Raw genomic sequence first — 115343 nt, 5'->3', positions numbered from 1 at the left:
TCATTTTGAAAATTACCCATACCGGTACGTAAAAAAACCATGTCTATATAACTAAACTCAAATCCTAAAGCTGGGTTTACACTTGCAAATGATGACGAGATGATATCATTGTTTTCTTCAAAACGGACATTTAAATTTAGTGCAGTTAGTAGTGAATAATCGACGTTAAAATCAATGAGTTTAGAAACCCCAATTTGTAACTTAGGAATAGTAATTTCCGAAGTTTCTGGTAATTCTTGATTTTGACCTGCTACAGCATTTTGAATTTTTGCAAATTCATCTTTGTCAATAGCCCATGCGTTGAACGTTGTCGTAATGTCACGAGCCATAAAACCAAATTTCCAGTTGTTATTAGTTTCGAACTGCATTCCAAAATCTAAACCAAACCCCCAAGAAGAAGCAAAATCACCAATAACTCGTCTAATTACTTTAGCATTTACACCATACTGTAGCCCTTGTACAGGCAGGTGTCTTGCATACGAAAATGTTAACCCATAGTCTGCTGCAGAAAATAAACTAATTCTATCGTAGTTTATATTGCCTTGTTCGTCTATAAGTTGCGTGGTGTTTAAAATATCATCAACAGCAAAACGAATTAATGAGATACCAATAACACTTTGTTTATCTATAGGCATTGCGAAAGCTGCATAATCGTAATTGGCAATATTAGCAAAGTAGCTGGAATGCATTAAAGCCAGCTGATTGTCTTCTATTTTTAGCAATCCAGCAGGATTCCAATAACCAGCATTAACATCGGCAGTATGAGATGTAACAGCACTACTCATACCCAGAGCAGCAGCATCTACACCAATATTCATAAACTCGTTGGAATACTTTCTAACGGTTTGGCTGAATACTGTCACAGATAATGTACAGAACAATGCGGTTATGTAATTTTTCAATTGCAATTTTTTTACAAATATGCACATAATACCAATTTAATCATAAAATATCAGATTTAAACTTACATAGTTTTCATTAAGCGCTTTATAAATAGTTGCTCAAATTAAGCCAATCATGATTAAACAATACAATTTACTAACCTATAAACTTGAAATTAGAATAGATATTGTTTAATACTTGTTTTACACAGTAATTGTTTGTTATTTTTACAAAACCAAATAGATGTATATGAAGCAACATATTCCTAACGCACTGACACTTTTAAATTTGTTATGTGGAAGTATAGCGGTTATTTTTGCTATCCAAGATAATTTTATTACAGCTTCATTTTTTGTTTTCTTAGGTATCTTTTTTGACTTTTTTGACGGTTTTGCAGCCAGAAAACTTAATGTTCAAAGTGAACTGGGTTTACAGTTGGATTCGCTTGCAGATATGGTAACAAGTGGTTTGGTGCCCGGGATTGTTATGTATAAACTGCTAGCATTAACAGTAAATACTTCAAATACGGTAGATGGCGATTGGTCATCAAATACTGGTTGGTTAGATTTTGATCTACCAATATTGCCTCTTTTAGGATTGTTAATAACGCTAGCTTCTGCTTACCGTTTGGCGAATTTTAATTTAGATACCGAACAACAAAACTTTTTTAAAGGTTTACCAACTCCGGCAAACACATTATTAATTGTATCGTTGCCGTTAATAATGGAATTTCAAGACAGTGATTTTATTAATGGTATAATTCTTAACAAATGGTTTTTAATTGGTTTAACCTTTTTAAGTTGCTACCTGTTAAATGCAAACATAAAATTATTCGCTTTAAAGTTTAAAGATTGGAGTTTTAAAACAAACGCAACACGGTATATTTTTATACTGCTTTGTATCGTGCTATTGATTACGCTACAATTTGCTGCGATACCCACCATTATTTTGCTTTATATAATCATGTCGGTTTTAGACAATTTAACTACCAAATAATCAAGAATGGCATCAGGTTTTTTTGCACTATTAGATGATATAGCTGCTTTAATGGACGACGTTGTAGTGATGAGTAAGATTACTACCAAAAAAACAGCAGGTATTTTAGGAGATGATTTAGCCGTAAATGCCGAAAAGGCTACAGGTTTTGTTTCTTCAAGGGAATTACCAGTTTTATGGGCAATTACCAAAGGATCTGCACTTAACAAATTAATTATTTTACCCATTGCTTTTTTATTGAGTGCTTTTGCCCCATGGGCAGTTACTTTATCATTGGTGTTGGGAGGTGTCTATCTAGCTTTTGAGGGTGTCGAAAAAATATATGAGTTTTTTGTGCCTCATAAACACGCGGTAGAGACCATTGCTAATTCAGATTTATCTGAAGAAGAACAGTCAATTCTTGAGAAAAAGAAAATAAAATCAGCCATTTTTACCGACTTTATTTTATCAGTAGAGATTGTCATTATTGCTATAGGGACAGTTTTAGATAAACCTATTTTATTTCAAATATTAGTTGTAACCATTGTGGCTTTAATAGCTACTGTTGGTGTTTATGGCATAGTAGCTCTAATTGTTAGAATGGACGATTTGGGATACAGACTTGTTCGTTTTAGTAAAAAAGAAAAGAGTATTTCAAAGTTTATAGGAAACTTTTTAATAAAAGCATTGCCGGTAGTTATTAAAAGTTTATCGGTAATAGGTACCATTGCCCTTATTTTAGTAGCAGGAGGCATCTTTGTTCATAATATTGAATTTTTCCATCACTTTTTGGAAGTATTGCCGTCTTTTGTAAAGGATTTTATTGTTGGCTTATTGGTTGGTTTTGCAGCTCTTGTATTGGTTATGTTGTTTAAGGCTATTAAGAAGAAATTATTTTAATGCAGACTAATTTAGAATGGGTTTTAAACGAAATAATAATAGACCTTTTTTAAATAACGTAATGATTTAATATTTCTAACATTCGTTTGGATTCCTGCCTTACTGAAACAAGTTCAGCACAGGTTGCAGGAATGACAAGTGTGACTTTAATTGAAAATAGTCAAATAAAAGATTTAACTTTTTGTTCCGAATTTTACGTGGCTTAATATAGTGTTCTAATTTTGTCATTCCTGCGAAGGCAGGAATCCACTAGCATAACTAAAAGTTTCATGTATAAAACAATCCATCAATACTACCTTTACATTTTAACCAATAAAACGTGCGGAACATTATATATCGGTGTAACTAACGATTTAGAACGACGTATGTTTGAACACAAAAATAAATTAATAGAGGGCTTTACAAAGAAATACGGTTTATATAAATTACTGTATTTTGAAACGTATCAATATGTTGAGGATGCCATTAAAAGAGAAAAGAACATGAAGAAGTGGAAACGACAATGGAAAATTGACTTAATAGAAAAGGAGAATCCTAATTGGAAAGACTTGTCTAAGGATTGGACTTACTTAATTGAATGAGAACATAGAAAAGGGTTTATGTTTCTAGTATTCGAGTGGATTCCTGCCTTCGCAGGAATGACAAATTCAGCTTTTAATAGAGTATTGCTTAATGAAAGACTTAGTTAGCTATTTTGTTCCTAATATTCCATATACTTAGTATGACGTTCTAATGTTTTGTCATTCCTGCGAAGGCAGGAATCCACTAGTTTAACTAAAAGCTTTATAAATAAAACCATCCAAGGAAGGGGCAGAAGTTAAAAGTAATCTGAGTTAAAGAGCTTAACTATTTTCTTCCGAATTTTTATTTTTAGGATTACGTTTAGCTTTTTTCAAGCTTTCGTTAAGCATCCATTCAATTTGACCATTAGTGCTGCGGAATTCATCCGCAGCCCATTTTTCTATAGCTTTGAGCATATCTTCATTTATTCGTAATGCGAAAGCTTTCTTTTTAGACATTTGAGTTATTAATTATTTCGAAAATTTAAAATACAAATGTATTACTTATTGATTTAAAGTGCCTGTATTTAAAACTGGAGAAGCGTCTTTATCACCACAAAGTATAACCATAAGATTACTAACCATAGCAGCTTTACGTTCTTCATCTAAATCTACTATATCTTTCTTTCCCAACTCGTCAAGAGCCATTTCTACCATACTTACAGCGCCTTCTACAATTTTATGCCTTGCCGCTACTATGGCGGTTGCTTGCTGACGTTTTAGCATGGCACTTGCGATTTCCTGAGCATAAGCTAAATAACCAATTCTAGCTTCTAATACTTCAATACCTGCAATAGATAGGCGCTCATGTATTTCTTTCTCTAGTGCTTCGCTAACTTCGTTAACGCTAGAACGTAATGTAATATCTTCAGTAAGTCCTTCATCTGCAAAATTATCATAAGGATACATACTTGCTAGTTTACGAACAGCAGCATCTGTTTGTACACGAACAAAGTTTTCATAATTGTCTACATCAAAAGCAGCTTTGTATGTGTCTAGAACCCGCCAAACTAAAATCGTACTAATCATAACTGGATTACCGATTTTGTCATTCACCTTTAAGCGTTCACTATCAAAGTTTCTCGCACGCAGTGATATTTTCTTTTTAGTATAAAGAGGATTTACCCAATAGTAACCATTTTTATTAATGGAGCCCACGTATTTTCCGAAAAGCAATAGCACTCTTGAGTTATTTGGTTGTACCATCACAAAACCAGGAGCAATAAGGATTGCAATAACTAAAAATATAATGAAGGTGAAATTTCCGGTTATAATTGAAGTAGCTATACCTCCAATAGACATGATTAAAAAAACGAATAGCATGAGGTATCCGCTAGCTGGTGTAATGATTTTTTCTTCTTTCATGATTTATGTTGTGATTTAAAATGATATTATTTTGATATCATAAAGATATAATTAATTTTTTGATTTATCCAAAATTTTATTAGTGAAACTCTATTTTGAAAATTTGCGAAGCAAAGCATTCAAAATAGTAAGAAGAACTAATCCCGCTTCCTGTGCTGAACTTGTTTCAGCATCTGGCGGGATCTTAGGTCTAATACCTCGAAGCTTGCTTCGGAATTTATAAAGGATATTTTCAATTGAATGCCTCGTGCGCTTGCCTCGAGAATCATTTATAGCAATTAATTTTTGCATAATAATATGTTTAGTTATGGGAAGATGTTTAAGAATGACAGAAATTAATATGGAGTAGGGGTAGAAAATGGAATATAAAAGATATCCTTATTAGGGTGTATCCGAATATAAATAAAGATATGCTCTGTTAAGAGTATAGAATTACTAAGGTATATGAATGACAAACATTCACTGGAAAAAAAACAAAAAGGAAGTAATCAAATAAGGTTAAGAGCCTTTAATCTCGAATCTTCTTCTTACGAAGCTCAAAATTCTGTCCTAAGTAAACCTTACGAACCATGTCGTCGTTTGCTAAGTCTTCTGGAACTCCGGCTTTAAGAATACTACCTTCAAACATTAAATAGGTTCTGTCTGTAATAGCAAGGGTTTCCTGTACGTTATGGTCTGTAATTAAAATACCAATATTCTTTTTGGTAAGCTGCGCCACAATACGTTGTATATCTTCAACAGCCACAGGGTCTACACCTGCAAAAGGTTCATCTAGTAAAATAAAACTAGGATCGGTTGCCAAGGCACGAGCAATCTCTGTACGACGACGCTCACCACCAGATAATAAATCACCACGATTTTTACGAATATGTCCTAAGCCGAACTCTTCAATAAGCGACTCCATTTTATAGTTTTGCTCTTTTTTACTAAGCTTGGTAAGCTGTAAAACACTTAAAATATTATCCTCAATACTAAGTTTTCTAAATACAGAAGCTTCTTGAGCCAAATAACCAATACCATTTTGTGCACGTTTGTACATAGGGTATTTGGTGATTTCGGTATTATCTAAAAAAATGTGTCCGCCATTAGGTTTTATTAAGCCAACAATCATGTAAAAAGATGTGGTTTTCCCTGCACCATTAGGCCCTAAAAGACCAACGATCTCACCTTGATTCACTTCTAGTGAAACATCCTTAACCACTTTTCGTCCGCTATAGGACTTCATTAAATTTTCGGCTTTTAAAATCATAAGTTATATACTGAACGCTAAAAATAGTAAAATCATATACACTATTATAGCATGGGTTCGAATTTTATCTTGTTTGCTTTCTTTGTTCTAGATATTTAGCAGTGTGGCGATCTGGAATCTATTTACTCCTGTGCTTCTAACGCATCCCAAAACTCATAAGCACGACGTAAATGAGGAATAACAATAGTACCTCCAACTAGGGTCGCTATACTTAGAGCTTCAACAACTTCTTCCTTCTTTAAACCAATTTTATGACTGGTTTCCATATGGTATTTAATACAATCGTCGCAACGTAAAACGGCAGAAGCTACCAAACCTAAAAGCTCTTTGGTTTTAACATCTAATGCACCTTCCGCGTAAGCGTTAGTATCTAAGTTAAATATGCGCTTAATTACTTTATTATTATCGGCTAAAATTTTATCGTTCATTCTAGAACGATACTCGTTGAATTCGTTAACAATATCAGACATGTTTTCTTTCTTTTCTTTTTTGATTTCTAATAACAATTTTAGAAATATAGATACTCACTTGATATAATACTATAATTGGAATAGCCACAATGACTTGACTGGCAATATCTGGTGGAGTTATTATAGCGGAGAGTATTAATACAATTACTAAGGCATACTTTCTATACTTTTTTAAGAATTCTGGAGTTACCAGTCCTACTTTAGTTAGAAAGTATATAATGATAGGGAGCTCAAAAATTAATCCCGAAGCCAAAGCAGACGATCTTACTAAGGCAATATAAGAGCTAATATCTATTTGATTGTCTACTAGGGTAGAAATACTATAGTTTGCCAAAAAATTAATAGATAAAGGTGTTACAATATAGTATCCAAACAGTACACCTATAAAAAACAGAAATGACGATATAACAATAAATCCTCTGGAATGCTTGCGTTCATTTTCATGTAGTCCAGGGCTAATAAATTTCCATAGCTGATAAATAACATACGGAAAAGAAATAATGAAACCTCCCAAAATAGCAGTCCATATGTCGGCAGAAAACTGACCCGCCATGGTTCTGTTTTGTAAGATTAAAGGAATTTTATCATTACAGAAAGACGTTTCTAAGTTTAGAAACGTTGCCGCTTTACATAAAAAATCATAAGTTGGAAAACTCATTTCCAATGGCGCGAAAATAATGGCGTCAAAAATAAAACGACTAAAAATAAAAGCTAAAGTCGCAACTATTACGATGGCTAAGCAAATTCTAATTAAGTGCCACCTTAAATCTTCAAGATGATCTAAAAAAGACATCTCATTTATATTCTTCTTTGCCATTATATAATGCCTTCTTTTATTAAATCATGTAAATGGATTACCCCAGCATAATTACCGTTTTCTTCTACAAGTAATTGAGAAATACCATTTTCTTCCATAACTTCTAAGCCTTTAATGGCCATAGCATCAGCATTAATGCGCTTAGGGTTGGCACTCATAATATCTTTAGCAGTTAATGAAGAGAAATCATCAACTTTACTTAACATTCTACGTAAATCACCATCAGTTATAATACCAATAATTTTGTTATCCTCTACAACAGCAGTAACCCCAAGCATTTTTTCTGAAATTTCAATAATAACATCTTTAATGCTTGTAGAAGGTAACACTTTTGGTTTTTGATTAACAGACGATATATCCTGTACGCGCAAATACAATTTTTTGCCTAAGGCACCTCCAGGATGATATTTTGCAAAGTCATTACTGGAAAAACCGCGTAACTCCAATAAGCAAACAGCTAACGCATCTCCAATAACGAGCTGTGCTGTAGTACTTGTGGTTGGAGCCAGATTATTTGGACAGGCTTCTTTTTCAACGTAAGCATTTAAAACATAGTCTACTTGTTGTCCTAAAAACGAATCTTTATTACCCGTTATGGCAATCATTTTATTGTTGGCGCTTTTTATTAGAGGAACTAAAACCTTAATTTCTGGTGTGTTTCCACTTTTTGAAATGCAAATAACCACATCATCCTTTAGAATAAGTCCCAGATCTCCATGAATGGCATCGGCCGCATGCATAAATACCGATGGCGTTCCAGTAGAATTTAAAGTAGCTACAATTTTATTGGCAATAATGGCACTTTTTCCTATTCCTGTAATAATTACCCGACCTTTGGAGTTATATATAAGTTGTACAGCATCTGCAAAATCATCAGTTATTAGGTTAGATAAGTTTGAAATAGCTTGACTTTCAGTGTCAATGGTTAGTTTTGCAGTTTGTTTAATAGAATGTTTACTATTCAAAATTTCTATCATTTTAGTTGATGCTTTTAAAGATTTTATTATCTTTAATGGTAGTCAAATTAAATTTTGTTGTAATTTGGATTTTCGTTACAAAACTAACGAAAAAAAATATGAGGGGGTCTCTAAATACACTATTAAATTAATCGATGAATTTTTAATATTTTAGTGTGTTATTATAAGTAAATTAATTTTAATCAGTTCATGTTAGTAGCAAAAAGTGACTTGCACTCTGCGCTTAAAAGAAACTTTGGTTTCAATAAGTTTAAGGGTTTGCAAGAAGATGTCGTAGAAAGTATTTTATCAGGAAATCATACGTTTGTAATAATGCCAACTGGAGGAGGGAAATCATTATGTTACCAGTTGCCAGCATTAATGCAAGATGGAACAGCTATTGTGGTATCGCCATTAATAGCTCTAATGAAAAACCAAGTTGACGCGATAAGAGGTGTGTCTAACGAAGAGGGCATAGCACACGTTTTAAATTCTTCTTTAAATAAAACCGAGGTTAAACGTGTTAAGGAAGATATTATAAACGGTGTAACTAAACTATTATATGTTGCTCCGGAATCTTTAACTAAAGAGGAAAACGTTGAGTTTTTGCGATCTGTAAAGGTGTCTTTTATGGCCATCGACGAGGCTCACTGTATTAGTGAATGGGGGCACGATTTTAGACCGGAGTATAGAAATTTGCGTCATATTATTAGTAGAATAGGCGATAATATTCCAATTATAGGTCTAACTGCCACCGCAACACCAAAGGTTCAGGAAGATATTATAAAGAATTTAGGTATAAATAATGCCAAGACTTTCAAAGCATCTTTTAATAGACCTAATTTATATTATGAGGTTAGACCAAAGACAAAAAATGTAGATGCAGATATTATTCGTTTTATAAAACAAAACGAAGGCAAGTCGGGTATTGTGTATTGCTTAAGTAGAAAACGAGTTGAAGAGCTCGCTCAGGTATTACAAGTAAATGGTATAAAGGCAGTACCATACCATGCAGGACTAGATGCAAAATCGAGATCCAGCTACCAAGATAAATTCTTAATGGAAGATGTAGATGTAGTGGTAGCCACAATTGCTTTTGGTATGGGGATAGACAAGCCCGATGTGCGTTTTGTAATCCATCATGATATTCCAAAAAGTATAGAAAGTTATTATCAGGAAACTGGTAGAGCAGGACGTGATGGAGGCGAAGGCCATTGTTTGGCGTACTATGCTTATAAGGACATTGAGAAATTAGAAAAATTCATGTCTGGTAAACCTGTAGCAGAACAAGAAATTGGACATGCATTATTACAGGAAGTGATTGCTTTTGCAGAAACATCTATTTCCAGAAGAAAATTTATTTTACATTATTTTGGAGAAGAGTTTGATAATGCAACCGGCGAAGGTGGCGACATGGACGATAATGTTAGATTCCCAAAAAAGAAGCGTGAAGCTAAAGAAGATGCCGCAATATTATTGGAAACCATAGGACTAACTAACGAAAAGTATAAGTCTAAAGATTTAGTAAATGTTATAGTTGGTAAAGAAAATGCTTTAATCAACTCCCATAAAACCAATGAACAGCCATTTTTTGGAAAAGGTAAAGGCAAGGACAATAAATACTGGATGGCTTTGTTAAGACAGTTATTGGTTGCTGGTTATCTTAGAAAAGATATTGAAACGTATGGTGTTATTAAACTAAGTGATGCTGGTAAATCTTATATAAAAAATCCTGTGTCGTTTATGATGACGGAAGACCATATATATGAAGGAGAGCAAGAAGATGGTACAGTTATTACAGCAACAAAAGGAGGTGGAGCAGTAGCAGACGAAGTGTTAATGGGGATGCTTAAGGATTTGCGTAAAAAGAATGCAAAGAAATTAGGAGTACCTCCATTTGTTATATTTCAAGACCCTTCGCTAGAAGATATGGCCTTAAAATATCCAATTAACTTGGCTGAGTTAGCAAATGTTCATGGTGTAGGAGAAGGTAAAGCTAAAAAATATGGAAAAGATTTCGTAGCATTAATTTCTACTTATGTTGAAGAAAATGATATTGTTCGTCCAGACGATTTAGTTGTAAAATCAACTGGAACCAATTCGGCCAATAAATTGTATATCATTCAAAATATAGACAGAAAATTGCCTTTAGACGATATAGCATCCTCAAAAGGAATGTCTATGGAAGATTTCATTAAAGAAATGGAAGCTATTGTCTATTCTGGTACTAAATTGAATATTAGTTATTGGATTGATGATATTCTGGATGAAGATCAGCAAGAAGAAATTCATGATTATTTTATGGAATCTGAATCTGATAAAATTGATGATGCGATTGAAGAGTTTGATGGCGATTATGATCATGAAGAACTGCGTTTGTATCGTATTAAGTTTATTAGCGAAGTGGCTAATTAGTGCTCAGTTGTTAGTGTTCAGTATTCAGTAAGCAGTCCAACAGTTTAATTTTGGTTTCTTAGCGTCTCAGTGACTTCGCGAGAAAAAACAGTTTGGGTTTGTATTTTCAGTGTTCAGTTGGCAGTGTTCAGTAAACAGTAGTTTATTTGTGTCTAAGGGAGAAGAAGGGGTTAGTAAACAAGGGGCAGTTGAACAGTCGTAGTTTTCAGTAAGTTTCCATTACTTCCTTTGTGCCTTCACGCCTTCGCGAGAAAAATTCACCGATAAATTTACGGTTTGCAGTATTTAATATTCAAGCATTCGCGCTAATTAGTGAAATTCGTGTCAAAAAAAGAGCAATGTTTTTTCTTAAAAAGGTATATATAGCCCAATATTAGAGAAACAGCTTTACGTATCTCGACGTCACTTTGAGAACCTCTTTGTGATAAAATTCATAATTCATAATTCTTAATTAGTAAAACCTCGTTATCTTTGCACTTTCTTAAAAATTAGAACAATGCAAGACGGTATATACGCAAAATTTAATACAACAAAAGGAGAAATTCTTGTTGCTTTAGAGTATCAAAAAACACCGGGAACGGTAGGAAACTTCGTAGCTTTAGCCGAAGGGAATCTAGAAAATCAAGTGAAACCTCAAGGAACACCTTATTACGATGGTTTAAAGTTCCATAGAGTTATTCCAGATTTTATGATTCAGGGAGGTTGCCCTCAAGGTTCAGGTTCTGGAAACCCAGGATACCAATTTGATGATGAGTTTCATCCAGAATTAAAACATGATGGTCCTGGAGTTTTATCTATGGCAAACGCTGGACCAGGAACCAACGGTAGTCAGTTTTTCATTACCCATGTTGAAACGCCTTGGTTAGATAATAACCACACAGTTTTTGGTAAAGTAACCGAAGGTCAGGACGTCGTTGATGCTATCGCCCAAGGAGATTCTATAGATAGTTTAGAAATAATCCGTGTAGGTAACGAAGCAGAAGCATATAATGCTGTTGAGGCTTTTAGAACTTTTGAAGGATCTAGAGAAAAAAGATTGGAAGAAGAGAAAAAAGCTATTGAAGCTGAATTAGACAAAATTGCTACAGGTTTTAATAAAACAGAAAGTGGCTTACGTTACCAAATAATCCAAGAAGGAAGTGGTACAAAAGCAGAGAAAGGAAAAACAGTATCGGTTCATTATAAAGGTCAATTAGCCGATGGAACTGTTTTTGATTCTTCATACAAGCGTAATCAGCCAATCGATTTTCCTTTAGGAGTTGGTCAAGTTATACCAGGTTGGGACGAAGGTGTTAGTTTACTAAAAGTAGGCGATAAGGCACGTTTTGTAATACCAAGTAACTTAGGCTATGGAAGTAGAGGAGCAGGAGGTGTAATACCACCAAATGCCACCCTTATTTTTGATGTAGAGTTGATGGAGGTAAAATAACGGTATATACATACAAATTTATAAAAGCACCTATTCGTAGGTGTTTTTTTTATGCTTTAATTTGTTTTGTATTTCTCTGTTTGTCTGGTTTTTACGACATGGCGCTTATTTATTTTATTCATCGATTTTTTTCATTTTTAAGATTTTATATGAATATTTTTAAATTAATGATTAGTGTAAGAGATACAAATTTCTATAAGGATATTATCAAGGAGTTTAATTACTCTTTCGGTACCATATTTGTATTTAAGGATTTTATGATTTCCGAATTTAATGAAGGGGAAGTTATTGGCTGGGAAGAGCATGCCAGATTTTTTACTAAAGAGATTGCGGATTTTTTGGGAACTAATGGGGAGGACCTTATTTTTATTTCTAACAGAATTAATTCTTATTCGACCATGGCTTCAGATTGGTTAAAGTTTTTTAAACACAACTATAAATTAAAAGGTTATCTTATTGTTTCTAGTGAGAAAATATCAAAATTGGCTGTTATGACCGAGAACCTGTTTTTTAATAATAGGATTAAAAGATTCAATTCGTTGTATGCAGCCGTTAATTATGTGAAAAATGGGTTAATAGAAATCACATAAGAATTCTTACTTTTGTTAGTATGGAAGAACATACATTAGTAAAGCTTAAGTATCCAATAGGGACGTTTGATTGCCCCGGTAATATTACAGAACAGCATATAGAAAGTTGGATTTCTATATTGGAACATTTTCCTAACCGTTTAGAAAATCTTGTTAAAAACTTAACAGATGAACAATTAGATACTGTGTACAGGCCAGAAGGTTGGACGATAAGACAGGTAATTCATCACTTATCTGATAGTCATCACCATAGTTATACCCGCTTTAAATGGACATTAACAGAAGATAAACCTCTTATAAAAGCGTATTTTGAAGAGCGATGGGCAGAGCTAATAGATTCCAGAAAAGCTCCTATAGATATGTCGATTAATCACTTAAAGGCCATACATTTTAAACTTGTTTATTTGTTAAAAAAACTTACTCTGGAAGATTTAAACAAGTGTTTTGTTCACCCTGAAACAAATTCTGAAGTGTTATTAAGTTATAATGTTGGAAATTATGCATGGCATAGTAATCATCATTATGCGCATATAGAGAATTTATTGAAACGCAATAATTGGATTTAAAATTTATATGATTTTGGGAAAAACTCAAAGATTATAAAATAGTATTAGTAGTAAAATGATAAGACCCCTAAATATAAAAGATACCCAACAATTATTGGATATCTATAACTATTACGTATTGAATTCTATAGTGACTTTTGATGACGAAGCCTTGTCTTTAGAAACGTTTAAGGAAAAAATTACACGTATAAATGACGATTATCCATTCATTGTTTTCGAAGAGCATGATGAAATTCTGGGATATGCCTATGGAAGCAAGTGGCGTCCGAAACCTGCTTATAAACATACCGTAGAATCTACAGTTTATGTAAAACATGATGCATTAGGAAAACAAATAGGCTCTAAACTATATACCGAATTATTGAGCCAACTAAAAGCACAAAATTATCATATTGTTCTGGGAGGTTTAACCCTGCCAAACGATCCTAGTGTTAAGCTTCACGAAAAGTTTGGGTTCGAAAAAGTAGCCCATTTTAAAGAAGTAGGGCTAAAATTTAATAAATGGCTCGATGTTGGTTTTTGGCAGTTAAAATTTTAATTATTGTTTCCACTTAATATTACAACCAATACTGGGTTTTTGAGGCGAAGTGTTTTCGGTATTCTCAATTAAACAATCTAAAGCATGTTTTAAGTCTTTACCAGTAACAGGCATGCCATTTCCAGGGCGTGAGTCATCCAATTGCCCTCTATATGTGAGCTTTAAATTAGCATCGAAAACATAAAAATCGGGTGTACATGCCGCATCATAGGCTTTTGCTACGTCTTGTGTTTCATCGTATAAATAAGGAAACGGATAGCCTTCAGTTTTTGCATGAATAGTCATTTTATCTGGACCATCCTGCGGATAGTTAACAACATCGTTACTAGAAATGGCAACAAAGCTAACACCCTTTTTTGAGTACGAATTTGCAATTGAAACTATTTCTGGATTTACATGAATAACAAACGGACAATGGTTACAGATAAACATAATAACCGTAGCCTGATCTCCTTTCAATTGATCAAGTGATAAGTTATTACCGGATACTGTATTAAATAAATTAAATGATGGAGCTTTTGTACCCAAAGGAATCATGTTTGAGGGTGTATTTGCCATGAGAATTTAGTTTTTATCAAATTTCGTTATTTAATACCAAATAAACTTTAAAATAAATCTTAAAATTAGTTTCTGTTTCATCTAAATTGTATTTTTAATATATGAATGATACCATAACTTTTGAAGACTTTACTAAAATAGATTTACGCGTAGGGACCATTATTGAAGTAGACGATTTTCCCGAGGCAAGGAACCCAGCATATAAACTTACTATTGATTTTGGAGATTTAGGGATTAAAAAGTCATCGGCACAAATAACGACGCTTTACAAAAAAGAAGATTTATTACAAAGACAAATTGTTGCTATTGTAAACTTCCCTAAAAAACAAATTGCTAGGTTTATGAGCGAGTGTTTGGTTTTAGGAGCTGTAAATGGTAAAGATGTTATATTGCTAAATCCAGAAAATCGAGTAAAAAATGGCACACCAGTAGCTTAGTTTTCTTAAGGCTTAATGATCAAAATTAAACATAAAAAAACCGCTACAATATTGCAACGGCTTTTAAAAGAAAACTGGTAATTATATTTTATTTATATATCATCAAAATCTACATCAGTAAAGCTTTCTGTAGGTTTGTTTGTAATGTCGTCGTTAGTTGATGAAACTTTAGCGGTACTAACTTCATAGTTCTTTTTAAAGTCTTTTTGATGGCGTTCGCTTATAACTTCATCTCCTTTTTTCTCTATGATATAATCGGTCATTTCAGCTAATATATCCTTAAATTCAGAAAAATCTTCTTTGTAAATATATATTTTGTGCTTTTTGTAATGAAACGACCCATCATCGTTTGTAAACTTTTTACTTTCCGTGATAGTTAAGTAATAATCATCTGCTTTGGTGGCTCTAACATCAAAGAAGTAGGTACGTCTTCCAGCTCTTAATACTTTCGAAAAAATCTCTTCTCTCTCCATCATATCATTATTATTCATAGTGTATAGAAATTTATTAAATAATCGTTAATAAGTATCAAAAATCTAAAAAAAACCGTTATTAACCAACAAATTATCAAGTTTCTTTTTTAATTGTTATTTTTTATTGTATTGAAAGAAAAAAACTATATGCTATATGATTGGGAGTTAGAAGGTTCGAAATTTACCCAATCTATTTTTCTTACAGCAGTTATAATCAGGATTCGTCGGAATTTGTTTCACTCAATTGTTTTAAGAATAAGTGCTTGTAGTACCCCTCTGTATCTACAAGGGTTTCATGGGTGCCTTCCTGAACAATTTTTCCATCATCGAGTACTATAATTTTATCGGCATTTTTAGCAGAAGAAACCCTATGGCTTACAATGATTGTTGTCTTGCCTTTTGAAACTTTATTAAGGTTTTTCAGTATTTTTTCTTCGGTTTCGGTGTCGACAGCAGAAAGACAATCGTCGAAGAGTAATATTTTAGGCGATTTTATAATAGCCCTAGCAATAGATACACGTTGTTTTTGTCCGCCAGAAAGAGTAATGCCTCGTTCTCCTAATACCGTATCGTAGCCATTATTGAATTTAACAATGTTTTTATGTACATGCGCATTTTTTGCTGCTTCTATAACCTCATTATCAGTAGCGTTTTCTTTTCCAAACTTAATATTGTTCTTTATGGAATCTGAGAATAAAAAGGCGTCTTGCGGTACATAACCAATATTATCTCTTAAATCGATAAGGTTAAGGTCTTCGATTTTTGTTTCATTAATAACAATTGATCCTTCGTTTATATCATACAGTCTACCAATTAAATCTAAAATAGTAGATTTTCCAGATCCTGTTTTCCCTATAATAGCAAGCGTTTCACCCGCTTTTACATTAAAACTAACACCTTTTAAGGCTTGAATATTTGTATCATCGTAAGTAAAGGAAACATTATTAAAAGTGATATCTCCTGTAATTTCTGTATGAGTAGCTACCGCATTTTTAATTTCGGGTTCGATTTTTAAAAACTCGTTAATTCGCTTTTGTGAGGCTTCGGCCTGTTGTACAATGGAAGTTACCCAGCCAACTGTTGCCACCGGCCATGTAAGCATATTTACATAAATAATAAACTCGGCTATGGTACCTAAACTTTCAATTTCACCATTTATGTATTGCATACCTCCAATATAAATTACCAGTAAATTACTAGTACCTATAAGTAATATCATCATTGGGAAAAACCAAGCTTGAACCTTAGCCAAACTTATTTGTTTTTCTTTGCTTCCTAAAGCCAACGATTTAAAATTTGTTGCTGTTTGCGGCTCGATTCCATATGCCTTAATTACCGAGATACCACTAAAAGATTCCTGAGTAAACGTAGAAAGTTTAGATAAATACTCTTGAACTATAGTACTTCGTTTGTGTATTTCTTTACTTAATTTATAAATAATTACAGAAAGAATTGGTAATGGTAAAACGGTGTATAATGTTAGCTTAGGAGAAGCGTTAATCATGTAAATAATTACAATAACAAATAATGTAAATGTGTTAATACTATACATAATCGCAGGACCGGCATACATACGTACTCTTCCCACGTCCTCGGTAATACGGTTCATTAAATCACCAGTTCTGTTATTTTTGTAAAAGTTTAACGAAAGCTTTTGATACTGCTCATAAACTTCATTTTTCAAATCAAATTCAATATAACGAGATACATTAATAATGGTTTGTCGCATAAAAAAGGTGAGTATAGCACCTATTATTGCTGCTCCAACAATGTAAAGAATCGCTTCTAATAGTTCTGCCTTAAAAACCTCTTGTGTAATTTTACCGCTCTTGGCCTCGCCAACTACTACAAAAATTTGTTTTACATAACGCGGTGTATAGAGCAGAAAAATTCTGGCAGCAATAGTAATTACCACACCTATTAACAGATGGGTTTTATATTTTAAAAAGTATTTATTTAGATGTTGTAATTCTTTCATTTACTATTGTAACAAGAGAGCAAAGATAATGTATTAATGAGAATAAAAAGGGGATATAAGAAATAGGTAATTGTTAAATATAGTTTAAAATATTAATTCAATAATAAAATAAAAATATGAAGCTACTTTTCAAAATAGTATTATTTTTGCTGCGGAAAAACAATGAGAAACCTTCATATTTTTTAATCTTAAGTTCTTTGTAATTATGCTAAATAGAAGACATATTCGTGTAAAAGTAATGCAAACTATATATGCCTTTAAAGGAGGAGAAAGTGATGATTTTTCTAAAGATCAAAGGTTTCTATTATTTAGTATAGATAACATGTACAACTTGTACTTGTTGTTAATCTCGTTATTAATTGAAGTACAAAAAAGAGCGGAAGACGATTTACAAAAAAAGCAAAAGAAACATTTAGCAACCCAGGAAGACAAAGATCCTAACAAGAAGTTTGTTAATAATCAATTGCTTAGGCTTTTAAGAGATAACCTGCGATTAAAAGACCTATTTGATAAACACAAAATAACCAATTGGGAATTAGACAGCGAGTATGTAGATGTTATTTTTAAAGCCATTACTAAAAGTGATTTGTATAAGGATTATATGCAAACAAGGGTATCTGATTTTAAAGAGGACAAAGACTTTATTATAGATGTATTTAAAGATATTGTTGCGCCAAACGAAAAGCTTTATGAGTATTTAGAGGATAAAAACCTAACTTGGTTAGATGACCTTCCAACGGTAAATACCACGATTTTAAAGTTATTGAGAAAAGTTAAAACCGTTTCTGAAGATAACCATTTTACGCCTAAGCTGTATAAAGATATCGAAGATCAGCAATTTGCAGTTAACTTATTTAAGAAAACACTTTTAAACAGATCGTCTCTTAATAAGGAGATTGAAATAAAAACCAAAAACTGGGATTCTGAACGTATTGCCATGGTAGATTATGTATTATTGCAAATGGCTATTAATGAATTGAAAAACTTTCCTTCTATTCCTGTAAAAGTTACTATTAATGAATATTTGGAAATAGCCAAGGAATACTCCACACCAAAAAGTAGTGTATTTATAAATGGTATTTTAGATAAATTAGTTAAGGAATACACTGCAGATGGGAAACTAAATAAGGTGGGTAGAGGATTAATGTAATCTTCTCTGTTAAGAAGGTATTAAAAATTTTTAATAGATTAAATAATTACTATTTTTACAACACAAATGACAAAAAGCTTTAAAATGAAAAAACTAGTATTAGGATTAAGTGCCTTGTGTTTAATTGCATTTACTTCTTGTAAAGAAAATGCTGCCAAAAAAATTGATGAAAACAATATAGCTGCTGCAGCTGAGAGAGATGCAAGTTCATCTAAATTTCCGGTAATTGAGTTTGACAAAAAGGAACATGATTTTGGTGAAATTGAAGCTAAAACACCAGTTTCGACGGTTTTTAAATATAAAAACTCTGGAGATGCTCCTTTAGTTATTACAGATATTAAAAGTTCTTGTGGATGTACAGTACCTCAAGATTGGAGCAGAGAACCTTTAGAACCAGGAGCTTCAGGACAATTTTCTGTTAAATTTAATGGAAGCGGAACAAACAAAGTTTCTAAAACAATTACTGTTACAGCTAACACGGAAAAAGGAACAGAAACTGTAAAAATTACAGCTTTTGTAAAACCAGATCCAAATGCACAAGCAAAAAACAACCCAACTGCGCCAACAATTCAAGCGCAAAAATAAAAAGAAAATAAGATGGAAGGACTAGGGCAATTTATGCCATTTATACTAATGTTTGTAGTTGTGTATTTCTTTATGATTGCACCGCAAATGAAACGTGCAAAAAAAGAAAAGAAATTTGCAGCAGAGTTAAAGAAAGGCGATAAGGTTATTACTAAAAGCGGATTGCATGGTAAAATTTTAGAGCTTAACGATAAAGACGGAAGTTGCGTTATAGAAACTATGTCTGGTAAAGTTAAGTATGAGCGTTCTGCCATCTCTATGGAAATGAGTTTGAAATTGAAAGCTCCTGCTCCAGCAAAAAAGTAAAGCATTTTTTATAATTAATGTATACAAAAGAGCTTCCATTTTGGAGGCTCTTTTTATGTACTCAATTTTTAATGAGAGTTTGATAAAAATTTCAAAAGATAGGCAGCAATTATAGACCTGTCAGGTTTTAAAACCTGACAGGTCTGATTCGGTAACTATTAGTTTTAGTATATATCTAGCTGATATTGTTTTAAGATCATTTGCTTACTTAGGAAGCGGACTAATAATCTTTACATTTTGAAAAGCAATTGCTCCTCTAATAACACCAGATATAACATCCCGTAATGCTTCAATAATTTGCATCTTTAATTCACTCTTATGATAGATAATACTCACTTCTCTGGCTGGAGAGGGCTCATTAAAATAGTGGAGGTTTTCCTTTTCTTTATCGTCTGCATCTAAAGTATGTAAATAAGGTAAGAGCGTCATACCCAAACCTTCGTTTGAAAGTTTTATAAGAGTTTCTATACTGCCGCTTTCCAGTTGAAACTGATCGTTTTCATGGTTTTTAAACGCTTTACAAAGATTAATAACACCATCTCTAAAGCAATGTCCGTCCTCAAGTAATAGCATATCATCAATATCCAGATCAGATACATCTATTTTTTTCTGATCATTCAGTCTATGGTTTTTAGGAATGTAACCAACAAACGGTTCGAAATAAAGCACGCGTTCCTTTATGTTTTCATCTTCCAAAGGAGTTGCAGCTATAGCAGCGTCTAAATGGCCATCATTAATTCTCGAAATGATTTCTTCTGTTGTTAACTCTTCTATTTTAAGCTTAACCTTAGGATGCTTCTTTATAAAGTTCTTTAAAAACATAGGCAGTAGGGTTGGCATTATAGTTGGTATAATACCAAGCTTAAATTCACCACCAATAAAGCCTTTTTGTTGGTCTACAATATCTTGAATTCTATAGGATTCGTTTACAATATTTCTGGCTTGCGTAACAATTTTTTTACCAACATCGGTTAATTCGATGGGCTTTTTAGTACGGTCGAAAATTTGTACATCTAATTGATCTTCAAGTTTTTGTATCTGCATGCTTAGAGTAGGTTGAGTAACAAAACATTTCTCTGCAGCTTTAGTGAAATTCTGGTTTTCGGCAACGGCCAAAACATAATATAATTGGGTAATCGTCATAAGAATCAGTTTAGACTATAAAAATATAAAAACTATCAATAAAATTTATAGAAACAACTGTTAATTATAAATTAAATTTGTTGTAATCATAAAACAAAGTTCTCATATGGTCACTGAGTAGAGTCGAAGTTGATCACTGAGCGGAGTCGAAGTGTCCATATTATTAATAACAAAAAAATAATTAAAAAATGACATTAAATAGTTTAGGGTTAGATACCCAAAAGACCAAAGATTTAGCGGGAGATTTGAACCGCTTATTAGCTAATTTTCAAACATACTATCAGAATTTAAGAGGTATTCATTGGAATATAAAAGGGAGACAGTTTTTCGATTTACATGTGAAATTTGAGGAGCTATACGATGATGCTAATGCAAAAGTTGATTTAATAGCAGAACGTATTTTAACACTAGGAGAAACACCGCTTCATACATTCGAAGACTATGTAAAACAAGCTAAGGTACCGATTGGTAAAAATATCTCTCAGGATGATAAAGCGGTACGTTTAATTGTTGATTCGTTAACCGAACTCTTAAAAATTGAACGATTAATTTTGGATAAGTCGGACGATGCTAACGATGAAGGTACCAATTCTATGATGAGCGATTTTATTACCGAGCAGGAAAAAACGATTTGGATGATGAAAGCTTGGTTGAATGAAACGGTTTAGGTTTCCTGAATACTTGTTGTATGTACTTTAATTTGACACGAATTTCACGAATTTACACGAATTATATAATCTGTCTATTGACTGATTAACTAACGTCTGTTCGGTGTATTAAAAACTGACAATCAGGAATTTGTATGTTTGAATAAAAAACCAATGTCATTCCGAACGAGGTACGAGGAGCCTGCCTGTCGGCAGACAGGGAATCTCATCTTTATGAGATATCTCGAAAATTTATCCTGAGCGGAATCGATGGGCTGACATTGACAAAACATTATTCATCAATAATATAAATATTATTTACCTGTTTCAATTTACATCGAAGTTCACGTTAATTCGTGTAAATTAGTGAAATTCGTGTCTTTTTTTAAACATAAAGAAACTGCAACTAAAGCAAGCCACGTGCTTTTATTTCCAAGTACTTATTAATAGTATCTATGGTAAGATTTTCTGGTGTAGTTAATATGGAATAGATACCATACTTTTTCAATTCGTTAACAATCAAACGCTTTTCAAATGCAAATTTTTCGGCAATAACTTTATCATAAACTTGTTGCACCGTTTCTGCCTTTTCGTTAATTAAATTATCAAGCTCGGTATTTTTAAAGAAAATAACAACAAGCATATGACTTTTAGAAATGGCTTTTAAATAGGGTAATTGCCTGTTTAAGCCATCCAACGTCTCAAAATTGGTGTACATTAAAATAAGGCTTCTGTGCGTAATATGACGCTTTATACTGCCATATAATCTGCTAAAATCACTTTCAAAAAAGTCTGTCTTAACATTGTAAAGTGATTCTAAAATTAGCTGCATTTGCGAGCTTCTTTTTTCGGCTACAACAACATTGTCTATGTGTTTAGAAAATGAAAACATGCCTGCCTTATCATGTTTCTTTAAAACAACATTACTAATTACAAGGGCGGCATTAATGGCATAATCTAAAAGGCTTAAGCCGTTAAAAGGCATTTTCATTATACGACCTTTATCTATAATAGAATAAACAGGTTGCGATTTTTCATCTTGAAACTGATTAACCATCAGTTGGTTTTTCTTTGCTGTTGCTTTCCAATTTATGGTACGTAAATCGTCCCCTAAAACATACTCCTTAATTTGCTCAAATTCCATGGAATGACCAAGTCGCCTTACTTTTTTAAGTCCGTATTCCAACGAATTCTTATTAATGTTTAAGAGTTCGAACTTCTTTAATTGCTTAAAACTAGGGTAAGTTGGTACCATGTCTCCATGGTTGAATGTAAAGCGTTTTGCCACCAAGTTTATAATAGAAGATACATAGATGTTTAAATTTCCGAAGTGATATTCGCCCCGTTCGGTTGGCTTTAAATGGTAAAGAACCGATTTGGATTTATTAGGAGCGATATGCTCTTTAATTTTAAAGTCCCTAACTTGAAACTGTTCTGGTATCTCATCAATAATTTCCAAATAAACCGAAATAGGGTAGTTATTCCTAATATCGAGTGTTATTTGATTTTTATCTCCATTAGAAAACTTATCTGGCAGTACTCTGGTAGCTTCAAGTTTTTTTCTTCCTATAAACACAATTAGAAGATCTAAAAAGAAGAGAAGAATGAGGACTAATATAGACAGTTGCGCAACATTAAATAGTAGCGGAATGAAATAACTTAAAGCAAACAATACTACGATACCGATACCGGCGTAGAAAAAACGTGGTTGTATGTAGAATGGTTTAAATAATTTCAAGGTTTGTTAAAAGTTAAAAGTTAAAAGTTAAAAGTTAAAAGTGAGATTCTTCGCTTTGCTCTGAATGACATTGGTTTTTTATTTTGATTACTGATTACTGATTACTGATTACTGATTACTGGTTGTTGGTTACTGGTTGTTGGTTGCTGGTTGTTGGTTTTTGGTTGCTGAGACTGCCAACTGAAACTTATCACTGCCAACTAATTAACGAGGTATCTCAACAGTTTCAATAATTTGTTTTATAATTTGTTTACTAGAAACGCCTTCCATTTCGCGTTCTGGTGTTACGATAACCCTATGATGCAACACAGGAATAGCAGCACGTTTTATATCCTCTGGTGTCACAAAATCGCGACCAGACATAGCAGCAAATGCCTTACTAGATTTTAATATGGCAATAGATGCTCTTGGTGAAGCTCCTAAATATAAAAACTGATTGCTACGGGTAGCTACAATAAGTTCCGCAATGTATTTTAGTAAATGCTTTTCTACTATAACCTGACTTACTAAATTTTGATACTTTACAACCTGTTCGCCCGTTAAAAAAGATGTAAGTGAGTCCGTTTTTGACTTATCTTTTAACTCGTGTTCTCTGGAAAGTATTTCTATTTCTTCATCTAAATTAGGGTAGTTAACGTCAATTTTAAACAAAAACCGGTCTAATTGTGCTTCTGGCAGTCTGTATGTTCCTTCTTGTTCTACTGGGTTTTGGGTGGCTAAAACCATAAAGGGAGGATCAAGTTCAAATTTATTACCATCAATTGTAATTTGTTGCTCTTCCATGACTTCAAACAAAGCTGCTTGTGTTTTGGCAGGCGCTCTATTAATTTCATCAATAAGCACCATATTCGAAAAAATAGGACCTTTTTTAAATTCGAATTCCGATTTCTTTAAGTTGAAAACAGAAGTTCCTAAAATATCACTAGGCATTAAATCTGGTGTGAATTGAATACGGCTAAAATCTACACTTAAAGATTTTGCCAAAAGCTTAGCAGTAACAGTCTTTGCAACACCTGGAACACCTTCTATAAGCGAATGTCCTTTAGCCAGAAGTGATGCAATAAGCATATCTACCATGTCTTTTTGACCAACGATTATTTTACCAACCTCTTGTTTTATCTGGTTAACACTTTGCTGAAGTTCAGATAGATCCAAACGGTTTTGAAATTGTAAATTATTGGTGTCTTCCAATGCACTGCTATCAATAGATGATAAGGTGTCAGATTTCGGTAAAAAATCTTGATGGTCTTGAGATTCTATATTTTCGTCCATAATTATGTAGTATAAAAAGCTTCAATATGCCTATTTAGCTTTATTAGATTTTCTTCAAAAAATTCGTTTTTCGATCTTAGCCAATTAATATAATTGATTAATTTTTTAACATCGTCTTTTTTCTTTCCGGTTTTGGCTGCCAGTCTAACTATAAATTCATCGTTTAATATAGCTGTATCTATATTATAATCGGTTCTTATTTTTTCTAAAAAATACGTTATTTTTTTATCAATTAAGTTTTTATGGTCTTGAGTATCGAAATACAGATTAGATACACTCTTTACAAAAGCGACGGTAGTATTTTGCAACGGTTTTATAATTTTAATAATACGTTGTCTGCGTTTGGCATTAAATATCATAAATAAAATGCCAAAAATTATAGCAGTGTACCACGCCCATCTAAACGACAATTGTTCGAGAAACCAGCTTAAATTCGATTCCTTTTCAACATCGCCATAGTAATCTGTTTGTATTTTAGTATACGAATCGAAATACACGTTGTTTTCTGGTAAATAAGAAATTAGTCCTTCGGTATATTTATATCGATCCTCTTTTAGAATATTATAATTTGTAAACGCTTTTGGTTCTAAATGTAAGTATATATCGCCTTTACCAAAAGGAACATGAATAAAATTAACATGTTTATAATCGATTTTAGAATGCCCTAGAACATTGTAGTTTATGGTATCGAAGCGAGAAAAATAATAGTCCCCGGCATTTTTATCTATAACAGTACTTTTAATATCTACATGCTTAAGTGATTCGTATGAAATACTGTCCTTTTTTTCATTTAAAATATAATCAACATCAATATCTAAAGTGTCATGAATTTTTTGGGAAAAATAATAATCGGATATAAATAACGCATTTCCAGCATCGGCAAAGTTTAATAATTCATCTATCGAATCATTATCCAAATAATCGGAATTTCCAATAATAATAAAACTTCCTTCGGCAACATGTTCCCCATAGCCATCCTCGGAATTCGCACTTAAATAGCTTCCGGGTTGATGAAACACGGTTCTAACTTTATAATCTTTAAAAAGCTTAGGCAATTCCTTATAAAATATACTAACCCCGTAAGGTTTGTTACTTTTTTCGTTAAAGGATTCTTCCCAATCTACCGTTCTGGTTTGCTTTACGCCAATAAGTACAGCTCCTGTAATTATCAAGACAACAAGTATTATGGCGATAGGTAAAACTTTCTTCATTATTTTACCTGATTTAAAAGGGTTAGAAAATTGTTTTTGGCCTTGTTGTATTGTTTAACATTTAATGCGAATTTCCCATACCAGATATAATTGTATAGGTAAGACGCATATTCAAATGCCTTGCTAAATGGTTTTTCGCTTATTTCGTTTAAATATTCACTATTGGTTTTATCGTCTTCAAATTTTATATGTTTTTTTATGCTGAGTGTTTTTAAAACTAACAAGTAGTAGTATCTAATGGCTAGTCGGTAATTGTTTTCATTTTCAGCATTCTTTATTAATGCATGTATATCTGCATGTTCGATATTTTCGGCAGTTATTTCCTCAAAGTCGTTAAGGGTTTGGTTTTTTCTTGAAGAAAACAATCCTGAACCACCTTCATTTAATAAAATATAAACCAGATAAACTACAGCAAGGGCTATGGCGATATAAAATAGCCAACCTATAGGACCAATGTTTATGGTTATGACGTTTTCATCGTTTGTTTCCTTTTGTGATGGCTTTTTGTTTTTATAATCTTCGTATTTGCCAGAACCATTGGGCGTTTCGGTTACAATTTTTTTTCCTTCGTAATTGAATTTATTACCCGAATAGCGGTCTTTAAAATCGTCGTCAAACTGTCTTATAAATTCAGGCTGTTGTACTGTATTAGTGCTTAAGGAGATTTGGCAGTAACAAACCGCAAAAAGTAAAAAAAAGATTATATGTAATCTACAGCTTTTCAAGTGGTATATGCAGGTTTAGAATTTGGGGTTGGGTGATTTTTTTCTGAACTTTAAAAGGATACACTAAATAATAGTAGCTAATAATACTTAATGTGGTTAGTATAATGCCAATGGATAGCCAATTCGGCATAACATTAGAATAACGAGTAACAAAACCTTCCAGAAATCCGGCAGAAAACATAAAAGGGTATGAGCTTATTAAAATTTTAATACCCGTTTTCGCACCTTTTTTAAACGATGTATATCTGGAATGCGTGCCGGGAAATAGAATACTGGCTCCAAGAATAAGACCGGCGGAGGCTTGAATAACTATGGCAAATATTTCCATAGCGCCATGAATCCAAATGCCTCGAACACTTTCCCAAAACACATCTTTTTCATAAAAGAAATATTGAAAAGAGCCTAGCATGATAAAGTTTTCGAACATAACCCAAATGGTAAGTATACCAAGAGTTACGCCAAATATGAATGCCATAGCTCCAACTTTCATATTATGTATCGAAATCTCTATAAAACTTCCCCAATTACTTCCGCTACCATAAATAGCCATGGGGTTTCCTGCTTCTATATTTTCTATGGTTTGATCTACATAACCATCACCTAATATCGATCGTAAAAACTCAGCATTATTGGCTGCAGAGATTACACCAATAGCGGTGAAAATAAAAAACAGGATAAAAGCAACGTAAATAAATTTTCGGTATTGATAGCAAATCAAGGGAATTTCGGTTTTCCAGAACGCAAAAATTCTATTTGTATCTTCTCGTTTTGTTTTATAAATTTTTTGAAAAGCCTTCGCAGCTAATTGATTAAGGTATATAATAACCTTACTTTTAGGATAATAGGTTTGCGCGTACGCTAAATCGTTTATTAAATGAATGTATTGCGATGCAAGTTCGTCCGGATCTTCAAAGTCATTATTAAAGACAGCTCTTTCAAAACTTAACCATTTTTCCTTATTTTGCTTGATGAATGAAACCTCCCTCATAGATTTGATAAAATAAAATATAAAATGTCAGAGTTACAAATTAACACGACCCAAAATGTAAAAATAACGTTCAACGCTGCAGGTGGTGGAGAAAGATTGTTAGCATTTTTTATAGATTGGGCTATTAAAATAGGGTATTATCTTATTTTAAATAACATATTTGGTGTTTTTGAGGATATGGACAGTTGGTCGCAAATGGCCATTAATACGGTGCTAAGTTTTCCAGTAATGTTCTATACTTTGGCTTTAGAGTCTTTTTTGCAGGGGCAAACCATAGGCAAGAAAGCCCTTAAGATTAGGGTTGTTAAAATAGATGGATATCAAGCTTCTTTCTCCGATTACGTGGTACGCTGGTTTTTTAGAATTGCAGATATTTATATGCTGGGGTTAGGCTTTTTCGTTATGTTGTTTAACAAGAAAACACAACGACTAGGGGATATGGCAGCAGGAACCGCTGTAATTTTATTAAAAGATAGCGTAAATATTAGCCATACTATTTTAGAGAATTTAAAACAAGATTACAAACCTACTTACCCCAATGTTATTAAATTGTCTGATAATGACGCGCGTATTATAAAGGATACTTTTGTTACGGCAAGACTATCGAGAGATTATGAAACATTAATAAAGTTGAGAACCAAAATTGTAGAGGTTGCCGGTATAAAAGAAGTGAAACATAACAATGATGTGCAGTTTATAGATGTTATTTTAAAGGATTATAATTTTTACACCCAAGATATGTAAGCAGAGAACCACTTTTTGCCTTAGCAAAAAGTGTGTGAATCGCTTATCCCGAGCAAAGCCTCGGGATCTTGATTAAGAGAAACAATGTTTAAGAACAACTTATTTCGAGTGAATAATGTCATTAAATTAAGAGTTATGATGTCTGTTTTGGGATCAAAGACAAAGAATTATCAAGCATATAAAATGATGTAATGTTTAGTCGAGATTAGAAACAAAAATTTTATCAAGCGGAAATAATGACGTCATGTCTAAAGGAGCGCGGTCGAGAGGTTTTAAGAAGGTCTCGACTGCGCTCGACCGGACATAGATCAATTGCTTGTATAAAAGAAACTTACAAGTGACGTCAATGGCAGTACTTCTGCGCTCGAGAGAACATTGTTAAATATTAGAGAATAATGATCTACACTATCGATATTTTAGGAACCGTTGCTTTTGCAATTTCTGGTGTATTAGTGGCAATCAATAAAAAGATGGATTTATTCGGAATCTTAATTATTGGTTTTGTTACAGCAGTAGGAGGGGGCACGTTAAGAGATTTGCTTATAGGTGATACGCCAGTAAGTTGGATGCGGGACATTACTTTTACCTACGTTATTGTTGCATCTGCTATTTTTGCAATCCTTTTTAGGAGTAAGATCAATTATTTAAGAACGTCACTCTTTTTGTTTGATACTATTGGTATTGGTTTGTATACCTTGGTTGGTATTGAAAAAGGGCTTAATGCCGAATTGCATCCTATTATCTGCATCGCTTTAGGCACCATGACAGCTAGTTTTGGAGGTGTTATACGCGATATTTTATGCAATGAAATTCCTGTTATTTTTAGAAAAGAAATCTATGCTACCGCTTGTATACTTGGAGGAGTTACCTTCTTTTTATTACGAGAACTACCCATAACAAATAATGTTGTTTTTATAATAGCAGGAATCGTTGTTATTGTAGTTAGACTGTTAGCAGTGAAGTTTAAAATAGCACTGCCAACAGTTTATAAATAGTTAAATATTATTTTCCTGTTTACTCAATATTGATTTCGAAAACATCTTTTATTCCGTCTTTTTTAAACGTTACAGGTTCGTTTGCAGAAACAGGAAATGCATCGTCCCAGGAGTAAAGTTCGATGTTTACTTTTCCTTTTTTATGGGCTTTAACTGTGCCGAATTTGTCAATAGAAGCTATTTCCGGGTTTTCAGAATGCCAAATAATATTATTTCTGGTAGCATTTTTTGGTGTTATCTCGTGGATTAATAGCATGTCTTCACCAACTTTTAACTCATGCTTTACGCCAGTTATTTTTAAACTTTTTACAGGAACATGTTTGTGTACTTCAATGGTGTTTTTAAGTAACTTATAGGCGTCTTCCTGTGTTTTGGTAAGTTCGTTTGTGTTTAAACCACTATAAAGTAAAACTCCAAAAAGACGTTCTTTAAAGAAATCGCCTTTTCGTTCCAATGGATCGGTTCTTAAATCGAAAAACCTACCATTAGGAAACTCTTCGGTAGGCGCGTAAAATTTAAAATCTTTATTAAAGGCATATTTTAATAATTCCGTTTCATTAGTATAAGGCGAATTGGCGTTGTACCAACTATAAATAACGTCGCGGTGCGATTGTTTTTGTTCTTTTAATGGTTTCCAAAAGCTAATACCGTCCAATTCATTTTTTCTAGGAATTTCTATTCCTGCTGCATCACAAATTGTTGGGAAAATATCGGTAAGGTCAACCAGTCCATTATATTGTTTACCACTTGGAAGTTGCTTTGGCTGATTAAGAATAAGAGGCACATGCGTACCATTATCTGCTGTTCCGCCTTTTCTGCCAGGATATACTTTATCATCAGGCCAAACATGCGTAAAAGACTCTTTAGTACCGTTATCGCCCATAACAATTACCAAGGTGTTTTCTCGTAAATTATGTTCGTCTAGTTTATCAATAACCTTTCCAATCAATTTATCCATATAGGAAACCATATCCGGGAAGTATCTTTGGTCATCTCCAGTATGTCCGTTTCTGTTATTGTTGGCTTCATCAAAATTATCGAACAAGCTGTTTGGTTTGGTGTCCGGAGTAGGTTTATGATCGTCGTGAACCAACAACATCGGGTAGTATAAGAAAAACGGTTTGTCTTTGTTTTTATCAATAAACTTTAAAGCATCTCTGTTGCAAATATCAGGACCATACCAACGTCTACCGGTTTCCGGGTCTAAATCGGTTCTGCCTTCATAATTCATTACTTGACCATTTACTACTAAATTCGGGTTGATAAAACGTTGCCCTTCCGTAAGTACATCAAAACAGGTAAACTCATCCCATCCAAATTCGTAAATATAATCCTTACCATGAATTTCTTTCGAGCCTCTGGTTTGTTTCCATTTTCCAAAAATTCCTGTAGCATAACCATTTTTTTGAAACAGATCACCAAAGGTTATATCGGATTTATGTTGGGATTTACAACGTAAAAAGTTTCTGGAATTGTGTTTTCCAGACATCAAGGCTATTCTGGTGGCTTCGCATAAAGGATAAGCATGTGCATTATTAAATAGAATACCTTCGTCTGCAAGTTTATCTATTTGCGGTGTGGCATATTCAACATTTTTAAACAAACCTCTATTAGATGAAACTCGATTAGCACCATAGGCAGAAACACCTAAGTGGCTTAAGTCGTCAATTAAAATAAGGACGACATTGGGTTTGTCCTTAGGCTCAATTTCAATTACAGTGGGCTCGTTTTTCGATTTGCAGGAGTTAAGTAGTAAAAATATACTCAAAAGCACTGCCCATTTTATTTTTAACATATATGAGTGGCGTTAGAAGATTTAGAGACTAAGTAGTCATAAACCTGTTATTTTATTATTTCAACCTTTCTAATATAAATATTTTTGTCTGGCCAGTCTCCATCATCGGTTTCAACAGCTGCAATTTTATCTACAACGTCCATACCTTTTATTACTTTACCAAAAATGGTATAGTCGCCATCTAAAAAATGGGCTCCACCTTTTTGCTGTACAATAAAAAACTCAAAAGGAGATGCTAATTTATAAGGGTTGTTAATTTCGCTACTTGGCATTGATATGACACCTCTATCATGTTTAAAACCGCGTTTTGTATCTGGAGGTAATAAGTACCTGCCAATATAAGTACGTTTTCTAGCAATTTTTTTATCATCACTATTACCGGCTTGTATCATAAAATTATTTATAACTCTGTAAAATTGAGTATTGTCAAAATACTTTTGCTTGGTTAAAAAGATAAAGTTGGAACGGTGAAATTTGGTTTCATTATAGAGTAAAATATCAATATTTCCAAAATCTGTGGTAATACGCACTTTATTTTCTTTGTGTTGTTTATCGTACTCCAGGAAGAATGCCATAGCATTTTTAGAATTCAGTTTAGGAAATTCTCTTTCCGGTTCTACAACTGTATCTTTTATAGCTTCTTTCTCCTTTTTCTGCTTTTTTGTTACCGTAGTTTCAGAAGTTGTTTTCTTTTTAGTTTTTTTATCTTCACAGTTTAGAAATAAAAAAAATAGACATAAAAGAAATAGAAGTCTCATAGATATGGATTTTGATAGATTCTTAAAATTAACCTCAAAAATAAAGAATATCCCTCTTCCAGCCGAATCGTCTCACTTTAAAATGGTTCCGCCTTTTAGAAGAGCACTTATGGAAGCGCAAAAGGAAGCGATTAAAAATGCCAAAAGAGCAGGGGTATTGGCATTGTTTTATCCAGACATAAATAAAGCGACAAAACTGGTTTTAATTTTAAGAAAAACTTATAATGGGGTACATTCGGCTCAGGTAGGCTTTCCAGGTGGGAAGCTGGAAAATCAAGATGACTCGATAGAGGCAGCTGCTGTAAGAGAGACCTTTGAAGAGGTTGGTGTGCCCATAAAGACTATTGAAGTTATTCGGGAATTATCTCAAGTTTATATCCCGCCTAGTAATTTCTATGTACAGCCTTTTTTGGGGATTACTAAGTATACACCAAGTTTTGTTAAACAAGAAGAAGAGGTAGAAGCTATTATTGAAATTGATTTACTGCATTTTTTAGATGATAGTATCTTGATAAGTAAAAAAGTATCGACCTCTTATAGTATTGAAGTAGAGGTTCCTGCATTTAAATTAAATGGTCATATTGTTTGGGGGGCTACAGCTATGATGTTAAGCGAAATTAAAGACTTGTTAAAACCATACATGTAATTCAATAGAATTGTTACATTTGCAAATTACCAACCAATCTTTGATGCTTGATTTATGGGATTGTTTAAAAGAAATCCATTCGGACATATATTATTTTTAAAAAAGTGGCTTATTAGAATTCTAGGGGCGTTAACTCATAGACGTTTTAGAGGGTTTAATGAATTACAAATAGAGGGTTCCGAAATTATTAAAACATTACCAGATACTAATGTATTATTTATTTCGAATCATCAGACCTATTTTGCCGATGTGGTATCTATGTTTCATGTTTTTAATGCTAGTTTAAGCGGACGTGTAGACTCAATAAAAAATGTTGGGTATTTGTGGAATCCTAAGTTGAATATTTACTATGTAGCGGCTAAGGAAACCATGAAGGCGGGATTGTTACCAAAAGTATTGGCTTATGTTGGTTCTGTAAGTATTGAACGTACTTGGAGATCTGAAGGACAGGATGTGAACAGGCAAGTTAAGATGAGCGATATTTCTAATATTGGTAAGGCATTAGACGATGGTTGGGTTATTACTTTTCCGCAAGGAACTACAACGCCTTTTAAACCTATAAGAAAAGGAACAGCACATATAATTAAGCGATATAAGCCTATTGTAGTGCCTATTGTTATTGATGGGTTTAGACGATCGTTCGATAAAAAAGGTTTACGTATTAAAAAGAAAAACATTTTACAGTCTTTTGAAATAAAAGCGCCTTTAGAGATCGACTACGATAACGAGACTACAGATGAGATCGTAAAAAGAATAGAGTATGCCATAGAGCAGCACCCTTCTTTCTTAAAAGTAATACCTCAAAAAGAACTGGAAGCTCTAGAAGAACTCAATAAAAAACGGGAGTGGTAAACAAGCTTTCAGTACACACAATTGCGAGAAGCTATTTTTTAGCAAGATAATCTATCGATTTTTAGACTTTTAATTGAATTTATAAATGCTGTTTATTTATAAGTAAATTATGTTTATTTATTAATAAATACAGATGTGTGTGGGATTCATCCCAGTATAACTTTTAAGACAGACTTAAAGTGCGATTCGCGATTATCATAAGTATAGGTAACCGCAATTTTGAGACACTATTAATGTGAATTCGTGTATTCGTGGCTCAAATTAAAGATGATATAGTAGATTTTATCTAATAAATAACTGTACTCTATCTGTTGTTGTATTATCAGCACGTATAGCAGTATATAAGGCTCCTATAGTATAATACGGGTCATATGAGGGATAGCCAAGGCTACCCATTAAATAAGATTGTCCGTAAGTGTCTTCGTCCCATTCAAGACCACCCCAGTTATTATCAGACATATCGGCATAAAACTCGGTATACCCTGGAACTGGATTTGAGGGAGATCTTCCACTTCTGGGGTCGAATGTTTGCGACCAATGGTTTGTTAAACCTAGCGAAGGGTAATGCAGTCTGAACTCGTAAGCAGCACCACTTTTTACCTCATCTAGTTTATTTAGTATTGAATATTTATTTGTTGTTAAACCTGGAGAGGCAATATTATGTTCTCGGGCTTCATTCTCGTTTGCCCAAAAGCCACTAAATCCAGATACAATGTGATTGAAAACAAGTGTCCATCCGCCGCCATTATTTGTCATATCACAATAACAATCATATGGCGAGTTGCCCCCAATGCCATCCGGATCAATCGTATATATACCATCGGTTTTGTAACCTCCATTAAAATACTCCAAGCAGTTTGCCAGATATCCGCTTGTTGCAGTAATATCTATATTACAGGTCGTGCCGCTTCCATTAAGACTTATGGTAAAGGTATCGGTTTGAGCAGCTAATGGCGTACCTGTACCTGTTAGAGTTATGGTGTGAACTCCTAAAGAAGCAAATGACCCTGAGGCAGAAAAGCTATATCCGTTAGCACTATTCGTAGTGATGTTATATGTATCGTAAGTATTAATCACTACATCTATAGTAATGGTGTTTGTTCCATTAAAAGGTGTGCCAACCATATAAGCACCATTAAGACTAATAGAGCCACAATCTAATTTATTTTGTGACACTGAACCAGCGCCTAAGCAATCGGACCAGGCTGCTCCGGTGTAAAATTGAAAACAATTGCTATCCATATTAAATATTAACAATCCTCTGGCGGGTGATGCTATGGCGTCTCTTTGAACTTCCGTCATTCTGGGAGGTAGAAATCCTTGCGTTGTAGAAGTTACATCTAAAATGGATGAAGCGTCAGGTGTCGTTGTTCCGATACCTACTTGACCGAAGCTGTAGTATATACTACAGCATAGCAGTAGTATAAAATAAGTGATTTTAGTCATTTCTGAAAAGGGGCTGTTTTCATTAAATTCATTGCAAAATTAGAGAATTAGTTGAAACTTTTTGTTTTTAAATATGTTAAAAATGCTACAAAAGTTATCTCATAAATAATTGAACATGACTGGTAGCTCTATCATTGGCAGGAATACCACTATCTGGATTAGTCCCGTCACTCCATACTGCATTGCTACCAATTGAATAGTACCAAAGGTCAATACTGTTAGCACTACCATCTAAATACGTCTTATTAGCAGACAGCTCCAGACCGCCCCATGACTTGGCAGTCATAGGTAAAGGCACATTAATTGCTTTATACCCCAGAACAGGATTTGTTCCAGAAGGACCACTTCTTGGGTCGAATGTTTGGGACCAATGGCTAGTTAATGCTAACAAAGGGTAATGCAACCTAAATTCGTAATCCGTTTTACTTTTAATTTCATTTAACTTACTTAATATTGAATATTTGTTAGTCGTTATGCCAGGAGAATTGATATTATGTTCATTAGCTTCGGTATCGTTTGCCCAATATCCACCAGCTATATTATGATTAAAAACAAGTGTCCAACCACCACCATTATTAGTCATATCGCAATAACAATCGTATGGAGCATTGGAACCTGGACCATCTGGATCGATCGTATATATACCATCTGTTGAATGTCCGTCATTTAAATATTCTAAGCAATTTGCAAGATATCCATCTCCTACGGTAATATTTAAATTACAGCTAAAATCTGTTCCTGTATGGTATATTGTAAAAGTGTCTTTTTGAGCTACCAGAGGTGTTCCAGAGGCCATTAATGTTACGGTTTTAACTCCCAAAGATGTAAACGTTCCTGAGGCAGAAAAGCTATAGCCATTAACGGTGTTTGTGGTTATGTTGTACGTGTCGTAAGAATTAACTAAAACATCTATAGTTATTGTATTTGAATTGGTTAGAGGGACACCGACAATATAGTTTCCGTTTGTACTAATGGAGTTGCAATCCAACTTATTTGTTTGAGATTCACTTAAACAACCAGACCAAGATGCGCCTTTGTAATATTGAAAGCATTTACTGCTTATGTTATATATAAACAACCCTTCTTCAGGGGAAGTTATGGCATCTCTTTGGGTTTGTGTCATTCTTGGAGGAAGAAGGCCTCTGGTTGTTGAACTAATCTCTAAAGCAGATGAGGCATCCGGATTTTTTGTTCCAATGCCCACCTGGCTGAAGCTGTAAAATATGCTGAAACACCATAATAGTGTAGTATAAGTTATTTTAATCATTTTAATAGGGCTTTCGTTATAATTTTATATGTTGATGAAACGCGTATAATTACCTGGTATATAATTGAACATAGTAAGTAAATTCATTGACACCAACGGCAAGACCCACCGCGGGGTCGGAGGCTCCAGGGTCGGGGCCGAAACTTCCTACAGCATAATGAAAAGAACCGGCACCGTCGATAGAACCATCTAAATATGCATGAGGTCCGGACAATTCTAACCCTCCAAACGAAGAATCGGTCATTTCTAAGGAAATACCTTGATAACCGGGTACTCCCGAGCCTGCCGGGTAACCTCCACGACTTCGGGGATCTGCTGTTTGTCTCCAATGGTTACGTTTATTCAAACGAGGGTAGTATAATAAGAATTCGTAATACCCTTGGCTTTTTAATTCATCTATTTTACTTAATATGGAATACTTGCTTGACGACCACTTGTCGACATTATGTTCATTAGCTTCAGTGGCATTTGCCCAATATCCGTCGGGAGAGAAATGGCTAAATACAAGTGTCCATCCACCACCGGCTACGGTCTGGTCACACCAACATTCGAAAGCAGGATTTCCACCTGAGCCGTCAGAGTCAAGCATATAAGAACCATTGGCTACAAATCCGTCATCGAAATACGCTTTGCAACTGGGTCTAAAGGTTGTTTGAATGTCTATATTACAAGTTTGGCCGGTTTCTGCGAAAGTTATGGTAAATGTATTGGTTCTAAGAGATCTAGACGTACCGGATCCGATTAGTGTTATGGTGTTAACTCCTAAGGATGCAAATGTTCCGGAAGCAGAGAAACTGTACCCATTAGCGCTATTTGTAGAGATATTGTAAGGACCAATTTCGTTAACCAATACATCTAGAGTAATTGTATGTGAGTTGTTTAACGGTTTTCTATGAATGTAATTTCCGTTTGCGCTTACAGAATTACAATCTAATTTGTTTTGAGTCTCTCCCAAACAACCTGACCATGCAGATCCTTTATAATATTGGAAACACTTAGCATCCAGATTGTAAATAAATAATCCTTCGGCCGGAGAAACGATAGCGTCTCTTTGGGCTTCTGTCATTCTTGGAGTTAGTAATCCTTGGGTTGAGGATGTCACATCTAAAATAGCAGATGTGCTTGGTGCTGTGGTACCAATGCCTACTTGAGCAAAGCTATAATGTACACACCAGCATAATATAATGGCGATATAAGTTAATTTTGTCATTTTAAAGAAGGGCATTTAATTATTTTTAAACTAAAGCGTTTGTAGTTGATGAAAAGCGGGTAATTACCTGATAAATAGTTGAACATGATTAGTAGATCTTCTAGGTCTATCAATCGGTAACCCTCCCCATGCTGGTTGAGTACTACCTATGGCATAATAAAAAGAGCCTACGCCATCTATACTACCGTCTAAATAAGTGCAACATGCAGAAGATTCTAACCCTCCCCAATTCTGTCCAGTCATTTGTACATTAATAGCTTTATAACCAGGTACTACACCGAATGGGTAGGGGCCGCTTCGGGGATCGGATGTTTGCGACCAATGGTTTGTTTGTCCTAGCGACGGATAATGCAATCGAAATTCATAATCAGCTTCGTTTTTTATTTCGTCTATTCTGTTTAATATCGAATACTTATTTGTTGTCAAGCCAGGACTCCCCATATTGTGGTTTTCAGCTTCGGTATTATTTGCCCAATAGCCTGCAACTATATTATGATTGAAAACAAGTGTCCAGCCCCCTCCAGCATTAGTCATATCACAATAGCAATCATAAGCAGGGTTGCCTCCAACACCATCGGGATCAATGGGATATATACCATCTGTTGTGAATCCGGCGTTAAGATAGGCTAAACAATTAGGCAAAGCTGTTACATCAATATCTACATTACAGGTATAACCAGTTCCTGTAAAACTTATAGTGAATGTATCTGTTTGGGTAGCTATAGGTGTACCAGAGCCTATTAGTGTTATAGTGTTAAGGCCCAAAGATGAGAATACTCCAGAAGCAGAAAAACTATATCCATTAACAGTATTTGTAGTTATGTTGTAGGTGTCATAAGAGTTAACTAAAACATCTATAGTTATGGTATTTACATTGGTTAAGGGCGTACCAAAAACATAAGTTCCATTTGCATTAACAGAGCTGCAATCCAAACTGTTTGTTCGAGATTCCCTTAAACAATTAGACCAGAATGGGCCTTTGTAATATTGAAAACATTTTCTGTCTGTATTATAAATAAACAATCCTTCTGCAGGAGAAACTATGGCGTTTCTTTGAATTTCTGTCATTCTGGGCATTAGTAAGCCTTGTGTTACAGAGTTAAGATCTAACATAGAAGAAGGGTCTGGGGTAGTAGTACCTATTCCTACCTGACCGAAACTATAATACATACTAAAAAGTAGGAGTATTATAAAATAAGTAGATTTTGTCATTTTTTGAAAAGGGGCTTTTTAATCAACTTGTTAGCTAATTAAGAAATTTATTAAAGTTTTTTATTTCCGTTACGTTGAAATGGTATCGGTTTGACCAGGTTTTATTTGATTAAAAAACCGTGACATCTACATTACAAGTTGAACTTGTTTCTGCAAGATTTATAGTAAATGCATCAATTTGAGAAACCAGAAGTGTGCTAGAACCTGCTTGGGTAATGGAGTTAAAACCTAATTTAGAAAAACATTTTCTGTCTGTATTATAAATAAACAACCCTTCTGCAGGAGAAACTATGGCGTTTCTTTGAATTTCTGTCATTCTAGGAGGAAAAAGACCTTGATTTGTCGAGCTAAGCTCTAAAATGGATGAAGTGTTTGGTTTAGTAGTTTCTATAACTACTTGACTGAAACTATGATATATGTTAAAACATATAAACATAGTATAATATGCAAATTTTATCATTTTGAAAAGGGGCATTTTTCATTAAACGTGTGGCGAATTTAGCGAATAAAATTGAAGTGTTATACTACAATTAAATAAAAACGATAAAATACCATAGTTTTAACGTATCGTTGATAACTACTAATAACTCCGCTTCAAAAATTTGTTCTAAATTTCTATTTTGCACTATAAATAAAATCAAAAAGTATTAAGTGAAAGTTTGTATTGCCGAAAAACCAAGTGTAGCACGAGAAATAGCCTCTGTTTTAGGAGCTAACACCAAACGTGATGGCTATTATGAAGGCAATGGTTATGCAATTACTTATACTTTTGGACATTTATGTACATTAAAGGAACCTAACGATTATAAACCCTATTGGAAAAGTTGGGATTTAAACAACTTGCCCATGTTGCCCGAAAAGTTTGAAACGAAAGTGGTTTCTAATTCGGGAATTCAAAAGCAGTTTAAGATTGTAAAGAGTTTATTTGATAAGGCAGATTTGGTTATAAACTGTGGGGATGCCGGTCAAGAAGGAGAATTGATTCAACGTTGGGTATTAAATGAAGCAAATTATAAAGGTGAAGTACAGCGTTTATGGATTTCTTCATTAACTACAGAAGCCATTAAAGAAGGTTTTGAAAACTTAAAACCAGCTTCAGATTACGATAATTTATACTACGCAGGGTTTTCCAGAGCTATTGGCGATTGGTTGTTGGGGATGAACGCGACCAGATTGTATACAGTAAAGCATGGCGGTTATAAGCAAGTACTATCTGTTGGTCGTGTACAAACACCAACATTGGCTATGGTGGTTAAGCGGTTTAAAGACATTGAGAATTTTAAACCCCAACCGTACTGGGAGCTGCAAACACTATACAGGGAAACACTTTTTAGTTACGAAGAAGGACGTTTTTTAAAAAAGGAAGATGGTGAAGCCTTGGCTAATAAAGTAAAGGAGAGTGATTTTGAAATTGAATCTATTACAAAGAAAAAAGGGAAGGAGTATGCGCCAAAGCTTTTCGATCTAACAGGTTTGCAAGTGTATTGCAATACCAAGTTTGGATTCTCGGCAGATGAAACACTTAAAATCGTTCAGAGGCTTTACGAACAAAAAGCAGTTACATATCCTAGAGTAGATACTACATTTTTGCCCACAGATATTTATCCTAAAGTAGCTGGTATTCTTCAAAAGTTAACCAACTATTCAATACTAACCGAACCGCTTTTAGGTAAGAAAATAAAAAAGTCGGCTAAAGTTTTTAACGATAAAAAAGTAACCGATCACCATGCTATTATTCCAACTGGGGTTCAGATTAATTTGCAATACAATCAGAAGCAGGTTTACGACATTATAGTAAGGCGTTTTATAGCAGTTTTTTACGATGATTGTTTGGTGGCTAATACCAATGTTGTAGGTAAGGCTGCCGATGTATCTTTTAAAACCACGGGCAAAGAAATTTTAGAGAAGGGATGGCGTGTCGTTTTTGAGAATCCCAATGCTAAAGAAAAGGAGATGGGGGTACTGCCTACTTTTGAAAAAGGGGAAAGAGGACCGCATGAACCTACGTTTTTAGAAAAGGAAACCAAACCGCCAAAACAATATACAGAAGCCTCCTTGTTACGAGCTATGGAAACTGCAGGAAAGCAAGTAGATGATGAAGACATGCGCGAGTTGATGAAGGAAAATGGTATTGGAAGACCATCTACCCGAGCTAATATTATTGAAACACTTTTTAAAAGAAAGTATATAAAACGTAATAAAAAACAGGTATTGCCTACCGTTACGGGAATTCAGCTTATCGACACCATTCAAAACGATTTATTAAAATCGGCAGAACTAACAGGATCTTGGGAAAAACAGCTTAAGGATATAGAAAAAGGTGCTTTTAGTGCAGGGGCATTTATAAAGAACATGAAACGTATGGTAGATGCTTTGGTGTATGAGGTGAGAAGTGAAGCCAAGCGCGCCAATATATCTTATGCTGAAACGGTTAAAAATAGAGAAGTCAAGGCTGTTAAGAAAAAATCGGCTGGTATTACAGCAGAAGCCTGTCCTAAATGTAAACAAGGACATATTCTAAAAGGAAAAAAAGCATATGGTTGCAGTGCTTATAAAACAGGTTGTAATTTTGTAATGCCTTTTTCCTATGCTAATAAAAAGGTTTCTGAAAAGCAGTTTATCAGGTTGCTCCAAAAAGGGTCTACCGTTAATTTAAAAGGGTTTAAAACAGATTCTGGCCCAATGGAAGGTTTGTTGCGTTTTGATGAGGCATTCAATTTAAAATTAGAGCCTAAAAAGGCCTCAGCGTCTGCGGACAATACAGGCAAGAACGCAAAATCTGACGAATTGATGTGTCCGAAATGTAAAAAAGGAACTGTTATAAAAGGAGGAAGCGCTTATGGGTGTAGTGCATACAAATCGGGATGCGATTTTAAAGTGGCTTTCGATGTTGTAAGAGCTAAAATAAATGGGCAAAAACCAACTAAAGAACTTGTTTATAGTATTTTGAATGGAAGCATCTAAAAGTAAGCATCGGCATTTCGTAATCTACAAACCGTACGGTTATTTGAGTCAGTTTATAAGCCATGACTCAAAACAACAATCGAAAAAGTTTTTGGGATTACTGCATGATTTTCCAGAAGGCACTATGGCGATTGGTAGGCTGGATGAAAAGTCGGAAGGCGTATTGTTGCTTACTACCGATGGTAAAACGAGTGATCATGTTAACAGCGGAAAGGTTGAAAAGGAATATTATGCACAGGTAGATGGCGATATTTCGGAAGAAGCGATCCAACAATTAAAAACAGGTTTAGAAATTGGTTTCGAAGGTGAAAAGTATCTTACAAAGCCTTGCAAAGCTCATAGACTGGACGGTGTTCCACATTTACCAGAACGATCACGAAAAATACGAGATGACAGGCATGGGCCAACATCATGGGTATCGATAACGTTAACCGAGGGCAAGTTTAGACAGGTTCGAAAAATGACTTCGGCAGTTGGTTTTCCAACGTTACGTTTAGTGCGTGTTAGGGTAGGAGGCTTTCATCTTAGTGCATTAATGCAAATAGGAGGGGTTATTGAGGTTGACAAATTAATGGAAGAAGACTTTGATTAACGTTGGTTTCATCTATTAATGAATGGCATCGTTTAATATATGATGATGCTAAATTTCCAGTTTCTTTAATTCTTTGTAGTTGTGGTTTAGGCGTTTTAATAAAATACCGTAAACAAGCCAGTAGAATAATAGAAGCATTCCAATACATACGGCTAATAATAAAACGGCTGATATTATAAATACAGCATAAAATTTAAAAATTTCTCCATTGGCTGTTGCTTGTTCTATTTGATCTATAACAAGTTGATCCTGACCCAGCTCAATAAACACGCCAAAAATGGTGCCTATTATTAAATAAATTAAATTGAAAGCTACATATTGCTTTACGGTTTTTCTGGTTTTAAGAATATTTTCCATTAGTACCTTGGCACTGTCTGTAGTTGATATTCTTCTGTAGTTTCTAAAGAATAAATAAAAGAAAAGCGCTAAAACAACATACCCAATTACTATTAGAGCTATAAAAAAAGCATTGTTGTTAAGCTGTTCAAAGTTTTTGACACCCTCTGCGTCTTTTAGCAATAAAGAGATAATTGTCCAAAACCCAAACTCTAACAAACTAATAATAAAGATCCATTTTACGATGGAGGATGATTTTTTCAAAATCATCTTATATATTTCGTCATATGTTAGTTTAGGATAATTATCATTATCCTTATTCCAGTCTTTCTTTAATAAATCTAGTTCATCCATAGCCTTACGGATTTAATATGGTTTTAAGCTTCGTTTTTATTCTATTCATCTTCACGCGTGCATTAACTTCGCTAATTCCCAAAGTTTCACTAATTTCTCTATAATCTTTATCCTCTAAGTATAAGAAAACAAGCGCTTTTTCAATATCGTTTAATTGATGTACCGCTTTGTAGAGTATTTTTAGTTGTTGTTCTTCTGTATCATCATAGTCTACTGCTTTTATTTTATATTCAACACCATTATAATCTTGTGTGTTGATGGTTCGTTTCGATTTTCTGTAAAGTGTTATTGCGGTATTTAACCCAACTCTATACATCCATGTACTAAATTTGGCATCACCTCGAAATTTTGGATATGCTTTCCAAAGTTGAATGGTTATTTCTTGAAATAAATCATTATGAGCATCATAATTGTTAGTATATAAACGGCATACTTTGTGTATGATATTTTGATGCTTTTCCAGCAATTCAACAAAATTATGTTCTAGTTCTTTACTCAATGTGATGGTTTAGTTACATGTATATGTAGCTAAAAATTTTAAAATGTTACACAAGGACTAAAAATAATATTTTAAATAGCGAAAAACGTATTTGGATAGTATTATATTTGCATGATATTTTTATTTTATGATGAATATCCCCCAATCCAACTATCCCAGAGTCGTTATAATAGGCGGAGGTTTTGCAGGTATTAATTTTGCAAGAAAAATAGCAAATAAAAATGTACAGGTTGTTTTAATTGATAAGCGTAATTATCATACATTTCAACCGTTATTGTACCAGGTTTCCTCGGCAGGGTTAGAGCCGGATTCCATTGCTTATCCACTTCGGAAAATATTAAAGAAGCATAAAAATACCTTTTTTCGTTTGGCAGAGGTGGAATCGATAGATTCAGAAAAAAACGAAATAACAACAAGTATTGGTAATATAAGTTATGATTATTTGGTAATAGCTACGGGTACCAAGACTAATTATTTTGGCAACAAATCTATTGAAACCCATGGTATGCCTATGAAGAAGGTGCCACAAGCTTTAAACATTCGCAGTTTAATATTGCAGAATTTTGAACAGGCAGCTATTACGCACGATCGGGAAGCCAGAAAGGCATTGTTAAATTTCGTTATTGTTGGAGGAGGTCCAACAGGTGTGGAGTTGGCAGGAGCTATAGCGGAGCTTAAAAATCATATTTTGCCTAGGGATTATCGCGATTTAATTCCAGAAGATATGCAGATATACTTATTGGAAGGCGGGGAACGCGTTTTACCAACTATGAGTGAGCATGCTTCTAAAAAAGCCGCAAAGTTTCTTTCTAAATTAGGTGTTCTGGTACACTGCAATACGTTTGTTAAAAATTACGATGGTAAAAAAGTGCAAACCAATTTGAGTTTAGAACTACAATCGGAAACATTAATTTGGGCAGCAGGTGTTACCGGAAACCCGGTAATGGGGCTTCAGGCAGATGTGCTTATAGATCGAGCAAACAGATACAAGGTAAACGAGTATAGTCAGATTGAAGGCTATAACAATATTTTTGCCTTAGGAGATATTAGTTTGATGCAGACCGATGAATATCCAAACGGACACCCACAAGTGGCGCAACCGGCTATTCAACAAGGTGTACTTTTAGGAAAAAACCTTATAAGATTAATAGAAGGGAAACCGTTAAAAAAATTCAAATATAAGGACAAAGGTTCGATGGCAACCGTGGGAAGAAATAAAGCTGTTGTAGACTTAAAACATTTTAGGTTTGCAGGTTTTTTTGCTTGGTTCGTATGGATGTTTGTGCACCTTATGGCATTGGTAGGTTTTAGAAATAGGGTGATCGTTTTCTTTAATTGGGGCTATAATTATATTAATTTTGATAAAGCTGCACGACTTATTATACGGCCTTTTAAGAAGTTAAATTAATAGTTTAGACTATTTTTGTTAAAAACTGGTTAGTAGCCTGTTAGCTATATATTATAGTTTTTGTCTATGATCGTTTTTTTGTGCTTTTAAAGACGTGATTTTGAGTTGTTTAGTAGGTACTCAAAATACAAGTTCCTAAAAAAGTAAAATATGTAGTTAAATCTATTTACTGCCAATATAATATAAAAATATTATAGACGTTAATTTTATTTTTTAATCTATTGGTTTATAAAGAAAATGAATCAAGTTTTATAGTTATTAAAAATGGCATTAGCTAGAATTAAACTTATAGGGAAAGTTGTAATGATATTTCTTTTTTCAATTTCTGAATTAAGTTTCAATTCATACCAATCCATGAAAAATATAAAAGAGAATCAATCACCTAAATTTGTAGAAATAACTGAGATGCTATCTTTTTATGATTTCGAAAAAATTAAGCATATGGCTTTGGATAGTGATTGCTCATTTATATTTAGGTCTATTGATAGTAATAACCCCTGTTATGACTTCGGAAATTTCAAAATATACTTTGGAGCAGACGATTCAAGAAATATAAATAACGATCCTAACATTTCAGATTTTAACGAACTAACAATTTATGATACGAATTCAAGGATTCAATATTATAAAATAATAATTGTTAGAAAAGGGGATATAGCGGCAAGAAAGAACTGGCTATGGAATGGGATGGAGGACAATAAAATATATTTGGTTGATACTTATGAAAAAGGAATTGACAAGTTAGTCAAAGGTTTGCCATTATATCTTGATATTATTAAAAAATCACTAGCAGTAAATAAAAAAGAATAAGGAAAAACACCTTATTAATAGGCTACATATCTTTAGTACCTAAAAAACACTTTCATAAAATAGCGTAATCTATCATTAAAAGAATTAGCTACAATCTTTTACGGATTCATCATGGGGTTTCAATTCATCATTAAAAAATTACAGTTCGGTTAAATTGAATTTAATGGACTAGAGTTCTGTTGCAAATTTGCATTATCAATAAAAAACGAACAACAGAATAAATTTATCTATGAAAACTATTTTAACCAGCTTGATTGTCTTAATATCAATTCAGCTAAGCGCCCAAAAAACTATTAATGGTACGGTTTATACTATGAAAAATACTCCAATTATGGGGGCTAATGTTTATTTGGAAGGTACTTACGATGGTGGTACTACAGATGAGCATGGAAACTTTTCGTTTAAAACAACCGAGAAAGGCTCACAAACTTTAATAGTTTCTTACGTGTCTTACGAAACATATACCATGGTAGGAGATATATCTTTTATGAAGGATTTAAGTATTAAACTTCGGGAAGATGTGAATACATTAGATGCTGTGGTATTATCTGCAGGTACTTTTTCAGCAGGTGATAATAGTAAGGTTAATGTGTTAAAACCCTTAGATGTTGTTACTACGGCGAGTGCTCTGGGCGATTTTGTAGGCGCACTACAAACATTACCGGGAACAACTACTGTGGCAGAAGATGGACGATTATTTGTACGTGGTGGCGATGCTAACGAAACACAAATATTTATAGATGGCATTCGGGTATTTACGCCATACACACCAACTACTAATAATGCGCCAACACGTGGTAGGTATTCTCCATTTTTATTTGATGGTATTACATTTTCTACAGGGGGATATTCTGCAGAATTCGGACAGGCACTTTCAAGTGTATTGTTGTTGAATACTATTGATGAACCGGATCAAGAAAAAACAGATATAGGCATTATGAGCGTTGGGGCAACTATAGGAAATACGCAAAAGTGGGAGAAAAGTTCATTGAGTGTGAATGCATCCTATATTAATTTGGCACCGTACAATGCAATATTTACGAACAGAAATGATTGGATAAAGCCATACGAAACGGTTTCTGGCGAAGCTGTTTTAAGAAAAAAGACCGATAACGGTTTGTTTAAGCTTTATGGTGCATTCGATGTTACTAATTTTGAATTAACACAGGAGGATATTAATATTAGCGAGGGGGCTTATTTTAAATTGAATAACAATAACGTATATGTAAATGGTTCGTATCAAGGAGCTTTAAACGATACCTGGTCGTTATTTGGAGGTTTAAGCTATACGCACGCAAAAAACAATTTAAACATTATTGAAAGTGATGTAGATAATATAGAAAATTCACTGCACGGCAAATTGAAATTTAAAAACAGAATTAGCAACCGGTTTAAGCTTTATTTTGGCGCTGAATATTTTGCAACTGATTTTGATGAAAGCTATTCGGATGCTTCTATCAACAATGCAAAATATGGTTATAATAACAACATAGCCGCAGTTTTTGCCGAAGCCGATATTTTTATATCTAAAAATTTAGCTTTTAAATCAGGATTAAGAGGTGAGTATAGTGAGTTGTTTAAAGACTTTACTTTAGCACCAAGATTGTCTTTAGCTTATAAAACATCTGCAAAAAGTCAGGTGTCATTGGCTTATGGTAATTTTTATCAAAACCCAACAAGTAATGTTTTAAAGTTTAATCAAGACTTAAAAGCTCAGAATACCTCACATTATATTTTTAATTATCAGTATAATGCCGACAGGCGATTGTTTAGGGCTGAAGCCTATTATAAAAAGTATGACCATTTAGTAAAATATGATTCTGAGTTTACCAATTTTAATACTAATTTTAATAATAATGGCTCTGGTTTTGCCAGGGGTATTGATTTCTTTTGGAGAGATAGCAAAAGCATTAAAAATGTCGATTACTGGCTAAGCTATTCCTTTTTGGATACCGAGCGAGATTATAAGAATTACCCGGTAAAATCTCAGCCAAACTTTGCCAATACACATAACTTATCGGTTGTTGGGAAATATTGGGTTGACAAGTGGAAAAGCCAGATAGGGTTTAGTTATGCCTTAGCGTCTGGTAGAACTTATACGAATCCTAACGAACCGGGGTTTTTAAATAACAAAACTAAACCGTATAACAGTTTGAGTATTAACTGGGCGTATTTAATTAGTCCCCAAAAAATCCTTTATGCTTCTGTAAACAATGCTTTAGGGTTTAGAAATATTAATGGGTATCAGTATGCCAACACTCCAGATTTAAACGGGCATTTTAATAGACGTGCTTTGCAGCCATCGGTAGATCAGTTCTTTTTTGTAGGCTTCTTTTGGACGATTAGTGAGGATAAGAAAAGCAACCAGTTGGATAATTTGTAGAGAAATTATGAAAAATCCTGATTAACATGTGTTCGAAGAAATATTTTGATTAATATATTATCGTTTTTAAACTAAATATCCCCATAAGAACTCGATAAAATTGATTATCATTATACTTTAGAAAATAAAGGAAGAAGATATGCTATTTTATCCGTTCTGATACTTGCGGTTTTTATACAACATAGCATTATAATGTAATCTTCCTTTCTTAATATTATAACTAAAGAACAATTAATTAGATTTTAAATGAACAACTATTTCAATGCATTAGCTTATTTACTTATTACTTTAGTATTTACAATAACAAACAAGAGTGAAGTTCAGGCACAAAATATTTCCGATTACAACCCCATTTGGAATGCGCCATGTAAGAACTCGCTTGGATCAATGCCTTTAGGTAACGGCGATATTGGTGTTAATGCCTGGGTAGAGGAGAGTGGGGATTTGATTTTTTATATCTCAAAAACGGATGCCTGGAGCGATAATGCACGTCTTGTAAAACTAGGTAAGGTTAGAGTGTCGTTTTCTCCCAACCTGGTAACTCCTAAAACGCCTTATTTTCAAGAACTGCAGTTTAAGCAGGGACAATGGGTTGTGAAAATGGATGAAGGTGAAAATAAGCGTACCATTGTTATGTGGGTTGATGCGAACAACCCAGTTATACATGTTGATGTTGAAGGAGGCAAAAAGTTTAAAGCAAAAGTTTCGATAGAACCATGGCGTACAGAAAGACGCCAAATAGAAGAATATGAAAAGTTTTCTTTTTTCCATAGTCGAGAATCAGGAGAACCTATATACGTAGAACCAGATTCAATTGTGGAATCAGGAAAGGATGAACTCATGTGGTTGCATCACAACAAACGTTCGGTTTACAGAGCATCCATGGAATTACAGGGTTTAGAATCGATAATTGGAGAAGATCCGTTACTTCACCGAACTTTTGGAGGGCTAATAAGAGCTGAAGGTTTAACTAAAGAATCGTCTACATCTCTAATTTCTAAAAAGAAAACTAAGCATTTAAATCTGTCCGTTCATGTTTTAACAATGGAGAAAGCTACAATTGAGGAGTGGAAAGATAAAATAAAGGACAATGCTACTAAAATGGAGGCTCTTGATGTAGCATTGGCAAAAAATAAGCATCTTGACTGGTGGAATGACTTCTGGAACACAAGTTGGGTAAAAGTATCTGGAAAGAATACAAAAGAGACAAACGATATTTCTAGAGGTTGGTATGCTCATCGCTACTTGATGGGGTGTGCTGGTAGAGGTAAATACCCTATTAAGTATAATGGCTCACTATTTACAGTTGATGCGCATCCCGGAACCAAAACCGGGCATGTAGATCCAAAAAAGAATTGGGATGCAGACTATAGGAATTGGGGTGAACCCTTTTGGTTTCAAAATCAACGTCAGGTGTATTGGCCGATGATTGCAACGGGTGATTTTGAGTTGATGAAACCATTCTTTAAGATGTATCGTGATGCACTTCCTTTGGCAAAAAAACGTACTGAACTTTATTATGATCATAAAGGCGCTTTTTTCCCGGAAACTATGCTTTTTTGGGGAACTTACGCAAATAGCGATTATGGTTACGACAGAAATAACAAACCATTAGGGTTGGTACGCAGTGGTTATGTAAAGCGTTATTGGCAAGGAGGTCTGGAACTTAGTGTAATGATGTTGGAATACTTTAAATATACTCAAGATACAGCTTTTCTTGAAGACACAGCTTTACCTATAATTAAAGAAGTAGTTACGTTTTTTGCTAATCATTGGCCCTTGGGTAAAGAAGGTAAAATAGAAATGTATCCGGCACAAGCCCTGGAAACTTATTGGAATGTGAAAAACCCACTTCCAGAAATTGCAGGTATGAAAAAAGTATTGCAGGAATTAATGACGTTAACAAAAAACACCACAGAAGAACAGCGAAATGAATGGGCAAGAATAGCAGAACTGATTCCTGATTATCCAATAAAACTTGATGAAAATGGAGTAAGATATATGGCTCCCGCCTGGGAAAACTTTTCAAAAAGCAATAATGTTGAGAATGTTGCACTTTATTCAGTGTTTCCTTATCGCCAATATGGATTAGGGTTTGATGATCTGGAAATGATACAAAACTCTTTTCATAAAAAAGATTTTAAAGGTGTTTACAGATGTTGGCATAATGATCCTGTTTATGCAGCTTATTTGGGATTGACTGATGAAGCGCGAATACATCTTGGCAATAGATTTGTTTACTCGGGAGCATACAGATTTCCGGCATTTTATATACATGGCGACTGGGTGCCAGACCATGATAATGGAGGAGTAGCTCAACAAACTTTACATGCCATGTTATTGCAGCCTGTTGGTGATAAAATTCTTCTTTTCCCAGCGTGGCCCAAAGAATGGGATGTAGATTTTAAACTTCATGCACCTTTAAACACAACAATAGAAGCCGTTTTGAAGGATGGAAAAATTGAAAAACTAAAAGTTACTCCAAAGGAAAGGTTGAAAGATATAACCATTATGGGGGCAGTAACTTATTAAATTAACGTGAATCTTGCTTAAGGGTTCAAGGTGTTCCTCTCTTTTTAAAAGCTACGGTGTACCCACAAATATGGCTGCATATTAAATAATAATTCTAAAAAGATAGACACTAATTTCACGAATTATCACAAATGGATCTAAATATAAATTATTTACAAATAAGTAATCTATGCTTGCTTATAGGTAAATAATCCTCGAAGCAAGCGTACGAGGCATTCAATTGAAAATATTCTTTATAAATTCAGAAGCAAGCTTCGAGGTATTAGACTTAAGATCCCGCCAGATACTGAAACAAGTTCAGCATAGAAAGCGGGATTAGTTCAACTTACTATTTTGAATGCTTTGCTTCGCAACTTTTCAAAATAGAGTTTCACTAATAAATTAGAGTACAGAAATATAATAGAATTAAATCGGGTCTGGATTGTAAAAACAGACTGAAAGTCTGATTCGTGATTATGAATAGTATAGAGAGCTATCCATCATATTGAGGTTTTATTTGTGTAAATCTGTGTAATTCGTGGCTTGATTAAAAAGATGTGGGTACACCGTAGCTTTTTAAAAGGGAGGTGGATCCCGATGAGATCGGGATTCGGAGGGTTGTTTGTTTTAATAAAATGCCTCTTTCTTCCAATTTTTTATCAAAATCGAAATTCATTTCTCGGCTTTAAATTAAAGAGGAGAGCACTATGACAGTAAAAAAATAGTTCTTAAAAAAATCATCCTGAAACAAGTCTGGGACGCACACCGACATAAATTCTCTTAGAAGATTCACGTTAAATTACTTGTGCGATTAAAGGAGGAAGACACTAATTTCGAGAAGTCTCAAGAATCGTACTTATATACTTATTTTTTAAAGAGAAAAAACCGTAATCTGAAAATATCAAGATTACGGTTTATTTAAGTTGTTATTTAAAGAAGAGGCTGTCTAAAAAGTGATTTTTTTGTCATTCAGAGCACAGCGAATAATTTTATTTATTTGTAAATCAAAATATTAAAACCTTCACGGATTCTTCATTTCATTCTGAATGACACTTTTCAGACAACCTCTTTCTAGTATGAAATATAATTACTTAATTACAAGTTTTTCTTTCAATCTAATGTCTTTTGAAGAAGCACCCACTTGTATTTCAAACTCACCTTTAATGATATCGAATTTCTTTTCTTTTTCATTGTAATAGTTTATGTCATTAACAGGTATTTCAATAACTATCGTTTTTGATGCCCCAGATGTAATGGAAGTCCGTTTAAAACCTTTAAGTTGTTTAATTGGTAACTTAATACTTGGTTTAACATTTACCGGTTTTATGTAAACCTGGGCAATTTCATCGGCATTAAAGTCGCCAGTATTCTTAACATCAAAACTAAGCTTGATGGTTTTGTTCTTTGCATACGACTTCTTATTCAATTTTAGGTTCGAATAAGCAAAGGTCGTGTAGCTAAGACCATAACCAAATTCAAACAAAGGTTCTGCTTTGGCATACATGTATGTGCGACCGTTGGTAACATCATAATCGTCGAATGGAGGCAAATCATCAACACTGTTGCAAAAAGTCATTGGTAGTTTACCGCTAGGGCTTATTTTACCCCAAAGTATATCAGCAAGAGCAGTTCCTGTTTTTTCACCAGGATACCAAGCCTCCAAAATAGCTGGTATATTCTTGTTCTCCCAGTTTATTGTAAGTGCAGTACTATTCATTAACACTAAGGCTATTTCTTTATTCAAAGCATGTACTTTACGAATCATTTCATCTTGGTCTGCTGGTAAATCAAGGTAGGTCTTATCAAAGCCTTCTCCTGTATGGTTATCGTCGAGTCCCATGACCATTATAACCGCATCACAATCCGCTATGGCGTTTAGGTGTAGGTTCTTGTCTGTCGATTCTGGAATTAACCACTTAAGCTGCGCAACAGCACCTCCACCAGTATCAAAGTACTCAATGCGAATATCCACAGGGGTGTCTTTAACCATCTTGAAATCAAATGCTTTGGTTCTTGATGCTCCAACAACCCAATCATTTAATACTTCTTTGCCATTTAGCCATACTTTTGCACCATCGTCGTAAGTAAATGATAATTTATAATTTCCGCTAACGGGAGGCATAAGTTTACCAGTCCATCGTACACTTAAAGGTTCATTAATAAAGTAACTATCAGGTGCTTTTTTTACACGGTCAAAATCTATATCACCATCCACTCTTTTGCCTAGAGGTTTACCTTCAAGATTTTTATTATCATAGTAATAGCCAGTAAGACCAACCGATTTATTTCCGATTTCTATTTCTGGTTTCAGAAATGATGATTCAACTTTTACTAACTGGCTACTACCAGAGAGTAATTCCCATGGGATTTCTACAAGCTCTATACCCTTTTCGTTACAAATACTTTTGATACCATCGATAGGAGTCACCGGAGGGTTTGCAGAACCTTCATAGGCACTATAATGGGGGTGCTTGTACATATTAATACACGGTCCTAGCACAGCTATTTTCTTTATATCATCCTTTAATGGTAAAAAGTTGTCATTTTTGAGTAACACCATGGATTGTTGTGCCAATTCAAGAGCAAGTTTCTGATGTTTCTCAGAGCCTACTATATCTGGTTTTATACTGTTGTAAGGTACCATGTCGATCGGGTCGAACATACCTAATTTAAAACGCCCTCTAAGAACTCTTCTTGCAGCCTCGGTTACTTCTTCTTCTGTACATAACCCTTTCTTAATGGCTTTTTTTAGGTGTTTGAATGGTTTAAATCCACTGTCGAGCTCAAGACCACTTTTAATACACAATGCAGCAGTTTCTGCTTGAGATTTTGTGTATTTATGGCGCGTATAAACATAATGAGGGGAATTTAAATCACCAACAACATAGCCTTTAAAACCCCATTCGTCACGTAGAATATCATTTAATAAATACGGGTTTACGGAGCAGGGTACACCGTTAATTGAATTATAGGCAGCCATGATTGAAAATGCTTTGCCATCAACAATACAGCCTTCAAATCCTTTGAGGTAGTATTCGCGTAATGAACGTTCTGGTATCTCAGCATTGCATGAGAAACGATTATGCTCTTCGTTATTCGCTGCATAATGCTTTGGTGTAGCTATTGCTTTTAAATATTTGCCGTCGCCTTGCAAGCCTCGTGTAAAGGAAGCTCCCATTCTTGAAGTTAACAATGGGTCTTCTCCATATGTTTCACCGGTACGTCCCCAACGAGGATCTCTTGCCATGTTTACATTTGGAGACCAAAAAGTAAGCAGTCCATTAAAGTGTCCATTAAATCGTCCGCCAACACATTTTCTTCCCAGCTCATTATACCTTCCGCGAGCTTCATCACTTATATAATCTGCCATAAGCTGTATGGCATCAGGATTAAAAGTTGCAGCTAAACCCATTGGGCGTGGAAAAACTGTAAATTTTCCAGGGCGCATAATACCGTGTAAAGCCTCATTACCATGATTGTAAGCATCTATGCCCAGCCGTTCAACAGCAGGAGCAGTTTCAGATAACATGGTTATTTTTTCATCCAGAGTAAGCGTTTCAAGAAGATCATCTAACCTTTTTTCGATATCAAGGTTTGGATCCATAAATTTATGTTGATATTGAGCTATACTTCTAAAAGGAATTCCTATAAGAAATATTGTTAGTATCAGTAAATTAGTTATTCTTGTTTTGTTCATTTTTCTATAATATTATTCAGTTATAATTGTTTTAGTATTCTAGTGCTTTTAATTATTGTTGAAAAAGATGTATAACCCAATCATCACTATAATTAAGAGAATCCAACTAATCCAAACACTTTTGCTTGTTTTAGATGGTATATTGTCTAAAAGTTGGTTGTTGTCTGTAGCCTTCTTTCTACCGAAAAAGCTAATCGCCCACATGCAAAAGGAAAGGAATACGAAAATGTAAAAGGAAAGCAAAAGGAAATGAGGCCAGTCAACCTGCTCCTTTGTAATGAAATAAACGATACCAATACCCAAACTGATAATCGTACCGCCAGATAAGACGAAATTGGCTGCCAGAGTGGTGCTTTTTTTCCATAGTACTCCAAAAAGAAATATCACAGACATTGGGGGAGCAATAAAACCTAGAACGGCCTGAAAAACATCAAAAAGCTTAAGCCCTTTTATGCTGTCTATAGCCAAAGTAAGAAATATGGCTGCAACAGCTCCAACTACTGTAACGATTCGACCAATTTTTACGATCTCTTTCTGTGAAGCATTGGGGTTGTATTTTTTTAGATAGATATCCATTGTAAAAACGGTGCTTAAAGAGTTTAAAGCGGAATCTATTGTACTTACTAATGCTGCAATAAGAACGGCCATTACCAAACCTACCATGCCAGCTGGGAGTAGTCTTGTTACCATGGTCATATAAGCTTCATCCGGATTGGTTAGATTTGGAAAAAGAACCAGACAAGTTATTCCAGGAATAATAAAAAGCGCAACATCTAAAATTTTAAGCCATCCAGTAAAATTAGTACCCATTTGGCCTTGTTTAAGGCTTTTTGCACCTAAAACAGATTGCACCATAGATTGATCTGTACACCAAAACCAAACTCCCATAACAGGATACCCCAGAACCAGAGCTATCCACGGGTAATTAGGATCATCAACCGGTAAAAACAGGTTCCAAAACTCTGTAGGTGTCGATTCGTAAATGGTAACTAAACCACCTGCTTTATATACGCCTACTACAGTTAAAATTAACGACACAATTATTAGCAAGAGCATTTGGAAAATATTGGTAATGGCAATGGCTTTCAATCCTCCGGCAATAGTAAAAAAGGCCGCAATTATTACAAGAATAATGACCGAGCCCCAGAGCGGTAGGTCTAGAATTTGTCCCACAAGTATGCCACCTGCAAAAAGTGTAAGTGCCAACCACGAAATAAGTATCGTAACTAGTGAATACCATGCTAGAATTTTTCTAGTGGATTCCCCGAATCGTCTTCCCATAAATTCTGGAAGCGTTTGTACTTTTGCATTCAGGTATCTTGGGGCAAAAACAGTAGCTAATAGGAAAATGAAGATAAAAGCCAGCCAACTAAAATTACCGGCAACAATACCAGTTGTATAACCAATACTTGCAGAGGCTATAAGCATAGAAGGACCTACGTTGGTTCCCCACATGGTAAATCCTATGCTGCCCCAGCCAAGTGAATGTCCGGCCAAAAATAAGTTTTCATCTTTTTTACTCTTTTTAACAAAACTAACCCAATAGCCTATTCCTATTAGTATTACTAAATAGGCAAGTACTACGACAAAATCAATAGTATGTAAAAAGTTGTGAATATTTTCCATAATAGTTGGTTGTATTTATATTGTTAGTTTTTGGGTAATAAATTTGGAATCTTAACAGGTAAACCTGTAGCCATAGTTTGCTCCATGGCTTGTAGGACCGAAACTGTTCCAATGCCTTCAATAATATCTGGATAAGGCGTTTCATTGTGTTTAATACAATTCGCAAAATATTCAAGATAATTCTGGTATTCTCCTGCATGATGGCTTTTCCCCTCAAACCTGAAATAATGTTTGTTTTTATAATCGAAGGTGTAGATTTTTTCTTCACCGTCTTTATTTGTAATGGCATAGCGTAAATCCATGTAATCGGCATGGCTACAGCCTTCTGTGCCTCGAATAATACAGCTCATTTCACTTTCTCGCGTTTGAGGCTGTACAGGTCCTGTATAACATCCGCTAAGACGGGCTACTTTACCACTGTGTGTTTTAAAAATAAAGTGCATGGTATCTTCGTTTTTAAGCCCGGCTTTAATGCCATTCTGGCTAATCATACCATAGCCCATAACTTCTGAGAGATCTGGCATATACCATCTCAAAAAATCTATAGGATGACTTAATCCGCCGTATAACCATTTGAATGCTTTTTCCAGAGCCCAAGGTTTTTCCAAAAACCATCGATGGTCTGCATTATAGTGCGCCTCAACTGTTATAATGTCTCCAATTTCACCATTTAAGTAATCTTTACGTTGTTTAATCATGGGTTCAAAAAACCTGGAGCTTTGCCCGACAAATACCTTTTTTCCGGTTTTATTAACCAGATCGATCAATTCCTGACCATCTTCCAAATTATCTATTAATGGTTTGGTGCATACAACATGTTTATTATGCTGTAGCGCCATTTTTATGTGTTGGGCATGAAGTTTATCCGGAGTATATATGGCTATAATGTCAATGTCCGGATTATTCAGCATGTCAGAATAATTGGTGGTGTAATTGCTTAATCCAAATTCGGCAGTACGTTTTTTGCACAAGTCTTCATTTAAATCGCATACGGTTACCAATTCAATGGCAGAACTATTCAGTGCTGCTGAAATGGCACTTCTTCCTTCTCCTAGGCCTAATATTCCTAATTTTAACATGAGTAATTTTGCTTTTATTTCTATCGTTATATAATTTTTGAGCGCTTCTTATCGGCGCCTACATCTTTTAATTATTAAAACCCTACTAAATCACCAATTACTGTATGAGCAATACCTTTGTATGAGTCATTAAAAACTATTGTGGTTTCTTTACCCTCTTCAACATCATCTGTTGAATTTACTGGTTCAGGATAAAAAGCCACAGATGCATCGAATCGTACCCAAACTGGCATTTCTTCAAGTGGGATGTTTTGGTTGTATAACCAAATGGGGCCATTTACTTTTTCACCATTAAAGAAGTTTATCCATGTTCCTTCTGGTAAGTAGATATCTCTTTTGTTTTCTGAATTCATAACAGGAGCAACTAAAAAATCGTCACCAAAGAAGTATTGATCGTGGATATTCCAGCAAACTTTATCGTTAGGGTGATGGAATATAAGCGCCCGTAAAAAAGTGAAGCCAGAGTTAGTAACACGTTCGCTTTGTTGCCATATGTAGGGTAGAAGCGCATATCTAAGCTTCCACCATTTTTTTACAATTGAAGCAGCTAATGGATATTCGTAAGGTTCTCTTTTAGATGTTCCGTGGTAACGAAGATGTGATGTGAAAACTCCAAACTGGGTCCATCTTATATATAGATCGTCGGGAATTACGGTATTCATAAAATTTGGAATACCATGAAATCCGGGTACATCATGACTCCAATATCCGAAGCCAGATAACCCTAGATGTAGCCCTCCTTTTAAAGAGCCAGCCATGCCGTCCCATGTACAAGCTGCATCGCCACCCCAGTGAAGTGGAAATCGTTGGCAACCAGCCCAGGCGGCACGAGCCCAAACGATACCATCGCCTGTAACTTCCTTGGTAACTTCATATGCTGCTTTCTGGTATAAAAGCGGATATAAGTTCTGTAGCAATCGGGCATCCATTCCATGATAGTCTGCTTCAAGATGAATTTCTTCTCCAAAATCGGTTTTTATACAAACCACTCCCATATCTAAAAGATTCTTGAGTAGTTCTTTGTACCACTTTACAGCTTTCGGGTTAGTAAAATCTATAGTACCTGCATAATCCAAAGCTGAGAAGTTTGAACCGCCCTGTTCTTTTATTTCTTTTAAAGGGGCAAAGTATTTGTTTTCTTTTGCTTCATCATGCTGTTTTGCATCTGCAGCAATATAGGGCAGTTGCCACAAGCTTACCTTGTATCCATTATCTCTAAGTTTTGAGATGAATCCTTTGGGATCGGGAAAGCGTTCAGAGTTAAAGGTCCACTCACAGAGCCAATCTGTTTTAAACCATCCGGTATCTAAATGAATAACATCGCAAGGGTAATCCTCTTTTCGAAGCCGATCACAAATATTATTTACTTCATCGGCTGAAAAATATGTCATTCGACTCATCCATGTTCCAAAACTCCATTTAGGAAGAAGTGTTGGAAAGCCTGTTACTTGTTTATAACTGTATAGGATTTCTTCGATGCTGGAACCTCCAAATAAGAAGAAATCCATCTGATTATACTCTGATAATACCTGTACGGAACGTGTGGAATGATCTGCAAATGAAATTTTAGAAAAGGCTGTGGTATGGAGGAAAAAACCATACATACGGCTGGAAATAAAGAACGGGATATTCTTATAAGCCCGATTATTATTTACGCCCTGAGCATCCTGATTTTCTAGTTGAATTGTTTTTCCGCTAAGATCCATTTTGCTGAACCGTTCGCCTGTGCCACAAAACTGTTCGTTTGGGTCGCATGCTAAAGAAAAAGCACTTCTGTCTGTGCATGCATCCTTTTCTACAAAGGCAATTGGTAACCCGTCTCTTCTTCTTGGAAAAAATTGATCCTGACCATTAATCTTTACAGCTTTACCTTTTTCTGGGTAAAGTGTTATGTTAATTGTTTCAGGAGCTGGGGGTAGTAAGTCACTCCAATAGTCAATCTCGGCACTTGCCAGGTTTAACTCAGCCCTTACATCTTTAAGCTCATCTATAATTTTTATGCAATCATCAGAAGATTTAATTTTAAGTGGAGTTGCTGCAAGGTCACTATGCCAATCGAGCATAAGAGAATCCGTCATTTTGGCTTCTCCCTCATCAAAAGCGACTCTCAATATACGACTTCCGTATGCCCTTATTCTTAAACGACGCATTAATGGGGCGGCTTCTAAATCAGGTTGAATATCGTTAGAGTTATTCTGTTTGATAAAAGGAATATCTATAAGGATATCTCCCTGGTCTTCTTGTATGTTTTTATATTGACCTGCGATCCAAAGGCACTCTTCTTCATCTAAAGAAGGGGAGAGGTCCATAAAATCAAATAGTTGGTAATTGGTTCTTTTCATTCTGATAGTTCAAGATTGATTTCTGGGCGTTTTAGATGGCGTTTATACTCCATCCTAAAACAGTTGTTATTCTTTAAATTTTATGGTTAATCGAACGTTTTTATTTTTAGGCAGACGCACCAACCATTCATCATTTTCCTTTCTCGCTTTTGTATTTGCTTTTAGATCTGTTAACTCAAGGCGACTACAAATAATAACCTCCTGATTATTGACGCTGGTAAGATTCATGTTAATAGTTCCTGTTTTTCTATCCCAGACCATTTTGTTTATTTTGATACCTTTTCTGGCTAAAATGCCCTTGATTTCACCGTGTGGTAATTTTTCCAGAGGCAAACCGGATAAAAGAGCAAGTCTTCCCGGTGCAGAGGTAACGCACATTTCGGCCATTAAACCTGGAAGAGAAAGCGAGGCATCAAGGTTAAAAGTATGATGGAGTGAGTTGTGAGATGAAACAAAGCTATTGTAAATTAAGTCGTTACGAGCAATAACATCTAAGGTTCTCCATGCCATTTTAGGATCGTTAAGACGCGCTCCCATATAACCGAGGTGCATAATACCGTGTCCGCATCTGTTCGTATCAACAATAACCCTATTACGCTCTCTAATGGCTATTTTACAAGCCTTAATGAGTTTGGGAGAAGATTTCCATGGAGTGATTTCTGTACCAGGATATAAAGGCCATAGGTGTGAGTTGTGATTGTTGTTGTATTGCTCATTCATATCAGGATGGCTCCATTCGGCAAGTGCCCCTACGTCGTTTATCATGTACTCGGGAATTTTGCTAATAAATGCTTCAAGCTCAGGAATTCTTTCCTCATTTATTCCAAGGGTACGATACCCATCAATTAAAACATTAAATGAGTATTTCATTACTGCCAATTCATGAGTCGCATTTGGTGCGCCTTGCTCACCGTACCTGCGAATATCAGCAGGTGCATTTTCTACTGAGCAACCTGGCCATACAAGAAATTTGCCATCTGGCATTTCCATATCTTTCATGGCGCCTTCATAAAAGGATACAATGTTTTCAAATAAAGGAATAACTCGTTTTTTTAGGAATTCTTTATCGTCTGTAAATTGATAGTGCTCGTAAAAATAGCTTCCAAGCCATCCAGCACCACCAATCCACTCATTCCAGCCACCTAAAGCGATACCGTGTCTCCATCCATGAGCTATAGCAGCCATATATCCATCGGCACCATATAGCTGGGCTGCATTCCTTTTCCAGTCTGGATATAAGCTTTCAATCCATGAAAAATAGCTTTCCATCATTTCAGGAAGATTTGTAACACTTCCAGAAGCTACTGCCAAGTTGAGGTTTGAATCGTTTGTATAATGTCCCCACCAATTTGGTGTCCAGGTATTACCCCAGATGCCCATTAATGCAGGAGGAAGATCTCCACTACTGGCAATAAAAGCATATCTACCTACGGCAAAAAGAAGTTCCAGAAATTCTGGAGAAGGTCCGTTTGATTTTGCATCAAATAATATTTCGTCAGTTGTTTTTCCTGCACCATTGTTTCCGCCTAAATTTAAGGAACAACGGTTCATCATTTCAGCCTGTATTACGGTGTGACGATTATATAATGCTTCATAAGAAGCTGGCAAGTCCGATAAGCTGATTGAAAGCGCTTGTCTTTCAGGTTTAGATGCCACAGGAAGATAATCTAAGCGTGTAATTACAATTATTTCGTTTACATCGCTTACTATAAGTCGGTCACTCTTTACTTGAATGTTTCCTCCTTTTGTAATGACTCTAGAAAGAGAATGATATCCATCAGGTTCAGGAAGTCCGTGTAAACGTACGTAAGATGTTTTATAATATAGTTCTTGTTCTCCGTGTTCTATCAATGGTTTTCTAATATCTTCGGGTTTCCAACCATCAATATCCTTGATGTTTATACTGGCACCAAAACTTAAACCATCGCACTTTACTCGAGTAACTATAACATTGTCTGGTCTGGATACAAAAACAGATTTTTCAAATTTACCGCGGAAATCTTCCCAGCTCGTAGTAATCTCACCACTGTTTAATTCTAAAGAACGATTATAGTTTACAATACTACCAAGTTCATCTATTCTAATGTTTAGTTTGTGTCCGGGGTGTACCGAATTATAATTTAAACGAGGTCCTGGTCTTGACAAATCTTCTGTAGAAAACATGTCGACATTTCCTTTGCAAAAACTTCTCCATAGCATTCTGTTTGCTTCTTTCCACTTAGATTGTTTGGCTAGTTCTCGAGCCTTATTTAATCCTGGAACTATATTTGGCACGTCTGGATATACTGACTGACCAGGAATCCAAAGTTTTTCATGGTTTAATACGATAGATTCACGTAAAGGGTGTCCATATACCATAACACCTTGGGCACCATTTCCACTAACTAGAGATTCTTCCCAGTCTTCTGTAGGTGTTGAGTTATTTATTACAATTGAGTTTGTTTCTATCTTCTTTACTTCTTGACCAAAAGAGTAGAAAATGCTTCCGGTAAAAAGTGTAAAGAGTAAAAAATAAATTTTTCTATACATGTATTGCATATTAAATGTTGATTTATAGTTACGTAATTATAGTTAATGTCTTATTTTTTATATAGGTATGCTAAAAGTTAGCCTTTTTCTAAGGGTTTCCTTTAGGTATTTATATCTTATAAAGTTTTTTAACCCCTATATGGTTTTTATGAATGTTATTGATGTAAAATAGTGTCTCTTCATTAATAAATCAAAATCATTCAAGCCAAACATAATTAACTCTGGTTAACAGAAAATTATCAAACAAATACCTGTAGTCTTAATTAAGGTATTAATTAACCTATTAATAGCCTTTGTAAGTGTCATGTTTTTAGGTGTTTAACATTTTTTTTAATATTTATTGTTTTTTTGCTTATTAATACGTCTTTAATGTTAAATTTAAACTTTTAAAGCGCTTATTAATTTTATCTTTTATGCTGCGAATATTTTCAAGGAAAAGTATTTTAGTTATTTGTTTCACAGCTATTGTTTTATTGGTTAATACTGTAAATGCTCAACATTTAAGTAGTAACAGTTATTTAATAGGTGATTTTGAAAATGCAAAAGAGGCCATTAATTATTTTGAAGAAGACAAGTCAGACTACAATATTGGTTTCAGTATTCATATTAATTATGCGCTCGATAGTAATGAACTCTACGTAGAATCTTCCGATTCGTATGTGACTTTTCAGCAGTATGTAGAGGCTTTAAAGGTATATCTGGATAAAAACCCATCTAAGGTCGTTCCTCTTTTTATTAACTATGAAGGTCCGGAAAACTGGCTTAAACAAGTATTAAATAAAGCTAATTTGGACGATTATTGCTTTTTTCTACCTGCAGGAGAAAAGTGGCCCAATTTGGAAGAGATAAGAGATACAGGAAAACGGCTTATAATCTTCTCTTTTCATCAAACCAATGATGAAGACAAAATTATTAATTATGCCTGGGATCATATTGCTGAATTTCCTTTTACCAATTTTGACAGTCCTATTTTTGAAGGTTATTATTCCAACGGAAAACCTGAAAACGAACTTTTACTTCTCAGACACTTTGAAAAGAGTAATATAGAGAAGTCAAAAATTGATGAAAGCTGGTTGAATCTTAGTGAAAATAACTTTAGTATTTTACATGCTATAAAGTGCTGGCAATTATGTGGTAAACGGCCAAATTTTATTATGGTTGAAGGTAAGCATATAAGAAAAATATATTATTTGAATTATGTGTTAAGAGACTTTCCATCTATTTCTGGGGTTGTATCGTATAGGAATAAACCTCTAGAACAAGTTTTTTGGGAGAATAAAGTTAAAGCTATTACAAATGGATATTACAGTTTTCCGGTTGTTGAAGATGAGGCTCCGGTACTTCGTCCTTATCAACATGGCTATTCCTTTAGGCCCTCTAATATACAGGTAACGGAAGAATATTTAAAAAAAGGCGTCATTAATTTTACTGCCTTTCCGCTGTCGTTGGATGAAGAGTTAACTGGTGCATTTACCTTTAACGGTAAGATTAATAACCTCATAAAACCAGCTTCATCAACTAAAAACTTTAAGTGCGAGTTTGCGAAAGATATTGTAAAAGGAGAAGTCCTTAAGTTTCAGGATAGCTCATATGCTGTTTTTGGCATACCAGATGATTTTGGCATTAGGAAAAGTAGTTTTACAATTAGTTTAAATATTAAGCTTTCGGAACTGGATTTAGAAAATGATTATTTTCTTATTGGAGCAAATGAAAAGGAATACAGAAAGAGTTTACATGTAAATATAAGAAAAGGCATTCCTTATTTTGGGTTTTATGGTTCAGACGTTTCTGTTTACAAAAAGCTTGAACCCTCTAAATGGTATAATCTAGTTGTTAGATACGATATAAAAAACCAAGAGCAATCTATATTTATAAATGGAAAACAACATGGCTCTTCTACTGGGCACCCTTCGTATATTGGTGAATCGGAGTTGATGTTAGGAAGAGGGTTTATTCAAGAGGGGCATCTGTCTGGGTATATCGATGATTTATATATATGGAACAGGGCACTTAGCAATAATGAAATAAAAACAGTTTTTTCTGATGGTGTAAAAGTTGAAAAGAAAAACAATCTGGTTTTTATTTTTTTAACTCTCATTACTCTTGTCGTTTTGGCGTTGGTAATTCTAATGGTAGTAAGAAGAAGGCGCAGCGTTAAATTTCAAACTACAAGAGTAAAATCATTTAAAACTTCTGAAATTCTGGGAAGTAAGATTAACACAATAACATTATTTGGTGGTTTTAGAGTGTACGATAAGCACGGGAAAGATATAACATTGAAATTCCCTCCGAAAATAAAAGAATTGTTTTTAATCATATTGCTTTATTCTGTTAAATCAACAAGAGGGATATCATCCCAAAAAATAACGAATATTATTTGGCACGGTTTTTCAACAAAAAAGGCATCGAACAATCGTAGTGTAAGTTTTAATAAACTTAGGTCTGCCATTTCAGATATTGAAGGTATTAGCATTAATTTTGAAAGTGGATACTGGAAAATAACTTGGAATGAAAGCTTTATTTGCGATTATTTACGGGTATCTTCTATTCTTAAACAATTGGATAAATCCAGACCAGAAAAGTATAAAGAACTGTTTCAATATGTTAAGTCCGGTAAGTTTTTGGAAAATTCAAACTGGGAATGGCTTGAAGAATTTCAAACTTCAATAAATTTTGATGTTGTTGATGCGCTTAATGACTATGCCTTAACATTAGATGAATTAAAAGAACAGGCTCAAGCTTTTGAGGTTTACACATTAGTCATAAAAATTGATGATTTAAATGAACAAGCTTTGCAGTATATAGTTAGCTATTTAAAAAGCAAGGAAAGCCAAACACGGGCTAGATATTATTACGATAAATTTTGTGAGAAGTATTTTGAAGCGTATGATGAGAAGTATCATATCGAGTTTCAGGATCTTATTTAACGTCAGTTTCTCGACATATTTAATGCTGATAATAAGTTTTTTGATAGATTTTAAAGATGAAACCTTGCGATTTCTGACGAGGAACGAGGAGAAATTTCATAAAGTTGAGATTCCCTGTCTGCCCGCAGCTACGGTGTCCCCCATATCTTTTTAATCAAGCCACGAATTACACAGATTTACGCGAATAAAACTTCAATATGATGGATAGCTCTCTATAACTATTCATAATCACGAATCAGACTTTCAGTCTGTTTTTACAATCTAAACCCGATTTAATTCTATTATATTTCTGTACTTTAATATATAAATAAGTAAAGCATGATTATTTATTTGTAAATAATTTATATTTAGAACCATTTGTGATAATTCGTGAAATTAGTGTCTATCTTTCTAGAATTATTATTTAAGCAGCCATATTTGTGGGTACACCGTAGCTGCCTGCAGGCAGGTGTAGACATGGCAAAAAATTGTATTTCAATGTTTTAGTTTAATTTTTTTCTGTATAACTTACATTGAGTTATTTATGGTGTTGCCATATCATTTTACCTCTCGGCTATTTGCTTAATTATTGATAAAACACCATTCCAAAATTCATCAGAACGTTGTTGCTTTTTTTCTGTTGGAATATTGTCTTCAGAAATTGAGAGTAATGTATGGTTTTTAGATTCTGATAGGTTAAATGTCCAAACCCTATAGTTTTCAGGTTCATCGGGTAATCCATCAAAGTTGCTCCAATGCGAATATTGAAGCTGCGTATTGGGTTCCATATTTAGTATGATACCCTTTTCTTCATATTTGTTTCCGTTGAATTCGCCTTTGAATGTGATTGGACTTCCTATTTTCCAGTCTGTTATCAGTTTAGCTCCGTGGAAGTACTCTTTTGCTATTTCTGGTGTAACCAATGCTTCCCAGATTTTAGAAGGAGAAGCATTAATTGCTATTGATGATTTAGAGATATATGTTTTGTTCATACAGATTAATACTAATTTATATTTTGAAACACGAAATTACATGTTGAATATTCGTTGTTCATTGATTTGAGTTAAGAAATGACTGCTGTTTACTGAGGCGCTTGCGTATTCTACTTAGCGATTCCGGTCTTATACCTAAATAACTGGCTATTAAATATTGTGGTATTCTGTTAAGAAGATCGGGAGATTTTTCTTGTAGGTTTAAATAGCGTTGTTCTGGCGTTAGTTTTATAAGGGTATCATATTTTATTTGCTGATTTGCCAGTTGTTCTTCGATTATCATGGTACAAAGCTTGGAAATTTTAGGAACTTGCTCCATTAGTATTTCACTTTTTTCCGGTGTACCTATTGAAATGATGCAATCTTCTATACATTTCAAATAATATTCAGATGGTTTTTTTGTGGTATAACTAACGGGCCTGATAGGTTGTATTTCGGTATAAAATTCAGTGACTTTAATTTCTCCTTCTACCATATGATAACTACTTATACAACCTTTAAGGAGGAAATAACACTGATTGGCTATTTCTCCTTCTTTTAATAAAAAGGTTCCCTTTTTATAGGATTGTATCAAATTTTGTTTTGAGATAATGCTTATTTCTTCATCAGACAGATCGACATATTGAGAGAAAAACTCAATTATTTCATTGTTCATTGGGGCGTGTTATATTTGGTGTTTTATGGTGTTAAACCTAATAGTGTAAATATAACCCTTTTTTTAAATCCAAAAAGAGGAGCATATGTTTTTATAAGAGGAAAACGCTGTTTAGTTTTAGTCTTTTAGTTTGTAAAACGCTTCCTCATTCACTTTTATGGTAGTTAGTTCTATGGTATGACCATCTGGGTCTTTCGTGTAGATGGAATCAAAGTAATGATGGTCTTGAATATTGAAGTCCAGATTTAATTCGGTGTAACGTCTTTTTGCTTTTTCGAAATTGCTATTCGTTACGTTAAAGGCAATATGGTCGATTTTTACATTTCTGGAATTTAAATCAAGTTCAGTATCACTTAAATTGGCAGGGAATAATGCAATTCCTGATTTTCCGGAAAGCATAAAAATTGGAAATTCTCCCCATTCAGGTAGTTGATATTTTTTTAGCCCCAAAACATTTTGATACCATTCTATAGAGGTATTTAAATCTTTGACTCTAATAGCCACATGGTCTAAAAATTCAATCTTTATGTCATTATCCATTTTCTTCAGTTTACGGGCTGCATTTGAGCCATATTGAAAAGTATACTAAACCTTATTACAAAATACTCAATTAAAATGAAATAGCGGTAAGAGTTTAACCTCAAACCGCTATTGTTTTATAGATTGATAACAATGTTTATTTATTCTACATGAGTAAATATCTTATTCACAATTTTCCAGGTATTATCAATTTTAACTAGAGATAAATAGTCATAATAGTTATAGCCTAACATAGGTACATGCAATTTAGCCATGGCAATTTTACCCATAATGTCTATTCCTATAATTTTCATTTTTAAATCCTCATTTAAATCTTTAGGGCTTTGTCTGTTTTTTACGCCTTCCAGGTATTCATTTATATTTTTTAAATAATCAACACCCTTGATGTCTCCATAAATATTCACATTTTTATGAAAGCAAGCTTCAAGCTTTATAATATCTCCGTGAAAAATACCTTCAAAGTAATTCGTAATTAAATTTTCAATGTTTTTTATATTCTCTTTATACATATTCTTTTATTTTAAATAGCATGTCCAACGGTGTGCCCGCCAGCTACATTAATTGTTTCACCTGTTATAAATCCTGAAGTTGCTAAGTAATAAGCTGCTTCTGCAATTTCATTTGCTTCACCAATTCTATTTAGTAAGTGCAATCCTGCTAAACTATCGGCATCTTCAATTCCTATTTTCTCTTGTAGTGGGCTTCTAATAATTCCAGGAGCGATGGTATTTACCTTAATATTATTTTTACCAAATTCTGCGGCTAATTGTCTTGTTAAAGCATGTATAGCTCCTTTGCTTGTTAATGGTGCCGTTGCAGGAAATCCATCAATAGCATGTTCTACCAAAACAGTTCCTATGTTTATTATAGAACCATTTTGTTGTTTTATCATTTGAGGAATAGCTGCTTGTGAAGTAAAATATGTTCCCTTTAGGTTTACATTCCAATAAAGGTCTAAATCTTGTTCTTCAACATCTAAAAAGGGCTTTGGAGAAAAGATGCCTGCATTATTAATTAAAACATCTACGGCGTTAAATTTTTTGAGCGCTAAAGCAATAAGCTTCTGGCCAGTTTCTTGTTTACTGATATCTCCAACTAAGTAAACAGCATTTGAAGGCGCACCAAGGTCTTGATAAGTCTTGCTTAAGTTTTCTTCATTAGAAGAGTTCATTACAACATTGCTTTCTCGTGCTATAAAATATTTTGCAATTTCTTTCCCAATTCCTGTGGATGCTCCTGTAATAATTACGGTTTTGTTTTTCATGTTCTTTATTTTTTAGTTCCTAAATATTGTTTCCCATTTACACCCCAATTTGCTATGGGTACTTCATCAATAACAACATGGGTTGTTTGCGGATTTTTGTTAAGAATGTCCACTACCAGTTGGGTAGCGCCTTCTATTAATTGACGTTTTTGTTCTCGTGTTACTTCTTCATCAGTAACTCTAATGTTAATGTATGGCATAACTTTTTTATTAAATTAATTGTCATACAAAATTGGTGAGAACCTATTTTTTTAGAAAGGAGGTATGTCACTTCTTTAAAGTGATATAGATCACATGAAGTGATAAAATGAAAGAAGGTGAGCTATGAATTTAATCTACTAAGCGTTTCTCTGGAAACACCTAAATAGGCGGCAATCATTTTTTTAGGAACACGTTGAAAAAGTTTCGGGTATTGTTCTAGAAGTAAATCGTACCTTTCTTTGGTTGAGTTTTTTAACAATGATAAAATCCTGTTTTGAAGCGAAATTCTACCCATTTTACTTTTTTTAGCCCAAAACCGTTCCATTTTATGCATTTGAGCCGTTAGTTTATCTCTATTTTCAAAAGAGATGTATAGTAGTTCACTATCTTCTATACAGTCGATAGACGTTTTGGATTTGGTTTGTTTTACAAAAGATTCATAATCTGTAATCCACCAATTTTCCATACCAAATTGAAGTATATGCTCCTTTCCCGTATCGTCAACAAAGTAGCTTTTTAAACAACCTTTTATTATCCAGTATTCTTTGTCTACAATTTCTCCTTCTTGAACAATATATTGATGTTTACGTTTTTTGATTTGCTCAAAGTGACTCAAAACAAAATTAAATTCCTCATCTGTAAGGCTAATTATTTCTTCGATATGTTTTCTGAGAGGGTGTGTCATTTTTATAATTGTAGGTAATGTATTTTTATAAGCTAGCTATGTTGATGGTTTTTAATGTATACCAACGTTATTGTGTATCGTTTTTTTTGATTTCAGTCGGTTTTACTTTCCAAACAGTCCAGTTCGTTACCAGTAATATTAAAATCATAATTACCCAATTCATAATTTTTTCAAAAGTCCAAAAAGGTCTTGGCGAATAGTCTCTCTGAATATCAATTAAAATATCTAACTCAATTATATTCCAAATAATCCATAAACTATATAAACTTACATATGCGACAAGAGTAATCCAGATGGTTTTGTTATTAAAAATCAGTTGACCAATTAGTAATACAATAGGAATTATTACTTGCCATAAATAAATTCTAAAAAAGTTTTCATTCGTGATATATTTGAAGTCTTGAATCCAAAGAAATACCCATAAAATAAGTCCAATTCCATAGATAAATCTTTGGTTTTTATCAAATTTTAAGTATTCAGTTATTTTTTTCAAAAAGTAATTTCATTAGAATTTAAACGGTTTCTGCAAATGGTACACAACAATAGTATATATAATTGCCCTATATCCGCAATATAAAAACTAAGATAATAAATCTTTCAACCGCTATACTTATAGACGTTTATAAAATTAGCTTTCAATCCAAAAAGGTTAAATAATGTGATATATTCAAAGAATCACGAATATTTTGCGATATGATAATTGTCATAGTTATTTTATTGAATATATGATAAATTTAAGTAGTTAATTAATCATTGTTAGATCAATAAATCTTAAAGTCATGGAAGCAAAAAAGAACCCAAACTTAGAAATAGGTAGGAATAGCAGCATTTATTTTGCTATAGGTCTTAATTTAATGTTGCTTCTTTCCTGGCAAGTTTTAGAGTATAAAACTTACGAAAAAGAAGACATCGTTGCAGAACTTTTGGCAATGGAAAAGGAGGTTGAAGAGGATATTCCCATAGTGAATGTAAATACGTCACCACCGCCACCACCTCCTGTGGCCGTTCAACAATCTATTCAAATTGTAGAAGATGTTGAAGATATAGAAGAAACAATAATAGAAAGTACCGAGACATCGCAGGAAGAGGCTATTCAAGAAGTTGTAGAAGTGAGTGATGTTGTGGTAGAAGAGGTTGAGGAAGATGTAGAAGTTGCATTTGCTGTTATTGAGAATGTACCTGTATTTCCCGGATGTGAAGGACTTCCTAAGAAGAAGATGAAAGATTGTTTTCAGCAAAAAATGCAGGAGCATGTGGTTAATAATTTCCAATATCCTGAAGTTGCTTTAGATATGGGATTGCAAGGACGTGTATCTGTAATATTCATTATAGATTCCAAAGGTCATATTACAGGTATTAGATCTAGAGGTCCGGATAAAATCTTGGAAGAAGAAGCAGAACGAATTATTGGATTATTGCCTAAAATGAAGCCGGGAACTCAACGAGGTAAACCAGTTAAAGTAGCTTATGCTGTACCTATATTCTTCAAATTTAGTGAAGGTTAAGGATAGTAAATAGTTATTATATCTATGTGAAGGGGTATCTAAAAAGTGTCATTCAGAATGAAATGAAGAATCTCATTAAATTATTAATCTGTTAATTCACAGACTAATTAAGATTCTTCGCTTGCTTCGACTTCGCTCAGCACTAGTCGCTCTGAATGACAGAATAAATTACTTTTTAGATACCCTATTTTGTGTGGAATGGTTTACGGTAAATGATAGCCGTTTTAAGCATTTTACATGAGTTTAACATTTCATCTTGGAAAAATAACAGTTCGGTAAGTCGGTTTTTAAAAAAAGGGGGTGACATGTGATATTTGTTTTATAATTAAAACTATAAATACAAATTACATGAAACATCTAATTATTTTTACGGCATTACTAGTTTCAGGATTCATACATTCTCAAACTAACTACGAAAAAGGTATGAAAAAAGCATTCGAGCTTTGGGGAAACAATCCTGTTGAAGCTTCGAATATGTTTGAACGGATTGCTACTGCAGAATCAGATAATTGGTTACCGCCTTACTATGCGGCACAAATAAATATTATTGGCAGTTTTGGAGAAAAAGACGAAAAAATACTAACTGCTAAATTAAAAAAGGCACAGGATTTAATTAATGATGCCACCGCTATTTCTAAAAATAATCCGGAAATTTTAGTATTACAAGCATTATTACATACAGCTTGGGTGGCTTACGACGGAGCAACATATGGTATGACATTATCTGGGAAAGTTGCCGAATTATATACAAAAGCTGGGCAGATAGCACCCAAAAATCCAAGAGTGGTTTATTGTAAGGCCGAATGGGATATGGGGAGTGCACGTTATTTTGGTCAAGATGTAACACCATATTGTAAAGATCTGGAAAGAGCCATGGAACTTTTTGCTAACTTTAAGCCAGAAACACCGTTTCACCCTAAATGGGGTAAAGAACGTGCTGCTCAAATATTAGAGTCTTGTGGAAAATAAACCAAAGCATTAAAAGAAAATAGAATGACAAAATCGGTAAAAAATATCATTATAATTTTTGCTATTGGATGTGCCATCTTTATAGTGGATAACTTGATTTCAGGTGGATTTATATTCGATAGTGTTAATGACTTTTTGATCGATTTTGTTTTTTTTCAATTGTATGCATTCGTACTCGGGTTTTCCAATGTGTATTTCTTCAATTATTTTAATAGACTCAACTGGAAAAAGGGAGATACAGTTAAACGTATTGTTTTAGGAATTATATGTTCAACAATCATTACGTTAATGGGGTTATTTGTATTGCGAATGCTTACATCTTTAACCCTGGGAGGCAAGTCTCTTTATGAGTTTATTTCAAATGAAACATTGAAATCGTACCAATTTGGATTGTGGGTAACTTTAACCATAGTTTCTGTTTTTCATATAGTTTATTTTTATAATAAATACCAACAGAATAGAATAAAGGAACAAAAGGTTATTGCAGGTACGGCCAGTGCCAAATTTAATGCTTTAAAAAATCAATTAGACCCGCATTTTTTATTTAATAGTTTAAATGTACTTACCAGTTTAATTGAAGAAAACCCGGATAATGCACAAAAGTTTACAACATCCTTATCTAAGGTGTATCGCTATGTTTTAGAGCAAAAGGATAAGGAGTTGGTAACTGTTGATGAGGAACTGCAATTCGCAAAGACCTATATGTCTTTAGTTAAAATGCGTTTTGAAGACAGTATTATTTTCGATATGCCGGAAACGGCATCAAATCCGGAAAGTAAAGTTGTACCATTATCGTTGCAGCTGCTATTGGAAAATGCAGTAAAGCATAATATGGTAACATCAAGCAAACCGCTGCATATAAAGATTTATGAAGACGGTGATAATTTGGTTGTAGAAAATAATTTGCAGCCAAAACAAATAGTAAAAAAGAGTAGTGGTGTGGGACTTAGTAATATAAAACAGCGCTACGATTTATTAACAAATAAAAAAGTAAACATTTATAAAGAAGCAAACAGTTTTGCAGTAGCAATACCAATGCTTACTAAACAAATAGTAGTTATGAGATCTCAATCGCAACCTCAAATAGATGATAGTTATGTAAGAGCACGTAACCATGTAGAAGAACTTAAAGGATTTTATTATAGCCTTATATCGTATTGTTTCGTCATTCCGTTTTTAATATTTGTAAACTATAAAACCTCCTGGGAGTTTCAATGGTTTTGGTTTCCTATGTTTGGCTGGGGCTTAGGTTTGGCCATTCAGGCTTTTAAAGTTTTTGTGAATAACGGGACTTTTAGCAGAGATTGGGAAAGGCGTAAAATTGAAAAGTTTATGCGTGAGGAAGAAGAAAATAAACATTGGAATTAAAAAGTGAAAATTATGGAGAAGTTACCAGATTCTGAAGCAAATAGTAGATACTTAAGAGCACGAAAAAGAGTAGAGGATATTAAAGAATTTTACTATCATTTAATAGTTTATTGCTTAGTAGTTCCTTTTTTGGTATTTGTAAACTATAAAACGTATTGGGAGTATCATTGGTTTTGGTTTCCTATGGCGGGCTGGGGTGTTGGTTTAGGGTTTCATGCTTATAATACATTTGTGAACAATGGTGTGTTGGGACGTAAATGGGAGGAAAGAAAGATACAGGAACTTATAGATAAAGAGGAGGAACGAAAGCACTGGAACTAAATTTAATTGAAATGAAACATAAAGATCATAATTATTCTTCTGAAGATTTTAGAAAGGAAGAAGCTTTTCTAAGAGCTCAAAAAAGACTAAAGGAGCTAAAGGGCTTTTACTGGCATGCGTTAGCCTATGTGTTAGTAAATATATTTATTGTTATTACTATTACTGTAAATTCCAATGGTGCTTTCTGGAATATAGGAACATTCTCTACACCAATTTTTTGGGGTATTGGCTTAGGATTTCATGCTTTGGGTGTATTTGGTAAAAACATATTTTTTGGAAAAGCATGGGAGGAGCGCAAGATTAGAGAGTTTATGGATAAAGACAAAAAACGTTGGGAATAGCGTTAACGCAAAAATATAGTAAGACATGAATGTAATTATTATCGAAGATGAGAAACCATCAGCAAGACGTTTGCAGCGTATGTTGAATACTTTAAATATTGAAGTTGATACCTTGCTACATTCTGTAGAAGAATCTATAGAATGGTTTCAAAATAACGCCCATCCCGATTTAATTTTTCTTGATATTCAATTGAGTGATGGGTTGTCCTTCGAAATTTTTGAATCCATTGAAATTAAAAGTGCCGTTATATTTACCACAGCTTACGATGAGTATGCACTGCAAGCTTTTAAACTAAATAGCATAGATTATTTATTAAAACCTATTGATGAGGACGAATTAACAATTGCGGTAAAAAAATATCAGGAACGTATGCCACAGAAACAAGCGGTTACCCTAGATTTTAATGACATTAAAAAGCTTTTGGTAAACCCAATTGATCGTGAATACAAAAAGCGGTTTTCGGTAAAAGTAGGGCAACATTTAAAGCTTATTAATATAGATGATATTGAGTGTTTTTATAGCGAGAATAAAGGCACTTACCTATATACTACAGAAGGTAGAAATTATCTTTTAGACACAACGTTGGAGCATTTAGAAAACGAATTGGAGCCTCAAACGTTTTTTCGTATTAACCGAAAGTTCTTTGTAAATATTAATGCTATAAAAGATATGGTAAGCTATACGAATTCGCGTTTACAAATAAAACTAAAGTCGTATAAAGACCAAGAGGTTATCGTGGCTCGCGAACGTGTTAAAGACTTTAAAACCTGGTTGGAGTAGGTAATAACTAAGTAATCGTTTTTAGAAGGCTTTATTGTATGCGAATTAGAAAATGAATAGTCATAAAATCTACATCGTAGAATTTCCATCAAATTTAGGTTTGAAGCAAACGGATTATGCCATTGAACCTAGTGTTAAGAAACTACCGAAATGGTTAAAACAGTTTGGTCTTCATAAACAGGTTAACCCCGAAAGGGTTTTGGGTTTAGAGCCTCCGAGTTACTCCATGGATTTCGACAAAGAATCTGGGGTTAGAAATGCTGATAAAATTATTAAGTACGCCAAAGAACAATCTCAACTTCTTGAATCTTTAAAAGAAGAAGCTTTTAAAATAGTTATAGGAGGTGATTGTAGCATTTTAATTGGAAGTGCCATCGCATTAAAGAAAAAGGGTGAATTTGGACTGTTTTTTATTGATGGTCATACCGATTTTATATTACCTGAAATTTCGCAAACTGGTGGAGCGGCAGGTATGGATCTGGCTATTGTTACAGGGTATGGTCATGAAAAATTGACCAATATTCATGGTTTGAACCCCTATTTTATGGAACGTAATGTGTTTTGTGTTGGAAATAGAGCGTTTGATGAAGACTATGTGCAACCAATTTTAGATTCGGAAATTGGCTATTATAATTTAAACAGGCTAAGGCGTAATGGGTTTAAAAATACGGTTGATCAATTTTTGAAATTGGTTAACGACAATCGGTTGGATGGATTTTTTATTCATTTGGATTTAGATGTGCTTAATGATGATATTATGCCAGCTGTAGATAGTAGGGCAAAAGGAGGACTAACTTATGTCGAATTATCGGAATTATTAATTCCTTTGATTTCGAGTGAAAAAGCTGTTGGAATTGAAATTACCATTCTCGACCCGGATTTAGACAAGAATGGTAAATACACCATTAAGTTTGTTCAACACTTTGTGGAGATTTTAAAATCTGTATCCAATTCTCAAATGTAAATTTACTGCAGCTTCACTTTTATTGTCTGTATACCCAGAATTTTTTGAAAAAATATGCCTGTATCCAATTCCAATACCAGTTTCATACATAAAATGTTTTCCAATTTGTCGTCTCATGCCCCAGGTTGGAATAATTGAAATTTGATCTATAACTTTTAAATTGGTATTATCAAAAACTGTAAACCAGTCTGGGTTATAGCTTGTTTTTAAAGACAAGAAATTCCCACTATTTCCAGCTATGTTTTTCGATTTGGAAGCTCTTTGATTTAAATTATAATACCATCTAGGTTCTAAAGTAACTACAGGTGTCATTAAAAAGCCTACCCTGTCATAATAACTTCCAGCTAGAATCCCACTATCAAGGCCTAACTCGGATCGTAGTGCTATTTTATTTGATAGTTTGGTCTCGTTATGAATCCAAACACCAAAAGATCCTGTTTGTATTCCGTAAGTTGATTTTTCAACACTAGCGTTTTGAGATTTAACAATAAGGGTTAGTCCAAAGAAAATGAGGAACAATAGAAATTTTTTCATTTAGTATTTTTTTCAGATTAATGATTAAAGAAAGATTTTAATCAACAACTATTCCGCTTTTGTACATATGTATTATGCCTCATATGAGCTTTTGGGTCAATTAGAGGGAACAATATATTTTTTCACAGTATGTTGTTATCGAAAGCAATACCGGTTTAATAAAAAGTAAAGGTTTTTAAGTGTTGCGTTTTTGTTTATTTTTAATACTATTCTTTGGTAAAAGGACTGGAAGGGTCGATAGCAGGTGTTGGAAAGAAAGTTGGGTCAAAGCTATTTAGTACTTCTATTGTTAATGTGTTAAGGTTTATTAGTAAGCGATATTGTTTAATAAGTGCATTAAAATGTTTGGGGTTTATTAGACCATGATCTAATTTTCTAATCTCCATTTCATATACTTCCTCTTTTTCTTGATGTGCAGTTATTGAAATGTGGTAATTTTTAATTAATTCCAATATGCCTTTGGACGTGAAATATTTAATATCTTCTATCTCGTTCGAAATTAAGACCTCATTTATTTTTTCTAGTATGTTATCATGATCTTTTAAAAGTGTATAGGAAGAATAAGAATCTTTCAAACGAAAAAGATCCATTACTAAATCTGTATATTTTACTTTACGACCTACTTCAAATTCAATCCCTCCATCTGGTGTTCTTATCATAGAAGGATCTTCCCAGCCTATACCAATATTCTCAATACCACTATTAAATTCACCTTGTTTGTAAACTCCAGGATTAATTAAAAATGTAACTTCATTATACGTGTAATAGTCCTTTTTAGTATGAATTCTATTTTTAAGATGAACTCTTGTTAATTGGTTAAGAGGAAAGCCATTGCTCTTTAGTTTATTAGCAATTTTCATAATAAAATCTTGTTCTAAGACCGTATATTCTGAGATGGTAGGTTTTAGACCTCTAACAATATGCATAGATGAATTTTTTTGATGCGTTTTTCCGTTAATGAAAAGCATAAAAATAAAAAGCAAGGTTAATGATTTTAATATGTATTTCATTAGACTTTTTATATGTTATACTTTATTTTAAGATACTATGTTTGGTAATGTACTTTCTAGTTGTTTTCTATAAAGAATAAGTATTAATTAATTCAATGAAAATCCATTATTCAGACGGAGGTTGTGAAATTTAAATTTAATTTTTAGTCAAAAAGATAAGTTTTTCTAATTTGTGAGTCTGGAATACCAATAACATTTGTTCGCATTTTTATTGTTTGCAACATAGTTTTTAGACAAACTGACGTTTAGTATATGGTTAGTTACGGAAAATCAGTTAGGATTTTCCGATTTTCCAACGTATACAAATATAATTAATTATATATGCTTTAACCATTAGTTCTTTCTGTTCTTACCATACTAATATGGGAATATCTAGACTCAATAGTATTCCACTCTTTTTATAAATGTCAGGAAAAAAACCGTTAGTATTAGTTAAATTGTAAGTATATTTAATAGTAATTATAGTAAAGGCTGTTATACCAATTTCGGGTTCAAATATGAACATAGAATTTCCATTATTAAAAAGATATGAACCATTTACACCAACTCTTAATAACCCTAGAAATGAAGCAAATAATTGTAAATTAGGCCCTTGAAAGGTCTCTTTATTTATCCTATTAATTTTGTATTGCAAATTTCCACCAATAGCAGGGGCAGCAAGGTCGTCCATAAAATCTGAAAAATCGCCTTGATCTCCCCAATTCATTGTGGTAAATCCAATACCTACTTTCCCAGTAAATCCAGAATTATAGCCACCTTCTATATTTGCAGTAGGTAAAAGTGATTGAGAAAAAGAGTTCAGGTTAAAAACTATAAGAGCACCTAATATTAAAATTTTATAGTTTTTCATATTTCAATTTTTTTTCTTTAAAAGATTCTACAGCTATTTTTCGCAACAATTTTATAAACTTCAATAAGTAAAACATTCTTCAATAGGGATAGAAGAATTAGAAAAGTAGGTTTCTTCGTCATGTTTTCTAGTATTTGGAAAGCACATTTTTGATAAAAATAATCCTTTAACAGTTAAAGCTGTTAGTCAAAAAACTTCTTTTTTAGTTTGAATTAAAAGTTCAGGTGTGTTCTTAAAGTAACGTGAATTCGAAGTAAGAAACCTAGGTTTATAGTATGAAAAAGCAAAACATTTAGAGAATTTAAGCGCTGTATTTCAGTTGTGTAATTAAATGCTCTGCTATGATAGCTAAAGATGAAATTACCGGAATTTTATGTTCTATTGATGATTATCGATATTGAGGACAAAAATTTGGGCTCTTGGTAGTTTTTCATTGATGGTAAAAAATAGCGTTAAGGGCAGACAACCTGATGTGCAAGGTAGAAGTCTGGATATTTTTTGTTTTAAAGTCATTCTTGTAATTCACTATAAGAATGATATAAAAACAATTGCTTTTATATTTAAAAATATATGGATTTTAATGGGGGGAACTACTTTTTAGCAAGTCTTCTCATGGCTACCCATTGCTTTAGCATATCTCTGGCATCTTGTGCAGGGTATCCTAAAACGGTTTCTCCGGCTTTTACATTATTCATAACACCAGAACCTGCACCCACTGTAGCACCAGATTCTATTGTCGTGTGATCTTTAATTGAAGCACTTCCACCAATAATAACACCATCACCTAAAGTTACAGAGCCTGCAAGTCCGCTATGACCAGCCATAATACAAAAACGACCCATAACGCTATTATGTGCTATTTGTACTAAGTTGTCTATTTTGCAACCATCACCAACAATAGTGGCACTGAATTTAGCACGATCTACACAGGAATTGGCTCCAATTTCAACATAATGACCAATAATAACATTACCAATTTGTGGTATTTTAACAAGACCACGGCCATCATCGCTAGGGCGATATCCAAAACCATCGGCACCAATGCTTACATTGGTATGGAATATACAATGGCTACCAATTATACAACGTTCCCGAATAACTGTTCCAGACCAAACCGTAGTATTGTTACCAATTGTTGTTTCATCAAAAACACAAACATTAGGGTATAAAATAACACCGTCGCCGAGTTCTACATTTTTACCAACATAACAATTGGCTCCAATTTTACATCCATTTCCAATTTTTGCAGTTTTATGAATAGTTGCTGTAGGATGAATATCGATATCGAATTCTGGAGCAGGAGGATTAAAGAGCTCCAAAACTTTAGCCATAGCTAAATCGGCATTTTTTACTTTAATTAATGCACGATTGTCTCCGGGCTCTACATTTAAATTGTCGTTAACAATTGCAGCAGAAGCTTTTGAGTCTGCCCAGAGCTTAATGTATTTTGTGCTTCCTATAAAAGTTATATGATTAATACCAGCATTTTGTAACTGTTCAGGTCCACTAATTGATTGCGTCGTGTTTCCTATTAATTCACCTTTTAAGATATCATTAATTTCTTTTATAGTATAAGATGCCATGCTTTTTTATTAGGTTAGATGTTAACTAGTACTCGTAAATCTAATTGAAATATAGCAAAATACATTTTTTTTTTTTAATTCAAATAATTGTATAAAAGAAAACACCCAAGAAATGTAATATTAAAACTACTTTTTTGGGTGATACATCTGAGGTAAGAAAAGGGGGCTTTAACTACCTTATATTTAAAATGATATCTATTTCATAATATTTTATTTTCATAAAGTTTAAGGTGAAAAATCACCTTTAGAAAGCTGGTCCATAGAGAATAATCAAAAAACCTTTAATTCCTGTAGAAAATTCGCTGTTGTGCCAAAAACCAAATCGGTCTGCAATAGCAGATATAAAACTTCCACTAATTATCAGTCGTAAGAATAATTTAATAATGCTTAATGTTCCACTTTATAATTTCCTGGAGTAAATCTAAATACTTTCATAAGTCTGTTCCAAGTATTTATTTGTGCTATGGCTAATGATAAGTAGCATATTTCCTCTTTATTAAAATGATCTAATAAAGGAACATAGTCTTCTTCAGATATTGGGGAGCTATTTATTGTAGTAAGGGTTTCGGCAAACTTTAATACTATACGTTCCTTATCTGTAAAATAAGGGGTTTCTTCCCAAACACATAGCGACGATAAGCGCAATTCTGTTTCTCCTTCATGTTGTAATTCTTTGTAGTGCATATCTACGCAATACGCGCAACCGTTTTTTTGAGATACCCTAAGTTTAATAAGCCCTATTAGCTTATTATCTAGAGTAGAATGGTCTATCGAGTCTTGAATAACTCTTAAGTTTTCAAACATGCCTTCTGGGATATCAGCATAAGTAATTCGTTCCATAATTTTATATTGTTTTTGTATTATGAAACAAAGTTAGGATAGAGAAAATCCGTGGATATTAAGATGTCTTAAGAAATAGACACTATTTGTTTTTTCTGAGCTCGCTTAAATATTCTGGTGTAATATCTAGGTAAGAGGCTATCATATATTGAGGAACACGTTGCGAAAATGCCATAAGCTCATTTATAAATCCGCGATACCGTTCCTTACTGCTCATTTTAAGATAATGCTCATTCTTACGTTCAACAGCAATAAGCATTTTTTCTGTGATAATCCTAAACAACCGTTCCAGTTTTGGTATTGTAGTATACGCTTTTTCTAAATCTGCCTTACTTATAGTGAGTATGGAGGTTTCTTCTAAAGCTTGAATATATAAAAGCGAGGGTTGTTGGGTAACAAAACTTTCCATATTGGTCATCCACCAATTTTCTATACCAAAATGAATAATGTTTTCATTGCCTTTATCGTCAATCTTAAAAATACGAATTAAGCCTTTTGTAATAAAGAATTTAATTTTGCATACGTCGCCTTCCTTTAGGATATAGTCCTTTTTTTGAAATGTTTTTGGCGTAAGATATGTGTAAAACAAGTCTGTTTCTTCTTCAGAAAAAGGAACATAACGATTTAAGTAGGTATGAAGCTGCTTTTTCATAATTAATCATCTATTCTATTATCATCAAACGCAGAGGGTAATAATTTCGGAATAAATTTAATAACCAGGGGGAGTAAAAGTGCGCCACCCGGAAGCATGAATATAGCCAGACTTGGAATAGATTTAAAAATATCCAGCAATTGTTCTTGTACTTTTTTTTGCTCTTCGTTATTTAAATCCCGAACTGTCGATTGCGATAACAAAACCATAAGTTCTTTACTGTCTTTAAGCTCTTGGTACAGACGTTTGCTATTTCTTGTAATTAGTTTGTTAACCATCTTGCTAGAGTTGTTGTAAAAACTTTGTACAATATTCTTAGAACTTAAAAGTGCTATGTTGTCTTTATTGGTATTGTAAAAATGATTTACGGTTTCTATAGATTGATTAATTTGCGATACGTGAATGTTTAAATCGGTTCCTAACTGTATTAAAAATTGTTGTTCGTTATCATCTATCGTTCTGTCTCCCCAGGTAGCCATACAAGCTAAGTCTAAAACATAGTTTTTTTCCTGCTGTGTTTTTATGATTTTAATGGCCTTTTCGTAATCTATATGCGTATTATTTTTAAATCGTAACGAAGATTCGAAGAGTTTTATCAAACTTTCGTCGTATTGATTTTTTGTGGTTTTGGAGTTTAGAACATCTAGAGAAATAAACTCTATAGCGGCTTCCAGATTTTTTATGTAACTAACTGAAATGCTATTGTTTTTTAAAAACTCCCTATAGGCTAGCGCATCAATAAAAAGTAAGGCATTAACTATAAAATATTTAAAGTTTTTGGTGAGTACATTGGCATCTATTTGTATGCGTTTGTGTATTATTTTTTCAAGTTGTTCGCTCGATTTTTTACCACCTAATAACTCTTGAAAGAAAGATAATTTAAGTTCATTTATATCTGTATAAAAGTTTATAACACTTTTAATAAATGGTATGTTCGACTTTGATTTTTTATGGGTATATAATAGCGTTAAAAGTAAATTTGTTTTACAAAGTTCTTCCTCGGTAAGATCCTTTTTATCAAGAATACCCCCGATAATATCTAAATTGCTTCCGTAAATAAAGCCACAGTTTCTTAATGTATTGTAAAATGCCTCTTCGTTAAAATTAAAGATGGCATCTTTTTTTTCAATTTCTTTTAGTAGCTTTTTTATCCAACCTTGTGCAGACGGATTCATAGTATCGTTGTTTTCGGTGTAAATGTAATGCTTTAAGCATTTAATTTACAAATTTTCGTTTTATCATAGGTTTAACGGTTTTTTATCTTTCGTTGTTGTGCAAGACGAGGGCGTATAAAGAATTTTAACTTAATACATAAATCTATGATAACCCGATGAGGTGTTTAATGCTTTATATTCAATCTGTTAAAGTTTTTATGGTAAAGCCACGCATGCTAACCATATCGATAATATCTGATTCTGTAATGTTACTTGTGGCTTCAATTCTTAGAACATTATCGATGTCTTCGAGGTCGATAGTCCAATCTAAAATATCAGAATGTTTATTGAGTACTGGGTTTAAGGATTTTACTTTTTTCTTCGATTCAATGTTTGTTTTAAATATGAGCAGGTGCATAATAGAAGATTTTAAAGAATTAGAGTTCTTTTAATTCGTTTGATTGATTTTGATTTGTTTTGCGTGAGATATATTGTTTATAAAGCTCGTCGCCTTCTTCTTCCCAAAACTCGTCATAGTGCTTCCATTTTGAGAAATCGGTTTTTGAGTCATCATCGCATTTTCGTTTTGAACTTTTAGAAGATTTTCCTCCGCCTCCGCAGCCTCCAAGTAGTAATTTTAAGAATATAAATAAACCTACAGCTTGCCAATACGTAAGTGTGGCTAGTCCGAAAATTTCTGGCATAAGCCAATTCCATAGCCACATGATTACAAAGCCGAACAAAATGGCTAATCCAGCGATAGCAATAGCTCCAAAGATGATTATGCCTGCAATCTCTATCGGAGACTTACTTCTGAATTTATGTGTGAAAAAGTTTTTCATGATATGCTAATTTTTATGTTTGTTAATTTCTGATTCTAATTTTTTATATAACATCCCAATGGCTCTATGTCTTCGAGACATAAGTGTGCCTTCTGGAATTCCAGTTTCTTTGGAAATCTCTTTATACGTATAGCCTTCAAAATCTACAGCTATAATAATATCTCTATAACCGGGTTTAAGCTGTTCTATGCTACTTTTTAAAGCAGGAATTATGTCTTCAGATATATGATCGTCTGTAGACTGGTTTATCTTTTCTGCCAGATTTAAGTACTCGTAATCAATGTCTACTTGCTCCGTTTTTTTAGATGTACGCATAATATCAATTATTCTGTTTTTAATTGACCTGTACACAAAACCAGCCACATTATTAATGGGTGCAGATCTATCTGCTCCGGAGAATAGTTTTAGGGCTACATCCTGAATAATATCTTCGGCACTTCTGCTGGCCGAGTCTTTTATTCGGTTGCTTACATAAACTTTAAGAGACCGGTATTCTCTACCAAAAAAATCGTTAAGTTTTTTACTGTTTTCAGATTCCGAGTTCATTGTAACCGTTTATAGAGGCTCTTTGGTTTTAAAGACGACAGTTTTTTAATCTATTGCATTTTATTTTAAAAAAATGTCATCTTTTTGTAAAGAAGAGATTGCCCATGCTTATATATTCAGAGTTTATAGCATGTATTTTTAATTGTAAAAAAGGCTTGCGTAAACACTATTTTTTCAAAAGATATTCTCCCTCTTCTTTTCTATACCATGTTAAAGCGCCTTGATACAGATATATTATGTAGACTGTGATATTGTAAAAAAGTTACATGAAAATTTACATTACTTAATATGCAGATTTTCCAATAAACCCGAAATATCTTCTGATAGTGAATTAATGATAATTAAGTGTGTTTTATCGCTTAAAAATGTCGTGAATGCAAAATTCGAATTTGGCTTTGGTGCCCAATGCTTTAATTCTTGAAAGCTGTTTTTAATTAAGCTTAAGTGTTTTTCGTTGTTATTGGTTACTATAATAACTTTAGTAATAGGATGGCCTTTCATTTCTTGAATGGTTAAGGCGCTAATTGTGTTTCTATATTCGTTTATGTTTGAGTATCGATGCTTTTTTGATAAGTTTCGGTAGGCGTCTTTGCTTTCCGAAATAATATAACGTTGCATTAAAACATGATCAATATCATACAGCCATTGCGGAAACTCATTATCCATTAGTGCGATATACTTATTAATAAATTTTTGATCAATTTGTTTTTTTTCATCCAGATAGGTTTTGACTAATGGATACATTTTTTGGGCCATTTCAGCAATGTATTTGTTATTGTACCAATTTCCTTTTGGTAGTGTACCAGCCAAGTTTTTATACAAATAACCGTTGGCAGTCGCAGTGGTTATGGCTTCATTGAATAGCAATTGAGCATAATTGGCATTTTTTGAGTCGTTAGCGTTAAACCAAGAAGCAATATCTTCCTTAACCTTTAGAGATTGTTCATCATACAAAATATGGAACGATTCGTGAAACATAACAGCCAGGAGCTGTTTGTAATTGTCGAAGCCCTGAGGAATTCCAGCTATGGCCAAATTGTAAAAGGCAGTAGCAGTAAACCCGATTTTTCTTTCATCCGGAATTGGAGAGATGTACATTTTAAAGGGCAGGTTTAAATCCCAATTCGATTTATGAAAATGTAACAGCTGTTTAAAAGGGGAATCGATATCAACTGCCGCTACAAGGCTTTGTATGTTTTTCAATTGTTTTTCGAAAAGCGGTTTGCAAGGAATATAAATAAGGTCTTCGTAAATAGGTTGAAATTCAACAAGAATGTTGTAAAGCTTGTTGAGGTCTTCGTTTGGAATTATACCAAATGACTTCTTTTTAAATTCTTCTAGGTTGGAACTTTCAAGAAGGTTTCTATTTAATATGAAATAGGTGTTCCCTCCAATTTTGTTCCCGTAAGGATATTGCGGAAACTCGTACGAATAAAAAATGTTTATGTTGGCAAATGCTTTTAAGAGTTGATTGTACTTTTCTGTATTATATTTCGATTTGTTAAAAGCCTTTTTGTACGGATTGGTTTGGCGAGTTGAGGATATATTATTTAAAAAATCCAGTGTTGCATAGTTTTTCGAAAACTCAACCTGAAATGTCATGTTTTGCGAATAACTGTGTATAAAGAATAGAATTAGGAAAAGAACCGTTACGAGTTTTTTCATGGTTTTTTGGGGATTTAAAGGCGGGGTTTTATTTAGAACGTAGTGAAAGCTTGTTGTACAAAGCATTATATGTCATTCAGAATGAACACTTTTGGGACTGCCTCATTAAATATTATTGATATAATTTTTAAACTCATTTTTGTTATCTATGTACAACGCCAAAACTTTAAATTTTCTTTTAATACCATAAAGTCCAATTAATGTTTGTTCGGTTTTTAATTTAATGATAACGTTGTGACTTTCCAGTTCTCCTAAAAATGATAATCTTTGAACAGCTTTGTCCTTTTCAAGATCTTTTGACGATAGCTCTATGGAATCAATATTTTCTATAGCGATAGTGCATTCGGTCATGATGCCGTATCGCAGATAGAGTTTGTTGTTTTCAATTGAAATGGGACGTTTTGTCATCGATTTTAAAAAACCGAAAATCTGAATACCGGAATAAATACTGAGGCATGTTAAAATCCATGCCGCTATATTACTCCACTTAACGAGCAATGCATGTAAAACAAAGGTTTCTATAGCTACAATAAGTATTATGGCAATTAGTAATGTTGGTGTACCACTGTTCTTGTGGTATGAGAATTCATTACTGCTTAATTCTCTTTTTTTCCAATATATAAAGCCATAATAAAACACCGCAATTTCTGTTACAAATGGAATAACTACTGGTTTAGGCAGTATGTTATAACAGGTCTTTTTTAGCGTTGTAAAAAAGTCGAACGAAGCCGTTTTTTCATGTTTGAAACGTTTTATGCCTTTTCGAACATTGTAGATTATAAACGCTAAAATTGATAGCTCCATAAGAGGAAATACCCAGGTTTTAAAAAGGTTTAGGTAATACTGGTTTTCCGAAGGAAGTATTAACGAACAAACAATCATTCCAAAAATGATAAAAGGAACAATCGTTGTTTTGGGAATGTTGGTTTTCCTAATGAGTAAAAAATAGACTAAAGGAACGGTTAATAACAAATCGCATGTAATACCAATAGCTAAACTAGTTGGGTTCGATTGAAAAACGGATGATTTAGCGATTAAAACCATCAACCCTATAATCAATAACGGAATTCCGAAAATTATTAGATGCCTTTGAAAGGTTATTGCTTTATTCATTTTGTTCCTTATTAAGCCCTAAAAAAGTGCTATTGTGTTATGGCATTTATCTTTAAAGTAAATTTGTAATTGAAATTTACAACATTATTTTCAAATAGTATTTCATCATAACTAAGATAAGATTCTAATGATACTTTATTTATATGCTTATCTTTAATGTTGACCTCTATTTTACCCTTAGATTTTACATTTAAATTAATGATATTGTTAGGTACTTCCTCTTTATTTAATTCAACTATACCTTCAACATCAAAATACGCTTTGTCTGCTTTAACTTTTGTAAGGGTGAATTTATTTTTTGTGTTGTTGCTAATAATGTCCTTAATAGGAGCATTCTCCAACATTGCTGGCTTTTCTGCTAATAATAGTCTGAGAGGTTTCTCTAGAATGAATGAATCACCTATGGATAAAGCATTATCGGGAAAGAAAACGGTACTTTCAACATTTTTATAATATAGTTTTATCATGGATTCGTTTTTGCTTTTTAGATTATCAACAAAAACTTCATCTATCTGAACTTTATTTTTAGAATTAATTTTTCCAACCAGTTTCAAAGATTTAAAACCATGCTCTTTATTTATCTTTTCTCTCTCATAAAAGCCTTTATAAGAAAGTTGGTCAAACAATATTTTAATAGGTATGTTTCCTTCACTATCAAGATTGAAAGTTGATATTTTCATTCTAAAAGATTCCTCTTTACCGGACTTTAAACTTTTAACAGACCCAATAGAGTCTAACATTCGTTTCATATCCTTATCAACATCCTTAAACGTATTTATGCTAGATGTCTCTTTTATTCTGTATGTATAAGTCTGGTTAGGTTCGTAAACGACTTTAATATGATAGTTTTCGGTTTGAGAGGAGCTTAAGAAAGTACAAAACAGGAATAAAAAGAATATATAATGTTTCAAATTAATTCAATTTTTTTTCTAAAGCTGTTAATTCTGCAATTTTGCAGATCACCTCAGTGGCTTTAATCATACTCTCAACAGGAACGTATTCATAACGTCCATGAAAATTATGTCCACCAGCAAAAATATTGGGGCAGGGAAGTCCCATGTAGCTTAATTGCGAACCATCGGTACCACCTCGAATGGCTTTTATAAGCGGTTGTATACCCAGTTGTTTCATGGCTTTTTCTGCAATATCTACAATATGCATTACAGGCTCAACCTTTTCTTTCATATTGTAATATTGATCTTTTATTTCGGTAGTAATAGCCTCTCTGCCGTATTGGGAATTTAATTCGTTGGTTAATTTTTGCATCACTTCTTTACGTGCTTCAAAATGTCCTCGATCATGATCGCGAATAATATATTCTAAAATCGTTTCTTCAACATCACCTTTCATGTTATGCAAATGGAAAAAACCTTGATAGCCTTCTGTATGTTCTGGGGTTTCCAGTCGTGGTAACGAATTAATAAACTCCTGTGCGATATACATAGAATTTATCATTTTACCTTTAGCATATCCTGGGTGTACAATTTTACCTTTAACGGTTACCACCGCACTTGCGGCATTAAAGTTTTCGTATTCTAATTCGCCTATTTGGCTACCATCTATGGTGTAAGCCCAATCTGCACCAAATTTTTCAACATCAAATTTATGTGCTCCTCTTCCAATTTCTTCATCGGGAGTAAAACCAACCCTAATTTTTCCATGTTTAATTTCCGGATGGTTTATTAAGTATTCCATAGCCGAAACAATTTCACAAATACCGCCTTTATCGTCGGCACCCAAAAGTGTAGTGCCGTCTGTTGTTATTAAGGTTTGGCCTTTGTATAGTAATAAATCCTCAAAATAACCTGGAGATAGTACGATGTTTTCTTCTGAATTTAAAACAATATCCTTACCATCATAGTTTTCTATAATTTGAGGATTTACATTGGCTCCTGTAAAATCTGGTGAGGTATCGAAATGAGAAATAAATCCTATAGTCGGTACATCGTATTCTACATTAGCAGGTAATGTAGCCATAATGTACGCGTTATCGTCAATGGTAACATCTTGCAAACCAATAGATTTAAGCTCTTCGGCCAGTTTGTTGGCCAAATCCCATTGTTTTTTGGTACTTGGTGTTGTATTTGATGATGGATCTGATTCGGTATCGATAGTAACGTAACTTACAAATCGTTTTATGATGTTTTCTTTTGAAATCATTTTAAATAAACTTTGGTATGGTTTAGTATGAAAATACTTAGTGTTTGTTATGGGTTTAAAAATACGATTATTAATTTTTTTTGCTCTTAGAATTGTGCAATTTTTTATTTAGAAGTACTTTTGCATAAATAATACCGGATGTACAAATTATTACTTCGCCCTCTATTTTTTTTATTCGACCCAGAAAAGATTCACCATTTTACATTTTCACTTATAAAAGTCACATCTAAAATACCTGGCTTTGCAGCTCTTTTTAGAAGTTTATATGTGGTTAAAGGTGCCAAATTAAAGCGGAACCTGTTTGGTTTAACGTTTAAAAATCCGGTAGGTTTGGCTGCTGGTTTCGATAAAAATGCTGTGCTATACAATGAGTTGGCAAATTTCGGGTTCGGTTTTATAGAAATTGGTACGGTAACTCCAAGGGGACAGGTAGGAAACCCTAAGAAAAGATTATTCAGACTTAAGGATGATCAGGGAATTATTAACCGAATGGGGTTTAATAACGAGGGAGTAGAAGCTGCCATTTCTCAATTAAAGAAGAATCAGGGTAAATTGATTATTGGAGGTAATATTGGAAAAAACACCGATACGAAACCAGAGGATTATACTAAAGATTATTTGGAATGCTTTAATGCATTGCACCCTTATGTTGATTACTTTGTACTTAATGTAAGTTGCCCGAATGTGGGGAGCCATGCCAAATTAAATGATAAAGATTATTTGGAAGAGCTTATTGGTGCGGTACAAGAGGCTAATGCTTCATTCGAAAGCAAAAAACCAATTCTGTTAAAAATAGCACCAGATTTAAATAATGGTCAATTGGATGAGATTGTAGAACTTGTTGCAGATACAAAACTGGATGGGGTTATTGCCAGTAATACATCTATGGACAGAAGCGATTTAAAAGCTTCGGAAGCATTACTTGAAAATATTGGTAACGGAGGTTTAAGCGGCCAACCCATAAAGGATAAAAGTACAAGTGTTATTAAGTATTTATCTGAAAAAAGTAACAAAGCATTCCCTATTATTGGAGTAGGAGGTATTCATTCTGCAGAGGATGCTCTTGAAAAAATAGATGCTGGTGCCGATTTAGTACAAGTTTATACCGGGTTTATTTATGAAGGTCCGAGTCTTGTAAAGAAAATTAATAAGGCATTGCTTAAAAGGTAGTTTTTATTCCTGCCTTAATGAACTACGATGTACCAACAAATATGGCTGCATATTAAATAATAATTTTACAAAGATAGACACTAATTTTACGAATTATCACAAATGATTCTAAATATAGATTGTTTACTAATAAGTAATCTGTGTTTGCTTATTAGTAAACTAAAGCGCAGAGATATAATAGGATTAAATCGGGTTTGGATTGTAAAAACAGACTGAAAGTATGATTCGTGATTATGAATAGTATAGAGAGCAATCCATTATATTGAGGTTTTATTCGTGTAAATCTGTGTAATTCGTGGCTTGATTAAAAAGATGTGGGGACACTATAGCTTACAGAAACAAGTTCAGCACAGACCGAAGTAATGACAAAAACGGATATTAATTTTTTTGAAAAAGCTAAGTTGATGTCAGCTTGGTTAAAACTAGTTAGAATCAAGTCTTAATTCTAAAAGCGAAGCGGTCTTACGTCTTTCCTTTTTACTTAACTATCTTTTTTACAATTCTGGAATTCTTGCCATTTATAGATATAAAGTAGGTTCCTGAAGATAGACTACTCACATCAATAGGGTGATTTGTTAGTGTTCCCGATAAGAATATTTGTCCAACCAAGTTAGAAATTTGATAATTTAAAGTACCATTCGTATTTCTGGAGTTAATATAAAGTGTCGCATTGGTAATTGGGTTCGGATACACTTTTATATCCAATAGCGTGTCAACACTATTAGGAACCTCTTTGATGCTTTTAATAAGAATATCGTCTATAGCAATATCTCCATCCCAATGGGTACCTCTTACAGCTCTAAAACGAACTTTTATGGTTTCGTAAGCATAAGACGATAAATCGATTGTGCGTTTTAAAAACGCATCCTCTTGATTAGCTTGCTGATTTCCGTAAAGCGCAGGGATAACATCATTAATATAACCATCGTTAGTTTTAATATCTACGTGCAACTCTCCTGTGTTTTTGCCATACATATGGTATGAAAACTCCAGTAAGGTATTTGTATTAGTTATATTGATACACGGGGAAATAAAGGTGGCAACATCTCCAGGTTCTGCTCCCGAAGCTTCTGCATAAATATATGTACCGGTATTATCCTCGGATGTATTATCGCTTAAAGGTCCCGTATCGTCCGAGGCTGTTTTTCCAGAATTAGAGTACCAGCTGTAACCGCTATTAGAGTCGTCTATTACAGTCCAACCGTTATCTTCAGCCATTTCAAAATCTTCGAAATCCTCGTGGTTAGGATCTATTTCCGTTCCAACCTTTATAAACTTTGAAAATGTTCGCTTTATAGTTTCCGATGTATTGGAAACAGTAAGCGTTACATCATATATTCCTGTGTTATAGGTATGCGAAGGGTTTTGATCGGTATAATCTATAACCCCGTCTGAATCTACATCCCATTCCCAATGGGTAGCATTCGAACATTTATTTTTAAAGTTTACGGTTAGTATTTCTTCACAAGTTGAACTCGTATCTACACTAAAATTGGCATTAAAAGAAGGACATGCCAAATAGCTTTTTGTAGTTTGATAAAAGGCATACATTCTAGCAAGTTGTTGAGGTGTAAAGTGATCTCTACACGATTTTTTGGAATACGACATTAAATTGCCCGTATCTGGATTAAACGCATGACCATTAACATCTGTTTCTTTACCTATATACTCGCAAGAGTTATCTACATTTGTACATGAAAGCATGGGATCTGCCGGTGTATCGCAAATACCATCGCCATCTGTATCGCAATTGCTGCCATTAGCTAATTCCGATGTTAATTTATTATTATCAGGACCGTGTGTATGGACTAAAGAGAAAAAGTGCCCCAATTCATGTGCCAAAGAAGAATCGTTGGTCGCACAGCTGTTTTTTATAACAATAACATCGTCATTCCTCCCAACATTGTTGCTATAGCCACAAATACTTTGATCGGATGTGTTTACTAAATGATTAACAAAATAAATATTGATCAAGCCAGATGTGTAGCTTCCTTCTTTTAAATGACTTTCGTCTCCTTTTTTTAAATGACAAAAGGCATCATTATCTATATAGTTAATGCCATCGCATAAGAAAAATTCCATAAAGGCATCGGCATAAATAGTGTTAAGGTTCTCGATAGCATCATAAAGATCTGAAGCATCCAGTCCGCCTGTGCCATTTGTAGCTCTAATAATATGTGCTTTAATTGGAATAGAGTTAACCACACGATAGGTGTTGTTTTTACCTGATTTAGCTTTATTTAGCGCAAACTCTTGTTCGTATTGTTTGATTTGTGGTTTTAAACTATTTATGTATTCAAGAGATTCTGGTGTGGTAACTGTACCACAGGATTCCATGTTCTGTCCAGAGATATAACACGTAGCCGATAGAAGAACTATCGGAAGTAGTAAGTATTTTGGGTTAGTAATAAAAATATTCATCAGGGCAAACATTTTTTCAAATGTATACCTTAATGAAAAAGATGAATAATAAAAACGTCTAAACGTTAATTTTATCGGTTACCTTTCAATTATGTACTTAATATTTAGTTGATTACCAATTTTTCTGACTTGTTTTTACCATCAATAGTTTTTAAATTCAATAGATAAATACCTTTGCTTAAATCGGTTAGATTGGCATGTAATTTAGATACGTCTTTTATTACTTTTATCTGCTTTACCAACCGTCCTAAAACATTATAAACTTTTACAGAGCTTAGCTCTATGTTTTGTATGTTGGAAACCGTAATGTGTCCATGGGTTGGATTAGGAAATATTTTAATAGAATCGACAGTGTTTGCCGTTTCTGCACTTAGGGTAGATGAATTGTATGTAAAAGTAAGCGTGCCAATTTTTTTATCATTAAAAGGCGTTACATTAGATCGGCTGGCTATTACTCCAATCGGGTTGCTGTCTGGGTTGCTGCCGGAATACAAGTTTCCATCTTCGGTACCTGCATCATAAGGATAAAGGTCTATTGTAAAGGTGTCTTTCCATCCGTTATTAACACTATTGTTTCCAGATCTTAAACTAATACCGTTAATGCCAATAAACCAATCTGGGCTTGGTGCTATCATTGAAGCTAAAGTAACCAGCGGGTAATTTTCGCTAACATCCAGACTGTTTATAACAATGGAGCCTTTAGCGCTACCAAGTCCACTACCTACAACTACTTTGTCTGCATCTGCATTTGTATTAACTTCATTTTGAAAAATATTTGTGCCACCTGTTTCGGCAATATCTTCAATGCCGGGTGAGGCAGCTGCTCCCACCTTAAAGAAAGTATCTGCAGTTTGGTGTGTAACCAAGGCTAATGGTGACCAATGCGCACTATTGGGTAGGTTAATGGTACTTTGGCCATCGGTTGGGTTTGTACTAACTTCTTCCCATATACTTGCAAATTCAACAGTATAATTAGCTGTACTTTGACTAAATGAAAGTAATGGAATAAAACATATGCAAAAAAACAGCAGTGTAATTTTTTTCATGGTTGGTTATTTTAGATGTTAAAGATAGGGTCGTTTAATTATGAATAAACTTACAGCTTAATTAAAAAATCTTTATTTTAATGTTAAAAGCTTAACTAAATTAATAGTATTTTTATCCTCCTATTTTTTGAACTAAATGCAAAACGAAGTAAAGATTATTGAATGCCCGCGAGATGCCATGCAAGGTATTAAGACCTTTATTCCAACAGAGAAAAAGGTGCAGTACATACAATCGCTGCTTCGCGTTGGTTTCGATACTATTGATTTTGGGAGTTTTGTATCTCCTAAAGCGATTCCTCAAATGGTTGATACGGCCGAGGTATTATCTAAACTCGATTTATCAAAAACAACAAGCAAGTTACTCGCTATTATTGCAAATACGAGAGGAGCAAATGATGCAAGTACACATCCTGAAATAGATTATTTAGGGTATCCGTTTTCAATTTCAGAAAACTTCCAGATGCGTAATACACATAAAACCATTGCGCAATCTGTCGATACACTTTCAGAAATACTGGAAATCGCCAACAAATCTAATAAAGAAGTCGTTGTGTATATATCTATGGGATTTGGTAACCCTTACGGAGACCCCTGGAATGTTGATATAGTAGGAGAGTGGACCGAAAAATTATCAAAGATGGGAGTTAAAATACTGTCGTTAAGCGATACCATTGGCAGTTCTAATGCCGAAAGTATTGATTACCTTTTTTCAAATTTAATACCTCTATATCCAGATATTGAATTTGGAGCTCACTTACACACAACACCAAGTACATGGTTCGAAAAAGTTGATGCTGCATATAAAGCAGGTTGCAACCGTTTTGATGGTGCTATTCAAGGCTTTGGCGGATGCCCTATGGCAAAAGATGAATTAACGGGTAATATGCCTACCGAAAAACTATTATCTTACTTTACTTCTAATAAAAATAATAGTTTAAATGCTCTTAGTTTTGAGAGTGCTTTTAATGAAGCTTCTAAGGTTTTTAATTTTTATCATTAATTTTTTATCAGTATAAGTTATTGTTTATTAGTTTTTTAACTTATGTCTTAAAAGTTTATTTAAATTTAATCTAAATAAACTTTGCTAAAGCAATTTTGAATTTTATATTTGCAACTTCAAATCAAATATTATTTATAACAAGTCTAAATAAAGATAACAATACAAACTTAAAATGAAAAGACTAACCTTACTTTTTACAATTTTTATAGCATCAATGACTTATGCTCAAACAGTACAGGATTCTATTACATTCGACCCTCAAAAACAATTAAATGCAGCACAGCGTATACTATCTGGTAACTATGGTAAATCTGTTACAGTAGGCGCTTACGGGGAGGTAACATATAACCAGCCTGAAGCAGATAATGGCGAATTAGATGTACAGCGTTTGGTATTACTTTTTGGTTATAAGTTTAATGATAAAACACAATTTGTAACAGAGGTAGAATTTGAGCATGTTGAAGAAGTATTTATAGAACAAGCTTTTGTAAACTATGCCATAGCACCAAATGTAAGTTTACGAGGTGGTTTAATGTTGGTACCTATGGGGATTGTAAATGAGTTTCATGAGCCAACAACATTTAATGGGGTAGAGAGACCTGCAGTAGATAATGCTATCGTACCAACTACATGGCGTGAAATAGGTGTTGGTGTTACTGGTAGATTTAACGACATTTCTTTAGGATACCAAGCTTATGTATTTAACGGATTCCAATCTGTAAATGGTACTAAAGTTTTAGGCGGAAAGAGTGGATTAAGAAATGGAAGACAGAAAGGAATTAAATCGACTATAAACTCACCTAATTTATCTGCCAAGTTAGATTATTATGGAATCCCTGGTTTACGTTTAGGGTTATCGGGTTATTTTGGTCGTACACAAGCCGAAGACGATGTTGATATGATAGACGGATCTGATATAGGAATCGCTATGGTTGGTGTAGATGCACGTTACGCTTACCAACGTTTTACAGCTCGTGGACAATTTATTCACGCAAGTTTAAGTGATACCGAAGATTATAATAATTTGTATTACGATTTAGCAACTAATCCAAACGAAGGTTTAGGTAGTGCTCTACAAGGGTGGTATATAGAAGCAGCTTACAATTTATTACCACAAGAAAAATCACAACGTTTGTTTGCTTTTGCTAGATACGAGCAATACGATACACATGCAGGTACAGATGGCGCTTTAATTAAAAACGATACTTATAATAGAAACGATTTAACAACAGGTATAAGCTATCACGTTGCTCCAGGAGTTGTTTTAAAAGGAGATTATCAGTTTAGAGATAATGCTCAATCTGGTGCTGATGTAGACAATAGACTTAATTTTGGAATCGGCGTTTGGTTCTAAAATAAAGTAAACAATATATTAACGATTAATGTTGGTTAGCTTTTTTTGTCCCGAGCCCCAAATTCTTTAATAAGAATGCCTATTTAAGATTAACGTTAAAATTAGAAGCCCTATAGCTAATTAGAAATAACCTTTCTTAATTAGCTATTTGGCATTTAAGTTGTGAGTAACACTAAAAAAATAATACTTTTGCATTATGAATTCTAAATACATGCCATTATTATCAGTACTATTACTGTTAATGTCTTTCGGTTTACCAAAAAATATTCAGAAGAAAGTAGATAAGGAAATTAAAAACATCTTTAGTGTAGAAACGTTTGAATTCACAAGTGTCGCTATTTCCTCGGAGATTACTCAGGACTTACCTTCTAAATTTGGAGAAGACAATCTATTTAAAATAGAAGCAGGTAATAATCTTTTGGGGTATGCCTACCTATCTCAAGCGGCTAGTAAAACGGCTCAATTTGATTATCTGGTTTTACTTGATAAAGATTTAATTGTATTAAAATCCAAGGTACTGGTGTATAGAGAGGAGTATGGTGGAGAAATAGGCAGTAAACGTTGGCTTAAACAATTTATTGGTAAAAAAGGAGGCGATGAGCTTAAGTATGGCGATAACATCATAGCGATTTCTGGGGCTACCATATCTGTACGATCTATGACAAATGCCATGAATGACCTATTAAAATCATTAAAAATTCTTCATTCAAAAAACGTTCTGTAAATGCAGCTAAATGGGTTAATATTTACACTTCCTAAAGAAATTAAACTGTTAATAGGTGTATTTGTAATCGTATTGAGTATTGGCTTTTATACAGGATTGTTATTTGTTGGCGAAACCTCTTCGGCTAATCCTAATGGCATTGAAGAACACTATTTAGGGAATGAAGATGATGAAAATGCTGAGGTTATGCGCTTTAAAAAAAGCGATCAGGAAATGCTCACTTTAGTTCATAATCATATACTATCAATGTCAATTATATTCTTTTTAGTTGGCCTAATAGTTTCTATAACCCAGCTTAATAAAAAACTAAAACTATTTTTAATAGTAGAACCTTTTATATCTGTTATACTAACGTTTGGAGGGTTATACATGCTCTGGGTTGGTATGCTATGGATGAAGTACATTGTTATGTTTTCGGGCATTTTAATGACACTTACTTTTACAGCCTCAATACTTATTATTTTAAAACAGCTACTAGTAAAAAAATAACTATCAATATAATTCTCGTATTTTTATGTGCTTATGCGATGGATTATAGTTTACTTCATATTAATTTTTAGCAATACAGTATCTGCCAAAGAGTGGAAGAGTCTTAGAGTTTATCAAAAGGAAACGCAACGGGAAAAGTTGTTGCCATCCGATTGGTTAAAACGAGATCGTATTAAGAACACCTTGGTGTGGCAAGAGGCAAATGTGTTTAATCTTAAAAATAACTTATCTCGAGAATATAAGAATATTTCGCAACGGCGCGACTTTTATAAATGGTTCTTCTATGAATTAAATAAAAAAGGTCATGACGTTGTTTGGGTGCAAATGGCATACTTTATTTCAAAGAAAATGCATCTCATGGAGATATTTCCATATTCGATCTTCTCAAAAAAAGAGGTTAAGACCTATGCCAGACAGGGCAGCGAATTGGTTTTTAATAATGCGTTTGAAGAATTACAAAAATTATATAATTCTAAATTAGTATTAAAAACAGATAAGGCTACAGTATGGGATAGGGCGATTTTAAAGAAAGAACAATACGAATGGATAGATCGCATTTATAAAACTATGAATGCCAAAAGTTTAAAAACCTTAAAGCGTATTGCCAAAGGAAAATGTTTATACGGTTTATTTTTGCCAAGAGCCATCAGATTTAAAGGAGATCTTTCCAAAGCGGAAACGCGCTATAAATATGCTATTGAAGTACTTAAACCATATTGCAAAAACAGGTACAAATAATACCATAGTATCTTAGAATTTAATTGTATGTTTTCCCTGAGTTTTTTATTTAACATGAAAGCCAGAGAGAATCCGCTATATTATTTTTTTCATTTAAATTTTGTGAATCCAAATGAAAAAAAATGCGTAGATTTGCACGCAATTATAACGTAATTGCATCATGACCGCACATCAAAACAAAATAGTAGGAGAAGGTTTAACCTACGATGACGTCCTTTTAGTTCCAGCATTTTCAGAAGTCCTTCCGCGCGAAGTTAATATCCAAACAAAGTTTACTCGTAACATCACAATTAATGTGCCTATCATTTCGGCAGCGATGGATACGGTTACCGAAAGTAAAATGGCTATTGCCATGGCACAAGAGGGAGGGATTGGTGTTTTACACAAAAATATGACGATTGAGGCGCAAGCTTTAAAAGTTAGAAAAGTAAAACGTGCAGAGAGCGGTATGATTATCGATCCGGTTACGTTGCCACTTACTGCTATTGTTAGTGATGCTAAACAAAGTATGTCAGAACATGGTATTGGTGGTATTCCTATTGTTGATGAAACAGGAACTTTAAAAGGTATTGTAACCAATCGTGATTTACGTTTCGAGCATGATAATTCAAGACCTATTGTTGAGGTTATGACAGGGGAAAACCTGGTAACATCTGCTGTTGGTACGTCTTTAAAAGATGCAGAAGAAATCCTTCAAAAACACAAAATAGAAAAACTACTTATTGTTGACGATAACTATAAATTATCGGGTTTAATTACGTTTAGAGATATTACTAAACTTAGCCAGAAACCAATAGCTAATAAGGATCAGTACGGACGTTTACGTGTTGCTGCGGCGATTGGTGTTACCGGAGATGCCGTTGAAAGAGCAGAAGCTTTAGTAGGTGCTGGTGTTGATGCTGTTGTAATTGATACGGCTCATGGGCATACCAAAGGTGTGGTTGGGGTATTAAAGGAAATTAAATCTAAGTTCCCGGAACTGGAAGTTATAGTTGGAAATATTGCTACTGCCGAAGCTGCTAAGTATTTGGTAGAAGCAGGAGCCGATGCCGTAAAAGTGGGTATTGGACCAGGTTCTATTTGTACTACTCGTGTTGTTGCAGGAGTAGGTTTTCCACAGTTTTCGGCCGTTTTAGAAGTTGCCGAGGCTATAAAAGGTTCTGGAGTACCAGTGATTGCAGATGGTGGTATTCGTTATACAGGAGATATACCAAAAGCGATTGCAGCAGGAGCAGATACTGTTATGTTAGGATCGCTATTGGCAGGAACTAAAGAATCTCCGGGTGAAACTATAATCTACGAAGGAAGAAAGTTTAAGTCGTACCGTGGTATGGGGTCTGTAGAAGCTATGAAACAAGGTAGTAAAGACCGTTATTTCCAGGATGTAGAAGACGATATTAAAAAGTTGGTGCCAGAAGGTATTGTAGGTCGTGTACCTTATAAAGGTGACTTATACGAAAGTATTCACCAGTTTATAGGGGGGTTACGTGCCGGTATGGGGTACTGTGGTGCTAAAGATATAGCAACATTAAAGGAAAATGGACGCTTTGTAAAAATTACGGCTAGTGGTATTAATGAGAGCCATCCGCATGATGTAACTATTACTAAAGAGTCGCCTAACTATTCTAGATAAATAATTTAACGTATTCTTGCTTAAGAATTCAAGGTGTTCCTCCCTATTAAAAAGGGAGGTGGATCCCGATGAGATCGGGATTCGGAGGGTTATATTGGTTTGTTATTTTTAATAAAACTCCTCTTTCTTCCAATTTTTATCAAAATCGAAATTCATTTCTCGGCTTTAATTTAAAGAGGAGAGCACTGTGACAGTAAAAAAATAGTTCTGAAACAAGTCTGGGACACACACCGACATAAATTCTCTTATCCAAGATTCACATTAATTTAGGTTACATATTTAACCATATCTCAATAGCTTCCGAACTGTTTTTAATACTCAATTGAAATAGAATAGAGTAGTGTGCTTACAAAAGAGCTACTTAAGTTTTTTTGCCGATTTAGGTTTTGTACTTAATGCTATTATTCCTAATAGAGGACCTATAGCGAGTAGGACATAAACATTATTTGCATCTGCAAAACTTCCTATGCTATTTACGATTTGAATACTAATTATGGTTATTGCAAACCCAATACAATTCACTATGGTTAGAGCAGTCCCCTTTATTTCTGGCACTGCATTTTTCGCTACTAAAGTTGAGAAAAGAGGAGAATCGGCAATAACTACCATACCCCAAAAGATAAGAAAAATGATAAATAGGTTTTCAGATTGAAGTGTAAACATCAATGGCGAAATGAGGCAACATACGCATGACAATAACAATGCAATAAAAGCCGTTTTTTTAACTCCTATTGTTTGAGAAATGTAGCCACCTAAAATACAGGCCAATCCGCCTATTCCTATAATAAAAAAGGATAAAATGGGGATATTAAATATGGTTTCAGGATGTAAATCGCTATATGTCTTCAGTATGATTGGTGTAAATGCCCAAAAGGCATAGAGTTCCCACATGTGTCCAAAATATCCAAAAGCAGAGGAACGAAATTTATGATTACGGAATACACTAAAAAAAGCTAAAAGATTTAGTTTCTGGCTTTGTTTTCTATACGGTCCGTTAGGAACCATAATTAACATTAACACCCCACCTGCTATTGAAAGACATGTTGTTATAAGTATTACAGATTTCCAGGGAAGTGTATTTGTAATTCCTTTTAACAAATGAGGCAAAGCTGTTCCCAATACCAATGCGCCGACCAAAAAACCAAGCGATTTCCCAAGCCCTTCTTTATAGTAATCGGCAGCTATTTTCATACCTACAGGGTAGATACCAGCGAGAAAAAAACCAGTGAAAAACCGAAATATTAATAAACTGGTTAAATGACTTCCTTGCCATAAAACGCCAATATTAAAAAGCGCAGATAACAAGGCGCTAATAAAGAATACCTTTGAAGGTGCGTAGCGATCTGCAATATTTAAGATAGCAAAGATTAGTGTGCCTAAAATAAAACCGAATTGAACAGATGATGTTAAATGACCTAAAGCATTATTTGTAAGTTTAAAGTTAGCTATGAGATCATTGATAACACCATTACTAGCAAACCAAACAGATGTGCATAAGAATTGTGAAATTACTATAACTTTTAGTATTACACCTCGCTGTTCCATTTAAGTATTCAAGCTTTCCAGAATTTGTTTATAATTAGCATTATTTGGTGCAAGTTTAATAAGTTGAGAACAGGTGTTATAAGCTTCAATATCTTGTTTAAGATTAATTTCTCCAATCAATCTTACATACAGTAAGTTTTCATTATTAGGAAAAATAGCTAGTGCTTTATTGATAACCTCTACTGATTTCTGATTTAAATTTTCTGCCTGAAGCTTTAAGGCGTAATTATAAAAGGCTCTAATATTAGCAGGCTTTTTGTTGCATGCCTCAGCCAAGTATTTTAAAGCATTTTTAGTGTCTCCAACCTCGTTAAATAGTAACCCCAGCATATAATAAGAATTGCTGTATTCAGGCTCTAGCTCAATCACTTTAAGATAAAGACTTTTCGCTTCTTCTATATGTCCTTGCTTATAAACTAACAAAGCTAAATTCATTCGGGATATATTATAGCGATTATCGATCTCTAAAGATTTTCTGTAAGCCTTAATAGCTAAATCTGTATGGCCTTTCATTTCATTATAAACAGCTATTTGATGCTGTCCGGAAGCAAAATCAGCATTCATATCCAAATCCTCTAAATATTCTTTTTCTGCTTTATTAAAAGCATCATTGCCCGTCATGTTAGCACCAATGCTATTAAAATATTTAACCGCAGCGATTCTTACCAATCTAATGGAATCCTTTAATAAAGGCGCAATATCGGCATGGTAGTTTTTATCGCGAATCTTTTCAAAAGAACGTACCGCTTCATTTCTTACAAGAATAGAAGGGTCATTTAGAAATTTCCTAATATCATTTATTTCATCATGAGTTAACGAATTGTTTGTGTATTGATACAAGGCCGTTGCCCGCGCAATTTCAGGAAACTTGCTTTGAGACAATAATGTGAATAAAGCTTCATGATTGTTGTGATACCCTTCTAACAGATAATTAGAAAAATGGTCTGGACGTTTAGTGCCATATTTAGAATTAATAAATGCACTGGCCCATTCTGGAGATTTGTCTTTATGGCATTCGTTACAAGCATTAGGAGTACCATACTTTACAGTTTGGTCTGGTCGAGGTACTCTAAAACTATGGTCGCGCCTGTAATCGTTACCCATATATATTTTTCCGGTCATATGGCAATTAATACATTGGGCACCTTCCGAATTAATAGGATGATAATGATGAGCTTCACTATTATATTTCGGTTCGTGGCAACTCATGCAAAGGTTGTTACCTGTTTGTTTAAGTTTTAACGAATGGGCGTCGTGGCAATCTACACAAGCCACATTGTTTTGGTACATCTTACTTTGCATAAAGGAACCATAAACATAAACTTCGTCCTTTATTTGACCGTCTAGTTCGTACAACGGATCAACAAGAAGCGCAGGACTATAATGATCTAGAAAATGGCCGTTATAATCGAATTTCTTTGTTGTTTGAGACCGTCTTGAGTGGCATCTCGCACATTTTTGAACGAGATCTTTAGACTCCTGTGATTTCCCCATATATAATTTTGGAGGCGTAGCCTTAGTGTTTTCATCGTAATTTTTATAAAACGATACATGTTTACTTGCAGGACCATGGCAAGCTTCGCAACTTACATTAATTTCATTAAAAGTGGTATTGAACACGTTTGTTTTAGCATCGAAACCTTTTTCAAGGTTTGTAGAGTGGCAGTCGGCACAAGCCGTATTCCATCGCATAGCGCCTCCCGTCCAGTTTATCCATTCGTCGTGCGCTAACTCTAAATCAGGCTGTAAATGAAACCATGTGTTCTTTTCAGTATCCCAGGCGGTTATTAAACATTGATAGGCACCATCTGGAAACTTAACAATGTATTGCTGTAAAGGTGTTACCCCAAAAGTGTATACTATTTTATAATCACGGTAGTTTCCATTTTTATCTGTAGTGTTCACATAAAAATCATTTCCTTTTTTAAAGAAAGTGTTTTTAACCCCTTTATGGTTAAATACTGTATTATTAAAATTGCCTAAAACAGTAGTAGAATCTGCAAGGCTCATAGCCTGTTGATGGTGCGAACCATTCCAATGATCATATTCCGATTTATGGCAATCTATACAAGCCGCTTTACCTACAAATTTTGGATGCTCGGTTTTATTTTGAACTGTGTTTTGCGATCTATATTCTTGTTTTTTACAAGCAAAAACCAAAAGAAATGGTATAACAAGAAACCACGTATTTTTTAGAGAATCATTCAAATTTTTAGTCATTATAAATTTGTCCACGGTTTGGTTTTAAAGCATCTCTTATAAGTTTCATTTTATCTTTATTCACAATCAGAAAAGTAATAACATGATTATCACTTATTTGTTCCACACCGGTAATAGAAATATCAAGGTTTTCTAATTGTATATATTCTTTTAAATGAATTTCATGGTGTTCTGCTATCTTCCAGGCATTTGGACCACGGAAATCCCAAATAAGTTTAAACTTTAGCATAAAGGTAAGTGATAATTTGAAGTCAAATATAATCCAAAAAGCTCAATAATAGTCTTTTTTAATCGTTAGTAAAACAACTTGTATTATAGCTATATATTGCTATTTTTGTAAACCATAGAACAAATTTTCACTTCACATGAAATTAAGATATAGACTTACTTTAATATTAATCGCTTTAATATTAGGTGTTGAAGCGCAATCCGTACAAAAAGATGTCCTTTTTTACGTTGATGATGAACCTGTTTATACATCAGAATTTTTAAGAGTTTACAACAAAAACCTTGATTTAGTTCAAGACGAATCCCAAAAAGATGTTGATGAGTATTTAACACTTTTTACCAATTACAAATTAAAATTAAAAGAAGCCAAAGCACTAGAGCTTCATAATAAATCATCGTATAAACGAGAGCTTTCCAATTATAAAAAACAACTAGCAAAAAGTTATATGACAGATGCTAAGGTTTCTGAAGCTATGGTTAAGGAAGCTTACGAACGTATTTCTTACGATATAAAAGCCAATCATATTTTGGTTAAAGTTGGCGAAAACGCTAGTCCGGAAGATACACTTGCTGCTTATAATGATATTGTAAAGCTAAGAAATAGAACCTTAAGCGAAGGGTTTGAAATCGTTAGGAAAGAAGTACACAATGGAAGAACGGTTTTTGGCGAAGAGTTAGGTTATTTTTCTGGTTTTAGAATGGTTTATAAGTTTGAAACAGCTGCTTTTAATACCAATGTAGGTGACATATCGCAACCTTTTAGAACACGTTTTGGATACCATATAGTTAATGTTTTAGATAAACGTAAATCCAGAGGAGAGCGTACTGTAGCCCATATTATGGTGGTTGAGAAAAAAGGCGATACTTTAGCCGAGAAACCAGAAGTTAGAATTCAGGATATTTATAAAAAGATTAATCAAGGAGAAGACTTTGAGGCTTTGGCTAAACAGTTTTCCGACGATAGAAGTTCGGCTTCAAAAGGCGGGGTGTTAAAGTCGTTTTCTAGCGGACAATTAGGTTCGCCAGAATTCGAAGAGGTTGCTTTTGGTTTAGAAGAGGTAGATGCTATATCCGAGCCATTTAAAACACAATATGGTTGGCATATTGCAAAACTAATCGCGAAAAAACCTGTACGTGAGTTTGATGCTGTTAAAGGAGAATTAGAGCAGAAAATAAAACGAGACGACCGTTCTAAATTAATAGATGAAGCATTATATGCATCCTTAAAAAAGAAATACAATATAGGTGATCAACCCGCATTAAAGTATTTCGAATCTATACTTAACGATGATTATTTTAAAACTATATGGAAATTACCTAACGAGTTTACTGGCGATGAACCATTAGTTAAAATTGGCAAGAAACAGTTTTTATATAAGGATTTTGGTAATTATTTATTAAAGTCGCAACGTAGAAGAGGTGCAAGCGGATCAATTCAACTATTAGTTTCAAAGAAATACGAAGAGTTTTTAAATAGTAATTTGGTTAGATATCATGAAGACAATTTAGAAACCGAAAACGAAGAGTTTGCTCATATTGTTGATGAGTACAGAGATGGTCTGTTGTTATTCGATTTAATGGAAACTACTATTTGGAATGCTGCTAAAACAGATTCTACAGGAATTCAGGATTATTATAAAACGCATAAAAGTGATTACGTGTTGCCTAAGCGTGTTGATGCCGTGGTGGCATCTTCTGCAAAGCAGAAAACCCTAAAAAAAGTATCTAAATTACTAAAACAGGGTATGGCAATCGATCAAATTAAGGCACTTATTAATAGTAATGATAAGATAGACGTGATATTTACATCAGATATTATGGATGCCGAGCATCAAGCCCTTCCTAAATCGTTCCAATTTAAAGAAGGTGTTTCAAAAACATATAAACATAATGATGCTTTTGTAGTTGTTCAGGTTAAAGACATATTACAAGAAAAAGAGCAGACTTTCGAAGAGGCTAAAGGCGCTGTTATTAGCGATTATCAATCTTATAAGGAAGAAAATTGGTTAAAGGATTTAGGGGACAAATATAAAATACAAATTAATCAAGACGCATTAAAAAACATAAAGAAACAAATTAAAAAGTAGGTGATAGGTGGGGGATAAAATCATTATATTTTTTTTATTATTAACAGTATTGTCGTGTAATTTTTTTAAAAAAACAGAAGGACAGATTCCTGTTGCCAGGGTAAATGAAACATATTTATATTATGAAGACATTAAGGATCTGGTATCTGAGGGGACATCGAAAGAAGACAGTTTACTTGTAGTACAGAATTTTATTAATCGCTGGGCAACACAACAGTTATTCGTAGATGGCGCAATACTTAATTTAAATGAAGAAAAACAAGAAGAATTTAATAAACTAACAGTACAGTATAAAAACGATTTATACACCAAGGCATACATAGAAGCCTTAATAAAAAGGAGTATAGATACTGTAGTTAATAAAAGTGAAGCTCAGGAATATTATAAAAATAACAAGGAAGTTTTTAAACTAAATGAAGAACTTATAAAATTTCGTTACATACATGTAGACGAAGATATTATAGACTTTAAAAGCATTAAAGAAAAGTTTAAACGTTATAATCAAGAAGATAAAAAGGAGTTGGATTCCATATCGATACAGTTTAAATCCTATTCATTAAATGACTCTATATGGATAAAACTAAATCAAATAGTAGACAAGATTCCGGTTGTAACTGCCGAAAATAAAAGTCAACTGTTAAAAAAATCTAATTTTTTACAACTCAAAGATTCATTAGGAGTATATTTGATGCAAATTAATGATGTTTTATTGAGAAATGACAATGCTCCTCTCGAGTATGTTAAACCTACCATAGATCAAATAGTTATTAATAAAAGGAAGCTTGAGCTTATTAGGGAATTAGAAAAAGATATAACAAAAGATGCTATTAAAAATAAACAATTTGAAATTTACGATTAATTTGAAACACATATCAGCTTTATGCATGGCTTTACTATTGGTAAATGTTATGTCTGCGCAGGAGATTATTGAAGAAGAGGTAAAGGTTAAAGAAGAAGTCGTTAAAAAGGTAGATTCAACAAAATCTCAAAACGCTAAAAAGGTTGATGGTGTTGCAGCTGTTGTAGGTGATTTTATTATTTTAGAATCTGACGTACCTAAAAAACGTGAGCAGATTAAAGCAGCAGGAGGTTCGATAGACGGTGTTACAGATTGTGAGTTGTTAGGATCTTTACTTGAAGATAAGTTATATGAACATCATGCCATACAAGATAGTATTCAGGTATCTGATGCAGAGATAAGACAAGAAGTCGATTATACAATTCAGCAATTCTTACAGCAAAAGCCAGATATTGACGAACTTGTAAAGTTTTATAAGCAAGAAGATGAAAAAGGTTTAAGAGACTATATATTCGAAGTTATTAAAGGAAACAAGCTTTCTGCGAAGATGCAAGCTAAGATTGTAGAAGAGGTTGAAGTAACGCCAGAGGAGGTTCGAATATTTTTTGATAAAATACCAGAAGACGAACGCCCTTTCTTTGGTACCGAGCTTAAAGTGGCCCAAATTGTAGCCAAGCCAAAAGTATCTCAACAAGAAAAGCAAAAGGTTATTGATCGTTTAAAACAAATTAAAGCCGATGTGGTAGAAAGCGGAACAAGCTTCCGTTCTAAAGTAGTGCTTTACGGGCAAGATCCGGGGATGGTTGAATCGGGCTATATTTATACATTGAACAGGAAAAAGCCTAGAATGGTAAAAGAGTTTAGGCAAGTCGCTTTTTCGCTTCAGGAAGGCGAGGTATCCGATCCTTTCGAAACGGAGTTTGGCTATCATATTATATATTGTGAAAAAATTAGAGGACAGGAATACGATGTAAGTCATGTATTGTTATTCCCTAAAGTGTCCGATGAAGCCGTAAAAGAGGCAAAAGATCGTTTAGAAGAATTAAGAAAGCGTATTGTTGGTGGTGATATATCGTTTGCAGATGCAGCAAAGCAATATAGTGACGAAAAAGAAACCCGAGGAGATGGTGGGCAACTTATTAACCCGAGAACTCAAGATTATAATTTTGATTTAACGAAAATGGGACCAGAGCAGTACTCCCAAATTCAAAATTTAAAGGATAATGAAGTGAGTCAGGTTTTAACAGAACAAGATCGTAAAGGAAATGTTTCGTTTAAAATTATGAGGGTTACAGATAGAATAGATGAGCATAAAGCAACTTACGCACGAGATTTTATGAAAATTAAAGATCTGGCGCTTACAGAAAAGAAAATTAAAGCTATTGAGAAGTGGCAAGAAGGAAAAATATTAGATACATACATAAAAATTAGTGGAACATATAGAGATTGTGAATTTTCCGGTAATTGGTTAAAAAAGTAAATATATGTCAGACGTCGTTGCGATTGAACAATTCGTAAAACAATATAAAAATTTAAAAACTGAAATAGCCAAAGTAATCATTGGTCAAGATGCAGTAGTAAATCAAATATTAATCTCTATTTTTTCCGGCGGACATTCGCTTTTAATTGGAGTTCCCGGATTAGCAAAAACCTTAATGGTTAATACGATTGCACAGGCATTAGGATTGGATTTTAAACGTATTCAATTCACTCCAGATTTAATGCCAAGTGATATATTGGGTAGTGAGATTTTAGATGAAGAACGTCATTTTAAATTTATAAAGGGACCTATTTTTTCAAATATCATTTTAGCAGATGAAATTAATAGAACCCCACCAAAAACGCAGGCAGCACTTTTAGAAGCTATGCAAGAAAGAGCCGTAACCGTTGCCGGTCACCATTATAAATTAAGCTTACCATATTTTGTTTTAGCAACACAAAACCCTATTGAGCAAGAAGGAACCTATCCATTACCCGAAGCGCAATTAGACCGTTTTATGTTTGCTGTTTACTTGGACTATCCTTCTTTTAGCGAGGAAGTAGAGGTTGTTAAAGCAACGACTAGCGATACCAAAGTAAAAGTGAATCCGCTATTTACAGCACAACAAATAATCGATTTTCAACATCTTATTCGTCGTATCCCAGTAGCAGATAATGTTATTGAGTATGCGGTAACTATGGTAGCTAAAACAAGACCAAACGAAGATACCGCTACAGATTTGGTTAAAACCTACATAGATTGGGGAGCAGGGCCAAGAGCTTCTCAAAATTTAATTTTGGCAGCTAAAACACATGCCGCTATAAATGGTAAGTTCTCTCCGGATATTGAAAATGTTCAAGCCGTAGCTTATAGTATTTTAAGACATAGACTTATTAAAAACTATAAAGCAGAAGCAGAAGGCATCACAGAAGAAGAAATCATTAAGAGTCTATTCTAAATTTTTGTACATTGAGATCGTTTCGATGTATATAAACAAGCATAGAATTTTTGGACTAGATATTATTAGAGCACTAGCTATTTTATTGGTGTTATGCTCACATTCTACACTCTTACTTTTTCCCAATAATACAGAATTTTATATTACCGTTGTTCAGTTTTTTGGAACCGTTGGCGTAGATCTTTTTTTTGTTTTAAGCGGTTACCTTATTGGGGGCATTTTGCTAAAGCAAATTAACCAAGGGAAAACAAAGTTTAAAGACTTCCTGTATTTTTGGATACGAAGGTGGTTTAGAACCCTGCCAAATTATTTTTTAATCCTTGTTATTAACATCTTACTCTTTTATTTTTTACATGAAAGAGTTATAGAAAGTATTGCTTACTTTTTTGTGTTTTTACAAAACTTTTCAGGCCCGTACCCAGATTTTTTCACAGAATCTTGGAGTTTATCTATCGAAGAGTATGCTTATATCTTGGGGCCTTTAATATTATTTCTGTTAATCGCCTTTTTTAAAAACATTTCAAAAAAGGTTCTATATATAACCATGCTGTTGGTAATAATAATAACAATAACGCTTTTGCGCATAAACTTTCATTTAAATCATGATATAGTTTCGCATCACGATTGGAGCAGACATGTTAGAAAAGTGGTTATTTATAGAATTGATAGTATTTATTACGGTTTCCTTGCAGCATTTTTAGCACACGCATATTATGCATCTTGGCAGTATTATAAAAAAATGTTTTTCGTATTAGGGAGCGTATTGTTTTTGGGGATACACAGCTATATTTTCTTGTTTAAAGCACAACCGGAAAATTCACAGCTGTTTTATAATGTGTTTTACTTGCCGCTATTATCAATAAGTTTACTGTTCTTTTTTCCTTTTTTTAGCACATGGAAGACCGGGAAACTTTTTAAGAACCTAATTACCAGAATTAGTGTTTTGTCTTATGCGTTGTACCTAATTAATTACTCGATAGTTTTACTAACCATTCAATACTTTATAGAGGTAGAAAGCAAACCAATAATGGTTAAACTATTTATTCTGTTAGCATATTGGTTTTTATCATTTGGGTTATCACACTTATTATTCAAATACTTTGAAAACCCGATGACGAAATTAAGAGACCTAAAGATTTTTAAACAATAGAAAAAGATTGGTGAGTATCATAATTTACTCCGATAGTAGAATAGAAATATCCCCCTTTAACCGTGTAACCTCTTTGCTAACCAAAATATTATAAAATCCTCTTATGGCCTGTTTTTTGTCAACTAAAGACACATAACTACTATGGTAAAAGTCGGTACCGTCCTTCTTAGCTCTAAAATTGGTCATAAACTGATTGGCTTGAGCTTTGGCTTTATTAACGTCAGCATATAAAAATTGCCATTTGTCGTTTGGAATTCCAGTGGCCTCGGCATAAGATTTCAAAACGGGAATACTATCGTTTTCAGGATCGATAGTATGTGAAATAATTATAAAATCATTATCGTTTTTAAAAGTATTAGCAACCTCTATTAGTTTTTGTCGTATTGGCGGACAAATACTGGGGCAGTGGGTAAAGAAGAAATTTGAAACAAATACTTTATTATCAATATTTTTAGAATTAAAAGGCTTATTTAATTGATTTGTAAATCCACTGTATGTAATGGAATAAGGTGCTTTGTTACCAGAGCTATCAATTTTATAACTTAAAACTGGGAGTTTTTTTGAGTCGTTCTGGCAGCTTAAAACAAGCAGAAAAACAATAAACTTAAAGTGCTTCATCCGTTTGTGGGTTATATGTTTTCAAGCGTTCATCCATTTCTTTGTCATATAAAAACATAAACATACTGGCCATCATATCCTGATTAATTTTTGAGGTGTTATTTGTTTTTAAAACTAATTCATAGTCATGGTCGGTATAAAGCTTTATACCAGTTTCACTGGAAAAATAAGTAACCTCTTTTAATCCTATTTTGTTTTTATAGTTTTTTGCCTTACTGGTAAATAGTGTAGAATCTATGGTTTTGTCTCTAAAAGAAAGCGATTCAGAAAAAGGATGTAAATGAGAGGCGATAAGGTGCAAAGTTGTGTCCTCTAGCAATTGCAATTGTTCTGTAATATTGGCTTTATAAGTAGCCTCACCAGGAAAAACAACCCAGTGTCCAGAATAGGTAATACCGTCGTTATAAGTGTAGCTATGATTTTTAGTTTCAATAGGTAAGCACATATTCGGGTTTTCCTCTGTAGGTCCTTCAAAAGGGTTTTCCGTGTCATAGGGTAAAACGATCATAACCGTTTTGGGCATCAGCGGTCTTATACTTTTATGGTGCTTTTCGAGACCTATATTTATTTGATGCTTAACAGAAAAAGTTTTACCAACAACATTATGATTTAGGGTTTGAGTAGATAAAAATAAATTTTCATTGTTAAACACAGGAAAGCCAAACCCTTTAGGGAACTTATAGCTTTCAATACCAGTAGTCATAGTTGTTAAACGTGGGTATCGTAAACCAATTCTATTATTTAAGTTCCATCTGGCATAGTGCTCGCCATCGTAAAAATCAATATTTGTATGGCAAATAAAATCATTCGAAATAGCCTTGCTTTCATCATCATCGATGGCTTTGGTTTCAAAGGAAGTTAACCAAACCAAATTTGACTTCTCAGAATTTAACTGAAACGATTTTATAACCTGAGGGCCTTCCATAGATTTATAAATGTTGTCTATAACCATAGTTGGCGTGATTAACGAAATAGAATGATCTGTAGAAGTTATATGCCATGTATTATCAACAATTCCAAGTTTATGTGCCAGATAAGTTTTTACAATGGCTTTGTGTCTGTTAGTCAGGCTAAGATAATAGAGCCCACCAACGGTGTTTACTATTAAAATTAGAAAGACAAAATATTTTGTTACTTTAGATTTCATTTAAAGAGCCATTACAGTAGGATAACGAAAATAACGCTTTTTCACATAAAAAATAACGATTAAAACTATTAGAATAATAATGACAAAACGATTACTGATTAGAATCTTATTAATTATCAGTTTTGTAATTCCGTTAATGTTAAGTTTTCCCGTATGGCTATCCAGCAGAGGGTTTCCCACAACACCACTATTTTTTAAGCATTTAGAGTTTCATTATTATATAGATTTAGCGCTATTGCTAATTTTTTGTATTTCGGCAATTTGGTTTCTTTTAAAAGATATGGGCAGTGGCGGGTTATGTTTTTTTCTTATTTACGTGCTGTTATCCGTTTTCGATCAAACTCGAATTCAACCCTTCTATTTTGAAATTGTAGTAATTATTTTCTTTTATTATGCATTCCGAAACAATTTTAATCATTTTAAAATTGCCTTTTTCCTGCTAATGGCAGGAACCTATATCTGGAGCGGTTTACACAAAATGAATGGTACTTTTTATGAGTTTTGGTTTGAAGGCTTAAATAAAAGAATACCATTTGTACCCGTTTTTTTCAGACAGGTTTTTACTTGGCTGGTGCCTTTTTTAGAAGCCTCATTTGGAGTAGCATTACTATTTAATAAAACCAGAAAATGGGGTATTTATTTGCTGGCAATCATGCACACCATGGTTTTAATAACCTTAACCTATGCAGGAGTAGGGTTTACGGTGTTTCCATTAAACATGATTAACGTGATATTGCTTTTTATGCTATATCGTGGGTTTGATTGGAACATATTTAAATTAAAGACTCATAAAAGTTTAAAAATACGAATCATTGCTTTTTATGCTTTACTATTACCAGCTTTAAACTTGGTTGGTTATTACGATCATTTGTTGGCATTTAGTTATTTTTCTGGAAAGCCATCGTATTGCAATATTTTCTTTTCAAGTAAAGATGATCGAGACAAGTTACCAGAAAAAATGCAAAGCATTATGAGGGAGCATGAGGGAAAATATTATATAAATGTAAATGAATGGAGTCTTATTTATGTAAATCTGTTATGCTATCCACAAGACCGTGTTTATTTGTATTTACAAGATTATATAGAAACTTTTACAGGAGAACATACTACCCATTTACAATATTATAAAAAGTAACATGAAGCAAAGGGTTTTTGGCTTAGATTTAGTTAGGGCAATTGCCATAGTCATGGTTGTACTATCGCATGTGGCTTGGGTCATTCCTAAGCATAGAGAAACACTGTTGGATATACTGAGTGTTTTTGGAGTGCTTGGTGTAGAAATCTTTTTTGTTCTTAGTGGGTTTTTAATCGGTAGGATTATATTTAGAATATATACTTCCGATGATTTTAGTTTTTCAAGTATGCTCCACTTTTGGATTAGACGCTGGTTAAGAACATTGCCAAATTACTATCTGGTATTGCTCATTAATATTGGTGTAGCCGTTTATATTGGAATGGCACTGCCCGAAGGTTTGTGGAAATATGCTTTTTTTATACAGAATTTTTCTTCGGAAACACCTGGATTCTTTATGGAATCCTGGAGTTTGTCTATTGAAGAGTTCACCTATGTATTAGGTCCTCTGCTTTTGTTTTTAACCCTCTTTATAAAAACAAGGATTCCGAAACCCAATATGTTTTTAGCCATTACACTATTAATTATTCTTCTATTTATAATAACTAAAATAGTTTACAATTTTAACGAGGCAGAACGTACATTAATTAATTGGAATAATAGTCTTAAATCTGTTGTTATTTATAGAATTGATGCCGTTTATTATGGTGTTTTAGCAGCCTATATTTCGATTGTGAAAAATAAGCTTTGGAAGAAGATAAAATATCCCGCCTTTGGTTTGGGGTTACTTCTGTTTTTAGGGTTGAACGGATTAATGTTTCTGGGAGGCGTAAACATAGAAAACAATCCTTTTGTGTGGAATGTATTATACCTGCCAATTAACTCCGTTATTATGCTGTTAATGTTTCCTTTATTGAGTCAAATAAATACGGCACCAGCAATAATTTCAAGACCAGTTACCTTTATCAGTATTACTTCGTATGCAATTTATGTGTTGCACTATTCTGTGATATTACATTTACTTCAATACTTTATACCAGCTATTAATTTATCGGAGTTCGATGTTATAGTTTATATCGTAGTATATCTCTCTTTAACAATACTTGCTTCTTATGTGCTTTATAAGTTTTTTGAACACCCAATGACCAGGCTAAGAGATTCCAGTTTTATCAAAAAAAGGTTTGTTTAGCATGTCATACTTGCAAAATCGTCATTTTTGATGAACTAAAAATGATAAAAACACAAATCATAATAATTAAAAATGCTACTATAATAAATTAGTATTACTGGATATTGAAATGCATAGTTTATTTTGTAATTTGCATGACTTTGTAAAAAAACAAAAACTAAAAAATATCTATGGCATTGACATCGATATGATGACAGGAAAATACACTTATAATATTAAGGTGTCGAAGCTATTCCTCTCATAAGATTGTTGTCAAGCTAGTTTAACATTGAAATAACTTTTTATGAACTACAACGATTACGTTAAGGAAATTGAAGAAAGAAAAGCTCAAGGGTTACACCCTAAGCCAATTGATGGTGCTGAATTATTAAGCGAGATTATCACGCAAATAAAAGATACCAATAATGCGCACCGTGAAGATTCTCTTAAATTCTTTATTTATAATACCTTGCCAGGAACCACAAGTGCTGCTGGAGTAAAGGCAAAATTTTTAAAGGAAATTATTCTTGGTGAATCGGTAGTTAAAGAAATCACACCAACCTTTGCATTTGAGCAATTATCTCATATGAAAGGTGGACCATCTATCGGGGTACTTCTTGATTTAGCTTTGGGAGATGATGCAGCAATTGCAGAAGAAGCTGCTAAAGTATTGAAGACGCAGGTGTTTTTATACGAAGCTGATACGGAAAGGTTAGAAAGTGCGATGAAAGCAGGAAGCCCTATAGCTAAAGAAGTTATTGAAAGTTACGCTAAAGCGGAATTCTTTACAAAGTTACCAGAGGTTGAAGAAGAAATTCAAATAGTAACTTTCATTGCAGGAGTAGGTGATATTTCTACAGATTTATTATCGCCAGGTGCAGATGCACACTCCAGATCAGATAGAGAATTACATGGTCAGTCTATTTTCGAGCACAATAAAGACATGCAAAAAGAGCTTTTAGCGCTTAAAGAACAACATCCAGATAAACGTGTTATGTTGGTTGCAGAAAAAGGAACCATGGGAGTAGGGTCTTCAAGAATGTCTGGTGTAAATAACGTAGCTTTATGGACAGGCGTTGAATCAAGTCCTTACGTACCATTCATAAACATTGCGCCAGTAATTGCAGGAACAAATGGAATTTCTCCAATCTTTTTAACCACTGTTGGCGTAACAGGAGGTATCGGTATCGATTTAAAAAACTGGGTAAAGCAAAAAGATGCCGAAGGAAATACTATTGTTGACGAAGATGGAGAACCAATTTTAAAACAAGAATATTCTGTTGAAACAGGAACCGTTCTTACCATTAATACAAAGACAAAGAAACTTTATAACGGAGACCAAGAATTAAAGGATATTTCTGCGGCATTAACGCCACAAAAAATGGAGTTCATTAAAGCAGGTGGATCTTATGCAGTTGTTTTCGGTAAAAAATTACAAACATTTGCGGCTAAAACATTAGGAATTGATGTGCCTCAAGTGTATGCTACTTCAAAAGAGATTTCTATTGAAGGACAAGGCTTAACAGCAGTAGAAAAAATATTCAATAAGAATGCTGTGGGAAGTACCCCAGGTAAAACATTACATGCCGGTTCAGATGTTCGTGTTGAAGTAAATATTGTAGGGTCTCAAGATACTACAGGATTAATGACGTCGCAGGAATTAGAGATGATGGCTGCCACAATTATTTCTCCAATTGTAGATGGTGCTTACCAGTCTGGGTGTCATACAGCGTCTGTTTGGGATGATAAGTCTAAAGCTAATATTCCAAAGTTAATGAAGTTTATGAACGACTTCGGGTTAATTACAGCACGTGATCCAAAAGGAGCATACCATGCTATGACCGATGTCATTCATAAAGTATTAAATGATATTACAGTAGGAGATTGGGATATCATTATTGGTGGAGATTCTCACACACGTATGTCTAAAGGAGTTGCTTTTGGAGCAGATTCAGGAACAGTAGCCTTAGCCTTGGCAACTGGTGAGGCTACTATGCCAATTCCACAGTCTGTAAAAGTAACGTTTAAAGGAAATATGAGAAGTTACATGGACTTCCGTGATGTGGTTCACGCTACACAACAACAAATGCTAAAGCAGTATGCTGGTGAAAACGTATTCCAAGGAAGAGTTATTGAGGTACATATTGGTACTTTAACCTCAGATCAAGCCTTTACATTTACAGATTGGACGGCAGAAATGAAGGCGAAAGCATCTATCTGTATTTCGGAAGACGAAACGCTAATCGAATCGTTAGAGATTGCTAGAGATCGTATCGAAATCATGATTAAAAAAGGCATGGATAACGATAAGCAGGTGTTGCAAGGCTTAGTTGATAAAGCTAATACGAGAATTCAAGAGGTGAAAACCGGAATTAAACCAGCTTTAAGACCAGACGCTAATGCTGAGTACTATGCAGAGGTTGTGATAGATTTGGATGAGATTGCAGAACCAATGATTGCGGATCCAGATGTAAACAACGAAGATGTTTCTAAGCGTTATACCCACGATACCATTAGACCATTATCTTATTATGGAGGCACTAAACAAGTAGATTTAGGATTTGTAGGATCTTGTATGGTTCACAAAGGCGATATGAAAATTTTAGCTCAAATGTTAAAGAACATTGAGGCGCAACAGGGTAAAGTTGAGTTTAACGCACCATTGGTAGTTGCACCACCGACATATAATATTGTTGACGAGTTAAAAGAAGAAGGCGATTGGGAAGTGTTACAAAAATACTCAGGTTTTGAATTTGATGATAATGCTCCAAAAGGATTAGCACGTACTAAATATGAAAACATGCTGTACCTAGAGCGTCCAGGATGTAACTTATGTATGGGTAACCAAGAAAAAGCTGAACCAGGTGATACTGTAAT

General features: G+C 33.8%; 106 protein-coding genes (2 of these 106 cut by a window edge). 46 read left to right on the top strand and 60 right to left on the bottom strand.

All coding sequences use genetic code 11. The features are described 5' to 3' along the window. Positions 1–902: the 5' portion of a putative type IX sorting system protein PorV2 gene (locus C1H87_RS05300; RefSeq protein WP_233783355.1), read on the bottom strand. Its footprint begins 169 nt before the window's first position; the window shows 902 of its 1071 coding nt (coding positions 1–902); the start codon lies at positions 900–902; its stop codon lies off the left edge, out of view. A gap of 223 nt (positions 903–1125) precedes the next feature. On the opposite strand from C1H87_RS05300, the gene C1H87_RS05295 reads away from it, so the two are divergent. From C1H87_RS05295 to C1H87_RS05285, 3 genes are all read left to right on the top strand, one after another. After that, entirely contained in the window at positions 1126–1878 is a 753-nt protein-coding gene (locus tag C1H87_RS05295) for a CDP-alcohol phosphatidyltransferase family protein (RefSeq protein WP_199769335.1), read from the top strand. A gap of 6 nt (positions 1879–1884) precedes the next feature. Further along, on the top strand, positions 1885–2757 hold the full coding sequence (locus C1H87_RS05290; protein ID WP_102754818.1) for a DUF808 domain-containing protein: 873 nt from the start codon (positions 1885–1887) through the stop codon (positions 2755–2757). A gap of 269 nt (positions 2758–3026) precedes the next feature. Beyond that, positions 3027–3338, top strand: coding sequence for a GIY-YIG nuclease family protein (locus C1H87_RS05285; protein WP_102758182.1), 312 nt, complete (start codon positions 3027–3029; stop codon positions 3336–3338). Positions 3339–3599: 261 nt separating this feature from the next. Here C1H87_RS05285 and C1H87_RS05280 read toward each other — a convergent pair whose 3' ends face one another. The 7 genes from C1H87_RS05280 to C1H87_RS05250 all read right to left on the bottom strand — a co-directional run bounded on the left by C1H87_RS05280 (position 3600) and on the right by C1H87_RS05250 (position 8195). Continuing rightward, positions 3600–3776 (bottom strand): Arc family DNA-binding protein, encoded by a 177-nt coding sequence (locus C1H87_RS05280; protein ID WP_102754817.1) that lies wholly within the window; start codon positions 3774–3776, stop codon positions 3600–3602. A gap of 45 nt (positions 3777–3821) precedes the next feature. Next, complete coding sequence (locus C1H87_RS05275) at positions 3822–4682, bottom strand: SPFH domain-containing protein (protein ID WP_102754816.1); 861 nt, start codon at positions 4680–4682, stop codon at positions 3822–3824. A gap of 90 nt (positions 4683–4772) precedes the next feature. Further along, complete coding sequence (locus C1H87_RS05270) at positions 4773–4973, bottom strand: hypothetical protein (RefSeq protein WP_102754815.1); 201 nt, start codon at positions 4971–4973, stop codon at positions 4773–4775. Between the two features lie 217 nt (positions 4974–5190). Then, a complete protein-coding gene (gene lptB / locus C1H87_RS05265; RefSeq protein ID WP_102754814.1) occupies positions 5191–5931 on the bottom strand; it encodes an LPS export ABC transporter ATP-binding protein in 741 nt (246 codons plus the stop codon). Positions 5932–6053: 122 nt separating this feature from the next. Next, entirely contained in the window at positions 6054–6401 is a 348-nt protein-coding gene (locus C1H87_RS05260; RefSeq protein WP_102758181.1) for a carboxymuconolactone decarboxylase family protein, read from the bottom strand. Then, positions 6394–7218: a twin-arginine translocase subunit TatC gene (tatC, locus tag C1H87_RS05255; RefSeq protein ID WP_102754813.1), complete on the bottom strand. Its 825-nt coding sequence runs from the start codon at positions 7216–7218 to the stop codon at positions 6394–6396. The genes C1H87_RS05260 and tatC overlap by 8 nt, the downstream gene beginning before the upstream one ends. Beyond that, positions 7218–8195, bottom strand: a complete 978-nt coding sequence (locus tag C1H87_RS05250; protein WP_102754812.1) for a KpsF/GutQ family sugar-phosphate isomerase — start codon at positions 8193–8195, stop codon at positions 7218–7220. Before C1H87_RS05250 ends, tatC begins: the two co-directional genes overlap by 1 nt. Before the next feature lie 189 nt (positions 8196–8384). Here C1H87_RS05250 and C1H87_RS05245 point away from each other — a divergent pair, with 189 nt between their 5' ends. The 5 genes from C1H87_RS05245 to C1H87_RS05225 all read left to right on the top strand — a co-directional run bounded on the left by C1H87_RS05245 (position 8385) and on the right by C1H87_RS05225 (position 13712). Then, positions 8385–10589, top strand: coding sequence for an ATP-dependent DNA helicase RecQ (locus C1H87_RS05245; RefSeq protein WP_102754811.1), 2205 nt, complete (start codon positions 8385–8387; stop codon positions 10587–10589). 496 nt (positions 10590–11085) lie between these two features. Beyond that, positions 11086–12018 carry a peptidylprolyl isomerase gene (locus tag C1H87_RS05240; protein WP_102754810.1) on the top strand — a complete coding sequence of 311 codons (933 nt, stop codon included), beginning with the start codon at positions 11086–11088 and terminating at the stop codon, positions 12016–12018. A gap of 149 nt (positions 12019–12167) precedes the next feature. Continuing rightward, a complete protein-coding gene (locus tag C1H87_RS05235) occupies positions 12168–12608 on the top strand; it encodes a hypothetical protein (RefSeq protein WP_158655129.1) in 441 nt (146 codons plus the stop codon). Between the two features lie 20 nt (positions 12609–12628). Next, a complete protein-coding gene (locus tag C1H87_RS05230; protein WP_102754808.1) occupies positions 12629–13174 on the top strand; it encodes a YfiT family bacillithiol transferase in 546 nt (181 codons plus the stop codon). A 55-nt stretch (positions 13175–13229) separates the two neighbouring features. Further along, positions 13230–13712 (top strand): GNAT family N-acetyltransferase, encoded by a 483-nt coding sequence (locus C1H87_RS05225; RefSeq protein WP_102754807.1) that lies wholly within the window; start codon positions 13230–13232, stop codon positions 13710–13712. On the opposite strand, the gene C1H87_RS05220 is transcribed toward C1H87_RS05225, so the two are convergent. After that, the gene (locus C1H87_RS05220) at positions 13713–14270 is read right to left on the bottom strand and encodes a thioredoxin family protein (RefSeq protein WP_102754806.1); all 558 of its coding nucleotides are present in this window, start codon (positions 14268–14270) and stop codon (positions 13713–13715) included. A 101-nt stretch (positions 14271–14371) separates the two neighbouring features. Here C1H87_RS05220 and C1H87_RS05215 point away from each other — a divergent pair, with 101 nt between their 5' ends. Next, positions 14372–14707, top strand: coding sequence for a tRNA-binding protein (locus tag C1H87_RS05215; protein ID WP_102754805.1), 336 nt, complete (start codon positions 14372–14374; stop codon positions 14705–14707). A gap of 92 nt (positions 14708–14799) precedes the next feature. On the opposite strand, the gene C1H87_RS05210 is transcribed toward C1H87_RS05215, so the two are convergent. After that, entirely contained in the window at positions 14800–15198 is a 399-nt protein-coding gene (locus C1H87_RS05210; RefSeq protein WP_102754804.1) for a PUR family DNA/RNA-binding protein, read from the bottom strand. 196 nt (positions 15199–15394) lie between these two features. Next, complete coding sequence (locus C1H87_RS05205) at positions 15395–17158, bottom strand: ABC transporter ATP-binding protein (protein ID WP_102754803.1); 1764 nt, start codon at positions 17156–17158, stop codon at positions 15395–15397. A 205-nt stretch (positions 17159–17363) separates the two neighbouring features. On the opposite strand from C1H87_RS05205, the gene nusB reads away from it, so the two are divergent. From nusB to yajC, 3 genes are all read left to right on the top strand, one after another. Next, positions 17364–18308, top strand: coding sequence for a transcription antitermination factor NusB (gene nusB, locus C1H87_RS05200; RefSeq protein WP_233783353.1), 945 nt, complete (start codon positions 17364–17366; stop codon positions 18306–18308). Positions 18309–18392: 84 nt separating this feature from the next. Beyond that, positions 18393–18893 carry a DUF1573 domain-containing protein gene (locus C1H87_RS05195; RefSeq protein ID WP_102758179.1) on the top strand — a complete coding sequence of 167 codons (501 nt, stop codon included), beginning with the start codon at positions 18393–18395 and terminating at the stop codon, positions 18891–18893. 12 nt (positions 18894–18905) lie between these two features. After that, entirely contained in the window at positions 18906–19199 is a 294-nt protein-coding gene (gene yajC, locus C1H87_RS05190; protein ID WP_102754802.1) for a preprotein translocase subunit YajC, read from the top strand. A gap of 204 nt (positions 19200–19403) precedes the next feature. Here yajC and C1H87_RS05185 read toward each other — a convergent pair whose 3' ends face one another. Then, positions 19404–20342 carry a LysR family transcriptional regulator gene (locus C1H87_RS05185; protein WP_102754801.1) on the bottom strand — a complete coding sequence of 313 codons (939 nt, stop codon included), beginning with the start codon at positions 20340–20342 and terminating at the stop codon, positions 19404–19406. A 188-nt stretch (positions 20343–20530) separates the two neighbouring features. Between C1H87_RS05185 and C1H87_RS05180 the strand changes: the two genes are divergently transcribed. Further along, complete coding sequence (locus C1H87_RS05180; RefSeq protein ID WP_102754800.1) at positions 20531–21010, top strand: Dps family protein; 480 nt, start codon at positions 20531–20533, stop codon at positions 21008–21010. 385 nt (positions 21011–21395) lie between these two features. Here C1H87_RS05180 and C1H87_RS05175 read toward each other — a convergent pair whose 3' ends face one another. From C1H87_RS05175 to C1H87_RS05155, 5 genes are all read right to left on the bottom strand, one after another. Then, the gene (locus C1H87_RS05175) at positions 21396–22727 is read right to left on the bottom strand and encodes a DUF58 domain-containing protein (RefSeq protein ID WP_199769334.1); all 1332 of its coding nucleotides are present in this window, start codon (positions 22725–22727) and stop codon (positions 21396–21398) included. 204 nt (positions 22728–22931) lie between these two features. Beyond that, positions 22932–23999, bottom strand: coding sequence for an AAA family ATPase (locus tag C1H87_RS05170; protein WP_102754799.1), 1068 nt, complete (start codon positions 23997–23999; stop codon positions 22932–22934). Between the two features lie 2 nt (positions 24000–24001). Then, positions 24002–25210, bottom strand: a complete 1209-nt coding sequence (locus C1H87_RS05165) for a DUF4350 domain-containing protein (protein ID WP_102754798.1) — start codon at positions 25208–25210, stop codon at positions 24002–24004. Continuing rightward, positions 25210–25935, bottom strand: a complete 726-nt coding sequence (locus tag C1H87_RS05160) for a hypothetical protein (protein ID WP_102754797.1) — start codon at positions 25933–25935, stop codon at positions 25210–25212. Before C1H87_RS05160 ends, C1H87_RS05165 begins: the two co-directional genes overlap by 1 nt. Further along, a complete protein-coding gene (locus tag C1H87_RS05155; RefSeq protein WP_102754796.1) occupies positions 25922–26923 on the bottom strand; it encodes a stage II sporulation protein M in 1002 nt (333 codons plus the stop codon). The genes C1H87_RS05160 and C1H87_RS05155 overlap by 14 nt, the downstream gene beginning before the upstream one ends. A 24-nt stretch (positions 26924–26947) precedes the next feature. Between C1H87_RS05155 and C1H87_RS05150 the strand changes: the two genes are divergently transcribed. Then, on the top strand, positions 26948–27667 hold the full coding sequence (locus C1H87_RS05150; protein WP_102754795.1) for an RDD family protein: 720 nt from the start codon (positions 26948–26950) through the stop codon (positions 27665–27667). Between the two features lie 395 nt (positions 27668–28062). Continuing rightward, positions 28063–28662, top strand: a complete 600-nt coding sequence (locus C1H87_RS05145) for a trimeric intracellular cation channel family protein (protein ID WP_102754794.1) — start codon at positions 28063–28065, stop codon at positions 28660–28662. Positions 28663–28681: 19 nt separating this feature from the next. Here C1H87_RS05145 and C1H87_RS05140 read toward each other — a convergent pair whose 3' ends face one another. Next, positions 28682–30457 carry a sulfatase-like hydrolase/transferase gene (locus C1H87_RS05140; protein WP_102754793.1) on the bottom strand — a complete coding sequence of 592 codons (1776 nt, stop codon included), beginning with the start codon at positions 30455–30457 and terminating at the stop codon, positions 28682–28684. A 47-nt stretch (positions 30458–30504) separates the two neighbouring features. After that, on the bottom strand, positions 30505–31215 hold the full coding sequence (locus C1H87_RS05135) for a peptidylprolyl isomerase (protein WP_102754792.1): 711 nt from the start codon (positions 31213–31215) through the stop codon (positions 30505–30507). A gap of 4 nt (positions 31216–31219) precedes the next feature. Here C1H87_RS05135 and C1H87_RS05130 point away from each other — a divergent pair, with 4 nt between their 5' ends. After that, entirely contained in the window at positions 31220–31861 is a 642-nt protein-coding gene (locus C1H87_RS05130; protein WP_102754791.1) for an NUDIX hydrolase, read from the top strand. 54 nt (positions 31862–31915) lie between these two features. Next, the gene (locus C1H87_RS05125; protein WP_102754790.1) at positions 31916–32713 is read left to right on the top strand and encodes a lysophospholipid acyltransferase family protein; all 798 of its coding nucleotides are present in this window, start codon (positions 31916–31918) and stop codon (positions 32711–32713) included. A 282-nt stretch (positions 32714–32995) separates the two neighbouring features. On the opposite strand, the gene C1H87_RS05120 is transcribed toward C1H87_RS05125, so the two are convergent. From C1H87_RS05120 to C1H87_RS05100, 5 genes are all read right to left on the bottom strand, one after another. Next, a complete protein-coding gene (locus tag C1H87_RS05120; protein ID WP_102754789.1) occupies positions 32996–34159 on the bottom strand; it encodes a fibrinogen-like YCDxxxxGGGW domain-containing protein in 1164 nt (387 codons plus the stop codon). 94 nt (positions 34160–34253) lie between these two features. Then, positions 34254–35426, bottom strand: coding sequence for a fibrinogen-like YCDxxxxGGGW domain-containing protein (locus C1H87_RS05115; protein ID WP_102754788.1), 1173 nt, complete (start codon positions 35424–35426; stop codon positions 34254–34256). Positions 35427–35475: 49 nt separating this feature from the next. Then, positions 35476–36636, bottom strand: coding sequence for a fibrinogen-like YCDxxxxGGGW domain-containing protein (locus tag C1H87_RS05110; protein ID WP_102754787.1), 1161 nt, complete (start codon positions 36634–36636; stop codon positions 35476–35478). A gap of 63 nt (positions 36637–36699) precedes the next feature. Further along, positions 36700–37848, bottom strand: a complete 1149-nt coding sequence (locus tag C1H87_RS05105; RefSeq protein WP_158655128.1) for a fibrinogen-like YCDxxxxGGGW domain-containing protein — start codon at positions 37846–37848, stop codon at positions 36700–36702. 109 nt (positions 37849–37957) lie between these two features. Next, positions 37958–38308 (bottom strand): hypothetical protein, encoded by a 351-nt coding sequence (locus tag C1H87_RS05100; RefSeq protein ID WP_102754785.1) that lies wholly within the window; start codon positions 38306–38308, stop codon positions 37958–37960. A gap of 191 nt (positions 38309–38499) precedes the next feature. On the opposite strand from C1H87_RS05100, the gene C1H87_RS05095 reads away from it, so the two are divergent. Together C1H87_RS05095 and C1H87_RS05090 are read left to right on the top strand one after the other, a co-directional pair. Next, a complete protein-coding gene (locus C1H87_RS05095) occupies positions 38500–40812 on the top strand; it encodes a type IA DNA topoisomerase (protein ID WP_102754784.1) in 2313 nt (770 codons plus the stop codon). Then, positions 40799–41404, top strand: a complete 606-nt coding sequence (locus C1H87_RS05090; RefSeq protein ID WP_102754783.1) for a pseudouridine synthase — start codon at positions 40799–40801, stop codon at positions 41402–41404. Before C1H87_RS05095 ends, C1H87_RS05090 begins: the two co-directional genes overlap by 14 nt. Before the next feature lie 48 nt (positions 41405–41452). Here C1H87_RS05090 and C1H87_RS05085 read toward each other — a convergent pair whose 3' ends face one another. Continuing rightward, positions 41453–42094: a hypothetical protein gene (locus C1H87_RS05085; RefSeq protein WP_102754782.1), complete on the bottom strand. Its 642-nt coding sequence runs from the start codon at positions 42092–42094 to the stop codon at positions 41453–41455. 4 nt (positions 42095–42098) lie between these two features. Then, positions 42099–42593, bottom strand: a complete 495-nt coding sequence (locus C1H87_RS05080) for an RNA polymerase sigma factor (protein WP_102754781.1) — start codon at positions 42591–42593, stop codon at positions 42099–42101. Between the two features lie 130 nt (positions 42594–42723). Between C1H87_RS05080 and C1H87_RS05075 the strand changes: the two genes are divergently transcribed. The 4 genes from C1H87_RS05075 to C1H87_RS05060 all read left to right on the top strand — a co-directional run bounded on the left by C1H87_RS05075 (position 42724) and on the right by C1H87_RS05060 (position 49726). Further along, positions 42724–44001 carry an NAD(P)/FAD-dependent oxidoreductase gene (locus tag C1H87_RS05075; RefSeq protein ID WP_102754780.1) on the top strand — a complete coding sequence of 426 codons (1278 nt, stop codon included), beginning with the start codon at positions 42724–42726 and terminating at the stop codon, positions 43999–44001. A gap of 264 nt (positions 44002–44265) precedes the next feature. Next, entirely contained in the window at positions 44266–44811 is a 546-nt protein-coding gene (locus tag C1H87_RS05070) for a hypothetical protein (RefSeq protein ID WP_158655127.1), read from the top strand. Between the two features lie 229 nt (positions 44812–45040). Further along, positions 45041–47194, top strand: coding sequence for a TonB-dependent receptor (locus C1H87_RS05065; protein ID WP_102754778.1), 2154 nt, complete (start codon positions 45041–45043; stop codon positions 47192–47194). 246 nt (positions 47195–47440) lie between these two features. Continuing rightward, complete coding sequence (locus C1H87_RS05060) at positions 47441–49726, top strand: DUF5703 domain-containing protein (protein WP_102754777.1); 2286 nt, start codon at positions 47441–47443, stop codon at positions 49724–49726. A gap of 1066 nt (positions 49727–50792) precedes the next feature. Here the strand turns inward: C1H87_RS05060 and C1H87_RS05055 are convergent. From C1H87_RS05055 to C1H87_RS05035, 5 genes are all read right to left on the bottom strand, one after another. Continuing rightward, positions 50793–53402 (bottom strand): beta-glucosidase, encoded by a 2610-nt coding sequence (locus C1H87_RS05055; protein WP_102754776.1) that lies wholly within the window; start codon positions 53400–53402, stop codon positions 50793–50795. A 48-nt stretch (positions 53403–53450) separates the two neighbouring features. Continuing rightward, the gene (locus C1H87_RS05050) at positions 53451–55028 is read right to left on the bottom strand and encodes an SLC5 family protein (protein ID WP_102754775.1); all 1578 of its coding nucleotides are present in this window, start codon (positions 55026–55028) and stop codon (positions 53451–53453) included. 23 nt (positions 55029–55051) lie between these two features. Then, positions 55052–56107: a Gfo/Idh/MocA family protein gene (locus tag C1H87_RS05045; protein WP_102754774.1), complete on the bottom strand. Its 1056-nt coding sequence runs from the start codon at positions 56105–56107 to the stop codon at positions 55052–55054. 74 nt (positions 56108–56181) lie between these two features. Beyond that, complete coding sequence (locus tag C1H87_RS05040) at positions 56182–58449, bottom strand: glycoside hydrolase family 31 protein (RefSeq protein ID WP_102754773.1); 2268 nt, start codon at positions 58447–58449, stop codon at positions 56182–56184. A gap of 66 nt (positions 58450–58515) precedes the next feature. Next, a complete protein-coding gene (locus tag C1H87_RS05035; protein ID WP_158655126.1) occupies positions 58516–60978 on the bottom strand; it encodes a glycosyl hydrolase family 95 catalytic domain-containing protein in 2463 nt (820 codons plus the stop codon). Between the two features lie 413 nt (positions 60979–61391). On the opposite strand from C1H87_RS05035, the gene C1H87_RS05030 reads away from it, so the two are divergent. Further along, positions 61392–63905, top strand: a complete 2514-nt coding sequence (locus tag C1H87_RS05030) for a LamG-like jellyroll fold domain-containing protein (RefSeq protein ID WP_102754771.1) — start codon at positions 61392–61394, stop codon at positions 63903–63905. A gap of 542 nt (positions 63906–64447) precedes the next feature. Here C1H87_RS05030 and C1H87_RS05025 read toward each other — a convergent pair. The 8 genes from C1H87_RS05025 to C1H87_RS04990 all read right to left on the bottom strand — a co-directional run bounded on the left by C1H87_RS05025 (position 64448) and on the right by C1H87_RS04990 (position 68714). Beyond that, the gene (locus C1H87_RS05025) at positions 64448–64876 is read right to left on the bottom strand and encodes an SRPBCC family protein (protein ID WP_102754770.1); all 429 of its coding nucleotides are present in this window, start codon (positions 64874–64876) and stop codon (positions 64448–64450) included. Between the two features lie 58 nt (positions 64877–64934). Then, positions 64935–65531: a Crp/Fnr family transcriptional regulator gene (locus C1H87_RS05020; RefSeq protein ID WP_102754769.1), complete on the bottom strand. Its 597-nt coding sequence runs from the start codon at positions 65529–65531 to the stop codon at positions 64935–64937. 117 nt (positions 65532–65648) lie between these two features. Then, complete coding sequence (locus tag C1H87_RS05015; RefSeq protein ID WP_102754768.1) at positions 65649–66071, bottom strand: VOC family protein; 423 nt, start codon at positions 66069–66071, stop codon at positions 65649–65651. A gap of 140 nt (positions 66072–66211) precedes the next feature. Further along, positions 66212–66580, bottom strand: coding sequence for a nuclear transport factor 2 family protein (locus tag C1H87_RS05010; protein WP_102754767.1), 369 nt, complete (start codon positions 66578–66580; stop codon positions 66212–66214). A gap of 11 nt (positions 66581–66591) precedes the next feature. Continuing rightward, the gene (locus tag C1H87_RS05005) at positions 66592–67335 is read right to left on the bottom strand and encodes an SDR family NAD(P)-dependent oxidoreductase (RefSeq protein WP_102754766.1); all 744 of its coding nucleotides are present in this window, start codon (positions 67333–67335) and stop codon (positions 66592–66594) included. Between the two features lie 5 nt (positions 67336–67340). Continuing rightward, on the bottom strand, positions 67341–67535 hold the full coding sequence (locus C1H87_RS05000) for a tautomerase family protein (protein ID WP_102754765.1): 195 nt from the start codon (positions 67533–67535) through the stop codon (positions 67341–67343). Between the two features lie 122 nt (positions 67536–67657). Continuing rightward, positions 67658–68221, bottom strand: a complete 564-nt coding sequence (locus C1H87_RS04995; protein ID WP_102754764.1) for a Crp/Fnr family transcriptional regulator — start codon at positions 68219–68221, stop codon at positions 67658–67660. A gap of 67 nt (positions 68222–68288) precedes the next feature. After that, positions 68289–68714 (bottom strand): hypothetical protein, encoded by a 426-nt coding sequence (locus C1H87_RS04990; protein WP_102754763.1) that lies wholly within the window; start codon positions 68712–68714, stop codon positions 68289–68291. A gap of 286 nt (positions 68715–69000) precedes the next feature. On the opposite strand from C1H87_RS04990, the gene C1H87_RS04985 reads away from it, so the two are divergent. The 7 genes from C1H87_RS04985 to C1H87_RS04955 all read left to right on the top strand — a co-directional run bounded on the left by C1H87_RS04985 (position 69001) and on the right by C1H87_RS04955 (position 74470). After that, positions 69001–69726, top strand: a complete 726-nt coding sequence (locus C1H87_RS04985; RefSeq protein WP_102754762.1) for an energy transducer TonB — start codon at positions 69001–69003, stop codon at positions 69724–69726. Positions 69727–70074: 348 nt separating this feature from the next. Then, positions 70075–70695 (top strand): hypothetical protein, encoded by a 621-nt coding sequence (locus C1H87_RS04980; protein WP_102754761.1) that lies wholly within the window; start codon positions 70075–70077, stop codon positions 70693–70695. Positions 70696–70719: 24 nt separating this feature from the next. Beyond that, a complete protein-coding gene (locus C1H87_RS04975) occupies positions 70720–72063 on the top strand; it encodes a 2TM domain-containing protein (RefSeq protein ID WP_102754760.1) in 1344 nt (447 codons plus the stop codon). Positions 72064–72075: 12 nt separating this feature from the next. After that, positions 72076–72384 (top strand): 2TM domain-containing protein, encoded by a 309-nt coding sequence (locus tag C1H87_RS04970; RefSeq protein ID WP_102754759.1) that lies wholly within the window; start codon positions 72076–72078, stop codon positions 72382–72384. An 11-nt stretch (positions 72385–72395) separates the two neighbouring features. After that, positions 72396–72725: a 2TM domain-containing protein gene (locus C1H87_RS04965; protein WP_102754758.1), complete on the top strand. Its 330-nt coding sequence runs from the start codon at positions 72396–72398 to the stop codon at positions 72723–72725. A 25-nt stretch (positions 72726–72750) separates the two neighbouring features. After that, the gene (locus C1H87_RS04960; RefSeq protein WP_102754757.1) at positions 72751–73506 is read left to right on the top strand and encodes a LytR/AlgR family response regulator transcription factor; all 756 of its coding nucleotides are present in this window, start codon (positions 72751–72753) and stop codon (positions 73504–73506) included. Positions 73507–73558: 52 nt separating this feature from the next. Further along, complete coding sequence (locus C1H87_RS04955) at positions 73559–74470, top strand: arginase family protein (RefSeq protein ID WP_102754756.1); 912 nt, start codon at positions 73559–73561, stop codon at positions 74468–74470. Here the strand turns inward: C1H87_RS04955 and C1H87_RS04950 are convergent. The 14 genes from C1H87_RS04950 to pepT all read right to left on the bottom strand — a co-directional run bounded on the left by C1H87_RS04950 (position 74441) and on the right by pepT (position 87419). Continuing rightward, positions 74441–75004, bottom strand: a complete 564-nt coding sequence (locus C1H87_RS04950) for a hypothetical protein (protein WP_102754755.1) — start codon at positions 75002–75004, stop codon at positions 74441–74443. The two genes, C1H87_RS04955 and C1H87_RS04950, sit on opposite strands and share 30 nt — an antisense overlap. A 206-nt stretch (positions 75005–75210) precedes the next feature. Then, positions 75211–76014 carry a hypothetical protein gene (locus C1H87_RS04945; protein ID WP_102754754.1) on the bottom strand — a complete coding sequence of 268 codons (804 nt, stop codon included), beginning with the start codon at positions 76012–76014 and terminating at the stop codon, positions 75211–75213. Positions 76015–76363: 349 nt separating this feature from the next. Next, entirely contained in the window at positions 76364–76864 is a 501-nt protein-coding gene (locus C1H87_RS04940) for a hypothetical protein (protein WP_102754753.1), read from the bottom strand. Positions 76865–77454: 590 nt separating this feature from the next. After that, on the bottom strand, positions 77455–78447 hold the full coding sequence (gene lpxD, locus C1H87_RS04935; protein WP_102754752.1) for a UDP-3-O-(3-hydroxymyristoyl)glucosamine N-acyltransferase: 993 nt from the start codon (positions 78445–78447) through the stop codon (positions 77455–77457). 387 nt (positions 78448–78834) lie between these two features. Continuing rightward, positions 78835–79287, bottom strand: coding sequence for a carboxymuconolactone decarboxylase family protein (locus C1H87_RS04930; protein WP_102754751.1), 453 nt, complete (start codon positions 79285–79287; stop codon positions 78835–78837). A gap of 82 nt (positions 79288–79369) precedes the next feature. Further along, on the bottom strand, positions 79370–79939 hold the full coding sequence (locus C1H87_RS04925; RefSeq protein ID WP_102754750.1) for a Crp/Fnr family transcriptional regulator: 570 nt from the start codon (positions 79937–79939) through the stop codon (positions 79370–79372). 2 nt (positions 79940–79941) lie between these two features. Then, on the bottom strand, positions 79942–81114 hold the full coding sequence (locus tag C1H87_RS04920) for an LETM1-related biofilm-associated protein (protein WP_102754749.1): 1173 nt from the start codon (positions 81112–81114) through the stop codon (positions 79942–79944). Positions 81115–81292: 178 nt separating this feature from the next. After that, positions 81293–81511 carry a hypothetical protein gene (locus tag C1H87_RS04915; protein WP_102754748.1) on the bottom strand — a complete coding sequence of 73 codons (219 nt, stop codon included), beginning with the start codon at positions 81509–81511 and terminating at the stop codon, positions 81293–81295. A gap of 19 nt (positions 81512–81530) precedes the next feature. Further along, positions 81531–81935 carry a hypothetical protein gene (locus tag C1H87_RS04910; RefSeq protein ID WP_102754747.1) on the bottom strand — a complete coding sequence of 135 codons (405 nt, stop codon included), beginning with the start codon at positions 81933–81935 and terminating at the stop codon, positions 81531–81533. Positions 81936–81941: 6 nt separating this feature from the next. Then, complete coding sequence (locus C1H87_RS04905; protein WP_102754746.1) at positions 81942–82481, bottom strand: RNA polymerase sigma factor; 540 nt, start codon at positions 82479–82481, stop codon at positions 81942–81944. 279 nt (positions 82482–82760) lie between these two features. Continuing rightward, on the bottom strand, positions 82761–84146 hold the full coding sequence (locus C1H87_RS04900) for a hypothetical protein (protein WP_158655125.1): 1386 nt from the start codon (positions 84144–84146) through the stop codon (positions 82761–82763). A 105-nt stretch (positions 84147–84251) separates the two neighbouring features. After that, positions 84252–85259 carry a hypothetical protein gene (locus C1H87_RS04895; protein ID WP_102754744.1) on the bottom strand — a complete coding sequence of 336 codons (1008 nt, stop codon included), beginning with the start codon at positions 85257–85259 and terminating at the stop codon, positions 84252–84254. Between the two features lie 29 nt (positions 85260–85288). After that, on the bottom strand, positions 85289–86170 hold the full coding sequence (locus tag C1H87_RS04890; protein ID WP_102754743.1) for a hypothetical protein: 882 nt from the start codon (positions 86168–86170) through the stop codon (positions 85289–85291). Between the two features lies 1 nt (position 86171). Further along, complete coding sequence (pepT, locus tag C1H87_RS04885) at positions 86172–87419, bottom strand: peptidase T (RefSeq protein ID WP_102754742.1); 1248 nt, start codon at positions 87417–87419, stop codon at positions 86172–86174. A gap of 138 nt (positions 87420–87557) precedes the next feature. Here pepT and C1H87_RS04880 point away from each other — a divergent pair, with 138 nt between their 5' ends. Continuing rightward, positions 87558–88589 (top strand): quinone-dependent dihydroorotate dehydrogenase, encoded by a 1032-nt coding sequence (locus C1H87_RS04880; protein WP_102754741.1) that lies wholly within the window; start codon positions 87558–87560, stop codon positions 88587–88589. Positions 88590–89066: 477 nt separating this feature from the next. Here C1H87_RS04880 and C1H87_RS04875 read toward each other — a convergent pair whose 3' ends face one another. Both C1H87_RS04875 and C1H87_RS04870 read right to left on the bottom strand, forming a co-directional pair. Continuing rightward, positions 89067–91010: a T9SS-dependent choice-of-anchor J family protein gene (locus tag C1H87_RS04875; protein ID WP_158655124.1), complete on the bottom strand. Its 1944-nt coding sequence runs from the start codon at positions 91008–91010 to the stop codon at positions 89067–89069. 104 nt (positions 91011–91114) lie between these two features. Beyond that, positions 91115–92056, bottom strand: a complete 942-nt coding sequence (locus C1H87_RS04870) for a spondin domain-containing protein (RefSeq protein WP_102754739.1) — start codon at positions 92054–92056, stop codon at positions 91115–91117. Positions 92057–92192: 136 nt separating this feature from the next. Here C1H87_RS04870 and C1H87_RS04865 point away from each other — a divergent pair, with 136 nt between their 5' ends. The 6 genes from C1H87_RS04865 to guaB all read left to right on the top strand — a co-directional run bounded on the left by C1H87_RS04865 (position 92193) and on the right by guaB (position 97994). Beyond that, complete coding sequence (locus C1H87_RS04865; protein ID WP_102754738.1) at positions 92193–93056, top strand: hydroxymethylglutaryl-CoA lyase; 864 nt, start codon at positions 92193–92195, stop codon at positions 93054–93056. 172 nt (positions 93057–93228) lie between these two features. Further along, on the top strand, positions 93229–94410 hold the full coding sequence (locus C1H87_RS04860) for a hypothetical protein (RefSeq protein WP_199769333.1): 1182 nt from the start codon (positions 93229–93231) through the stop codon (positions 94408–94410). Positions 94411–94621: 211 nt separating this feature from the next. After that, a complete protein-coding gene (locus C1H87_RS04855; RefSeq protein ID WP_233783351.1) occupies positions 94622–95134 on the top strand; it encodes an FMN-binding protein in 513 nt (170 codons plus the stop codon). Then, positions 95135–95623 (top strand): hypothetical protein, encoded by a 489-nt coding sequence (locus C1H87_RS04850; RefSeq protein ID WP_102754735.1) that lies wholly within the window; start codon positions 95135–95137, stop codon positions 95621–95623. It abuts the gene before it with no gap. 33 nt (positions 95624–95656) lie between these two features. Next, positions 95657–96361 (top strand): Insecticidal toxin complex protein, encoded by a 705-nt coding sequence (locus C1H87_RS04845; protein ID WP_102754734.1) that lies wholly within the window; start codon positions 95657–95659, stop codon positions 96359–96361. Positions 96362–96521: 160 nt separating this feature from the next. Then, the gene (guaB, locus tag C1H87_RS04840) at positions 96522–97994 is read left to right on the top strand and encodes an IMP dehydrogenase (RefSeq protein ID WP_102754733.1); all 1473 of its coding nucleotides are present in this window, start codon (positions 96522–96524) and stop codon (positions 97992–97994) included. A gap of 357 nt (positions 97995–98351) precedes the next feature. Here guaB and C1H87_RS04835 read toward each other — a convergent pair whose 3' ends face one another. Genes C1H87_RS04835 through C1H87_RS04825 form a run of 3 tightly spaced genes read right to left on the bottom strand, consistent with a single transcriptional unit; the run spans position 98352 to position 101988 of the window. Continuing rightward, the gene (locus C1H87_RS04835) at positions 98352–99539 is read right to left on the bottom strand and encodes an MFS transporter (RefSeq protein ID WP_102754732.1); all 1188 of its coding nucleotides are present in this window, start codon (positions 99537–99539) and stop codon (positions 98352–98354) included. Next, on the bottom strand, positions 99540–101774 hold the full coding sequence (locus tag C1H87_RS04830) for a multiheme c-type cytochrome (protein WP_158655123.1): 2235 nt from the start codon (positions 101772–101774) through the stop codon (positions 99540–99542). After that, the gene (locus C1H87_RS04825; RefSeq protein ID WP_102754730.1) at positions 101752–101988 is read right to left on the bottom strand and encodes a hypothetical protein; all 237 of its coding nucleotides are present in this window, start codon (positions 101986–101988) and stop codon (positions 101752–101754) included. The genes C1H87_RS04830 and C1H87_RS04825 overlap by 23 nt, the downstream gene beginning before the upstream one ends. A gap of 136 nt (positions 101989–102124) precedes the next feature. On the opposite strand from C1H87_RS04825, the gene C1H87_RS04820 reads away from it, so the two are divergent. The 5 genes from C1H87_RS04820 to C1H87_RS04800 are packed head-to-tail and all read left to right on the top strand — an operon-like array spanning position 102125 to position 108461. Further along, the gene (locus C1H87_RS04820) at positions 102125–104074 is read left to right on the top strand and encodes a peptidylprolyl isomerase (RefSeq protein WP_102754729.1); all 1950 of its coding nucleotides are present in this window, start codon (positions 102125–102127) and stop codon (positions 104072–104074) included. A gap of 7 nt (positions 104075–104081) precedes the next feature. Beyond that, entirely contained in the window at positions 104082–104933 is an 852-nt protein-coding gene (locus C1H87_RS04815; RefSeq protein WP_102754728.1) for a peptidylprolyl isomerase, read from the top strand. Between the two features lies 1 nt (position 104934). After that, the gene (locus C1H87_RS04810) at positions 104935–106353 is read left to right on the top strand and encodes a peptidylprolyl isomerase (RefSeq protein WP_317048185.1); all 1419 of its coding nucleotides are present in this window, start codon (positions 104935–104937) and stop codon (positions 106351–106353) included. A gap of 4 nt (positions 106354–106357) precedes the next feature. Continuing rightward, positions 106358–107311, top strand: coding sequence for an AAA family ATPase (locus C1H87_RS04805; protein ID WP_102754726.1), 954 nt, complete (start codon positions 106358–106360; stop codon positions 107309–107311). A 25-nt stretch (positions 107312–107336) separates the two neighbouring features. Then, complete coding sequence (locus tag C1H87_RS04800; RefSeq protein ID WP_102754725.1) at positions 107337–108461, top strand: acyltransferase family protein; 1125 nt, start codon at positions 107337–107339, stop codon at positions 108459–108461. A 24-nt stretch (positions 108462–108485) separates the two neighbouring features. Here C1H87_RS04800 and C1H87_RS04795 read toward each other — a convergent pair whose 3' ends face one another. Then, complete coding sequence (locus tag C1H87_RS04795) at positions 108486–109079, bottom strand: SCO family protein (protein WP_102754724.1); 594 nt, start codon at positions 109077–109079, stop codon at positions 108486–108488. Further along, positions 109066–110226, bottom strand: a complete 1161-nt coding sequence (locus tag C1H87_RS04790; protein ID WP_102754723.1) for a hypothetical protein — start codon at positions 110224–110226, stop codon at positions 109066–109068. Before C1H87_RS04790 ends, C1H87_RS04795 begins: the two co-directional genes overlap by 14 nt. A 79-nt stretch (positions 110227–110305) precedes the next feature. On the opposite strand from C1H87_RS04790, the gene C1H87_RS04785 reads away from it, so the two are divergent. The 3 genes from C1H87_RS04785 to C1H87_RS04775 form a co-directional block, all read left to right on the top strand. Next, positions 110306–111361, top strand: a complete 1056-nt coding sequence (locus tag C1H87_RS04785; protein WP_158655122.1) for a MauE/DoxX family redox-associated membrane protein — start codon at positions 110306–110308, stop codon at positions 111359–111361. Between the two features lies 1 nt (position 111362). After that, positions 111363–112487, top strand: a complete 1125-nt coding sequence (locus C1H87_RS04780) for an acyltransferase family protein (RefSeq protein ID WP_102754721.1) — start codon at positions 111363–111365, stop codon at positions 112485–112487. Between the two features lie 283 nt (positions 112488–112770). Continuing rightward, a protein-coding gene (locus C1H87_RS04775; protein WP_102754720.1) for a bifunctional aconitate hydratase 2/2-methylisocitrate dehydratase crosses the window boundary here: on the top strand, positions 112771–115343 show its 5' portion. It continues 202 nt past the right edge of the window; 2573 of the gene's 2775 nt are visible here — the first part of the coding sequence; its start codon is at positions 112771–112773; the stop codon falls past the right edge of the window.

It is taken from the genome of Flavivirga eckloniae (genome assembly GCF_002886045.1).
In the GTDB taxonomy this organism is placed as follows: Bacteria; Bacteroidota; Bacteroidia; order Flavobacteriales; family Flavobacteriaceae; genus Flavivirga; species Flavivirga eckloniae.
This window is presented reverse-complemented; position numbering and strand designations above follow the sequence as displayed.

What these genes read in the sequence shown, in the direction of transcription:
- C1H87_RS05295 (WP_199769335.1), top strand. Translation starts at nt 1,126, where the DNA reads ATGTATATGAAGCAACATATTCCTAACGCACTGACACTTTTAAATTTG.
- C1H87_RS05290 (WP_102754818.1), top strand. Translation starts at nt 1,885, where the DNA reads ATGGCATCAGGTTTTTTTGCACTATTAGATGATATAGCTGCTTTAATG.
- C1H87_RS05285 (WP_102758182.1), top strand. Translation starts at nt 3,027, where the DNA reads ATGTATAAAACAATCCATCAATACTACCTTTACATTTTAACCAATAAA.
- C1H87_RS05280 (WP_102754817.1), bottom strand. Translation starts at nt 3,776, where the DNA reads ATGTCTAAAAAGAAAGCTTTCGCATTACGAATAAATGAAGATATGCTC.
- C1H87_RS05275 (WP_102754816.1), bottom strand. Translation starts at nt 4,682, where the DNA reads ATGAAAGAAGAAAAAATCATTACACCAGCTAGCGGATACCTCATGCTA.
- C1H87_RS05270 (WP_102754815.1), bottom strand. Translation starts at nt 4,973, where the DNA reads ATGCAAAAATTAATTGCTATAAATGATTCTCGAGGCAAGCGCACGAGG.
- lptB (WP_102754814.1), bottom strand. Translation starts at nt 5,931, where the DNA reads ATGATTTTAAAAGCCGAAAATTTAATGAAGTCCTATAGCGGACGAAAA.
- C1H87_RS05260 (WP_102758181.1), bottom strand. Translation starts at nt 6,401, where the DNA reads ATGTCTGATATTGTTAACGAATTCAACGAGTATCGTTCTAGAATGAAC.
- tatC (WP_102754813.1), bottom strand. Translation starts at nt 7,218, where the DNA reads ATGGCAAAGAAGAATATAAATGAGATGTCTTTTTTAGATCATCTTGAA.
- C1H87_RS05250 (WP_102754812.1), bottom strand. Translation starts at nt 8,195, where the DNA reads ATGATAGAAATTTTGAATAGTAAACATTCTATTAAACAAACTGCAAAA.
- C1H87_RS05245 (WP_102754811.1), top strand. Translation starts at nt 8,385, where the DNA reads ATGTTAGTAGCAAAAAGTGACTTGCACTCTGCGCTTAAAAGAAACTTT.
- C1H87_RS05240 (WP_102754810.1), top strand. Translation starts at nt 11,086, where the DNA reads ATGCAAGACGGTATATACGCAAAATTTAATACAACAAAAGGAGAAATT.
- C1H87_RS05235 (WP_158655129.1), top strand. Translation starts at nt 12,168, where the DNA reads ATGAATATTTTTAAATTAATGATTAGTGTAAGAGATACAAATTTCTAT.
- C1H87_RS05230 (WP_102754808.1), top strand. Translation starts at nt 12,629, where the DNA reads ATGGAAGAACATACATTAGTAAAGCTTAAGTATCCAATAGGGACGTTT.
- C1H87_RS05225 (WP_102754807.1), top strand. Translation starts at nt 13,230, where the DNA reads ATGATAAGACCCCTAAATATAAAAGATACCCAACAATTATTGGATATC.
- C1H87_RS05220 (WP_102754806.1), bottom strand. Translation starts at nt 14,270, where the DNA reads ATGGCAAATACACCCTCAAACATGATTCCTTTGGGTACAAAAGCTCCA.
- C1H87_RS05215 (WP_102754805.1), top strand. Translation starts at nt 14,372, where the DNA reads ATGAATGATACCATAACTTTTGAAGACTTTACTAAAATAGATTTACGC.
- C1H87_RS05210 (WP_102754804.1), bottom strand. Translation starts at nt 15,198, where the DNA reads ATGAATAATAATGATATGATGGAGAGAGAAGAGATTTTTTCGAAAGTA.
- C1H87_RS05205 (WP_102754803.1), bottom strand. Translation starts at nt 17,158, where the DNA reads ATGAAAGAATTACAACATCTAAATAAATACTTTTTAAAATATAAAACC.
- nusB (WP_233783353.1), top strand. Translation starts at nt 17,364, where the DNA reads ATGCTAAATAGAAGACATATTCGTGTAAAAGTAATGCAAACTATATAT.
- C1H87_RS05195 (WP_102758179.1), top strand. Translation starts at nt 18,393, where the DNA reads ATGAAAAAACTAGTATTAGGATTAAGTGCCTTGTGTTTAATTGCATTT.
- yajC (WP_102754802.1), top strand. Translation starts at nt 18,906, where the DNA reads ATGGAAGGACTAGGGCAATTTATGCCATTTATACTAATGTTTGTAGTT.
- C1H87_RS05185 (WP_102754801.1), bottom strand. Translation starts at nt 20,342, where the DNA reads ATGACGATTACCCAATTATATTATGTTTTGGCCGTTGCCGAAAACCAG.
- C1H87_RS05180 (WP_102754800.1), top strand. Translation starts at nt 20,531, where the DNA reads ATGACATTAAATAGTTTAGGGTTAGATACCCAAAAGACCAAAGATTTA.
- C1H87_RS05170 (WP_102754799.1), bottom strand. Translation starts at nt 23,999, where the DNA reads ATGGACGAAAATATAGAATCTCAAGACCATCAAGATTTTTTACCGAAA.
- C1H87_RS05165 (WP_102754798.1), bottom strand. Translation starts at nt 25,210, where the DNA reads ATGAAGAAAGTTTTACCTATCGCCATAATACTTGTTGTCTTGATAATT.
- C1H87_RS05155 (WP_102754796.1), bottom strand. Translation starts at nt 26,923, where the DNA reads ATGAGGGAGGTTTCATTCATCAAGCAAAATAAGGAAAAATGGTTAAGT.
- C1H87_RS05150 (WP_102754795.1), top strand. Translation starts at nt 26,948, where the DNA reads ATGTCAGAGTTACAAATTAACACGACCCAAAATGTAAAAATAACGTTC.
- C1H87_RS05145 (WP_102754794.1), top strand. Translation starts at nt 28,063, where the DNA reads ATGATCTACACTATCGATATTTTAGGAACCGTTGCTTTTGCAATTTCT.
- C1H87_RS05140 (WP_102754793.1), bottom strand. Translation starts at nt 30,457, where the DNA reads ATGTTAAAAATAAAATGGGCAGTGCTTTTGAGTATATTTTTACTACTT.
- C1H87_RS05135 (WP_102754792.1), bottom strand. Translation starts at nt 31,215, where the DNA reads ATGAGACTTCTATTTCTTTTATGTCTATTTTTTTTATTTCTAAACTGT.
- C1H87_RS05130 (WP_102754791.1), top strand. Translation starts at nt 31,220, where the DNA reads ATGGATTTTGATAGATTCTTAAAATTAACCTCAAAAATAAAGAATATC.
- C1H87_RS05125 (WP_102754790.1), top strand. Translation starts at nt 31,916, where the DNA reads ATGGGATTGTTTAAAAGAAATCCATTCGGACATATATTATTTTTAAAA.
- C1H87_RS05120 (WP_102754789.1), bottom strand. Translation starts at nt 34,159, where the DNA reads ATGACTAAAATCACTTATTTTATACTACTGCTATGCTGTAGTATATAC.
- C1H87_RS05115 (WP_102754788.1), bottom strand. Translation starts at nt 35,426, where the DNA reads ATGATTAAAATAACTTATACTACACTATTATGGTGTTTCAGCATATTT.
- C1H87_RS05110 (WP_102754787.1), bottom strand. Translation starts at nt 36,636, where the DNA reads ATGACAAAATTAACTTATATCGCCATTATATTATGCTGGTGTGTACAT.
- C1H87_RS05105 (WP_158655128.1), bottom strand. Translation starts at nt 37,848, where the DNA reads ATGACAAAATCTACTTATTTTATAATACTCCTACTTTTTAGTATGTAT.
- C1H87_RS05100 (WP_102754785.1), bottom strand. Translation starts at nt 38,308, where the DNA reads ATGATAAAATTTGCATATTATACTATGTTTATATGTTTTAACATATAT.
- C1H87_RS05090 (WP_102754783.1), top strand. Translation starts at nt 40,799, where the DNA reads ATGGAAGCATCTAAAAGTAAGCATCGGCATTTCGTAATCTACAAACCG.
- C1H87_RS05085 (WP_102754782.1), bottom strand. Translation starts at nt 42,094, where the DNA reads ATGGATGAACTAGATTTATTAAAGAAAGACTGGAATAAGGATAATGAT.
- C1H87_RS05075 (WP_102754780.1), top strand. Translation starts at nt 42,724, where the DNA reads ATGAATATCCCCCAATCCAACTATCCCAGAGTCGTTATAATAGGCGGA.
- C1H87_RS05070 (WP_158655127.1), top strand. Translation starts at nt 44,266, where the DNA reads ATGGCATTAGCTAGAATTAAACTTATAGGGAAAGTTGTAATGATATTT.
- C1H87_RS05065 (WP_102754778.1), top strand. Translation starts at nt 45,041, where the DNA reads ATGAAAACTATTTTAACCAGCTTGATTGTCTTAATATCAATTCAGCTA.
- C1H87_RS05060 (WP_102754777.1), top strand. Translation starts at nt 47,441, where the DNA reads ATGAACAACTATTTCAATGCATTAGCTTATTTACTTATTACTTTAGTA.
- C1H87_RS05055 (WP_102754776.1), bottom strand. Translation starts at nt 53,402, where the DNA reads ATGAACAAAACAAGAATAACTAATTTACTGATACTAACAATATTTCTT.
- C1H87_RS05050 (WP_102754775.1), bottom strand. Translation starts at nt 55,028, where the DNA reads ATGGAAAATATTCACAACTTTTTACATACTATTGATTTTGTCGTAGTA.
- C1H87_RS05045 (WP_102754774.1), bottom strand. Translation starts at nt 56,107, where the DNA reads ATGTTAAAATTAGGAATATTAGGCCTAGGAGAAGGAAGAAGTGCCATT.
- C1H87_RS05040 (WP_102754773.1), bottom strand. Translation starts at nt 58,449, where the DNA reads ATGAAAAGAACCAATTACCAACTATTTGATTTTATGGACCTCTCCCCT.
- C1H87_RS05035 (WP_158655126.1), bottom strand. Translation starts at nt 60,978, where the DNA reads ATGTATAGAAAAATTTATTTTTTACTCTTTACACTTTTTACCGGAAGC.
- C1H87_RS05030 (WP_102754771.1), top strand. Translation starts at nt 61,392, where the DNA reads ATGCTGCGAATATTTTCAAGGAAAAGTATTTTAGTTATTTGTTTCACA.
- C1H87_RS05025 (WP_102754770.1), bottom strand. Translation starts at nt 64,876, where the DNA reads ATGAACAAAACATATATCTCTAAATCATCAATAGCAATTAATGCTTCT.
- C1H87_RS05020 (WP_102754769.1), bottom strand. Translation starts at nt 65,531, where the DNA reads ATGAACAATGAAATAATTGAGTTTTTCTCTCAATATGTCGATCTGTCT.
- C1H87_RS05015 (WP_102754768.1), bottom strand. Translation starts at nt 66,071, where the DNA reads ATGGATAATGACATAAAGATTGAATTTTTAGACCATGTGGCTATTAGA.
- C1H87_RS05010 (WP_102754767.1), bottom strand. Translation starts at nt 66,580, where the DNA reads ATGTATAAAGAGAATATAAAAAACATTGAAAATTTAATTACGAATTAC.
- C1H87_RS05005 (WP_102754766.1), bottom strand. Translation starts at nt 67,335, where the DNA reads ATGAAAAACAAAACCGTAATTATTACAGGAGCATCCACAGGAATTGGG.
- C1H87_RS05000 (WP_102754765.1), bottom strand. Translation starts at nt 67,535, where the DNA reads ATGCCATACATTAACATTAGAGTTACTGATGAAGAAGTAACACGAGAA.
- C1H87_RS04995 (WP_102754764.1), bottom strand. Translation starts at nt 68,221, where the DNA reads ATGACACACCCTCTCAGAAAACATATCGAAGAAATAATTAGCCTTACA.
- C1H87_RS04985 (WP_102754762.1), top strand. Translation starts at nt 69,001, where the DNA reads ATGGAAGCAAAAAAGAACCCAAACTTAGAAATAGGTAGGAATAGCAGC.
- C1H87_RS04980 (WP_102754761.1), top strand. Translation starts at nt 70,075, where the DNA reads ATGAAACATCTAATTATTTTTACGGCATTACTAGTTTCAGGATTCATA.
- C1H87_RS04975 (WP_102754760.1), top strand. Translation starts at nt 70,720, where the DNA reads ATGACAAAATCGGTAAAAAATATCATTATAATTTTTGCTATTGGATGT.
- C1H87_RS04970 (WP_102754759.1), top strand. Translation starts at nt 72,076, where the DNA reads ATGGAGAAGTTACCAGATTCTGAAGCAAATAGTAGATACTTAAGAGCA.
- C1H87_RS04965 (WP_102754758.1), top strand. Translation starts at nt 72,396, where the DNA reads ATGAAACATAAAGATCATAATTATTCTTCTGAAGATTTTAGAAAGGAA.
- C1H87_RS04960 (WP_102754757.1), top strand. Translation starts at nt 72,751, where the DNA reads ATGAATGTAATTATTATCGAAGATGAGAAACCATCAGCAAGACGTTTG.
- C1H87_RS04955 (WP_102754756.1), top strand. Translation starts at nt 73,559, where the DNA reads ATGAATAGTCATAAAATCTACATCGTAGAATTTCCATCAAATTTAGGT.
- C1H87_RS04950 (WP_102754755.1), bottom strand. Translation starts at nt 75,004, where the DNA reads ATGAAAAAATTTCTATTGTTCCTCATTTTCTTTGGACTAACCCTTATT.
- C1H87_RS04945 (WP_102754754.1), bottom strand. Translation starts at nt 76,014, where the DNA reads ATGAAATACATATTAAAATCATTAACCTTGCTTTTTATTTTTATGCTT.
- C1H87_RS04940 (WP_102754753.1), bottom strand. Translation starts at nt 76,864, where the DNA reads ATGAAAAACTATAAAATTTTAATATTAGGTGCTCTTATAGTTTTTAAC.
- lpxD (WP_102754752.1), bottom strand. Translation starts at nt 78,447, where the DNA reads ATGGCATCTTATACTATAAAAGAAATTAATGATATCTTAAAAGGTGAA.
- C1H87_RS04930 (WP_102754751.1), bottom strand. Translation starts at nt 79,287, where the DNA reads ATGGAACGAATTACTTATGCTGATATCCCAGAAGGCATGTTTGAAAAC.
- C1H87_RS04925 (WP_102754750.1), bottom strand. Translation starts at nt 79,939, where the DNA reads ATGAAAAAGCAGCTTCATACCTACTTAAATCGTTATGTTCCTTTTTCT.
- C1H87_RS04920 (WP_102754749.1), bottom strand. Translation starts at nt 81,114, where the DNA reads ATGAATCCGTCTGCACAAGGTTGGATAAAAAAGCTACTAAAAGAAATT.
- C1H87_RS04915 (WP_102754748.1), bottom strand. Translation starts at nt 81,511, where the DNA reads ATGCACCTGCTCATATTTAAAACAAACATTGAATCGAAGAAAAAAGTA.
- C1H87_RS04910 (WP_102754747.1), bottom strand. Translation starts at nt 81,935, where the DNA reads ATGAAAAACTTTTTCACACATAAATTCAGAAGTAAGTCTCCGATAGAG.
- C1H87_RS04905 (WP_102754746.1), bottom strand. Translation starts at nt 82,481, where the DNA reads ATGAACTCGGAATCTGAAAACAGTAAAAAACTTAACGATTTTTTTGGT.
- C1H87_RS04900 (WP_158655125.1), bottom strand. Translation starts at nt 84,146, where the DNA reads ATGAAAAAACTCGTAACGGTTCTTTTCCTAATTCTATTCTTTATACAC.
- C1H87_RS04895 (WP_102754744.1), bottom strand. Translation starts at nt 85,259, where the DNA reads ATGAATAAAGCAATAACCTTTCAAAGGCATCTAATAATTTTCGGAATT.
- pepT (WP_102754742.1), bottom strand. Translation starts at nt 87,419, where the DNA reads ATGATTTCAAAAGAAAACATCATAAAACGATTTGTAAGTTACGTTACT.
- C1H87_RS04880 (WP_102754741.1), top strand. Translation starts at nt 87,558, where the DNA reads ATGTACAAATTATTACTTCGCCCTCTATTTTTTTTATTCGACCCAGAA.
- C1H87_RS04875 (WP_158655124.1), bottom strand. Translation starts at nt 91,010, where the DNA reads ATGAATATTTTTATTACTAACCCAAAATACTTACTACTTCCGATAGTT.
- C1H87_RS04870 (WP_102754739.1), bottom strand. Translation starts at nt 92,056, where the DNA reads ATGAAAAAAATTACACTGCTGTTTTTTTGCATATGTTTTATTCCATTA.
- C1H87_RS04865 (WP_102754738.1), top strand. Translation starts at nt 92,193, where the DNA reads ATGCAAAACGAAGTAAAGATTATTGAATGCCCGCGAGATGCCATGCAA.
- C1H87_RS04860 (WP_199769333.1), top strand. Translation starts at nt 93,229, where the DNA reads ATGAAAAGACTAACCTTACTTTTTACAATTTTTATAGCATCAATGACT.
- C1H87_RS04855 (WP_233783351.1), top strand. Translation starts at nt 94,622, where the DNA reads ATGCCATTATTATCAGTACTATTACTGTTAATGTCTTTCGGTTTACCA.
- C1H87_RS04850 (WP_102754735.1), top strand. Translation starts at nt 95,135, where the DNA reads ATGCAGCTAAATGGGTTAATATTTACACTTCCTAAAGAAATTAAACTG.
- C1H87_RS04845 (WP_102754734.1), top strand. Translation starts at nt 95,657, where the DNA reads ATGCGATGGATTATAGTTTACTTCATATTAATTTTTAGCAATACAGTA.
- guaB (WP_102754733.1), top strand. Translation starts at nt 96,522, where the DNA reads ATGACCGCACATCAAAACAAAATAGTAGGAGAAGGTTTAACCTACGAT.
- C1H87_RS04835 (WP_102754732.1), bottom strand. Translation starts at nt 99,539, where the DNA reads ATGGAACAGCGAGGTGTAATACTAAAAGTTATAGTAATTTCACAATTC.
- C1H87_RS04825 (WP_102754730.1), bottom strand. Translation starts at nt 101,988, where the DNA reads ATGCTAAAGTTTAAACTTATTTGGGATTTCCGTGGTCCAAATGCCTGG.
- C1H87_RS04820 (WP_102754729.1), top strand. Translation starts at nt 102,125, where the DNA reads ATGAAATTAAGATATAGACTTACTTTAATATTAATCGCTTTAATATTA.
- C1H87_RS04805 (WP_102754726.1), top strand. Translation starts at nt 106,358, where the DNA reads ATGTCAGACGTCGTTGCGATTGAACAATTCGTAAAACAATATAAAAAT.
- C1H87_RS04800 (WP_102754725.1), top strand. Translation starts at nt 107,337, where the DNA reads ATGTATATAAACAAGCATAGAATTTTTGGACTAGATATTATTAGAGCA.
- C1H87_RS04795 (WP_102754724.1), bottom strand. Translation starts at nt 109,079, where the DNA reads ATGAAGCACTTTAAGTTTATTGTTTTTCTGCTTGTTTTAAGCTGCCAG.
- C1H87_RS04790 (WP_102754723.1), bottom strand. Translation starts at nt 110,226, where the DNA reads ATGAAATCTAAAGTAACAAAATATTTTGTCTTTCTAATTTTAATAGTA.
- C1H87_RS04785 (WP_158655122.1), top strand. Translation starts at nt 110,306, where the DNA reads ATGACAAAACGATTACTGATTAGAATCTTATTAATTATCAGTTTTGTA.
- C1H87_RS04780 (WP_102754721.1), top strand. Translation starts at nt 111,363, where the DNA reads ATGAAGCAAAGGGTTTTTGGCTTAGATTTAGTTAGGGCAATTGCCATA.